The organism is Paenibacillus sp. NAIST15-1, assembly GCF_001894745.1.
Classification (GTDB): domain Bacteria; phylum Bacillota; class Bacilli; order Paenibacillales; family Paenibacillaceae; genus Paenibacillus_B; species Paenibacillus_B suaedae.
Map to the genome: position 1 here is coordinate 57,672 of NZ_BBYF01000006.1, position 115,343 is coordinate 173,014.

Below are 115,343 nucleotides of genomic sequence, written 5' to 3' on the forward strand. Positions count from 1 at the left end.
GGTTAATACAAGCACAACGTCCCCCACTCGGGTATTGTTCGTATCTGCATCCTTTTTTGCATATCGATCTAGAAATATCTTCTCACTTAGTCCTTCCAAGCGTTTCTTCTGTGGCATATTCAAAGAGAACAACCTCCTGTGCTTCTTCATTTCATCAAATCTTTATCAACAACCACGTGCGTTAGACCTGCTTACATGGTATGTACTCAACACTATATCTAGTGTCCAAAAAGTATTTTACATCAACATATACAAAACCACTGTGATAAATCCCTCATTTCAAACTCTTTCCATCGTATCGTATGAACAGTTATGAAATAAGAAGATTACGTCCATACTACACGGTAATGAAGAATAACGAATCGATTAAGGAGGGAGACAACATGCGTACGTATCAGCCGTCGAACGAAGAGTCTCGTACACCGAGTAACGCTTCTACGACACTAGCTTACCCCGGAATCGAAGCATCTATGGGAACTGTGGGTATTAATGGAGATAACCCCTCCACATCCTCCCGTACTAGCACAGCTGCAATAGGTCGCATCCCCCTTACTATCGAGAACGGATGGACGGACGAGCTTCTTGCTCGCATTGACAAAAACAGCCCTTGGGATGACTGGACCTTATTCCGGCTTGCATACGAAGCCCAGCAGGCAAAGCGAATTCATGCATTTGACGAGCTTCAATGCTTAACTCATATTACAAACGTCGATCCACTGCCGCATCAGTTAGAGACAGCCCGCAAAGTGCTGCATGATATGCGAGGCAGAGCAATATTAGCCGATGAGGTAGGTCTCGGGAAGACGATCGAAGCCGGTCTTGTTTTGAAGGAATATATGATTCGGGGACTTGTGAAGCGAGTGCTCATCTTAGTGCCCGCCTCTCTTGTGCTGCAATGGGTTCGTGAGCTGAACCATAAGTTCGGCATTCCTGCGATCGCCCAAAAGAAGGGATATCAATGGGCAAATGACATCGTAGTCGCTTCCATGGATACTGCTAAACGCGATCCGCACAAGGAAATTCTCATGGAGCAGGAATACGATATGTTAATCGTTGACGAAGCCCATAAACTGAAAAATCGGAAAACAACGAACTATCAATTCATTCAGCATTTGCGCAAGAAATACTGTCTTCTGCTAACAGCTACACCCGTTCAGAATGATATGAACGAGTTGTATAACTTGATCAATCTGCTGAAGCCAGGTCAGCTGGGCGGTCAAGGGGAGTTCAGCACGAACTTCGTCGCAGACAAGCGGATGCCGAAGAATGAGGGCATGCTCCAGAGCGAGCTATCGAAGGTCATGGTGCGCAATCGCAGAGGTGAAGGCAATGTTCATTTTACGAAGCGTATCGTTAAGAATGTTCCACTCACCCTCTCGCCGGAAGAACAGGCGCTCTATGATGGCGTCACTCGATTTGTAAAGGAGCAATATCGAACAAACAGCGGGGATATCGGCAGCATGTTCTCCCTCATTACGCTGCAGCGGGAAGTATGCTCCAGTCGGGATGCCGTCTTCTTAACACTCGTGAATTTGTCAAAGAAGCTTGCCGAGGACTCCCCTATTCGCAATTATATCTGGGATCTTGTCGATCTCATTAAAGGCATTAATGCGAATACCAAAGCCGAAACGGCGATGAACATTATTCGCGAGATTAATGAAAAAGTTATCGTGTTTACCGAATACAGAGCTACCCAGGAGTACTTGCTGCAGTATTTCCGCAATGCCGGTCTAGTCGCAGTTCCTTACAGCGGAGGGATGAACCGCGGCAAGAAGGATTGGATGATGGATCTTTTCCGCGGACGGGCACAGGTCATGATTGCAACAGAAGCCGGGGGCGAAGGTATCAATCTGCAGTTCTGCCATCATATGATTAATTTTGATTTGCCATGGAACCCGATGCGCGTAGAGCAGCGGATTGGTAGGGTACATCGGCTTGGTCAGAACAATGATGTGAAGATCTACAACCTATCAACGCAAGGAACGATTGAAGAATATATACTGAACCTGCTTCATGAGAAAATCAACATGTTTGAGATGGTCATCGGCAGTCTCGACATGATCCTGGAACGGTTCGAGAAGCAGGATTCTCTCGAGAAGAGCCTCTCCCGCATTCTTCTGGAATCGGATTCGGAAGATCTGATTCACACCGAGGTGGAGCGTTTAGGCAATTCGTTAAATGCGATACGTGAAGAAATAGATATGGAAGACGACGAGAAAAGTGCAGCAATAAGTAATCTCCTGCATAACATGAGTGCCGAGATTGAAGGATGATGACAGGAATAGGAGGTAGGAAGGAATGAATACGGAGCAAGTACGACGATTTGTGCTCGATTATTTGGAGGCCACCGATTGTCATATCATGGAGACCTCACCTGCCAGTGTAACCGTGAAGCTGTCAGAACGAGCCGACCGTAAGCTTACGAACCGTCCCTACTATTGGGGTTTTGTTGATCGCACAGGGGCAGAGCCCGAGACGATGCGATTCACCTTCGTATTCGATCCTTCTGCGATGCAGCCTGAACCCCCTCGTGGACCTTCTGCCCCGCCAGTCCTGCCACCTGCGGGTGCCGCCACAGCTCCGCCAACTGGTGCAGCTATTGCTCCGCCTCCGGGCTCTACCCCTGCCGGTACAGCCCCCGGCGACTCCATCCTCGGTCGCTACTTCGGCGTAGCACCCGCCTTCACAGGCGGCGGTGGAGGCTTAGGACGAATTCCACGCGAGGATGTTACCTTCGGCAGCCGGCGGCTGTCGAGCATCATGCAAGCGGTTCATGAAGAGGGTCGCTTCATTCAATTGTTCGCTGAACCAGCCAATGCCGGCAGTACTGCTGCAAACAGTTCCACACGAGGTACTAAGCGTTCTACTGCATATGAGCCATGGCTTCTCTTAAATCTTAACGTCGAATTTGCATGCGACCTAAAGAGAGAGGAAATTCATTCGTTCGGAATATCTCTGATTACGGGACGAATTCGGACTGACTTCATGGAACAACTGCTGTCCATGCCCTTGTCCCCTAAGCTTCCTTCCAATGTGCATGTTGCGCCTTGGTCGTTGTCTATTCAACAAGCCCGCGAGGCTGTAGAAAGACATTTAATCGATCTCATCTCTACCTATGACAATACATGGGCTGTGGAAGCGTCAGAACGATTGGAAGAAGAGCTTGCGAGATTGAAGTCTTATTACGAACCTCAGCTTCAGCAATTCAGCACCGAAGCCGAGCAGGCTGCGAATATGCCATCCAACAAGGACAAGCATGGCGGGGATGATTCCGACACTGATCCCGAACAAGGGAATACAAATTCCCCTTCGAAACAAGAACAGATCCAGCAGCAATATGACATGAGGTGCCAAGAGATTCGGTGGCAATTCGAGCCTCGGATTGCGGTCAATTTTCTCAATGCAGGTCTGATTCATCTTCCTTCGACATTGGCCTAAGCCTATCAATCATGAACAGTGCAGAAACGCCACATTGCGGCAAAAATAGAACGTGTAAAGGACAAGCACCTGAACAATGGAACGACACCATTTTTAGAGCTTGTCCTTTACAATTAAGGAAATCAACTAACAGCAACCGATACAGGAAGCCTGTAACAACGGAAATTAGAGGTGATTCGATGAATAATGAACCTTGGTGGACGAAATTGGCTTATATCGCCGCATCCGCTGCACTGACTTCCCTTGTAGCTGGCAGTGTTACTGTCGGCATTCTGTTTGCATCAAGCGAAGCCAAGCCACTATCGGGCAGAACCAATGAGAACTTGGTAAGCGAAGCTTATGCTCTGCTCTCCTTTCAACAATCCTTATTTAGTGAACATTCGATCATCTTGACGTCTACTTCTGCTTCGTCTACCTATCACACCTTCCAGTCTGCACCCGCATCTTTGACCCCGCTTTCAGGGGGTGGAGAGAACAAACAGATTGATGAAGCAATTATCCACTATCAGCAGCAGCTCGCCAAGAAAGCCCCATTCCAGCAATGGGAGCATGCAGATACAGAACGCTTCCCTCTTGGCCCTGGCATGCATGGGTGGTTCATCCGCGTTATGGACAAACAAAAGCAAATTGGATATATGATTCTACAAGCAGATGCCGATGGTCGAATACGACTGTCGGAATATGGGCTTGGCGAACAGCAGCCCTTCGATGAATCAACCTTACAGGATGCATTGTTAGATCGACAGCAGCAGCTTGTAGAGGAACATAATAAGGAAGTTCAGGTAACGAGCATTTACCCGTACCAGCTAGCCCCGCTGCTTACCGTATGGCGAGTGGAATGGCACAACGGGAACGTTGATTGGCTTGATGCGCAAAGTGGAGAATGGCTCCCGCTGCCGAAGCAGTATGCACCAGCGCCAACAAAGCGAGATGCAAATGATAGCCCGACCTTGTTGAGTCAGCCCTCAGCGAGTCAATCTAAACGCATGGACAGCAAGGAACGATTGCTTTCGATACAATTGCTATCCTCTCATGCCGCCGCCTCCTCGCAGAGCTACAGCGAGGTTGCCTCTTCAAGCAGTTTGATTGCACCATTCGATCCCTATGAGAATGTGAACTGGATGACTAAGCTATCTATAAATAGCTCCAAGGAGCTTCCTCTTACTTTTCGTGATCAAAATTGGGTTTATATACAGCGCATAAGTGGTGGGGCTGTTAATCAACCTTTTTCGTATATCGGGATTCAGAGATGGATGCTTGGAGGAGGAAATAGAGATGATGGTCAGAGCAATTCAAGCGATTTGGCAAAGACAAGAGACAATGTGTATGTAATTGTCGCTTCTCCTGACATGAAATCCATGCGTTGGCTCCCCTCCTCAGATGCACTGCAAGCGGGGGCATTTATTCCACAGTCATAAAAATATGTTCATAGCTTGATCCTTGCAAAGAGGCACGACCTTCAAAGGCGTGCCCCTTTTTTTGCCTAAGGTTGAGAAGGCGTCCCAGATCCTGATGATGGAGTGTTAGAGGCTGTTTTGACTTGTTTGCGCAGTAGTCGGAGCACATTTAGTTCTCTGGCCCGCTTGAGCAGAGGCTTGCTTGCACTCCCCCATTGGCCAGCCCACATTTTGACTCCGAATGGCACCATTCCGAACCACTTCGTTTGCCATGATTCCTTTGCACGATTTTTCCGCTCCATTTGACGCTCCCGACGCGCTTCAACCGGCGTATCCATATAGGTGACAACGCGTTGTGTAATGTATTTAATCAAGTCTTCTCCTTTTCCTGCTTTAGCCATAACGGTTCTCAATCCTCTCGTCGTTATCTCTTGGCTGCCTCGCCCCGTCATTCTTAGGATACCCAGATCTACGGCGCACCAACCCAAATTGGCAGGAATGAGGTTGTGCTTCGCTGTACACGATAAAGATGGAGTGATTATGTTGACCATGTGACAGAAAGAAGGGATTGCTTCATGCTACATCAACCGTCATGTGCATCGCGATTGCGCCGAATGGTCGCTGGCATTATAGCTATTGCCATCGGGTGTACCGCTAATATTGGGGTCGGACATGCTGGACGTGCTGCCACCACAAATGAGACAGCCGTATATCAGGAGTTAGCCGTGGACGCAATCCCCGAACCTTTTGCAGCATCTGTTCCACCCAATACAGAACCAATTGGATCCCTTCCGAGTCTTCCATTCTCTAAGCTGGTCTTAATTGATGCAGGACATGGGGGAATTGATGGAGGAACAACTCACGGCAATATCTTGGAGAAGGACATTAATTTAGCTATCGCTCAGAAGTTGTATCTTATGCTGAAATCGAGGGGCATTCCGGTCATTGTCAACCGAACCGGTGATTATGCGCTTAGCGATGATAACCGATGGTCGGCCACCCGCTCTAGACATCGCAAGGATCTTGCACAGCGTCGGCAGCTAAGTCAAGAACTCCCCGTATCCGTATTCATCAGCATTCATGTCAATTGGAACAAAAACAAAGCTGCACGCGGCCCGATTGTGCTGCATCAGAAGGAAGGGCGAAGCCGAATGCTCGCTTGGTTTATACAACAATCATTGAATCCAATCTTTGCATCGCATAAGCAGCCAGAGCTCGGCCCTACTTATTATTTGCTCAAGCGGGTGGAGCAGCCAGCAGTGATTGTTGAGGCCGGGTTTATTAGCAACGATCGGGATCGTAAGCTGCTGACCGAACCACGAACTCAGACGCTCATTGCATCACGCATCTGTGATGCAGTTATGTTCTATCAATCCATGTTCTAATTGGGAAGAGCGCTCTCTTCATCTGTTCAAGCAAGGGGGCGCATTCCAGCGTCATATTACAATTAGGCTGTGCTTTGGGTTTCTTTAGGCATAAGGAGAGGAGCTTCGGGGGTTGCTTTTATAAGTTAATTGATTAAAGCAAGTGGAAATAAATAAACCTCTTAAGTTTTATCCTTAAGAGGCTGTTAACGTTCCATACTTTCCAAAAACATATGCTCACCCAATCGTTTAAAATGAGATGCAATATGAGATGCTAAAGCGGACGAGAACTGTCCGTGAGATGACAGTTTATAAAATCCTGATCGCATCCTATACACTTACGCTGTGCGCTGTTGTACAAAATTCATAATCACATAGCCTTCAACAATACGATACTGAATCGCTCCGTACTTCTCCATCAACTGCAATGCCGCAGTAAGAGCATCAATCGCTTCGGAAATGACACCAGGTTCAATGCCTCGTTGATTGTGCATGTAACGCGTATTCAATGCATCGCGATGTACAGCATCAAGCTTCGAGCACGCAGCATGAAAGATCATTTCTTGTTCCTTCGCACGTGTAATGGCATGACGCAACTTGTCTTGTTCACGACGCGCACCCATCATGTTCATCTTCATATCTTGTACATAAGACATGCGATAAGTCAATCTACGCTCATTCAATGCACGGCTTGCACGGTAATCACCCATGTGATTCAACCAATTGTTTACTAGTATTGTATTCATTTGTATTCCTCCAACTTCTTAAGAAAAAACCTCCTAGCTCTATTTTCAATGAGTCAGGTTTCTTAAAATTCTCTTTCTTTAACATGATTAAACATTTCACAACATGTTCAAACATCATCCCAGCATAGGATGATCAATCCTCATAACATTTCACAACTAAAATAGCCAATAAAAATAAAGCAAACTTCACTACAATTATAATTCCAAGCTTAAAAAAGGGACGAAGCAACAGTGAGTAACGAACCAATGGACAGACAAGTGGTTGGCGAAATGGACGGTGAAATGACGGTTGAGGGAGTATGTTGCGCTATTGAATAGTTATTATACTCTCATTATTCCACCATGTCAATACCATTTTTTCAAAAGTCAGATCATTTACGCCCCTTACTCCTTTATCATAATCGAAATTCCTCTACATACAAGTTAAATAATTGTATACAAGTTCTCAATCGTAGTCGCAAACCACTTACCTTAGCATAAGATAATGGGAAAAGGATATGATTATTTAAGAAGTAGATTCTACTCAACTGTGTGCTCCATTTATGTTTTATCACAGTAAAGCAACTATGCACTCAAGCATATAAGCGTTAAATGACAAAAGATCTTCACATTTACATAGCAGGATTGGGTAGGATCTTGTAGTAATATAAAGATACGGGATCAGACTTTAGGACGGAGAAGCCCAAAACTGTCAGCCGTGAATATAGGAATTATGAAGGGAGCAAGTAAAATGAACGAACAACACGTTGCACTGTGGTTGTACAACAAGATTAAAAGAGATATCGTCGTAAACTTGGCTGATGCAGTTCAAAGCATTGAAGAAACATTCGGCAATCGTTTCACTTTTGCCTTTGACAACGGGATGAAAGCAGTCAACAAAACAGTTGCTATGGAATTTGGAAAATTGAACAAGGATGGAAAGATCGAATGGAATCCTTCAGAATATAAATGGGTTTTTAAAATGTAAATAGCATCTATAGAAAATGACGAGCCGCTGGCCATTAAGCCAAGCGGCTCTTTTGTATTACATCATTCCGACGACACTCCGATTCTCGACAATAGAACCTCCGCTTGGGCATATCCAGCAGGCATACTGAGATATATGCCATAATCATAGTAGGAAGCATCATAGCTTTGAACCGATTTTGTCGTTCCATCAGCCTTCATTCCCTTAACACCCAAGATATGCGCGTTCCTCTTGTTCCAGGTTGAATTCGGATAAAATACGTCAGCTGCTTGATTTTGATTTAAACTAACGGTTATGGCTTGAGTTAGCGGGACATCATATCCGTGGACTTTTGCGTTCCCGCTGCTCGTTATTTGCACAAGATATTCCCAATTTTCGATCTGAGCAGATTTCCCTCCTGGCAATTTCATCACGACCACTTCCGCTTTGTCCATGTTCGCCTTGTTGGAATCCGGGTTGAACGAGCCATCAGCCTTATCATTGTAGTGGATTGGTGCTGCCAAGCCATAGAAGAGGCCGCTCTGTTCCCCAATATCTTTGTTCCACAGCCCATGTTGAACATTCCAGCACATTCCGTTATAGGCAAACACATAATCTTGAATAGGACGCTGCGGGACTAAGCTTCCACCGCTGAATTTACCCAGTGAAAGCCTACTGAGCGGGGATATGCCTGAGCCGTCAATTTCAATGCCTGATCCTCCGATCGTCACTCCCCCATATGAGTCACACATAAACAGATTGTTCCATCCCAACATGATTCCGAACTCACGCCAGCTTCCATCCGGTTGCAGAGCCCCGATATCTTCACCGGTTTGGTTACGTGCAGGATCCCCTACACTGTATGCCTTTTTCCCGTTAGCCTTCCATAAATTCATTCCCTGATTGTCTAAATCTCCGATGTTCTCTTCACCCGGATACGTGCCGCAAGCCTGCATTTGCCAACCGAAGCTAAAATTGTCGACATTGATCCGCTTGAATCGCTTGGCTGTCTCATCGTAGCGTGCGTTAATAAGCAGCCACAACTCATGTACTTCGACTCCGTTGCGTATCGTATGGATCGTGGCTGTATTAAAAAATGGATCCTGCAATCGCATCCCCTCCTAAACCATAGTATCGATTGAGGTGGCCGATTGTTACGGATGCTTATTATTGAATACCCTTGCTTGTCTTGCAATAGATTAAAAGGATACATGTGGAAGATGTCGAAATTATATTGAAGATAGATCGGCTGGAAAGAATCGAGAGGATGCTTACTGCGCCAAGTATAACAACTGCAACAACTCAATCTAATATCGTAAAAACCAATCACAACTTAAAAATTAAACCGTAGCAGCATAACAACGAAGCGGGTTAGGATAGCAAAAACAAGCCTTGTATTGAACGAATTTAACATTTTATGTTAAGCAAGAAAGGCCAGGCTAGGAAAATTAGTTTTTCCAAGCCTAGCCTTTTCTAATACATTAACGCTTATCTTACTTATTTGGGGCTGTCTTTCCTTGCCCCCACTTGGATCATTTGGCTGATCAACATACCGAGGGGGCTTTTTGTAACACCTCGTGCGATTCCAGACTATGCAAGCCCTACCGATTCTCTTCCTCAGTTATGATGAGTTTGAGTCGTTTGCCCCGCCATTTTCATTAAGTTCTCCGAGTACACATTCTCTATTTCATAGGAATCATTTGCATATACTTCTGCTAATCTATCCACATCTGCTTTATTCCGCATATGCTCTCCTTTTTGTGATTTTCCATCCCTATCATAAGGAACCTAATAATAACCTACATGCTATCGCTATCTTTTTACTAAGTCGACCTGGGTTTCTGTTCGTCTGATCAGAAAATGAATCGCTTATTGGCTGCTAGCTGCATGAATGACGGGACGTTTATGATTCCATGGTCGGGCGGCTTCCAATTGGGCGGAGAGCCGCAGCAGTGTAGCTTCGTCGGCGAATCGCCCAGCAAATTGCATCCCGATCGGCAGGCCGTCCGCGCTCCAACCGAGCGGAAGTGATACAGCAGGCTGGCCTGTCGTATTAAAGAGACTAGTGAACGGAGCACGGGTGAATACTTGTTCTGTCCAGCTTCTTAGATCGATATCCGGATTGTTGGCATTCAGCTCGCCCAACGGAAAAGGCACAGACGCAATCGTTGGGGAAAGCAGCACGTCGTACTGTTCAAAGAAACGACCGACGGATCGAGACGCTTGCGCACTGATATCGAGGGCATTAAGCAGATCATGGGCGGTTAAGGTAGCGCCGTATTGGTAAGCTTTCAGTATCGTTGCTTCCAGATTATGTTCCGAGGGCTTCCTATTCAGGGTCTTCGCAAGCCGCTCAATTCCATGATACGTGTTGGCCGCCCATATGTGCATCGTCGCTACAAACAATGCTTCATAATCCACTTCTGGCAATACCTCCACTAATTCATGCCCGAGTTCCTCACATAAGCCGACGGTCTCATGCAAGACACGCAAGCATTCCGCATCAACGGGGGTGCCTGAAAACGGCTTGCCCGTCCAGGCTATCCGCAGTCTCCCCGGCTCCTCATCAAGTTCTGCTGAGAAGGGACGGCTCGGCCGCTCGGCCCAAGCATAAGCCCCCGGGTCTGGCCCCGCAACCGCATCCAGCAGTGCAGCCGTATCACGCACCGTCTTGGTCACGGCAAATTGTATACCGAGTCCGCTCAGTACTTCTCCGTTGTCAGGACCGTTGGGTGTTCGTCCACGCGTCGGCTTCAAGCCGACCAGACCGCTGCAAGCCGCAGGAATGCGGATAGAGCCTCCACCGTCATTGGCATGTGCAATAGGTACAATACCTGCCGCGACCGCCGCAGCAGAGCCGCCGCTTGAGCCGCCTGGACTCCTATCTGGATTCCAAGGGTTTCTCGTCGGCCCATACAGAACCGCTTCCGTTGTTACATTGAAGCCAAATTCGGGCGCTGTGGTCGATCCCAGCGTCACGAGTCCCGCCTGTCGGAACCGCCTCATCATCTCGGAGTCGTACGGGTAGATCATTCCTTCCCCCAGACGGCTCCCGCTATTTAGAGGCACTCCAGCCGCATGCAAAGTTGAATCCTTGACCAAGAATGGAATTCCAGTAAAAGGGCCATTCGGCAAAGCAGACTTGCTTTCTTTTTCTGCTAGCTCCTGCATCGAGACGGCCATCACATTTAGTTGCGGATTCACCAGCCGGATAGCTTCGCAAGCTAATGCCGTCAGTTCCTCTGGCGTAACTTCTCCGCGCTTGACCAGTTCAGCAAGCCCCAGACCGTCATAACTAGCATATTCGGATAACTTCATTGCATCTCACCTCTTTCCTCGTTATGCGCTTATCTTAAGAGATGGAGCGTACTTGAGATCAAGCCTGCAATACATCTCATTTTCCAAAAAAATCTGGAGTGCCCCCGCAATTTTAGTTTATTATTAGATTAAGGGAAATATGGGAGGTGCTTACATGAAGATTGGAGCATTCGCCAAGCGTTTTGACGTGTCCGTAGATACGGTTCGCTACTACATCGAAATCGAGCTGTTGCTTCCGGATAAAAAAGCAAGCGCCCAATATGAATTTACTCCTTCATGCATTGAGGATATGGCCTTTATCAGTGAAATGAAGCAGTTTCATTTTACACTTCAGGAAATCCGCCAAATGCTTTTGAGGAAGCGAATCTCTGATTTTACCGTCTTCGAAGACATTCGCTTGCATTATCTACGTATGATGAACGAAAAGAAACAGCGGCTAATGAAGGATAAAGAGCAACTGGAAAACGCTCTTCATCGGCTTGAAAATAAATTAATCACTTTACAGGACGAGCCTAGGACGGAAGCAGAGACCGGAGTACCTTACTCCTTTTTGCCCCTGCTTTACTGCCCCTCCTGCCGCATTCCACTGCAAATACGAAACGCCTGCCTTCAGGGAAAATATATGCTTAGCGCACAATTATACTGCTCCTGCTATTATCGGGCTGAAATCAAGGATGGCATTCTGCTTACCTCGGATAAAGAAAACGCTCGTTCCGCATATACCTATGGCTATGAGCACGAACGATTTCAATTGCTTTCATCTGCTTTTATCAACTTGACGGAAAAGGGCAACCAATGGTTGGCCGACCGACTTAGAAGCGAACCTGCCAAGCATCAGCTGATTGTGGAAGCCAACGCTGATGTGTACACGGTTCTACCTAGATACATCTCATCTCTCCCACCGGAGACGATGTACATCTTTTGCGGTACGTCGAGCGAACTGCTGATCAGGCTTAAAGAGAAGCTTTCACAGAACCATACCGATTTGCAGGCGCTTTATATCGAGAGCAGTGATTGGCAGCTTCCGCTAGCCCCCGTTACCGTTGACTTGATCGTCGACAGCTTTTCGTTCAACGACTTTTCGTTACACAATCGGATCTTCCCGCTTTTCCCAATGCTGCCTTATCTCAAGCCGGGCGCCCGTGTGCTGGGGCACTATTTGTATTATCAGCCGCCCGCCGCTTCACTTTCGCGAATTTGTCATCTGTTTCCGCAAGCTCATGAGCGAACCTATCATCCAGATTATTTGGATGATAACTTCTCCCGTGTCGGCATGAAATTAACGGAGCGCGAACTGCTTGGTTACACAAAGGAACCAGGAAACTATCTACGCTATCATGTCCATAACGAAAAGCTTCATCTGTTGGCTTACTTGGCTGAGCATCGTGACAGCGGTGATCGTCCAAATCTTTTTGTTCAGTGATGTGGATGACGGATTCCTAACCTCTTTCCAATTCCCTGTTCTTCCACTATAATGATAATCATTATCAATTATAGATAGAATCAATAACACTACCATCCCTGAAATCTGGGATTTAATATACGGAAAACGGAGACAATCATAAGCTCCCTGTTACCTGGGTGCATGGCGTTTTACATAGAGTTTGGAGGATACCTACATGTGGATGATTTATGCTTTTGGTGCGGCGCTATTTGCAGGTTTAACTTCTATTCTTGCTAAAATCGGAATTCAGCGTACGGATTCCAATCTAGCTACCGCCCTTAGAACCGGAATTGTTGTCATTTTTGCGTGGGCTATCGTGTTTGCAGGGAACTTACATACGAACCTGTTCGACATCAGCACGCAGTCTCTCTTCTATCTCGTATTATCAGGACTGACGACCGGCGCTTCTTGGATCTTCTATTTCAGAGCGCTGCAGCTAGGCAATGTGAATGTCGTCGTTCCCATTGATAAATCAAGCACGATTATGACAATGCTTTTTGCAATTATCTTACTGGGGGAACCAGTTACCTTACTGAAAATCATCAGTATGGCGTTGATTGGAATCGGAACGTACATGATGATACAAAGAAAACAAGATGCTGGACAATCCTCTGACAAAAGCGGTAAATGGGTTTGGTATGCCGTACTATCCGCTCTTTTTGCAGCAATCACAGCAATCCTAGGCAAAGTCGGCATTGAAGATGTTGATTCCAATCTAGGCACCGCCATCCGAACAATCGTTGTACTGATCATGGCGTGGTTGATTGTATTCGCAACTAAGAAACAGGGCGGCATCAAAGAAATCGACAAAAAGAGCTGGATTTTCCTTACCTTATCGGGTTTGGCCACCGGCATGTCCTGGCTGCTCTACTTCAAAGCACTGCAAGAAGGGCCCGCAAGTATCGTAGTCCCTATCGATAAATTAAGCATACTCGTGACGATTATCTTCGCTTACATTGTGTTTAAGGAAAAATTGTCTATGAAAGCTTTTGTCGGTCTCCTTCTGCTTGTTGGCGGAACCTTTATGCTTCTGTTATAACTACCACTTTCTGCGCACATGGTTGATTTGAATAATGGTAAGATGATTCATAAGTTCAAGACTCCGGCTGTTTTATCCTGGAGTCTTGAACTTATATCTAACTAGATATTGGATGACTGTTGACCTTGTACTAACGATCTCACTCGGATAGCCAAGATCGTGACTTCACCTATAATGGGGACACAAAAAAGGCCCGTAAATCATCATGCATCCGATTTACGAGCCTGTTCAAAGCTGCTATGATAAAACATCTTATCGAAGAATTACAGACAAATAAAAAAATCCTTAATGACGTAAGGATTCTGCTAATTAGAGTATGGTGCGGTCAAGAGGACTCGAACCTCCACGATATTGCTACCACTAGAACCTGAATCTAGCGCGTCTGCCAATTCCGCCATGACCGCATATAAGATATTGCGTTTGAAACCGATAATAATTCGGAATCAGTAATCATTACTATACACGGTTGGAACCATTGTGTCAAGCACCGTCATAGCAAAATTTAACGATTGTAATTAACACATACAATCTGATGGAAAATTGATGATTATTAAAGGGTGAAACGTAAAAACACCCCGCTGCCGAAAATCATCGACGACGGGGTTATTAGATCATGTAAATATAAAAAAAACCTCATAAGCATGAGGATTCATTGATGAAAGTATGGTGCGGTCGAGAGGACTCGAACCTCCACGATATTGCTACCACTAGAACCTGAATCTAGTATTGGCTGTGGAATGTAGCTCCTTTTATTCTTCAAACCCTTGTAAATCAAGGGTTTTTTCTTTTTCCTTTTCCAACTAGTCCTTTCTATTCTATACAAATCTGTTGAGTCTGTCCCCGATTTGTCCCCATATTTCCTCCGCCCCCAATAACATTTCATTTGGGGACGGACTCAGAATTTATAACTACTTTCAAGCGCCGATGAATAGTTAAACGTCCCAGCAGAGCGGCATGGTGAATAGCTAAATGTATATAATAAAAAGCCCTGGAGTAATTCCGGGCCTTATCATGACTATCCATATACAGGTTTATTACAACGCAAGCAGGTATATACTCCGTTCAACCATTTCCCCTTCATAGCAGCTTTACACCCACATAAGTGAGGTTGCACTGGGGCAATGGGCTTTCGAGTTGATGGTGTTCTTCTCTCCAGTCCCTCATGCTCTTACCTCCAAAATGTCATCCATCTTAATCCATTGCTTTTCTCCATCAAGAAGCAGTTTGACGCGTCGACCTTGAGGATCAAGATCTATCACCTGAGCTGTGAGCTGACACTGTTCAAATGGATCATACATTTGAAGTGTGATTGTCCCGCGCTCGCTCATGGACTGCTGCAGAAGTGCTTCAATCTGTTCACACTCTTGTTCATCAAGCGTAGGTCGCTGCTGACGGTTCCGTTCATGTTGCTGCTCAAGCAACGCCTCTCTATGCTCGGGCAGGATAAAACGTGAACCTTCAAAAATTCCGTTTCCATTAAGCTTGCTCATTCTCATCCATCTCCATAGGAACGTTTGTTCCTATTATATTCAAGCGGAGTCATTTTAACAATGTTAATTTTGAGCAATATAAAAGCCGACGAGGGCAATCCTCTTCGGCTTTTATTCGTTCTCAGAAATGTGTCTCATTAAATCGGCAGGTTGGCATTCAAGCGCATCGCAAATCTTATCAAGTACATCAACTGGTATGTGCTTGATTGTTCCAACTGCAAATGCTGAAATGGTGGGCGGTCTTATGCCTGTTTTCTCTGCAAGTTCTTTTTGGGTCATCTCGCGTTTGGCAAGCATAACCTTAAGGTCGAACTTAATCATGATATCACCTCTCACTACATTATATACGATATACGTATTATATTAATACTATTATCGTAAATATTTTTATGTTAAATACGTTTTTCGTATTGTTTTATTACGTTATTCGTAGTATAATAAGAGTATAGAAAGGAGGTGAACACAAACATGAGTAAGAAAAAGACTCCGGCACCACCGCCAGAGTCAGAAAAGAAAGGCGACCGAATCTCGGTTCGCGAATGGGTATTGCTCACCACAGCGTTCGCCCAGCTCGTAACCGCGGTCATCAGCCTCTTTAAATAAGAGGAAAGCCACTCGCCCTTAGGGGCGGGTGGCGATTCGGTCGCCTATCTCAAGTATAACACAATCGGAAAAACAGAATACAAGAAGGGATTGATGAGCGTGAAAAAAATCAATAAGATTGACGTAGCGATTGGGCTTATGATGTTGTCTCTCACCATCAATATCATCAACCTGTTCAAATGAGTAGTTGGCGTATGCGGGGGCAGCAGCCCCCTTTCTCCAAACTCGAAAGTGTACAAGACTTCGTTGATCTTTTCCAGGGCACCCGGCTTGATTACGTAAGTTGGGGCGCGGATATTGTCAACGTCCTGACCGTCTCCTGGGTGAGCTGCATCCTGGATGACAGATATACCGATGATCACAAAAAGGTTCGACGATTAAAAAACCTTTTGGCAGCATCAGCAAAAGTCCATGAATGAAAATACTCTGAGGTGGGCTTCTGCCCCCTCTATATTTATGTAGGAATATTTGGCGAAGGCTTATGAGGAATTATAACTAGATAAAGAAACAAGAGCCGCAGGGATGCCTTCCCATACGACTCTTGTTTGCTTGCCGGCACACCGGCTCAACACCAGTATATCAAACATCATCTCAACGTTAAAGAGGTAGGCTGCTGCGAGATAGAATGCAATCAATTCAAACAGCAACAGTGCTAGCCTCCTGTTGAGGTTCAACAATAAACGTTTATATCAAGCTATTCTGACTATACTAATACACGCATTGTCATATACCGTCTCGCCCAAAACGCCAAATAAAATTAAGATATTAGTTCCTTTTTTTGTATTAACTATGGCAGACCCTGATAAATTCCCTTTTTCCCCTGGAGGAAAATATGAATTTGATGCAAGAGATGAGTTTAACGTTTCGCCATTTAAGCTGAGTATAGTTGATGCAGCATTGTACTCCTTCGGAATAGTCACGCTAACCGTATAACTCACAAAATAAACAGCATTAGACGAAAGATGAATTTCTCCCGTCCCCTCTTTAAGGGTAATTCCTTTTCCATTCTTAGCTGTTATCACCTGGAATGAAATAGGCACACCCGCTTTTAATAATTGCTCCGCACTACTAAAAGCAGAGAAATTATTTTCCGTTACATTTCCCATTCAAATGCATCTCCTTTTATCAAAGATAATACATCCTATGTTCAGAGAGTTGGACAAGTTCTAGCTCATTTCTATCAAATTCTATAAAACAGGCAAAAGTATAAAATAAGAGAGACGTAGTTTCTCTTAACACATACTTACTATTGAATAAACGGTTCGACCGTCTCCTTTAAGTGTAGCCGATTGGTGCTTTAACTGAGACGATCCAGAGCCGTCCAAGAAAATGCCATCCGTGAGCGTGCCGCTGCCTATCTTCTGCTTGATGGCCATCCTAAAGGATTCCGCTGTACAAGGCGAATCCGTGACTACCATCCAAATGTTCAAACTAGATCCATATACGATTGCAGTTCGATATGTTTTGCCTACCATGTTAGGCATGTTTTGCTGCCTAGCTATCTGCAGCCAGTGCTCATCGTCCTGCAGCGACATAGATATGCCTCCCTGCGCCCAGTACCGGCTACGATCAGACACCTGCAGCTCGTCGGCCGACCTGACAACCTGGATGCTATAGCGGCGAGAGGCTACATCCCAAACCAATGTGCCACGGGCATACTTGGCATTCTCCCAACCCGAGCCGTACTCTCCGCGCTTGCCCTTTACCGGAACGTCACCATGAACCGCTATGGAGAGAACGGCTCCATTTCGGGGATCAAAAAAGCCGCCATTGATAGCAGCGGCTAATGGCTGACTTTGTACGTTTGTCCGGCAGGATCGAAGCTGCACATCGTTCGGGCTGCATTTAAGCGAGTGAAGCACGACGCCATCTGACGCCGTGCATTTGCTGTATGTCGCCTTGCTCACTTTGCCACCCCCTTGGATATAGTTACCACTTTATGTGCCTGGTCCCATTTGACACCAGCGCCAAAGGCCTCAGCCATCGCTCGGGCGGGCACATATGATACGTCATTGATAAGGATCCCGTCTTTAATTTGCTTGCCATCAACAATAACCGTTACATTATCTTTTGCTGCTGGATCAGGCTTAGGTGCTGGCTGCTGCGGCTTGTCCAGGCCGATCATCTCCCGATCAATCATGTTCAAAAACTTCGACCAGTGAGGCAAAATACGGCTAGGACAGTTCTTCCCTGTCCAATGCTTATGCGGTACAATCCGCTGTAGAGGAATGCTATATTTCTTAGCAAGTTTGGCAATCAACCAAGCTGCATTAACCCACGCCTTCTGTTCGTCTAGTCCAGCATTCATACATACCTCTATGCCAATACTCGTCGCATTACCTGGACCCGATCCATCACCGGCATGCCAACCTTGCTCGTTGTCACGCAGATGCTGATATATGTCCTTGTCGTCCACCGTGTAGTGCCAGCTCTTCTTCGCCCCGCCGCTACCGTTCAGCAAATACTTCGAATGTGCTTCTGCTGTGGCTCCTACAGATTCATTATCTGTGTTGTGAATAGTCAGCCACCCGGGTGTCATTTGCTTGTTTGGCTTGTTCGCTCTCCCATCTGGTAACAGCCTTTGCTTAATTTCGATTGTCATCGTTACTCCCACCCTTTCCTTTCAAAACCTCAACTGCCTGCTTAATCACACCAGGAATAGGTACGCCGATGCGCCCGCCGTTCTCGATAATAGACAGCAGCTCGTTCGCCATATAGAAAAAAACTGTGGCGTCCCTAAGCATGTGCTGGTCACCGAGAACAGTGTCGACTTGGTGAGCTATCGAAATGATGACAAAGATAAATACCTTACGTGCGATGCCAACAAGCCCACGACTGCTGCGCAGCTTGCCCTCTGTTCCAGCAGCCATAATACCAGTGATAAAGTCAGCCACCGTCATAATCAGAAGCACCTGCAGCAGCAGCGGCCAACCACCGAACAGGTACGCCCCAACAACACCAAAACCACCAGCTGCAGCTACTTGCTTCGTGCCGTAGTCTCCTACGAGTTGTCCTACAAATTCAATAAAGCGATCCATATAAATCCCCCTTCGAAATAGAAATAGCCCCCGACATTAACCGAGGGCATAAAAATAGCGCTGACCGTCTATGCGGTAGCGCCTACTGTTGGCGTAGCAATAATTTGTTGTCGTTCTTCGTCTGAAATAAAAATTGGGACGAATGTTTCCAGCTTATTTTCGTCCGCCAGCCCTTTACGCCAACAGTCTACTAAAAAGTCATAATACAGGCTCTTCACTTAGCATCACCTCCTGCAATTTGTGCCATCAGGCCAAGAACTGTAGCCTGTAACGCGTCTATCTGCTGTTGTTCCGGCGACGGTGGGCGAACTGGATTAACAATGTACTTTTCGCGCGCTGCTTCGTACTCGTCGGTTGTGATTCGCAGAATGTCGGCATGCTCTGGAATATTCTCCTCGTTCGTGATGACATAACATACCTGTTCACCAGTCGGATAAATTTGACTACCTGGGACGAACTTTTTTATGTTCAGACCCTTGTAATCAACATCGCCTTCATACTCTGAAAAAATATTTGTTATTCTTAATCCTTGCATTTAATCCTCTCCTTATCGCGCTGCTAGTGCAGCCAAATACAAGGCCATATGAGCCGCATCAAAATGTCGTGTGTCCGCTACCCATTGACTTCCATTCCATCGCATTGTACCTGATCCGCCGTATCCATCCCGTACAAGTGTATTTTCGTCAACAAAATACGCTGCGTATGAATTTGCAGATTGTGTGTATTGTCCAAATGAAGCTACGATTGTCCCGCTGGAATCATGCAGATTCCCGTTTCGCGCTTCGAAATAATATACATTTCCGCGTGCCCGTATCATGTCAGATACATCGGTTAGGTTTAAATTTTTATGGGGAATTCGATGTGTCAAATTTCCATTGTCATCGTACACCAATATTTCTTCCCAACCTTTGATGACTGCCATTAGATTAGGGGCTGCGATTGCGCCCATCATAAATCCCCTAATATCTAGACTGCCCCTTCCGTACTCGCGCTCATACACGATAGTGCCGTTGTAATCTACTTTCCGTAGACCGTATCTAGTATTGTAATTTTCTACACTCTCCGTAAAACCGCTGTAAATTAGGCCGTCACGAAAATAATATCTCCCTTGCACAATCCTATTGTAATTGATGGACGACCAAAAATTCGGGGCGAGATTCGTTGTTCCTGCGGCCTTTTGAGCCGTTCCTTGAACACCTAGTATATTTGCCTCCTTTAAAATGTTCTCTGGCTTCAGGTGCGGCGCTGGAGCCGTTACCCACGACGCTCCGTCGTAGTATCCGAATGGCGGTTGTAAAAATACCCTATCGCCTGCCCAAACCGTATGCGCGGTGCTAGGCATGTGGACATTTTCAGCAGAGCGAAACGGCATTGTACCTGTTAATGGCACGCCACCATCGTTGGTAAACGTCTTACCGGTTAGCACTTCCGGAGGCTGTGCATTCCCCGAACCCTTTATGATGTTACTGATTTTACCGAACAAGGTAGCCAGCGATTCTGTCGCCGTAGCAGAGACCCCCTTTGCTACCAAATTTGATGCCCCCACCGCTTTAGCATCATTAACCTTTTGTGCTAGTTGGTCGCCCGAATCTCCCCCTCTAGCTGGGGATCCAATAGCGGCGGCGACCTTGGTTTTTATGCTATTGGCAAGCGACTTTAAATACTTCAGCACTCCAAGCACGTTCTTGTCAGTAAACTCAGGATCATCAACCGCTATAGCTGCTGCGGCATGGGCTGCTGTACTTTTTAAATGGTCGTCCAGTTTATTTGCAGTCTGCCCCTGCTGAGTCTTCAACTGTTCGATGTCTTTCTTATCCTGCTCCGACATCAACCCACCAACAGATACCGTGGCAAACGGTATTACATCCGTGCCACCAGGAAGGTGTGTTTCCGCATGCTTACCTGGCGTCGCATCCCCTGTCGCTGTCACCGTCACTTCATTGGTATCAGGATTAGAAGTAACGGTAATACCGATGCCGCCTTTAATTTTGAGTGAGTCGCTTTTACTTTTGGCAGACACATCATTGACCTTCGAAAAAGCAAGCTGGTTGACTTCAGCGCCCTCCTCGATGCTGCCGAGCTTATCGTGATCATCTTGAGTAACGTGGACAACCTTATCAGCCTTGTGATCATCTAGGTCGGCCTGAACAGCATCTACCTCAGCCTTCCGAGCCACATCGTCAGCAGAATCTGGAGCAGCTGCTTTCATTCGGCCAGCAGCATCGCGCTGAGCGAGTGCCCCCGGAGTGGCTGCAGGCGTGCTTGCATTCAGCTTCGTGTAATCTGACGCTGACATAAAACCTGCTGCGTTCCCCTTAGCCGTAGGATGCTCATCAGCTCCACGCTCTTTGTGCGCTGTCAGAGCTGCTGCAGCTGCCGCGATGGCAGCATCCCTAGCAGCATCAGCTTTGACTTGAGCGTCTGCAGGTGTACCCTTTGTGTCCATGTCCTGCTGCACCTTATCAAAACCGATATTGATGTTGTTGAAGTCCTCACTTATCTTCTTCGTACCAACAAGGTTGCAATACTTATTTGCCACTAGCCTCATCTCCTTTCTTGCTCAATTGCTTTAGCCGTTTCTCGATGGCTTCCTGAACACCCAGCAATATTGCTTTCTCTTGCCCAGGATGGTATGGAGTCACGGCCATGATGACAGCGCATATCTCGGGCACGGGCTGGGTTGGATCCAACTCAATGCGAATGATAGGTTGTACTTGTGCCATAAATGCCTCCTTCCAAACAAAAAGGCCCCGCTATTAGCGAGACCTGAATAATTGGTATTTGGTTATTTCTTTGCTGCTAAAGCTTCCTCGACAAGACGAAGGTCTTCGTTTGCTCTTGCGATGATTGCATCATACTCATCGAGTTGTTTTTCCATTACTACGAGTACGGGTGCTTCCTCCCCTGATTTCTCCTGCGATTTTTTCAAGGTCTCAATCTCTTCGACAATGCTTTGACGTTCCTCAACAGCAGGCTTGATTCTATTTTTCTTTATACTATCTCTTAAAACTTCTAGGCTCTCTTTAGAATCCGCCATATATTTATTCCCATTTGTATCAGCTTTAGTTGAACCTCCAACCGAAGCATTTACAGCTTGTTTAGATGTCACAATTATTTTTTTACCTTCCACTCTGATATCAGCTCCTAACGCTTGCGACACACCACGTACTGGAACATTGGTTCTCCCATTGATCACAGCACCTTTATCTTGCAATGCCTTACCATTGACAACTACAGTGTATTCTCCAGTCACCTTCTCGCCCACAAGCGATTTGATTTGATCAGCAAATGCGCTGCCTGCGGTTGTTACCAGAGCACCGATAACAACACCACTTACTAGATACATCCATTTTTTCATAGAGCAAAACCTCCGTAACAATATTTACCTACATATTATCACTTCGGAGATGTAGTAGTAAATGATTGGCCCCCCCAGTTTTGGTTATCTTTATTACCATGGTTGTGGCTAGGCAAATACAATGAATGCGTATGGTTATTAAATAAGCGCTGAAGATTATCGAGTTGTGACTGCAATGAATCCAGTTTGTCTCGTAGTCCAATTATTTCACTGATACCCAACCTTAGCCCCGATACTGAAGAATTGAAGTTTACGGGCCCCTGTAAATAAATCGTTCCACTTGCACCGAGACGTAAGTCACGGTTACCAATGACATGCATTTCCTCAGTGATAGCATATACAATCCCCATTGGCGAACCAGACGTGTTGTAATATGTGTGGCCCGAGATATCTGCTTGTGAATTCCATCCAAGCTTCACTCTCTGCCTACCATTGTTGTCATAGAATAAAAACCCATCTGGGGAAAGCTCGATTCTTCCGCCAGATACAGCTGTCTTTATCGAAGAGCCGATAATGGTTGTTCCGTTAATCGTGCCACCGTTTATAGTAGAGGCGGTTATGGTTCCGCTGAAGTCCCCATCTACCCCACGGAGTGTACCAGTAAATGTTCCGCCAGCGGCCTGCAGGTCGCCAGCAAAAGTCCCCCGTGCTGCTCGCAGCTCGCCGCTGAAGTCTCCATCAACTCCACGAAGAGTGCCGGTAAACGTTCCACCTGCAGCCTGTAGGTTGCCACTGAATATGCCGTCAGTCGCCTCTAACGTACCATTAAACTTGTATCTTCCAGCCCAAGGATCGAAGTATATTTTGTCTTGTCCGTTAGCCTGGAATGAGAGCTTATCCGAATTGAGAATCACTTTCGAACGATGATCCTCTCTCTCGATGATGAGCCCATCAGTTCGCGTGATGGTCGCACCAAAATAGTTCTTTCCCTCTTTAACTGACGTCTTGTCCAGCTTATTCACTTGCTGTGATAATGACCCCTCTACGACAAATTCTGACTGCTGCGCCGACACTGACGGAGCTTCGAGCGACATTCTCAACCCGCCGGCAAAACTAAATACCTGGTGTAAGATGATCGACTTGTACCGGACAATTCCATCCCACGGGATGTGAGTATCCTGCCATGTGGAAACCGTCTCATCCCAGGTAGCTCCCTCCTGCTGTTCAAAAGCAATGATATCGCCTTGTTCAAGTTGAGGGTAACCACGGGCATTCATAGTCAACGGTAAATAAGAAAAACCGCTCAACGTGGCAAGCAGATCATTAACCATACTCTGCGTCACAAACGGGTTTTCGATATACAGGGTGTGATTTTCATCGCCACTACCGGCTTCATAATACAAATCATCCTCTGTGTTGTACGTGGCCACTATTCTGGTATATGTCTTGACCGGATTAGCCTGTTTGGCCGTGAAATAATCTGCTGTGGTCATCGCAAAGACAGGCTCTTCTGCCGCCGTGAACCTCTTGAACTTTAATGTACCGGCTTTGTCAATGTAGATGCTTGCACTATTGGCCGCAGCAATGTAGGCAAGCACCTGACGCATGCTATAACCTGCAGGCCCTACCTGAATCTTATAGGAAGGATTAATCACCACAGTGTTGTCATAGATCCAGCCTAGCCGCGCACAGATCTCGTCAAAGACCGCCTTATGCGTTGCCGGATAGGTCAGGGACGATATGTAGGCCACGTCTGCGAAAACTAGTTTGTCATAGCAGACATAAGTCCAAACGTCATTGACTCTTTCTCTCGAATCTACAAAGAACTCCCCTAGGGGCAGCCAATTTGTACTGGAGCCGTTCCAATTAATGTCCATGTCATTCCATGGATACTGTGCCTGCAGCCAGGTCATCCCCGCCATGGACAAAGACAGATAGGGTACGATTCGAGCATTCGGCTTAACAATCTCATTCGTGCGTAACTTAATAGTGAGCTTACTGGGGATTGCCGTACCTAATTCAAAACCATCTGACAGGCTCAGGCTGTTTTCAATTGAAAAATCTACGATTCTGGTATTGTCATATTCCTCATTCCCCACAGTTGCCTTGACTATAAATTCCCGATCCGGGCGCCGTAGATAATCAGTGTAGAGTGGCGATATTGGATACAATCAAATCACCTCTCTGTTAAGGTCAGCTTCAGCCCATTCCACATAATCTCTGAGCCCTTAGAGACAGCAAAAGGGGTTGGGCGGTTACCTACGTAAAAAGTCTTTGTCTCATACTTACCTGTCATAGGATCGGGATAGGTTACTGGAAAAAATACATTTTCCATAGACCGTAAGAGCGCAGATACCGTTGCCCATGGTAACTGCCCCCATGTCATTTCAATCTGTCGTTTGACCGCTATACGATCACGTTTGAGTGTACCGTCTGCAGTCCGGACGGAAGATTCCCCGTCATCAAGATCAAGTGTCGTCACAGTGAACTGGGATGGGTAGGCTGCAATGTCCTGCCCATTGATTTTCAATTGCATACATAGTCCTCCTTTCCAACTTCGTTAGTCGCTTTGGATTTTATATGAGTAGTAAGTTGCGACCTGCTTGCCGATTGGCGCTATTAATAGTTTTGATAGCTAATCTCCCGAACTCTGTTTCTCCAATCTGAAGCACTGTATGTTTATCTCCGGATCTTAAAGCATCAAGGATCATCATTAGTGCGTCCACAACCGGCTGGTTGTTCGCTCCGATCATGTCCTGTAACTTGCTTAACGGGCTCACTACTTCTGGGTCAACAGAAGCTCCTCGGTTGTCTCCGACCATTGCAAGCGTTGGGCCATATGCTAGCCCACCCTTAGCAAGGCGTGGAATCTCTGGAACCTTAATACCGAACGTCCCGCCTCCCAGGAAATCAGGGATGTCGAAACTGAGCTTATTGACCTGCCGCAACATCCAGTTAAACGCATCAATGATCATGTTGACCGCGCCCTTGAATAGGCCGACGATACCATCGAAAATGCCGCCACAGAATGTCTTGATTCCTTCCCATGCACGCTTCCAATCACCCGTAAACACACCGGCGATAAAATCAATAATGCCACCGAGCGCTTTAATAATCCCCCTAGCTGCGTCTACAATTCCGCCTAGTGCCGTACCGATAACAATTAAGATGCCGTTGAATATTTCCGCAAAGATAGGTCCCAGCTTCTGCACTAACCAATTTACGATTGGCAGGATGAACTTATTGAGAATATCGAGTGCAGCTGAAGCAAGCTTGCCGACAAAATCCAGAACTTCCTTGACAAGGCCCTTCAGATGCTTATCCCATAGCTGAGTCAGCATGTTTAACATACTGGTTACGAAAGGCTTGAGGAACCCATTCCATAGGCTATCCCATAACTTCTTAATTCCATCTAATGTGTCCTTAAGTCCGCCGATAATCTTTTTGCCCCATTCTCCCCACCATTTGAAAATGATGTCAAGAGTATCCTGGACAACCTTTGATATTAACTTCATGGCCGGGCCAACGGCTCCGCGCCAAATGTCGTCGAAAATCTGCTTAGCAACATCAAATAGTCTTCTGAATATATCCTGCGCACCCATCATGAAATCGGTCAGCATTGGAAGCCCCTCACTAACAAACTTAGATAGGATTGGAAAGACAGAATCCCAAAGAGTCTCAACAACATTAAGTGCGCTATCACCTAAACCCGCCAGTACATGCCCAGCGAGCTCTATGCCCTTCTGCCAAAATGGGATCAGCCCATTATGGATCCAGTTCTTCAGTGGTTCACCTAAAGTCAAGACGTCATTAAACATCTTTCTGAACTGTTCTTTCCCGCGATCCAACACCGGGGATATCTCTCCCCACGCAATTTGAAAACTTGGGCCGAACGTTGACACCAGCCAATCCCATCCGGACTTCACCCCTTGCCAAGCCCCATCAAAAGCGGCTTTAACGTCAGCGGCCAGTTTGTCCATCTGAGTTTGGATACTGTCGATATCCATTTCAGGCATCTTCATCTCAAAGTCTTTTCCACCACCGGCATCAGGTGAATCGTCTTTCTTACTGAAATCCAAGGTGTTTAATTCATCGAAGCTAGCAAGTGCCCCCTTGGCATCCTTATCTGCTTTCTTTGCTTTCTTGCCGTAGCCCTCCATGGCTTTCTTAGCCGTTTCAATCCCCTTGGCCGCGTCATATGACTGTTTGTATGTCTTACCGAAGAGCGCCGATATAAACGCCGCTATGTAGGCCGTGGCCCTCGCTAGGAACGACATCAAGGCATTGATTGCTGGCAGAATAGCCTCATAGATTGGCTGGAAAGCTACGCGTAAATTTGTCTGTATCGCGTTCAGGCTGGCCGCGTATTCGGCGTTTGTTTTGAGCGAAGCACCCAGATAGGAATTAAAGTCATGGACTGCCCTATATAGGACTGAGAACACAAAGACCTGCTTTAAAATACGGGAGAACGCTGCCGTAAACTGGTTACCCATCTTACCGGAATCCCGGCCAGCCGTGTTGAAAGATGTTCCGGCCCCCGCTGCTGCTCTGGCCGCATTATGCAAGTTGCTGGTCAGCTTGTTTGTAGATTTGTTCGCCCGATTAGACTGCTGTGCTGCTTGACCCGTTGCTTGCCCTGCTTGTTGTGATGCTACTGCAACCTGATTCGATGCTTGGGCTGCTTGCTGGTTACTAGCTGCTGCCTGTTTTGCGACTTGTCCCATTTGTTGGGTAGCTGTCGCAGCCTGCTGTATTGCGTCATCTAGTTTCCATATTTTCGCAGCCGTATCATCTGATTGTTTGCTCAGTCGCAAAATAGTGGATTCCGTGTTGAGTATCTTTTCTTGCAGCTTACTTTTTGCAGCATCGTTAAAAGTGTTCTCGTAAGATTCTTTTAAATCAGCCAGCTTTTGGTGCTGCAGCTCCAGCTTGGCGTTAGTGTTATCCAGCACCTTTGTGAGATGTTCTACTTCTGCCGTGGCAGCGTCAGAATCAAAGGGTTCAGGAGACGCTTTTGTCTTAGCCTTTGTTCGTTTACCTGAATCACTACCTGAATTGCTACTAGAACCATCACTACAACAGCAAGCCGCCTGTGCACCAGCTGTTATGTCACCTGAAAGCTTTAATTTCTCTAGAAACTTAGGCCCTTTTAAGCCAGACAGCTTTCCAGATATGCTGTCGATCGCTTGTTCCGCTGCCGTTTTGTTTTCCTCTATGGACTGCTTCATGGCCTGGCTTGCCGTATCGATAGACTTTACTAGGCGACCCTCAACGGCAGCTACGGATTGCTCCATACCATCGGCAATTCCCTTCATTGCCGTTTCAGTAGTAGACTTCAGCGTCTGGGATATATTAGCCGCAAACCCATTAAGGCTAAAGCCGCCAAAAGTGCTTTGCAGGGATTTAGTAAGCTGCTGTCCGATCTCCCCAGCTGCCGCTGTGATCTGCTTAGTAAGATCGTTACCGCCTACCAGCTCTAGGCCAAGACTGACCTTTCCAACTTCATCCGACACTCGTTCACCCCCTTGCCGGACAAACAAAAAGACGCCAGTGATGGCGCCTTATCCGAATGCTTGCATTATTATATTTTGGAATTCCTGTACGGCTTTGGCCTTCTCTTCATCAGACCATTTGACTTGATTCATTCCCCGTACCCGCCACTCGTTGCGAATTCGATGCTGCTCCGTACTGAAATTCTTCAACTTTTCTCTATCATTTTCACTTCGAATCGATACGATCTGACCTAGTGGCGTCTCTGGCATGATCCCAGCAAGCAGTGTACAAAATTCATCCCAAGTCATATCCGGCTCAGCACGCAAGCGAATGCCGTACTGTGCGGCAATGGATGCCTCAATGAGGGGCCAATCCTCGTACAGGTCATACCAGGTATTAGGCTTCGTGCTTGGCCGCGAGAAATCGAGCCTCAACAACCTCGAATTCTTCTCCGAGTGCACCGGCAAGGGCAGCCACGAAGACTATTTGAAAATCAGCGAAGGAGATATCTGATTCATTAATCTCCGCCACGACTTCCTTCCCAAGTGCAAGTTCAAGCACTTCGTCCAGGTATGCTGCACCATCACCAGCTTCGTTCATCTTAGCCTGAATTGTTAAAACTGTATTCTTACGGTTATCAATCGGGTATTCCTTACCTTCACCCAATTTCAGCACCGGGCGCTCATTGGTCAATTTACCTGTAATATCAATTGTCTTTGCCAAATTCAATCATCCTCTCGAAATTAAATAGACACATCCGCTTAAGCGACCGCCGTTTAAGGAGTAGTAGGAGCTGGTGTATAGTTTGGTTTGCCGTCTGATTGAAGTTCGCATTCCAATGCAGATACAGTCGTACTGTCACCACCGTTAGGAGCTGATACACTCACAATGCAATCAAATTCCAACTTGCTGCCGTCTGGAAATTCGATCTCCGCTTTGCTGGAGCAATCAAGTCCTGACTTCCAAGCCGTATTGGCGATATAATCATTCCCGGGATCGCCCACATGTCGCTTGCCATTTAGAGTAATACTAAACCCTTTCCCCGTGGCAAGACGCCGTGTCCACCCTTCTGTCTCCATTGGAGTCCATTCTTCAACATTCGTATCGATGGCAATACTAAACGTCTCCATCTCCTTGATCAGCACCATCTCTTTCGCTGTAGATGCCCTGCCTTTGGTACCGATCTTAAACTTAATATCAAATACCGGGAATACTCCGCTTGTTACTGCAGCCATGTTCTCACCTTACCTTTCATAATAAATGTGCGTTTCAATCACATATTCGTACACGCCTTCACTATCTGTTCCAACACTGATTGGTTCAGGCTGTGGCATCTTAAACATGGCGACTCTCTTCCCACCGATTTCTGCTGTCTGACCGAATAGGGTGGCGTATACTTCCTGCGCTTTCTGTTCTGCTACGTTCGCGTTCTTGCCCCAATGAACAAGGATTGATACTGCTTTGACCTGATAGCCTGTCGCTGCCAATCCCCCCACAGCAATACGAACGGGCGCCCCAGTCGTATTGTAGAGGCCAATACATTGCTGTTTGTTACCATCTATCTCCCCTATATACCATTGAGGACAGTCAATCTGTGTTTTGAGCCAATCTCTTACTTCGGCCAACGTCATCATTTGATCAGCCCCTTCGCTGCCATCTTAAAGAACGTACCGTATGACTTTACGACAAACTCCTTCTTGTCACCGCTTAAATATGGCTCCATCCATTTACCCTGCGCATTAGTATTTTTGTCGGTCCTAAAATTGTATTCTGGGTGCCAGTACAAACGACGAGCATACGGGGTATCGAAAATGACCCTTGCCGTTCCCTGCTCTACTAACACATGTCCGCTACGCTCCAGTTCCCCTGTTTGCTTCGGGACGACTGCAGAAGTCACGATATCCGACTTGACAGCTTCCGCCGTCATTTCAATCGCCTGCTGCTGGATCTTATCTAAATTATTTAGAGCTGCCTGGTTGAGTGTGACCCTTGTGGTTACCTTCATCAGCTCAACTCCAGTTCTGTACTGAACACGCTACCGTCTGGATTACGCGGCCGCTTCGTTTGGTAGATGTTCTTTTGATCTGTTCCAATCAGCACGTAGCCCTCAATTTTCTTGCTTGGGTTAATATCCCCCTCGATGATTATCAGGCCCGAAAGTTGAACCAGCCGCCGCTCTGCATTAAGCACTTGCCTGGACTTCTCATCATAACAACAGAGCCCATCGAAGATTATCTCCTCGACAGGCTCACCGTCTTCACTTAGTTCTGTTTGATACACTTTGACCGGCGTGACCTGGTTCCACCTTGGGAACGGGAATTTCATCAGCACAGCCCCCTATTCGTCAGCCCAGTCGGCATGAGCAGATCAAGCACTACTTCCGTAGTCTGTACTCCACCGGCACCAGTAGTTGCTTTGAACGTCATGCTGGTGCTACCAGCACTGTAGCCAGACAAGGGCATGGTAAGATAATCACCATACTTAAATACAAAATCCGCCTGCTGGCAAACGGCCTTGGTCACATTGATGCGTTGAAAAGACGTGAGGTTATCGAACCCACACGCCACAATGCGATTAAATGTTAGCCGATCGATCTGATCGGATGCTCGATCCAGTGCTTTCTCCAACTTATCAGAAGGAATCAAGCCGTCGCCATGCCGATCGTAATCATCTGCCGTTGCATAGGTCATACGATCACCTACTTCCCGGCTTTTGCGCTCTTCGATGGCTTTTCAGCAGCCTCTGTTTGTTCTCCCTCGCCTGGAGGTACACTGGATTCAGGAGAAGGTGAAACGCCAGGTTGATTATCCTCTTCAGTTACAGGCTCCTTTTCAACCTCATACCCTTTTGACTCGAACCATTCGAGAAGGTGAGGGTTTTCCGTTTCTCCAACCCCGTTAGCGAACGTTACACCAGCAGAAATACCGGTGTATTCTTTGTTCGGTGCAATTACTTTGGCCATGTTTCTCATCCCTCCTTACGATACTTTGATCTTGCGCATGACACCCGCAGCCTTTGTTGCTTTTAGTGCAACAGCAGCAACCATCTCAACCTCACCAGTCTTTACGGCTCCAGATGTCGTATAATCAGGCAGCCATGTGCGAACAGGCGGTTGTCCAGCCATCGAAACTCCATGGAAACCATCCAAGCCTAAACGCACAGCGAACAACGAAGTTTCCCCTGACGATTTCGTTCCAACAACAGGATCATTAGTACCGGTTTTTGCTCCAAGGTCAACAAGCGGCGTCTCATTGTACTTTTCAACTTGACGGCCAAACTCATCACGCGAGATCGTATACATACCAGCGCGGCGGGCACATGCGCGAATTTTTGCGATCAGTTTCAAGTTACCCAAGATGCCAGAAGGTGTTCCGTCTAGCCCCATGAGGAACTCATCCAATTGATCCAAAAACACTTTATAGTTCTTATCCACTGCTTCGGATGTTGATAAGTCAATGGCATCTGTTGGAAGATACTCCGTGCTAGAACCTGTCAGGGCCTTTTCTAATCCATCAAATGCCTTCGCTTCTACTGCGGAGTCTCCGTTAATTACCGTGTCGTTAAACAGTGCCTGTGCAGCCTTTACCTTCTGTTCCAATTGCAGTTGCACCTCTGACACAATGCCGCCCATTCCAGCGATGATTCGGTCAATTTGGAATGTGCCACCGAAGATCTTCAGATCCACGTTATGCCGCTGCTTGGTAACTTCCTGCGGTGTGTACTCTTCGTTAACGGCACGAAAAGCAGCTGTTGGTTGAGTGATAAGGCGTGTGTAGCCGTATGTCAGTGTTGCACCGCCACCTGTTGGAGAAACAGCGTCGTCAAACGTCAGATTCTCCAACAGGAAATTATTCTTACGGAATTCATCAATCACGCCCATAGTCAACGCATCTTGAACGTTTTTCTTTGCTTCACTCAGTGTTACTGCCATTATGAATCACTCCTAATTATTATTTTTGGAAATGGGCTGCTATTGCATCCTTGAGAGAAGCCGTTGCAGCCGGTGGGTTCGGGTTGCCGCCACCACCTACACGGAATCCCGGAGGCGTCTGCTGCTGTTGGGTGTCATCCGACTTGAACAGATACGCATCAGAGGTTTTTAGTTTCGAAAGCTGTTCCTCTAGTCCTACAATCTTGCCATCATCCCCTACGACCAACTTTTCTCTATTAATCAGTCCAGTTACAACCTTTTCATTGTGTACCTTACCGTTGAGTGCGGCCGAAATAGCGTTAGTAAGTGTGATCTCCTTTAGTTCAGCAGCGTGCTTTTCGGCAGCTTCTTTATTGGCTGCAGTCAATGTTTCAATCTGCTTTTTCAAGTCCTCGGACAGGCCGGCAGTCTTTCCAAGTTCCTCAATCTGCTTGTCACGATCAGTAACGTCCTTTTCGGCCTTCTTCTTCGCTTCTGACAGCTCGTTATATTTGTCCTTCGGAACGGTGTACTTCGGCAGCTCTTTGCTAACCTCTGCAACGATTCCATCAATTTTGGATTCTTCGACGTCCAACTTCTTCAAAAGCTCCTTCAACCAATCCATATATCATCATCCTCCATAGATTTTTATAGCTGCTCTCCAGCTATGGGAGCGTGCCGTTATGCTCCGGTCTGAGCACGCCTAGTTTAGAGCCATACGACAGGGCAAAATAAAAACACCCTCTCAGGTGTCTGGTTGTTCATATCTACTCTCGGTATCGATCCCTACGCAGCTGAGGATTGTCCTCTAGGTGCTGCTTTAGATGGTTAGTCCATTCCTGCACCTTTGCACTGTACTTTTTACGATTATCTTCATCCAGTGAGCCCTCGCGAAGCCGCTTGTATCTCCTGATCTGACGCTCCATGTAGCGCTGCCGCTGTTCGGCTTGATAGTTAAGTTTGGCCATCTTCTCGTCCACAGGGGCTGGCATCTGAGTGATACCTGGAATGTATGTAGCTAAAGTATGACGGCAATAAGGATGAAAGGCATTATTCTTCATCGCCTCGGACAACAACACATAGCCGGTCTCCTTAGCTAGCTGCAGTGCTTGTTCTTTACCAATCATTGTATATATATCATCGATCATCACAGTTCCTTGGTACGGCATACACGGCTCTGAACAGTTATTATGAGCCGACATAATAACCGTATAAATCCCCCATTCATTCCGCTTTTTGCCCTCCCCCAGAAACGTAGCGCGCTGCGATGCTGTCCGAAGCGCCATTTCAGCGTAGGCTGATATCGTGACGCGACGACCATTCGAATAGGTGATACAGTCGATTCCTTTCTCCAGAAACTCCTTCGTAGCCAAATCAATCGCCTGATTAAGTGACTTAGCCCCGGCAGTCATATGCATCTCTGCTTTGTATATGACCTGCCTGTACACATCATCCATCTGACGTAGTACACCATGCTGCGCTTTCTTCAGGTCACCTTTTACGCTGTCTTGCAGCACCGTCAACTTCTTTTCATTCATCCTGAAGAATTCAGTCTCCGGTGATGCTTTCGGTAGAACTGGCTTCGGCTGTGGAGTATTACTTGGTGATGGCTTCACTGTATTCACAGCTTCCGGTTCAACTGGTTTCGGAGGTTTAAAGTCTTCAGGTAAGCTGATTTCACCAGAAACAGTTTTTTTGACAACCTGCTCAACAATCTGCTCACCCGTATTAAAACTATCCCGCAACACCTCATCAACCAGTTTATCTGCCTCTTTAAATGCTTGATCAGTAATCTGTTTGTTTGCTTTCCGGTAGTCCTTGATGTTCCGCAGCTTCGCAAGCTGCCACTGGTCAAACTTAAATCCTACCTTTTCCTCTTCTCGCTTGTGCCTGGACAAGTTCCGTTTTAAGGAAGCGATCAGGTTCAAAGTCATCTCGGTAAAGATGCGACCAATATCATATGGGCTTTTGTGCTCGCTCATTCCACCTCACCAGATTCAGGGGGTACCGTTTCAGGTGGTTCGTCATTCTCACCGACTTGCGGCTCATCCATCGACGTCAATCCCTGCTCTACTTTCAGCCGCATGACCTCTTCGTCCTTTTCTTCATCGGTCCAAGAATCTCCATATAGCTCTTCGACTACTTGTTCAATTGACATGATGCCGTATGTCTTCGCCTTTCCGATCGTCTCTACAACGCTGTCAAAGCTCGGGCTGGCATACTCCCCGAACGCAACGCTGGCTTCGTAATCGCCAGCTGTTCGATTATTCATCGTGTCATATACCTTTAGCACCGTATCGACTAGCTGAGGAATGACCTCATTCAGCCGTTCGATGATCTTGCCACGGGTGTAAAGCGTGGCCTTTTCCTTCTCGCGCTGCGCCTCAGCATTGTCTAGCTTCTTGAGATCGATGCCAAGTGTAGATGGGCTAATAATGCCCTGCAAACACATGTCCAGGGCGCTTGCATAGCTGGCCACGAACGCCTCAAATAGAATAGCGGGCTGTACCATATCGATCTGACCTTTTGCATCCTCGGCCATTACGCTGCCGATGCGAATGAACTGATTATCAAACGGGTTAGGCTTCATCAGAGCCCCATTCTGTGGATTCTTAGGGATCAAGTCCTCAGGAATGTACTTCTGTACCCGCCCGGCACGTATAGCATCCACCCATTGGCTTATGACCTCGTCGAGAGCATCGAAGCTGTCAGCTTTCGAGTCGAAAATGGACTTGCCTCGGCCCTTCCACTTCTTACTCCGGAAGAACGCAAGCGGTACGGCCATGATGAAGTCGCCGTCAAACGTAATCTCAGAGGCCAACTCAGCGGTATCCGGTATCGAGGATAGCGGAACCTCTTTACCATCGGCATTCAGCAATCGGCACCGAACGTACCCGCGCCCAAATGTCTCCTCAAGGCGATAGTCCTTATCCTTAAAGCGGTAATCGGTGTAGAAGATGACTTCCTGAAGCCGTCCACGATCACGCTTATAGCTGACCTGATCCCCCGAATAAAACTCGATGATCGGATACTCGGTAATTTCAGTATCCAGTGTAATTTTGAACGCCCCGTCACCAGCTACAAGCGTCTCGATGATAGATTCGCCCACCAACTCGTCGAAGTCGTTATCCTTGGCTATCTCATTCCATAAGTCCGTCTGCTCCTCGTTCTCCAGCTCTATGCCGTCCATATCAGCCACGACGATATCAGACAGGCGCTCAGCAATCATTGCTGGAAGCCCTGAATGGATCTTCCTAATAGCCAGATCATCGGACGGAACAGCTGCCCAGAAGCGCGACTTACTTACACTATCGGATGCCGTCTGCTTGTAAAACTGGTCTAATTCGCTCGGATCCCCGCGATACCAGAGCCGGTTCCGCAGCACATTCGTTTCATAGCTGAACGGCTCCTTGATCGTTATGATTTTGTTATCCTGCGCTGGCTGGATCCTCAGCATCTTCATGATCATGTTCTTAAACCACCCCATTCCTACCCTCCTAACAGGTACATTGTTTCTGCGATGCCCGTTGTAGCATCCGGCGCATCATCATTCTTGTTCGCGCCCTCACGCTGGTAGCTTGTCATGGCCTTGTGGTACTCCGGCCATCGATCACGCCAATTGACTGGGTAGTAAACATGATTCATAACCCAAGTGGCGTTGGACGTTATACGTGCAACCTTGTTCTTCGATTGGTGGAACCAGCTCACATCTGTTCGGTTGCTCTTCAAATCCACCTCCAGGATTCGCTTCACATTCCGCGCAAATGATCGGCCACCACTGTTGGACTCAATTCTTTCTTTATTGACCTGGAACGCAAAAAGAGCCTTCGCGACTGCGGGCTCTGTGATCTCCATTGGTTCCTTGGTATATATGACATCCAGGACGTACGCCTCTTTCTGATATGCACCCCAGATGATGTTGCAAAGGTAATCTGATCCCTGATCGGCACTGTCACAATAGGAGTAAATGCCAGTGAACAACGCTTCACCGTGGCTATCAACCGGCAACTGCTCATAGGTCTTGAACGAGCTGTACAAGCGACCTTTAATGTCAATGGGCTCCTGCTGGTAGTTGGCGCTGGCTATGTCGGCTCCCATGGCTCGTACCTTCATGTCATACGACTCTCGGCTTAGCACTTCCTCACAGAGCATCGTCCCATCGTCCTGCAGCGCCTTCATGCTCAAGTGACGAACTTTCTTACGTTCCTCTTTGAAATGCTCAAGCGCACGGCCTGCCAGGTCACCAGTTGCCCAACGGGTCATGATGATGATGATTTTGCCGCCTTCCTCTAAGCGGGAAAGCATGGTGTTCGTAAACCAGTCCCAATGCTTCTCCAGCGTGGCCTCATTGTTGGCTTCTTCGGCATTCTTGATAAGGTCGTCTATGATCAAAATACTCGCCCCGAAGCCTGTTGCTGTACCCGTAGGAGACGTTGCCAGATAGTTGTTATAACCACCCTCAAGGCTCCACAGGTTCATGGCAGCGTCACCCTTTGCAATCCGGGTATGCGGGAAAATGTCGCTATATACGATTACTGTAGGGTCGGCCTTGGCTGTGCTTATGCCATTTCGGACAGCCTTGGAGAACGTCGTGGACAGCGTTTCGTTATAGGAGCCAGTCATGATTTTTGCTGATGGATCCTGTCCGAATACCCACTGGGCGAACATGGATGCCGTTCTGGACTTGCCATGCCGTGGCGGCTCATTGACGATCAATATGTCGTCATCTGACTGATAGAAGTCTTGCATCTCATTGCACAAGTCATTCAGATACTGTCTATCGTCCTTGTAGAAGTCAGGAGCCATTGCCTGGCAAAATCCGAAGAATTCACGCCGTGCCAGTTCGATCTTGGCGTAAAGCTTGATCGTCTCTATATCAACCATCTCGTATCAACTTCCTGAGCTCATCGGTGGTTAAGCCCTGAAGCGGGTTATTGACTTCCACGTTGCCACTATGTCCAATCTCCTGCTTATCGCGCCACTTATCAGGTCTACGGTTCTTCAACCAGAATATTTGTGCCGTAACGTCTGGTTGTACTTCCTTCGTGACTCGTTTAGTCTCGACCATAACGTTTATCCACTCGCCTGTTTCTGGATCGATCTGCCTATCGGCTTCTCGGGTCACCTCATCATACTGATAGCCAGTTGCACGCTTAAACAGCGCATTTTCAACCTCAACGTCCGCTACTTCCTTGCCCTTTTTTAAGGCTGCCGATAATGCCGAATACTTTTTGACATACTCCCGAAAAGTCGAATATGCCACACCAAGTTTTTTGGCGATATCCTCATCTATAACCCCGTCACGCGCCCATGCTTCTACAAGCAGGAGCTTGGGTTCAACGTGAGACTGGTACTTGTTTTTCCTTCCTCCTGCCATGTTATCAACTCCTTCTAGGGAATAGAAAAAGCCGCTAATCACTAGCGGCTTTGTTTTTACAGAATAACACTTGATGTGTCGAGAGGTTTCTCCTCAAAAGGGTCTGAAATATCCAAATTAGGATACTTTGACTCTATAGATTCAAGAACGGCATTAATGCTGTTTGAGAGAAGTCTATGTTCCTTTTTCAGTTCATTAAATTCGTTCTCAGTTCTCTCAATTGACCGTTCCATTGATTCAATGTAGGTTTTGTAGAATCTAGAACGCTCCGCTTCTGGTAATTCATCATGTGCGTCCTTGAATATTTCAAACTGGACACACATTAGACGGAGTTCAGACTGCTTATTTTCTACTCGTTCTTCATCATGCTTAAGATTTTCTTTTAAAATAGATTTCCATTCAAATATACCTTTAGCCAATTTATTATCCACTAGGTATCCCCTCCTTGTCATAATATACCTTTCGACACCAGGTAGATAATTCCTCCTAGAACTTCAGTCTTATTTTAAGGCATCTAGGGAACATATAGTATTGCTTCGTGCCTTCCCATCGTCCCCATCTACAGCCGATATATTTATCAGGCTGCTGTGGTTTTCGCTCAGGCGGCTGCAGCTTTGCTATCTTGTTAGCTATAGTAATCACCTCAAATTCGCAAGCGCTTGGGATTTTGGATAAAGAAAAAAGCACCCGTATTTGGGTGCTTAATCCTGCATCAATTTTCGATGGAGAAATGCTTGTACTTGGTCGTGGTAGTAAAAAACCTTATTTATTAACTCGTTAAGTTCATCTGGAGAGTAATCGAAATCAAAGCGACCATACAGATTTATAACTCTCCTGACTGATATCTCGTATATTCCGACTGCTTTCTCAAGCTCCGTCAGGTCTTCATTAACAAGTGGGAAAGTCTTCTTGTACATGTCCAGAATAGTCGTTATATGTTTTTCCGAAAGCTCTACGTCTCTCTTACTCACTATTTTCCTGTAGTGGCTATCATCTCCAAAGTAATGCTTATCAGAATATCTTCTTAACCTCTTGTCATACTCATATTTACTAGTAATCGTTTGGATTTCATTAGTCATAATATCTCTCGCCTCCATATCATCATATTTCGACACAATGGAAGCCATATCCTGCAACTAAAATGCCGCCTCCATTTGGAGACGGCTATGTGAGAAGAGGAGAAAGAACCAACACTTATAATTCTTCTGACACTACCATATTAACACGGAATTCAGCACGTATGTTCCCGTATTTTTCCCTCGTTTTTCCCGACTTTTTCCCACCCAACTAAGATTGCGTATTGCGCTAAGGCAGTACGTCGCATTCTGTAGTACACACTTCTCGCTAGATGCATTCTCTGCAACACTTCCCCCCAAGGTAAACTTTCGATGAAGCTCAGGCGAAGCAGTTCCTCATATTCTGGCTTTTGCTCTTTGATGATTTGCAGTATGTCATCAATCCGCTGCTTCTCAGCAAGCAGATCCTGATATTCAGCAAGCTGCGCCAGAATCGCTTCGAAGCCTACCGGTGTGCCTGTCCGTGCCTCGATGACCTTCACAATCTTCCTCTGCAGCTCCTCTAGCATTGTCCCGTCCTCATCGTCCACCGGCTCACAGGCTTGGACGGCTTTCAGCTGCGCCTTGGTGCCAGTCGGATATCGTTCCAGGTACGCATGCGCTGCCGCCTCCAGGCGCTGCTCCTTTGCTGACAGGTACATGTAGCTCGGCATACGTCGAAGTTTTGCATGCAACTCCTGCAGGTGGTCGTCTTGGTTCAAGCGGGACACCGTAATGCCATTCCCTACGCTGTACGTTTCCAAGACACGGAGACGGCCAATGATGTCTCGATATCCTGCCAGCTGCTCAATTACCTTTTGCTCTATTGTCTTTGCCATCAGCTCCCACCTCCTCTACACTTCGTAATCCTCTTCTTCGCCCTCTATTTCAGCGTCATATTCTTCTTCACTGATTGGTACCACCCATTCCGGGTCTAACCCAATCTGCTTGGCCAAGTTGCCCGCCAGCTTCTTATGAATTGCATCGTAGTCATCCTGCGTCTCTGGTGCTTTTTTGCAATTTCCCAACTTAATCTGTGTATAGCATTCTGCTGAGTCCCCATATTCATCATGAGCCATTTCAGCTTCTGGCTTTATCAGGAAACAAAATCTAAGATCCACCAGCGTTTCTGACTCTTCAAAAGCAATTTGTTTATCAACCACTCGTTGCTCAATTTCCTTAGCATTTGGAATCATGCAGTTTCACCTCCAACGATTAACTTATCTATTGTGATCACTTTCATTTCAAGTGCTTCCGCCAATCTAACCTCAAGCCTTGCCCCTCTCGATTTCCACCATCCAGGTAACACCGCAACCATGTCAGCACCCATAAGCAGCTTGATGTCTGCCCGCATGTACGTTACCCAGTCCTGCTGTTCAACAACAACATCCGCAGGGTTAAGCACATGATATCCGAGTTCACGTAATTGTGATGCAGCTCTGTGAAATGCGGGGTGGTTGAACTCTGGTAATCCGGTCATCGGACCAGAAATATAGACTACAGGCATATGGCTCATCTAATTCACCCTTTCTGGATTTTATTTATCCGTGCTTTGACCGCCTGCATTAGTGCCTCCTGGCCGTCTGCCTTTCGTTCAAGGGCTGCGACAGCTTCCTCGTCCATCGTCCCTTCGGCCACCAATCGCATAACGACAACACGCCGTGTCTGCCCTTGCCTATGAACGCGGGCGTTTGCTTGCTGGTCTTCCTCCAAGCTCCATATCTGGTCATACCATACGACGGTCTGGCAGCTTGATTCCTGAAGGTTGAGGCCGTGGCCAGCTGACTTAGGGTGTAGAAGCAGCAATGGTATTTCATCATTGTTCCAAGCCCTGATATCCTCGTTCCCGTCTTTCCCTTTTCGAAGGGCACGTGCTTGCGGGAACCGCTCTTGGATCCGTGAAAGGCTATGCTGGAAGTTGTAAAACACCATGACAGGCTTGCTCTGTGCCGCTTCGATGATGTCCTCCAGTGCGTCCAGCTTCGCGTCATGGATTAGTTTGACGCCTCGATTCTCATCATAGACGGCTCCACTAGCCATCTGCAGAAGCTTGTTCGAAAGCACTGCCGCCGTACTTGCTACCACGTCGGCGTCGATATACTCCAGCAGCAAGTCCTTCTCTAGTTTCTCGTACAGATCCCTAGCTTTCTCCGACATCTTTACAGGAACCGCCCGATCAATTCGTTCTGGGAGGTCAAGCCAATCCTCTGCTTTCATGCTAACCGCTAAGTCATTAATGGCTTCGTAAATCCGTTCTTCTGATTCTTTCTTTTGCTTCCAGTTGTAAACGACATGACCGCTTCTCTCGCCTGGGGTAAAGTAACGGTCGCGATAGCCTGTTATCGTCTTACCTAATCTCTCACCTTGATCCAGTAGATAGATGGGCGCCCACAAATCCATAAGGCTGTTCGGTGCTGGCGTCCCGGTTAGGCCGATAACACGCTTCATCATTGGCCGAACTCGGCGAAGTGCCCGAAACCGTTTAGACTGGTGATTCTTGAAGCTACTAACCTCATCAATTACAACCGTATCAAAAGGCCACTTGCTGCCATACTCTCCAACCAGCCATTCCACATTCTCACGATTGATTACGTAGATATCAGCTTCAGCCCTCAGTGCTTTCCGTCGTGCCGTGGCACTGCCCAACACTTTTGATATCCGAAGGTGCTGCAGGTGATCCCATTTGCTGATTTCCCGTGCCCATGTATCGTCAGCTACTCGCAACGGCGCTATCACTAGAACCTTCGTGGCTTCGAAGTAGTCATTCAACAACAGGTCGACTGCTGTTAGAGTCGATACTGTTTTCCCTAAACCCATCTCTAGGAACAATGCGATATAAGGTGTATCAAGGATTCGGGATGTCGCATACTCTTGATATTGGTGTGGCTTATATCTCATCTAGAATCACCTCCGCTATAAATCTGTTGATGCCCTCAACCGAATCTATTTTATAAACCTTGTGACCTAACTCTTGAAGGGTACGCGCCCATTTTTGTTGTAAAGGACGTAATGGCTTACCGGGGGCTTTCATCTCTACGAAAGCCACTCGACCTCCCGGCAGAATTACAATTCGATCTGGTACGCCGCTATTGCCCGGACAAGTCCACTTCTCTGCTCGTCCACCGATCCTAGTAACTGCGTTCACCAACTGTCGTTCCAGTGTGGACTCTCTCAAAATTTTCATCTCCTTACTGTATCAGCAGTAACACTCGCACGCGCGTACTGCGTTTTTTCGCGTTTAACTACGCTCTACGTATACTTAATCTATCTATTATCTAATCTAAAGGAATTTACTGATACAACTGATACAATCGCCCAAATCTCTTGGTATTAAAGGCTTTACAACGTATCAGCAATTTATTTTTTACTGTTACATCACTGATACAACTGTTACATTTTTTGTATCAGTGTATCAGTGATGTATCATTTACTGATCGGGGTTACTGATACATCTTTCAAACACGGTTTGAAGCCCATAACCTGAAACACGCGCTCTCCCTTTCCGCTCCCGCCACCCTGGAATGCGGCGCAAGATGTCGCACACTTCTTTCGCTTCCCATGGCCGCATAGTACCTTTCTTATTCCCTAAGCACTCCGTCCATATCTGGGCTGCACACACACGGTCGCGCAGCTGCCCCTCTGGCTCGTCCGCCCATTCATCTTCAACAGGAGTTTCTAGCCATTCTTGGATAAGACCTTCACGTGGATCCGACTCCATATGTGCTGCTTGCTGCCGTTCCGCCTCCATGCGGGCTTCGCTATCCAGTTCCAAAGGTTCCCCCGCCTTGAACCAGCTCAGAACCTCCGCCCAGATTTGCCGCACCTCTTCATCGTTCAAGTGCTCCCAGTGGCTAAGCTCTGCCCGTTCCGGTACAACCTCCACGGGCCAGAAACGGCGGTTTCCGGTAGCATCTCGAAGGAAGCCCCTCGTATTCGTCGTACCGAAGAACACGCATTTCCGTGGGAACTCTGATACCTGACGATCATAGGCAACCCGATAACGGTCTTCCGTCTTCGAGAGAAACGCCTTAACCTCCTCGACTTCCGTCCGCTTCATGGCCGACAATTCGCCAATCTCGAAAATCCATCCTGATTGAAGATGTTCCCCTGCTTCCTTGTTCTCGAACGTTCGCAGTGAGTCACTGAACCACTCACGGCCAAGCTTAGCAAGTAGTGAGCTCTTACCTGCCCCTTGTGGGCCAACAAGCACAAGCATCTGGTCAAACTTACAGCCAGGGTGATAGAGCCGCGCTACAGCTGCCAGCAGCATCTTACGTGTCGCCTGACGAATGTAATGGGTATCAGATGCACCCAAGTAGGTCACGAATAGCCGTTCAGCTCGCTGCACACCGTCCCATTCCGTACTTTCAACAAATGTCTTGATTGGGTGAAAGGTATTCATATGCACTACCTCCGTGAATGCGTTCTGAATTGTCTTGGCCGAGTTAATTCCGTAGACTTTAGCGAACCAATGCTGGAGCCGCTTGTCGTCAGCCCCCAACCAAGGTTCATATGACCGATTCGGCCGTTCCTGCTTTCTCCAAGGTAATGCTTTACGAATGACTTCTGTATTTCCAAAAGCGTCATAAGCAAGCACATTACGCCAGAAGCCATGGGTTAGAATGATTTCAACATTGCCGGCAGTCGGAAGCGGTAAACCCGTCTTATGATGACAGTCAAGCTTCGTTTCCCAATCATCGCCCTCCGGCTCCTCTTCATCTTCAAAATCGGAATCGTCAGCCATCTCCGCAAATTCTGCATGCCGTTCAGCGATACTGAGCTTCTTTACTTCTGGCCGATCAGCTGCCCAGCGTTCCATGGCCAAGTGACTCGGCTTCTTAGCATCTGGCGTATGATCTTTCACTCGCTCGTCGAGATGGCCGAATTTATGAACACGGATAAGATCAAATAGGTTATAAGTGCGCCCATCCGCTGCGGGATCCGAATCCTGGTGAGAGTATGCTAGATCCTGATCTGGGTATATCTCTAGTCCATTGGCCGATGTGCCGTGTTGATATGTGTAGCGGTTTGGCATTGTTCCTGTAACGTATATATCAGAAAGGAAAGTGTCGATGCCCTCCTCGATTGTGTAAGAACGACAGAAGAGCCCAATTACGCCTTGCTTTTCCCGTGGATCCTGAGCACGTTTCCCCGTAAGCACAGGCCCGGCCTTTTCGTCTTTATGCCGTGGCCACGCCATGACATCCTGCCAATCGTCATACTGGGCAAGGATGCTATCCACTCCGAGAGACTCGCCCTCGTTAACTTCGAACACGGGATCAGCGTCCTTGCTGCAGCTTGGTAAATACATAAGTCTATGGACGTCGAAAGTCGTTTTGTCGAAGTAACCCATGCCGATCATCTCAGCCACTTTTCGGCTTGTAGCTGCGTACTCGTCTGGGCTCATCGCCCGATCAGCCGGAACAATAAGCCGATATTTAGGCTTAGCCGGGCGGTGGCTATGCGTCGAGTACACGACATAAGCTGTGCCGCCCAGTACCAGCTCCACGGTGAAGAGGAAATCATCGTCTGCAAAGTCAGCGTCAAGTGTAATCAAACTCCTCGAGTCAATGTTCTCCTTCTTCCGCCGCCCAGTCCGTACAAGCCCGCCGACAAATGCGGGCCCGTCCTTGACTTTCCCTTTCCCTGCGCTGTGCATCTTCTCGTACTGCTCCATGGTTTCGTTCGTCCGGCGTACTTTACGCAGCCGATCAACGAACTCGTCCCAAGTCAGATATTCAGGTTTCCAGTTCGTGTCGGCACGATGCTTGCCGAAACTAATGTCAAGCTCAACCATGTTTACACCTCACTCATCTATAGCCGCTCATTCATCTTGTTGATAGTTGTTCGCACAGCTCCTTTATACTTTTCATGAAGCTCAGCATCACCTTGCATTTCAGATAGAGTCGAGAGAATATCCTTGAAGCAAACCACCAAGGAATCGAATTGATATTTGAACTTAATAGTCAAGTCATTACCTGGCTGCACTGCTTTCTTCCGCAGCTCTTCGAGTTCTTTTTCCACTGCTTCAGGTATTTTCTCAACCACTGCCACATCAATCGGCTTTGCCTTAAGTTCACTTTCTAACTGCTTTATCCGCTCCCGTGACTCTTGTATCTCATCTTTAAGCCGCTGTTCCTGTTCTTCATCGAAGTCCGCCTGCGCTTCTTCCAACTGCTCATTGAGCTTCTGGAGTGCGGCGCGCTCTTTCTCCGCTGCCTTCAGCTGCTTCTCTAGCTGCTTCTTCTCCTTAATCACCTGTTGTAGTTCACGCGCTGACTTATCCTCATTCTCGGCAGCAAACTGTTCCCGTTCCTCTGTCGGGACACCAAGAAGAGCCAGCGCCTTTGTATAGCTCATATTGCCAAGCGCTTGTGAATTTGAACCGTATTCGTCAGCCAGTCGCATAAAGTTGTTCGCGGTAGATTGGCTGTATTCGACGTTCTCTTTGAGCCAGCTTCCCCATTCACCATGCGGAACTAGTTCCTTCACTTCCTTGAGCCGCTTCCCAATTTCCATCGCGCTGCGCAAAACCATTTCTCTGGCCTGAGCATCAATGCTACGAATCTCGGCCGCGATAATATCAACTGATCTCGATACCTGTGTCATACGGCTACCCCCTGGATTGCCTTAATGCGCTTCTTCTTAGTCAGCTTCTCATCGATGAATCTTTCAACGAAGGCTTTCACTTCCGGCGTCATGCTACAATTCTTTAACCCGCGGCACTGTAAGACCTTCCCGTCATTTACCTCCATCGTGTAGAAAGGTGTATCCGGTTCCGATTCTCGTCGGATGACAAGCAAGGTGGTCTTTCCGTTTGAATACAATTCAGCATAACGACCTACACAGTGGCTAAGCGCCTCCCCCTCGTCGAAGAGTTCAATGCTAGACCCGGCAAGCCGAACAAACAAACCATTATGAGTAAAGCTATACTTGCTACCTAGCTTTTTGACTAGCTGCTTGATTCGAGTGTTTACTGCTTCATCTCTTTTGATTTTTATACTTCGCATTGTTTTCTGGTGTGCAACACGTAAATCGTTTGGGAACACCACTGACTCGCTTGAGAGATCCATTCCCAGCTCCTCGCATTCTCCGAGGTAATCCTTCCAATCAGAAAAAACGTAAGATGCACTAGAATAGCGCTTTGCATCTAGCTGCTTCAGAAAATAGCGCAATATCCTTTGTAACGAGCCGCGTTTCAGAAGAGGTTGTAACCTTTCACGGTTATACCTACCTGCTCCCCTTGAGAACTGGCTAAGTTCACGTGCCTGGTCGAACGAGAAACCTAGTCCGAGCTTTTTAAAATGCTGATAACTGTGTAGTGACTCGGCGTCCCCTTTGTAAGACAACCGAAGCCATTCCTTTGCTTCTGCTTTTGTGAGTCTGAGCACTTTTTCTATTGATTTCCCATGCCAATTTACAGCCCCGTATGTCTGTCCCCCGTCCAACTTCGTCGTAATAAATCCGTGCATACCTAGCTTGGTGAGATACTCAATGCAAGGATATCGAGCTGCTAGATCGAAGAATTTAACCATATCCGTCTGCGCATAATATCCTCTGTCGAAATACCTCTCCCAAGTAGAATATTGAAATGGCGTACCGCTAACAGCACTCTTAATATTTTCTTGCGAGATGAAGCAAGCTGTTCGAATCATCGACGTTTCAAACTGTGAAATAATACTTTTTCTCTTCGTCCAACCGCCATATGCCCACTCATACAATTCACTGTTACCCGGTTCAAACAAATACATATGATTGCATCTGTATTTAGTTTCGACTTCTTGGTAATCTCCGCTATAATCACGTAAAACGTGCATACCACGTGCTATAATCGCTTTCGGATTTTGGGTAGATTTCTCGTACCACATGAAGAATGCAAAATCCGCTAGTCTCTTTCGGCTTATACCACTTGCTTTAACCGTACACTCAGAATTACATTTTGGGCATGACGTACTGTCGTTGTGCTTAAGCATTTCAGGAGTAACAAAGTTCTCTTTGCAATGCGTACAATAGCCGAATTGAATCCCCTTAACGCGCTTTACGAAGATGTACCTGCTCTTTAGCAAAACTACATTAGTAGCGTAGTCAACGATTTCGGAACTAATCTGCTGTGGAAAATGAGCCATGAATTTATCGAGCTTAGCATCGTCCTTTGTCACGTCTTAACCTCCCTACTTCAACAGATCGTCAAGATTGATATCGAAATCATCTGCAGGTGGTTCCACTGTTTTAACTGTGGCCGTCGGAGTCTCTTGGCTGGTAGGAACTGCTACTGGCGCCGACTTAATGCCGTAATATTCGAACACAACAGCGAAGCCTTCCTGCGGTGTCAGCATGGCCACGTTTCCTTTTCGCTTCTTCTCAGCAGCTTTTCGCATGGCTTCCAGACTCTTTACGATCGTCTTTTCATTGACCATAATCTTGTCAGCCTCTTTAGGATTGGACTCAATATGGTTAAGCAGGTATTGCCCTACGAACTGCACATAATCGTTATCTTTAGCTCCGGCCATTTCGGCCTGCAGCTTTGCTTTTGCTTGTTCTAACATTCCAGCTCCTCCTCCGGAAATTAGTCTTTTTGATAGAAATCACATTCAAACCCTGCTGCCTTCAACGGCAGTCCTGGCGCCCACTCAATCGGCCGCCCCATTATCTCTGTCACATGCTCCACGGATCCTGTACCGACCGGCACATCCAGAACAACCTCGTCATGAACATGCATTACGATGCGGTACCCTTCAGCGGCCAATCTCTCCATACTGACGGCCAAGCAGTCCCTGGCTATCGCCTGAACCAAGTTCTCCACCAGTCGCCCGCCATATGTACGGTGTGATGTCCATTTTTTCGTTTGCTGATCCATCCCGTCGAATACGATTCCATCTTTGCTGAAGTTCGGATCCGGCTTGACTCGTGGATTCACATACGCCAGACTTCTCCCCGATGGAAGATCGGCAAACAGCATACCTGCTTCATATCGATACTGCACACCGTGCGCCAGCTTAACGGTTGTTTTCTCTCTCACAGCAGTAATAGCTGCTTCCTCTGCTTTGTACCAAAGCTTGCGAATGTTCGGGTTTGCGTCCCTCCATTGCTTAACAAGGCGTGGGTAATCGTCTGGGTCAATCTCCTTTTTATTGTCCATAGCTGCCATGGCATTTGGCCCACCTTGGTAGCCACAAGCCAGAACTGCTACTTTACCCGGTGCGCGGTAACTATAGTTTGCATGCCCTTTGACAATAGTCTCGAAAGGTATTCCGAACATGTTCGCCGCCGTTGCTTCATATATCTTGCCGTGCCCGCGGAATACATCGAGCACCCAGTGTTCATCTGCGAGCCATGCCACAACGCGCGCCTCGATGGCTGCAAAGTCGCTGACAACGAACCGATGCCCTTGTGAAGGGATAAATGTAGTCCGGATAAGCTGAGACAGAACAAACGGTGGCGCGCCGTACAGCAATTCAAGCAACTCATAATCCCCGCGGTGTAATATCTCCCGTGCCAGCTCCAGGTCTTCAATCTCGTTCCTTGGCAGGTTCTGCACCTGAATGAGCCTTCCAGCCCAGCGCCATGTTCGGTTAGCTCCGCAAAACTGCAGCAGCCCTCTGGCTCTCTCGTCCTCGCACATTGACCGGTGCATGGCGTTATATTTGTCCACGCTGGTCTTACCCAACTCCTGACGCAGCTCCAGCACCCGGCGTGTGTCGTCGTCCGGTGCCGCGTCCAGCAACATAGGCATGTGCTCCTTTGCAAGACTCTCTGCCTCTAAGCCGTGTTTTGCAAGCCAAGCCTTGAGCTGGGTATCACTATTCGGGTTATCAAGCTCAGTCAGATCTTTGGCCTCCTGTAGTAGCCGGGCTCCGTACTGCTCAGCACAATCGATAGCAGCTTTGAACATCTCGGGATCCAACCGAACGCCACGATCGTTGATTTGCTGATCTAGTGCCCATAGATGCCACTCATGATCTGGAACAGGGAAGCGTTCCAACTTACGGCGAATCTCGCGTTCTACTACCACGTCCTGACGGCAATAGTCTATGAACTGCTGCCATTTCTCCAGATCGTGGTGAGGGTGATTCCGAGTCCTCTGCCCATTCACTTTGCTAGGCTTACACGGTACAGAGAAGTATTTAATCAGCGCCTTACCCTTAGCGTCCTTCTTTGCCTCTAACTTCAGCACATCTGCCACGCCTTCTAGGTACCCAGGAAGCCCTAATGTGAGCGCGTGAACGGATGTACATTTCCAGTGTTTTGGGTTACACACAATATTCAAATACTTACTTATGCAAGTCCGTTCAAAAGCTGCATTGTATGCCGTCTTTGTTACATCCATCCGAAGCGCATCTATGACATCTCTCGGGATGTCCTCGAATGCAGTTAGGTCAATGACTTGAACCGGATCACCGTCGAAGGCGAAACCAAACAGCAAAATCTCGAAGTCAGGTGCTTCTACATAGCGGTGAACACCACATTTAAGCAAATCGATGCTGCTGTATGTCTCAAGGTCAATCTGCAGAACTGTCACTCTCTCATCTCCCATAACATTATTGAGAAAGGGGACTCATTGCTGAATCCCCCTAAGAATGTGCTAGTTCAAGAAATCTTCCTCATCGTCAACGTCGACATCAATGTCGAAATCCTCGTCGCTGAAGTCATCGTTCAAGCTACTACGGCCGCCCAGGAAGTCCCCATCCTGAACCTTGACTACATTATTAAGACCAGCAGCTACACCGCGATTCCCCTTCGCATCGAACGGATAGAAGTTAAGCGAAACTTTGGCATAGCACCCGCTGTAAACCTCCGTCGTGTCTGTAATCTCTTGGAATTTGGTTTTACCATTGCTATCCTTACCGATCGGCTTGGCGATACCAGGCTTGTTCTTCGAAGTGGCATTCAAGAAATAGTGACCAGCATAAGCCTCATCATCTGGACGCTCATCATCACCATCACGAAGCGGTGTCTTGCAGTTGGCCGGAACCTTTCCGCCCCATTTACCCTTGCCGAGCTCCTTCGCTGCATCAACAGCCGCTTTGATCTTGCGAAGAGTCTCCTTGTCGCTCTTTGGAATCAGAATGGCTGTGCTGTACTTCTCATCGCCCCCATCAATGGATTGCGGTTCAAAAACGTGAGTATAAGAAAGACGTACCTTTCCCGTGATTACCTTTGTTGCTTGATTGTCGATTGCCATTTGAACATTTCCCCTTTTCGTTGTTTTATAACTTCCTACATGCCATTTGCCTGAAGACATCATGTCTACGTGATAATCTGCGATCTCACCCATTAGCTACACCTCAAATTCCACGCTAGAAAATTCATCCTCCAAGCTGTTCAGCTCAGACCGCGGATCAGTTTCAGGAACAAGTACCGGCTTGCCTGGTGGCTTGATAATCAACTCACCGATAAGCTTCTCTAGGTCTTTCTTTCCGATTCGTTTCTCCAGTTCACCAATGCCGTAAAGCTCCTGCGGTTTAAGGTACTTGTCTGATTCCAGTTTTGCTGCTCTGAAAGTAGACCACGCTGCGTCCTTATCGGTGATTATTCTATTAGAACGCCCCTCGACTAACTTCCAATGAGGGATACGCTTTCCGCTCTTGGCCTGTTCAAAGGCGTACTCGGTGATATCCTTTGCCCAAGCCTGCAGCTGTTCAGCAATAATCAGAGTCGCACCGATTTCTTCCGGTGAGAGCAACGCCGGATCCTTGAACTCATGCGCCAACGCCTTCATGTTCTGATCAGCACGGGCACGGCAATTGCCTTTCACCTTACACCAGCGGCAATGACTACCCGGATTAAACTCACCCTCGCCAGCAAAGGCCAGCGCTGCTGCAGGCTTGACCACATTCTCAGCCCACTGCAACAGATCATCGACGGTTACAATATCTGTACTGACACTATCAAGGCGTGGCTGTACAATGGTCATGCGCACTTCTTGTATGCCATACATCCAGTTATAAGCGGACCAGGCTCCGAGGCCGTACAAACGAAGCTGAGGGTTGTTAATCGCACTGACTGGAACTCCTTTTCCATATTTGAGATCGATGATTTCCAGCACTCCATCTGATATCAGAACCACGTCTCCTGTGCCGTAGCCCTCTGGTACCCATTCCGTAAAATCCAGACGTTCCTCCAGCATCACGGATGCGTCAGAACTACGGGCTTTGGCTTCCATGAATCTCTCCTCAACAATCTCCACGTACCGCTGGACAGCGCTCTCCATCTCGGCGTTGTAGTACGGGTTAGTGGACATGAAGAGCTGCAAGGCTGTAGCAAGATCTGACCGTCTTTTAGAGTTGCAAGGGAATATACTGCGGCTGAGCAAGAGTTCTGAAAGCTCGTGCGCTGCTGTTCCCTCGTCTGCGTACTCGCTGCGCTTATCCGCGATGTACTCACTGAGTCGGGCGCTAGGCGGGCAGTTTATCCAACGATCTGCCCCGGATGCACTCAATAAGGCGTGAGCTCGTTCTGCATGTGCTGGCTGTGTCATAGAGCTTTCAACCGTTCTAGGAACGCAACTCGCTTCTCCTCCGGTACTTCGGAAAGAGACTTGCTCTCAAACTCGTCTAACAGTGCCCTAATGGCCGCCTTGCCGTCGGGCGTCGCTCCCTTCTCCTTCCCTACGGCACGCAAATCTTCAAAGGTCGGTATATCCTCACCAGTGCCCTCACCAGTAACCTCAGCAGTCGACTTGTCTTTCGTTTTTTCAACCGATTCAGTTTCCTTCGTTGCTTCCGGCTTTGGCTCAGTTTTAGTGGTGCGCTGGCGCTTCGGCTTTTCTTCTTGCACAGGAGCAGCAGCAGTTACAGTGTTGACCGCCCCTGTGAATGCTGTTGACAGTGCTGCAAATTCCTCAATGGCTTGACCGGCATTTTCACCCGTTATTTGAATCATGACTGGCATGTATAAGTCCTCCTTGTAATTGGGTATGAATTAGTGATAAACTTGCTTTGAATTCAGACTAAATTTCTGCAGCTCCTCGCGGCTCCTACCCCGCTTGGAGTTGTTTTTCGTTTTTGAGCCTGCTTGCAACCATTCGATACTGCCTACGGTACATTTGGCGCGTTCGAACCGATTCAGACGACATGGCCAACACAAGCAAGTTCATACAGACACTCAGTCGTTTCGCTTGTGGCATCCTCTCTATCACCTCCCTATTGGAATCTAAAACCCAACCTCTCAGCCTCGACAGACGCCCAAGCCCAGAACGGATAGTACGCCGGATCGATTGCCGATTTACAATAAACGTCAGCCAGATGATCCAGGAGCTTATCAGGAATCTGCATTCAAATTCTCCTTTCCAGCAATGACTGACTTCACCTTCGCTTGCTGAATCATGCAGGGAACAGAACAACATAAATCACGCCCCACTTTCCAGACACGCTGCCCGAACATGATTTCTGATTTACATGGTGGACAGTAGTCGATTACTTCCCTAGACACTTGATCCAGAACTTTACTCATGCCGTTTCCTCCCTCCAGCCTTTATAGGTCTTACGATCTTGTTCCCTCCCCCAACGATCAAGGGCATCGGTGCTGAAAAATATCCGCCTGCCTACGCGTCGATGAGGAATTTCTTGTCGCTCGCATAAGGCGTACAGTGTTTTAACTGAGATAGGATCCTCTTCACTACTAATGTAAATCGCGGCTTCTTGAATGCTCAGTGTCCGATCTTTGCAGCCCAGTTCTTCCCGAAGACGTTTTTCAGCAACCGCGACTTCTTCAGCAACAATAGAGCGGATAGCTTGTTCTAGTGCTGTCATACTAAAGATCCCCCTCCTAAACAACCTTAAATAGTTGTCTGAATTCAACATCAGGGAAGGCACTAACTAGACCAGCGATAAATTCATTTCCCGGAGAACGCTGACCGCGTATTACTCGGTAGACTTGTACCTTAGTAAGTCCGATCTGGTCGGCTAAGTCCTGCTCCTCCCACCCCATTTTTAGCATCAAGTCTTGAACAACAGGATTGTTAAGAACGACTCGCATGGGATCAACTCCTTTCTGTTACCTTATGGTATTAATAGTAAACTACTGATACCAGAAGGTAAAACCTGATATTTTACGTAATTTGGGCTAATACGGCCAAATTCACGGGATATCGATAACTTTTACCTTTTGGTAACACTTTTTCTTTTAATACCTTTACCTTTTGGTTGTTTTGGATTATATTAATTACCAAGAGGTAATGAAAAGGAGAATGAATGTGAGTGACTTTGGGGTATATCTCAGAAAACTTAGAGAGGAACGTGAACTTGGAGTAAATCAGCTCGCTACAATGTCAGGGGTTAGTAATGCTCAAATTTCTCGCATAGAAAAGGGATCAAGAAATGCACCAAAGCCTGAAACAATTGAAAAGTTATCCAAAGCTTTGAAGGTTCCATATGAAGAAATGATGAGTGTAGCAGGCTATATAAAAGACGACCATCAAGTTAAAGAGGATAAGCCCCCTTACTACGCTCTCTCACCAAGTGATGAATTAGATATTGCAAAAGAGTTAGAAAAAATAATGCAGAACCTTGAATCAAATGAAGCATTAACATTTTACAATGAACCGATGGATGAAGAGACAAAAAGACTTATGCAAATTTCTGTAGAAAACTCACTTAGAATAGCGAAAGAAATGGCAAAGAAAAAGTTCACGCCTAAAAAATTTCGGGATTAAAAGCGTGATCGGGGGATCAGAATGGATTTCATAAAACGCACCGTATCCCGGTTAACCAGTATCCATAAAACAAATGATCCATTTGAAATTGCTTCACTCCGGGACATACTGGTTTTTTACGAGGATCTAGGGGAAGTTTTCGGATACTACAATACATTTAAGCGAATTCACATGATTCATATAAACCAGTTTCTTGATAAAAACGTTCAGCGTTTTGTAGTAGCCCATGAGTTAGGACATAGCATACTGCATTCCAAAATAAGCACACCATTTATGAAGCAGTACACCTTATTTTCTGTTGATCGAATTGAACGGGAGGCTAACAGATTCGCGGTTGAAATGCTTCTGCCAGATGACTTACTACTGGATGGATGTACATTGTATGAAGCCGCCGCCATATGCGGAGTGCCTAAGGAAGTAGCACGCTTAAAAAAACTACCTAGGCGATTCTATTAAAAGCTGAAATCCCATACATACCTTTTTTTGAAGAACCTTCGCGCTCTCCAGCCGAAAGGCTGTTTAAATATACCTATTAACCGAACATACGTTCTGAGAAAGGAGAATAATTACAATGGCTAAGGGGAGTATTGAACAACGAGGAGAAAATTCATGGCGTTTAACTGTCGATCTAGGTACATTACCAAATGGGAAACGTAACCGCCAACGTAAATCAATCACTGTAGATGACAAAAAAATCCTTCGTTCAACACGTAGACTTAACGAGTATTTGGACGATCAACTTGCATTATTTAAACAAGAAGTATTGTCTGGTGAGTACATAAAACCCGACAAAATGATATTTTCACAATTTATTAACTTGTGGAAAAAGAAGTACGCGGAATTCCAATTAGCAGCCAGCACAAGAGACGCCTACTACAACCATATAAGAAATCACATTGAACCGCGCTTCGGCAATAAGAGAATGACCGAAATTAAAACCTTGCACGTTGTTGATTTCATTGCAGACTTGAGAAAACCTGACGCTCGTAAGGATGGTAAGGGAAAACTAAGTGATCGAACCGTACAGTACATTTATGCCGTGATGCAAAATTTATTTACTATTGCAGTAAAATGGGAGCTAATTAAAAATAACCCCCTGGAGAAGACAGATAGACCAAAAGCAAAGAAGGTAAAAGCAAAATTTTATGAGTCTGAGGAAGTAACAAAAATAATAAATGCCCTCTATAAAGAACCGGTCCATTGGAGACTCATGATGTTAACTGCAATAATCGGAGGATTGCGACGCGCTGAGTTGGTAGCACTACGATGGTCGCACGTTGATTTTAACCGCAAACAAATATTTGTGGAAAAAAGCATCCCTCTTAAACGTAAGGGCGTTAATTACGAAAAGGGTACCAAAAACGATGATGAGAGATATGTCGATATGCCGAACTGGTTAATGGATGAATTCAAAGACTTTAGAAAGGAGTGGTTAATTCAAAGAGAGGCGACAGGAGACAAATGGAAGGCTGAAGAAAGTGAATATGTCTTCCACGCAGGTTATGGTACACCTTTTTATTACACCCACCCTACTGCATGGTGGAAGATGTTTACCCAGCGGCATAAATTCAGCTATTACAGTCTGCATAAGCTCCGCCATACATCTGTTACGGTATTGATTGAAAAAGGAGCATCTATCAAATCGATACAGGAACGAGTTGGACATAAACAAACTCAAACTACTACCGATATTTATGCCCACGTAACAAAGAAACTAAGTCGTGAAGTAGCTAATTTATTTGATGAGCTAGATCCCGCGAAAGAAAATTTCCGTCCCCAATCCGTCCCCAATTAAAATTTAGGCTAAATGTACGCTCCATTTAAAAGTCCCGGAAAAACAAAAAAAGCCTTATGTAGCAAGGCTTTCCGGCTTTTAAAATATGGTGCGGCCAAGAGGACTCGAACCTCCACGTCATTGCTGACACTAGAACCTGAATCTAGCGCGTCTGCCAATTCCGCCACGACCGCATATTTAATTACTTCCGATTGAGTCGCTAAGTTGTTTTCCTGGCGACAAGGAATATAATATCACGTCATTATAGGATCGTCAACACTTTTATAAACTTTTTGCAAGGATATCTTCTTATTTCTGCTGCAAGGCAGCTGGCAGGTTTCCCTCCCCGCTGCCTTGCAGTATTCCAGTTTATCCGATCAAGTCTCAGGGACTGTTCTTGGCTCATCTGCAGGTTGAATCATATAGCTGCGACTCAGCTTCACAACACGCCGATTCCGCTTGCGAATCATGACATACTCATCATCCCATGCAACCACGAATCCTCGAACATCATTCATCTCCAGTATGTCCCTAATGACTCTGACAAATGTTCCTTCCACTCGATAACGATCAAGCTCCGCTTCCTCCATCATCGTGTACTTCACACCTCCGCTATGTACAACATGCAAGGCCTGCCATCATAGCAGGCCTCGCACATACGCATGCTTCATCTCAATAGCCCACATGTTCCTTCGTATCGTTCGTTTCAAACCAATAGTCCAATACCTTGGCAGACATGACACGCTTGTTAATATACGCAACTTGTTGCGCGGTAAATTTCCCTGTCCAGCCCACCTGCAGCTGATCGCACAGCTTTACGATCGTCAGCAATTCTGACCAAGCGACATACCTTTTGTACCAGAAAAATTGAGGGTGTTCGATCATATACGGGTACAAATCATCGAATTCCGTGTGTTTGCATGCTAGTGCCCGTTCAAAATGGTTTTTAGCCTCCGTCACTTTTTCTTCCAAAAAGCGAGCCGTTCGTTCATCCACCATCTGCGTTGCCCCCTCTCACCATCTTATCTTTTATTATATGTCAAAGTGGTGAATGGAGAAAAGCAGACAATTCTTTTCATCAACTGAAACTAAATGGAGCTTTGAAGCGTCTAACTATATAAGAGGGTTATTTTTGCTTATTTTTTATTATTTACTGTTGATAACTAGTTCATAACGTCCAAATTGGCAATTGATTCAAATTCCGTATATAGGGTAATATGTTCTAGGCCCGTCGCGAGGCGGTAGAGGAGGATTTACGATGTGGCGATCTACTCGGCAACGCAGTATAACCATTGTACTGGCCGCAGTCATGATGACGTGGCTGCTTCAAGGATGCACCTCACAGGAGCACAGCATCCCCCCAATTGAAACGGATACACCTTATTCGCACCAGAAAGATTCTCAGGTGAAGCCAGATGAACGCAAGCCTGTAGGGAAACAAAACGAGAAAACCGAAATTGCATCACCAAAGAGCCAATCCTCTCATAACGGTGATTCTACATATACGGATCAAGCTTTTGATCGTGCACACCCTCAATTGAAAGGCATTGTGCTCGCTTCGAACAATGCCGCAGTTAAGGAGCTATGGGGAGAACCTGAGGAGCATTATGTCATGGATGATACCGATCCAATTGACGTGTATCAATACGAAGGCTTCTCTTACGGATGCAAGCAGGATGGGCGAATCATATTTGTTGAAGTATCTGGCGAGGATACCTCGACAGGAATCCAGGGCTTAACAATTGGAGACAGTGAAGCTACCGCCTCTAAGGTGCTCGGACGTCCAGATCATGATACAGATTATGTGTGGAGCTATGAATTAAAGAACTGCTTGTTGAGACTTGATCTGGATCCGACGACAAACAAGATCCAAGCAGTTAAGCTATTTTCCAACGAACGCGTATAATGGACTCTATAATAAATAAAACGCCTTGATTCCACGTGGAGTCAAGGCGTTTTATTGGTTCGCATCCGATAACGAATAATAAAGTATGTGATAGTGCCTCCTACCGCAAGCACTAGAAGACCACCAAACAGAATCGGGTTCCCCTTCGAGTGAAGCCATCGCACCGCATCACGCCAATGATTTCCCACAATATGTCCAATCGTTAGAAATGTAGCCACCCACAATAATGCACCTGATCCAGCCGCAAAAAGATAAGTTGTCCATTTCATTCTGGACATCCCCGCCAAATAACAAGTCAAATGACGAAGTCCCGGCACGAAATAGCCGAACACAATACTCCAACTTCCATATTTCTGAAACCAGCGCTCTGTTCGTTCAACTCGCTTCGGCGTCAACTTCAACTTCTTCCCGTACCGATCCAGCAAGGGCTTCCCCACCCGACGACCGACTATATAACTGATGAACATCCCGGTCATACTCCCCGCAAGACAGACAGCGAAGGCAGGTGCGTATTGAAATGGGCCATTTACAGTCAAGCTGCCTACAAAGACCATCAGCGTCTCATCCGGTACAGGGATGCCGATGATGCCTAGCGCAAGCAACATAAATAAAGCTATGTATCCATAATTGGACAGCGCCCACATGACTGTCTGCACCGTAAGCCCCCCTCCCGTAATTCGATATCTATTTTATCATAACCATGCAGTCATGTCCGAACCTACTTGCTCATATTTTATAGTAATGCGTACAAGCCTGGCTGGCAAGGAGGCGTCTTAACGTTGAGAAAAGCAGTGTTAGTTATGCAAATTGCATTCACGTATATTGGAACCGTCGTGGGGGCAGGGTTTGCGACCGGACAGGAAATATTGCAATTTTTCACAGCTTATGGGTGGTGGGCTCCCTTTACCATCGCATTGTCGACAGTGCTGTTCATCTGGCTGGGCACGAAGCTGATGCTCCTGTCTCATGACATCAAGGCTCGATCCTATGAGGACATTAATCGCATGCTGTTCGGAGATCGGATTGGCGGAGCAGTCAGTCTATTCACGATGGTCATTATTATTTGCGTCAATAGTGTAATGCTGGCAGGAGCAGGATCCGTGTTCGTGGAGTATTTGCATTTGAATTACCAGATTGGTCTGCTGCTTACATTGGTTAGTTCCTATTGGTTCGTCAGCCGGGGCATGGGCGCCATCTTGAAGCTGAACTCCATCGTCGCACCTACAATGCTTACGTTTACCTTGTTCATCATCATTCATACCATCCAAATGCCAAATGCTGCTCAAGCGCTAACGCTGAGCACAGACAAGGCCTTCTATGCAGCATGGAGTGCGCCGCTCTTGTATGGCGCCTTTAATTTAGCAATGGCGCAAGCAGTTCTCGTCCCGCTTGGAGCTTCGATGCCGAACAAAAGAGTGATTCAACTTGGGGGCATTATCGGAGGCTTACTAATTGGATTAATGCTGCTTTCCGGACATTTTGCGTTGGCTGTGTACATGCCCGGTATTACGCAATTCGATATTCCCATGGGCCATATTGCATCCGGACTTGGCGTATTCATTCAATTGATTTATGTCATGCTTATTTTTTCCGAGATCTTTACAACCTACGTTGCCGATGTGTATGGGATTACCCTGCAGATGCATCAACGTACAGGAATTCATCCGAAGCTCCTTATTATCATGATCATGCTATTTTGCTTTCTGTTCAGTCAATTCGGCTTCAAGCCACTGGTATCTCACTTGTATCCAATATTTGGAGTGTTCAGCCTTGCATGGATATACCTGCTAATTCGTTCATCTGGACAGCGTCCGACTCATACTCATCGTCCGCCGACCGACGCTCCATTTCCTGCAGCGCTGCCATTGCAGCCTGCACGTCAGAAGCATCCAACTTCTCCGCCTGAGAGCTAACAACAGTGAACCTTATATCTAGGTGCAAATAAGGCGCAGTCCCTCTACTGGAGGGAACCGCGCCTATGCTTAAGAGCTATATGCCAATCGTTGCATTTCAATCAACCGCACTTCCGGCAATTCACGCTTTATCAAATCAACGACATGAGGATGGCAAGTCGTCATCATGACATGATGCGAATCGGAGAGCGCAATAAGCGCCTTCGCTGCCAATCCTAGCCGTTCCTGATCGAAGTTGACTAGAATATCATCCAGCACAAATGGCACGGATGCCCGGTTCGTTAGCGCTTCTGCAAGCGCAAATCGAATAGCCAGATATACCTGCTCTGCAGTTCCTCTACTGAAATGGTGACTCCATACTACCTGACCATCCGGCCTTGCCAGCGCGATCGTCTTCTCACCGAAGGGAATCAGCACGCGAGTATATCGCCCAGCACTCATCTGCTCCATATAATGGGCAGCACGTTTCAGTACAGCAGGCTGTTTCTCCTCCTCATACAATCTGCGAGTATGCAGCATGAGTGTCTTGGCAAGCGCCAGAATTGCATAACGGGACGCTTGCTCGTCAAGCTTCGATTCCTGCAGCGCAATTTCCTGGTGATGGGAAGCCCCCTCCACCTCTTGCTTCAACCTCTCCAGCTCCTGCTCCAATCTTCCCTTGCGTCCTTCCAGCTCTCGAATCCGTGTATCCAGCTGTTCCATTTGACGTGCGATGGAAATACATCGCTGCTCGAGCTCACGTCCATCATACTGAATCAGCAGTTCCTCCATTGGTCGAAATGCCGTGCGTTCTCCTCCGCGATACAGCACTGCTTCCAGCTCCCGAACCTGCCGCTCCAGCTCAAGCTTATAGTTGTACGCATCAGCACAATGCAGCAATTCAAAACCAGTGTTCACACCGGCTTCCAGAAGAAGCTTATTCATCGTCTCCTGCATCTGACTGGCATGAATGTGCTTCTCCTTCCACTCATCATCTAAGGAACTGCTGTGAAGCAACAATTGCTGATATTCCTGCTCGATAGCCTGTTCACGCTCGATTCGCTCCAGCAGACGGAATAATCCACCTATCATTGATCCTGTCAGAAGCTCCACGCCCTCATCATGAGCAGCGACTCCGTATTGAAATACAGCTTCAGTTCCTTCTTTCCACGAACCAGTGTCATTCGCCTTCATCGCTTGTTGAGCTCGAGTTGTGATCAGATGCTGTGCGGTATGCAGCAAGCTGTTGCAATCCTGCTCGAACAATTCCAGCTGGCCAAGCAGGCGCGCATGCTTCACAGCCGCGCGATGACGCTGCTGCTCCACTTCTTCGGCTTGTTCCCACCTTCTGCAATGTTCCTTTACACCCGCAGGGGTGAGTCGTTCTGGAAGATTCTCTTGATCGAGCCATGCATGCCAATCGCGTAGACGCCCTTCTTCTTTCTTATGCGCAGCATCCAGTTCCGCTGTAAGCAGTCGACAGCGTCGTTCAGTCACAATCACCGTCTCATACAGAGAACGACAGCGTTCTTGTACATGTAATCGTTCACGATGCCAGGCTCCAACCTCTTGCGCAGTCCTTCTTAGTTCATCGATGCCAGCATCGGGTATACTGCGTGCTGTGCTAGAGAGATAGGGCTGCAATAATTGACGGAGCGCCTCAGCATGCACACGGATTGCATGTTCCAATCCATCTTGCGCACTCTCGCTACGCGCCATCACATCCGCTTTGTCTGAAGAATGCGGTGGAGATTGTGAAGATACATATGCCATTACAGCGGTAGCTGCTAGGCCTACCAAGGCAATGACGAGAGCCATTAGCCATTGCTGTGCCATCCACCCGAGCCCGGCAGCCAGCAGCACTACACCTAATCCAAATCCATAGATAATGCGGGAGTGCGCAAACTTCTGCGGACGCGGTGCATTGCGGTTCCTTCGAGAATAGAATTCGTTATGTACTCGTTCCGGTGTAGGAACATGCTCCTTGCCGTCACTTGAAGCATTCCACACCCGCACCGCATCTGCTAATGATTGCTCTGCGCATGCGATATCTACTGCGCTTCCCTCGTTTGGGGCAAAGCCACTGCCATTCACTCCAGCCGTCTCACAGCGTTTGAGCTGCATCTTGGCATCGTCGTACTCTTTGGTCGCAAGCTCTGCCTCACGGACTGCATGTTCCATCCCGGCTTCTGATTGCGCGATTGCGAGACGACACGAATCCGCACGTCTCTCTGCCAACTGTGCCTGCTCCAAGTAGGAGGAAGTCTTGCTCGCCAGCAGCATCTCCGGTGTCCATGATGAATCCGTCTGACGAGAGAGCCGCCATAATTCAGCTTCGGCAGCATTGCATTCCACTTCAGCCTCTCCGGCTGCTTCTCGCCAATGTTGGACGGTATCCGTCAACTGCGCAAGCCGGCGTGTCTCCGACTCCAGATCTAGCAGCTGTTTGAACGGCTCCTTCCCTTTCTTACGGTCAGCTGCTGCTTGCCGCTTCTCTTCGATTCCTCTGCAAGCAGCTTCCGTATCATCAAGCTTCCGATCAAGCTCCCGCCACTGGGCAGCAAGCTCAGGCAGCCTTATTGACAGATCTGTCGGCTGTTCATCCAGCTCTTGCTTGGCGGCTATATAGCGAATCCACGTATCGGCCACACCGCTTGCGCGTTCAGCCTTAGCCAGTTCCTCCCGTTGTACAATTCGCTGCTCTACACACTGATTCAGTTCTAGCTCTATTCGAGTCAACTGCTCTTCTAACTCACTTAGCTTTCCCGCATGACGATGCGCTTCTCGCTGAACTCGTTCTAGCTTGTCCATCGTATGAAGGGTCTGGTTGATCAACTGATTGCGGCCCCTCGGCCGAAACAGTCCATCCATCGATTGCTGCAGCCAACGCTCCGCCTCAGTTATCCCTCTGCCGCCATACAGCCCTGTATCATATAAATAGGCCCCAACCTCGTCATCCTGCAGCGTTTGCAGCTCCTGCAGCTCATCTAGTGTTATGCCAAATAAGCGGCAGAAGAGTCCCGCATTCAATCCCCCTAACAGTTCATCCTCCAATTGAGATTGGCTGATATCTATCAGAACTCCTGTTGCAGACACCTTACGGATACTCGTATGGAGTGAACCATCCCGCTCCCACCGCTCAATCGTCCATTCGGCACCACTTTGATCGAGCACGCTCATCCGTCCCCCATATATAGCCCCTTCGATCGGCACATATCGGGTATGACTGCTTCTCCGCTTCGGCAATCCATACAGCATGTCCCGAATAAAATAGGTAATCGTACTCTTCCCTGCCTCATTAGGTCCATAGAGCAGCGTAATCCCCATATTCGAACCGCGTTCCGCAAGCGGGATTACCGCATCACGGAATCCTCCATACCCCATAAGGTGAATCTGTAATATTTTCATGGACGCTTCACCCCGCTCTGGAGCCACTCAACGGCTAACAGCATCGCTTCTCGCACCCATTCCTCCTGTGTCTCGCTGGATTGGGAGGCAAGCCAATTCCGCAAGCGTGGCTGCTGCAGAAGTGTCTGCAATGCTTCCTGAATCAACGCTTCTCTAGCTGTATCATGCTGTTGTGCCTGACTCGCTATTCGGATCAAGTCTCCTGGGAAGGTATCAGTCGCCTCCCACTCCTCAATATCAATATCAGGTGTACAGCTGATGCGAAGTGCGATTGGCCACAGAATCCCTGACACCTCTTCATAAGAAGCATGGTCAAGCTCTTGTGCTTGCCATGCTTCCCTCCATTGTTCGGTGAAGGATTCCTGCTGCAGCGAGGCATACAAGGGCGTTCGTCCGGTCAGTTCCACACGAATCAGCGTTAATCGCTCCCCCTCTTCACCTTTCCAAGCTGCCATCTTCTCATCAAGCAGCTGCATGATAGATTGAAGTGAACTTATCCCACTAACATCGATCTGCTCCTGACGCCAGCGAACCGTGTCCAATGTTTCGAATTGCAGGTTGACATCACCAAGCTCATTCACATTAACCAGGTAGCAGCCTTTCGCACCTGTTTCTTTTACATGCCTGCCTTGTGTATTGCCGGGATATACAATATAAGGAGATTCGTGCAGGACTTCTCTCTTATGAATATGGCCTAGCGCCCAATAATCATATCCCTTTTCCACAAGCTCTCTCTTGGAGCATGGTGCGTAGGGATCGTGTTCTACACTTCCATCAACCGTTCCATGAAGCAGACCGATGCGGAACAGTTCATTAGCTGCAACTGTCTGTTGACTCCTATGTGTGCTCTCCTCTACGCTATCTGCATGCACCGTACATTCCTCATCCGTGGAAAGGCCTTTCCCCGCTTGCACAGCATTCCTTTCAGGACGGCTGGGATACATCGCTGCCAAATTCTCGTAAACTGCCATGTCTGCATAAGACATGCCGCATATAACCGCTACCGGCGAGGCATTCTTATTCGGAACAATAACGGCTTGTGGTTTATCCGTAGGGAAAACGGTCACATTGCTTGGCCACTCCCACTTCACCTCGCGATGAAGTGGATCGTGATTCCCATGAATGATATACACGGGAATCTGCTTATCCTGAAGCTGCTCCATCCCCCGCTGAAGCCTCCACTGCGCCTTAAGCGAGCGATCTCTGCCATCGTATAAATCACCGCTTATGACAACAAAGTCTACCTTCGCACGAATTGCTAACCGTACGAGATTGTCCCAGGCAGCGAACGTTGATTCCTGAACTTCTCCCTTCAGCTTATCCGGCAGAGCTTGTAGTCCGCGGAAGGGGCTATCAACATGCAGATCCGCCGCATGTAGAAAACGAAACGGAATCAATGCCTCACCCCCGCTTCAATTGATAATGTAAATATTTGCGCTTCAATTCATTCACGATACGTGTTAGCGAATAAGTTTGCTTCGCCTTTGCCCACGCAGCCCGCGCAAGTTCATAGCGGAATGATCCATCCATCATCGCTCTCTCCAGCGCATTACAGAGCGCAGTCGGATCATCAGGCGGTACAAGCAGTCCATTCACCCCGTCTTCAATCTGCTCTGCTATCCCGCCAACATTCGTTCCAATAAGAGAAAGCCAGCATAGCGCCGCCTCAGCGAATACAGAACCGAATGCTTCTGCCCGCGACGGTAATACGAAAATATCGAAGAACGGCATAAACTCCTCGGGATGAAGCATATAGCCATAAAATATCGTCTCATCATATATAGACAGCTCCTGTGCGAGCTGCTCTAGATCCTCCCGAATCGGCCCATCGCCGATAATATGAAGTACATAAGCATGACCCCGCCGCTTTAGCTCTGCACATGCCTGCAGCAGTACATCGAGCCCTTTGGCAGGAACTAAGCGGCACATCGTGATGAGTTGAGGCACTGCATTATCATGGGCGATCGGCTTGAATCGCTTCTCATCAAATCCATTCGGCAGAACCTCTATTCGATCCGCATCATGAACATAAGCCTTCAGATACGTCCGGAAAGAATCGGACACCGTCATCATCTCATCCACTTGAGATTCCAACTCACGGTATAAGGATGTTAGAAATTGATGCTCCGGTCCATTGGGTTCAATCTTTCCATTTAAGATGAGCTCTTGTTCAAAGCTAGAGTGAACGGTCATAATTACAGGTGTATCCGGGTACAACTGCTTCATTACAAGCCCTACAATGGGATGATGTGCATGTATCAGATCATAGCGATTCGTAAGTCGCAGCTTCGACCACCAGACATAGTCGCGATACGTTTGAACATATTTCTGCACAATCGAACTATCCCCGTACTGCTTCCAATCGAAAGTATGAAAATGGACTTCTTCCTGCCCTTTGCCCCGTATTCGCTTCGGCAGCGAAAAGATCTCCATCTCCCAGTGGGGCGATTGAAATCGATCAAGTATATATGGAATCATGGAGGATACCCCTCCAGGCTGTTCAGGCGGAAAAAACAATGCTTGCAAAATATTCATGCGAGCGCCTCCTTCTTGTTCGCGCTTTTCGCCATTCAACCTTTATGATATATTAGAACATATGTTTCAGTAAAGAACCTTCCCAATGGAGCTGTCATTCATGACTCATTTGGCTAATTCCCTTTCTGAAGTGAACAATGTGATGGGATCAGTGTCTTCCTGTATCCTTTACATTACATTTATTATGATTCTGATGGCGATTCGTCTTTATATCCGTCAGCGATCACCAGCATATATTTTGCTCGTTATCTCCTTATTCCTTATGGCGGCGGAACGTCTGATTGATGTGATTCGTCTGCCATTGCTGGAGTGGAACCCTCATATTTATAACTGGTTTGTCGGTGGCGCGACCTTGCAAGCGTTTTCCTTTGTTCTCGTGAACATGGCGATATACCGGCTCTACAAGAGGCCTACTCGAGGATATCGGGTTCGCTTCTCAGCAATGCTGCTGGTCATCCCAATTGCGACGATGCTGTCTATTCCTTTTGACACGAACATCACACCTACCATCGCTAACGCATGGCCACTGCTGCTATATCTTATGTTCGCAACGCTGTTTTGTTATGTGTGGGTAGCACCCAGAATCGGACAGCGTATCACTTATATATGCAGCTTAGCAGCTTACTTTGCCACGATTTTGCTTACATCTATGAATGCCTTGCTGTTTACATACAATAACAATCAGCTGTTCCTGTTGGAACGGCTACTCCCACTCGCCTATTACTCCCTATTGTTCTTCATCTTGTTCGAGCGCGTGGTCGAACTGCTTCATATGACTTATCGCACTTCCATTACGGATGGGTTGACAGGTCTATTCAATCGAAGACATATTATGAAAGTGATGCAGCAATATATCCGCAACGAGTACAAAATTTCATTTATTTTTTGCGATATCGACAACTTCAAGAAAGTCAACGATACATATGGTCATGATCAAGCAGACGAAATCTTGAAGCAAGTGTCTCTGATTATTCGGGAAGAGGTGGAGGACTATGGCGTACCTGGCCGATTCGGAGGCGAGGAACTAGTGGCGCTGATTACGCATCGCAATGCCCGTACCGAGCAAATCGCTGAGGCAATCCGGCATCGCGTAGAACAGGAGACAACGGTAACCCTTAGCATCGGTCATAGTACGCTGCGCAAATATATGACTTCAGATGATATTGTACGAGAAGCGGATCAGGCGATGTACTATTCCAAAACTCATGGCAAAAATCTAGTCACAAATTATCTCCATATCCAGAAAGCCTCGGGCAACATGTCCTAACAATAACAACGCCTTCTCCTGCATCTCCATGCAAGGGAAGGCGTTGTTCGTTATTCCAGATTAAGTGCTATTGAACGTCTCTTTTGTTGAAAATGATGAGAGACAAGCCAAGAAGCACGATCATATACACGGCAAAAATCGTAACACTGAAACCGAAGCTCGCTTCTTTAAATGGAAGATTGTCTCCACCGTTGAAATACGGCTGCCAGTTCAAATTCGGGAAAATTAAATACTTGTACCACGGCTTGCCAGAGAAGAAGTATATCCCCGCTCCAACGACTGACTTCATCACAATCGGCACGGTAATTGCCAGACCCAAGCTGCGTGTCAGCACAGCTGCTGTCATCGCAAGCAGTGCATAGAACAGTACATCTGGAATTCGGAAGACGATATCTTTCAATATGGACGCCAGTGTAACATCTGCTGACATGAAGCTGAAGAAGATCATTCCGATCACAACACTGCAAATGACCGTGAATACATACACCGACAACAAGATGAGTACTACAGTAACCATCTTAGAGGTAAGTACCGTTGTGCGGCTTGCCGGTCTTATCAACAACTGCTTAATCGTTCCATCTCGATACTCGTCGGTAACGATTTGTGCAGCGACGACCATGATAAAGATGCCAATGAGGGAGCTGAACAAGAAGTTGACGTCGCTCACAAAAGCCATATATGGATATGGATCACTTTTGAAAATAAAGAACCGCATTGCAGCAGCTACAATTAACGTAATAACCGCGATAAACGCGTAAAAATAAGGCACTTGGCGCTTGCTGTTCGCCTTCATCCATTCATTTTGCACAAGGGATACGAAGTATCTCATTCAATACGTCCCCCTTTCGTCATGGACAAGAACGTCTCCTCTAATGTAGGCGCCACTGTGCGCACCTCATAAATGAGAACACCCGCTTGAACGAACTTCTGTACGGCTGTAGGAACCTCGTCATGCATCAGTTCAACTTTAACTGCACTGTCTTCCTCTACACTTGCCTTCCAAGCTGTAGATGCCAGCACTTCCATCGCTTTCGCGGCATCGTCGACCACGAAGCGAATTGCCATTGCTTGAGATTGTTCGCCCTCTTCATTCGGATCAAGCGATCGTTCCCCGACAAACTTACCGTTCTGAATGATGAGCACTCGATCACACATGAGTTCAATCTCAGACAATAAGTGACTGGATACGAGAATCGAGATATTTTCCTTCTTCGCGAGATGGCGCAAATAATCACGCAGTTCACGTATACCGGCGGGATCTAGACCATTCGTAGGCTCATCCAATATCAAAATGGATGGGTTATGAAGCAGAGCCTGCGCAACACCCAGCCTTTGGCGCATCCCTAGGGAGTACGTCTTAACTTTCTTGTCCAGCGCATTTTCCAAATCTACCAGCTTCACAATTTCCTTAATGCGCTCCTCCGTAATCGGCTTCCCGCTCATACGTACGAAGTGCTGCAAATTTTTGCGTCCGGTCATAAATTTGTAAAGCTCTGGGTTTTCGACAATCGCGCCAACATGAGCCATCGCCTTCGCGCGGTCGGTTCGAATATTATGCCCCTCTATTACAATATTTCCAGAAGTCATCGACATCAGGCCGACCATCATCCGGATCGTCGTCGTCTTCCCTGCTCCGTTCGGGCCAAGGAATCCATATACTTCACCGCGACGCACACTGAATGACAAATCATCGATAATCGTTTTTCCTTTTATCTTTTTCGTGACGTTTTGTAGTTCAACAACGACATCATTCACCATTCATCCGCTCCTTTCTCCTGTCTTACCTGGTTGTTCTCGTAGATGCGTATCTCTAGCTTCCCCTAGTCAAATTGTATCCATGAGTTGATCTTTCCAACCCCGAATCCTACCACATACTCCATACGTACAAGCTTACTATGACGTTTCGCAAAAATGTCTTACATTATTGTAACCTGTACCTCCAATCACTACTAGAAAATCACAATGATGAATAAGAGATTTCATGCGGTTATTCCCTAAAGATTCAACGTTGCATCGAAGGCCAGCAGTCCGGTAAACTATACAATGCTGATTACTTATACCCATTCGGAAAGGAGCTGTAACATGTCCCTAGAAAAAACAAACTACTCATTGCCTCAAGCTTATATTGAGCAGATGAAGCAGATGCTCCCTAAGGATGGGGATGCATTTTTGCAAAGCTATACAGAGCCGCGAACCTTCGGACTGCGTGCTAATCCCGTGAAGTGGCTGACACATCCTGACGCTCGCTCGCGCTCAGAGAAGCTATTTCAGCTGCGCCCCGTGCCTTGGTGCGAGGAAGGATACTATTACGAAGAGAGCTCGCGTCCTGGCAAGCACCCGTATCATGCAGCAGGCCTCTATTATATTCAAGAGCCCTCTGCAATATCTGCAGTAGTCCTGCTTGATCCACAGCCAGGCGAATTCATCTTGGATTTGGCCGCTGCGCCTGGAGGGAAATCTACCCACATTGCAGGACGGATGCGAGGTGAAGGTGTCCTCATCTCCAATGAGATTCATCCACAGCGCGCCAAAATATTAGCCGAAAATATCGAGCGAATGGGGATCCCCAACACGATCGTCACCCAATCCGATCCACATGCGCTAGCCGTTAAGTTCCCGCAAGCCTTCGATCGGATTATGCTCGATGCCCCATGCTCGGGTGAAGGCATGTTTCGTAAAGATAACGATGCTATCAAGGAGTGGTCTCCTGAGCATGTTGCCATGTGCGCAGCACGGCAATGGGATATTATTCAGGCAGCAGTAACGATGTTGAAGCCCGGCGGGACGATTGCCTATTCCACCTGCACTTTCAACCATCAGGAAAATGAAGGGATCATTGAAAAATGGCTTCAGCATTACGAGCAGTTCAAGTTGATTCGCATGGAACGAATTTGGCCTCATCACTCTGAAGGAGAAGGACATTTTGTAGCCGTGTTGCAGCTACAGGAGGGCGACTCGGAATCAATTGCTTCCACTAGCTCTACTAGCCGTCGCGGCAAGACTACCCGCAAGGGAGGTGGAACCCGCTCCAACGAAGCGCAGACGGCATTTACACAGTTTGAGGCTTGGATGAAAGAGTTCCTACCTGGGATTCACTTGCCTCAAGGAATGCCCTTGCTGTTCGGGGAAGAACTCTATTGGCTGCCGCAGGGCAATGAATCAGCTGTTCAAGCACTACGAAGTGGAGAGACACTCCAAGGGCTCCGCATCCCTCGTGCCGGTCTGCATCTCGCTCATATACGCAAGAATCGTATTGAGCCCGCCCATGCACTTGCGATGTTCTGCAGTTCTTCAGAGGTAGCTGCTCAATCCATCTCATATGATGTGGAGGATCCGGCCGCGGAAGCCTATTTGCGAGGTGAAGCTCTGCTTCTTGAAGGAGAAAATGCGAATCTGAAGGGATGGACACTTGTCGCAATAGACGGATTGCCAATTGGCTTCGGCAAAGCATCAGGAGGCCAGTTAAAGAACCATTATCCAAAAGGATTGCGCAAATAAAGTAGATTACCTTACAAGAAAAGCTTCGTGCAAATAAAAAAACCACTGATCTTGCACAATAGAATGCTCCTGAGAGAAGCTTCGATTGTGCAAGGACAGTGGTTCACATGAGCGAATCATTGTATGGGTGCTCGCACGGAACCAATTCCAGCATAGCTCCAGTACAATTTTCTCTAGGGCTGGGTACAGCTATTTACAATACTTAAGCAAAGTTGCCGCCACTCCATCCTCGTTGTTCGACAGTGTAACTTCCTGTGCGGCAGCCTTTACTTCAAGCGGAGAATTGTCCATAGCCACGCCCAAGCCAGCGAATTGAATCATCGTCATATCATTATAATAGTTGCCGATAGCCAATACCTGCTCACGAGGTACGCCGCGCATAGCAGCAAGCTGCTTGAGTGCATTTCCCTTCGTTGCATCCTTATGCATAATATCGATAAAGTAGTCTCCTGAGCGAATAAAGTTGTGCTCATGTGTCCATTGATTCAATTCATGCTCCACTCGATCTATCTCTTCCTTATGCCCGCTCATCGTCAGCTTCACAGGAGCATCAGTCAAGCCCGTCCAACCTGGGAACTGCTTCGGCTCAATCAGGAATTGACGGTATAGATCCAGCATCTCCGGGGTCAACTCATTCAGCTTGTCCACATAGAGATCAAAAGCTGTATTGATATCAAAGTGAACTCCGTTCTCACGGCAATATTGAATATAAGGCTCCAAGCCAGCGCTCGGGATATCGAAGCGGTGGAGCACTCTGCGCCCTTCTGAAGCAATGGTAGCTGCACCATTATGGGTAATGACAACACCCTCTAGTCCGATTTGCTCTAAATAAGGAAGCGTACTGATCGGACTTCTTCCCGTACACAGCACAATCTCCATACCTTGTGCCGCAGCCTTGCGAATCGCCTCCGCATTCGCGCTGGACAGCGTATGATCGTCATGAAGCAGAGTTCCATCCATATCTAAAGCCACGATGCGATAATTCATCACTGATTTCTCCCTCTCATCTCTATCTTCTGTATCGTATGAACAGTATGATATTCGTAAGTGTAAAGCAGTCCTATCCAGTTGTTGCTATGGTTAGTATTGCTGATATTGTTGCTATTGCTGCTGTCGTTGGATCAAGGTAAGCTCTTCTTCCGTACACTCTCTCCACTGACCGAGCTTAAGAGCCGAATCCAATTCCAGTTCGCCCATTCGAATTCGCTTCAAATAAATGACTTGCTTGCCGACCGACTCGAACATTCGCTTCACCTGATGAAACTTCCCTTCCGTAATCGTCAGTTCGATGAAGGAGTGCACGGTTCCATCGGATTGCTCCTCATGGCCACGTATGACAAGATGAGCTGGCTTCGTCACATATCCATCATCCAGCTCTACTCCTTGTTGAAATGCTTCTCCATCCTTGCTGTCAACCCGTCCTCTAACGGTAGCCACATAGGTCTTCGGGACGTGCTTCTTCGGAGACAGCAGCTCATGCGCCAGCTTGCCGTCATTTGTAAGCAGCAGCAAGCCCTCTGTATCTTTGTCCAGCCGACCTACTGGGAAAGGCTCGAAGTGCCGCAGTTCTTCAGGGAGCAGATCAATCACCGTCCGTTCCCGTATATCTTCCGTAGCAGATATTACGCCTTGCGGCTTATTCAACATAATATATACAAATTCACGATAGCGAATCTGTTCGCCATCCAGCAGCACTTCATCTGCATCGGGATCCACCTGCAAGCCGCTGTCCTTAATTACCCGTCCATTGACTTGAATTAGGCCAATCTTCGCCCATTTTTTAATCTCGGAGCGACTGCCGCAGCCCATATGCCCTAATAGTTTGTCCAGCCTTATCTTTTTTGCCACCGCATGCTCACCTCCATGCTGCACGGTGTGCTTGTGTTCATTCTTCGTTCCTATCTTCTCGTATTGCATTGTGCACAAGCTATTCTGAGCCGTGCTCTTACAGCATACCATGCCAGCTGCGCTTATCACAACGAATCGACATGTCATCGATTTAGGTGACAGCATTTTCCCTCCCCCTTACATTATTGTCACAATGCAGTCAAGAGAGAAACTTTCCCTTATAATCATCGTATGGAACACTGTTATGCGCTGGCTCGATACATATTTAATCAAAGAAGTAGATAGAAAGGAGGAGCCGAATGTTACGTGTCGAAGGCCTATCACACTCATTTAAGAACGGCCCCGAAACCACCCAAGTACTGCATTCCATCAATTTCGAAGTGAAGCGCGGCGAGATGGTTGCACTGCTCGGCAGCTCAGGTTCTGGTAAGTCAACATTGCTTAACTTAATGGCAGGCTTAATGAAGCCAACTGAAGGAAGCATCTATATTGCAGATCAGGACATTGTGAAACTAAACGAGAACTCACTCGCTGAATTTCGACGCAAGCACATCGGATTCATTTTTCAAGCGTATGAGCTAATAGCCAATTTAACTGTACGTGAAAATGTAGAGCTCCCGCTTATTTTTCAAGGAATTCGTCCATCGGAGCGGAAACAAAAATCGCTACGCCTGCTTGAACAAGTCGGTATTCCTGACAAGGCTGAGCTGTTCCCTTCCCAATTGTCTGGTGGACAGCAGCAGCGTGTCAGTATTGCACGCTCTCTTATTACCGAGCCATCGGTTATTTTTGCGGACGAGCCTACCGGTAATTTGGATACACGTACAGAAGAAGAAATCATTGCAATCCTGAAAAACTTGAACGAAACCGTTGACACCACCTTCATCATCGTTACCCACGAAATGGAAGTGGCTGAACAAACGAAGCGGATTATTACGTTGAAGGACGGCGTATTGATCGAAGATGGATCGCGCACACGCTTGAATTCGATAATAGCAGAAGAAGCTGTTCCGGAGGATAAAATCCTTCAGCCCGTTGGAGGTGAGCAGTCGTGAGAGTACGAGACTACCTCCATCTTTCATGGGATCAGTTGAAGAGACGGAAGGTCGTAACCGGATTATGTGCAGCGGGAATATCAATTGGCTGTGCCGCTATTATTATTGCGATGAGTGTCGGAGAATCTGCACAGACGTTTGCAGAGAAACAGTTGAACACGTACTTGAAAATGGACGAGATTACGGTAACACCAAATACCGGGGTCAGCCAAGGTGGAAATCAAGGAAAAAACAGCGGACAGCAGGCAAAAGGTGCGGATGACGAGAGTATTGAGCGCGGAAAGATTACAGCCCAGAAAATTGAGGTCATTCGCAACATCCCTCATGTCAAGGCTGTTGCGCCATTCCAGCAATTCGGCTATTTGGAAATGTATACGATGGATGATCGTCGGACTGGAATTGAGGTATTTGCGACAGAGCTCAATTCGTTAACTGAATTTGACAATAAGTTTATGCAGGGATCCCCTTCAGACCTTGATGGTACCGTCGTATTGAGCTATGGAGCCACTCTCGGACTTATTGACCAAGAGACGATGGATAACCTGATGGAGCAACTGTCGAACAATCCGTACGACGACTCCTTGATGGAGCAGTATAACAACCTAAACCGTATTCCTACAGCGATGTATCAACGTCAACTTCGTCTCAGGACGATGCTGATGAACGGGGATAGCAAGACCTATATGAGCTCCCCGCTTCGCGTGTCTGCTGTATTGAAGAAGCCAAACGGTGTAAGTGAGAATCAGGTAGCTTACGATAAGAAGCTGTACGTATCTCTTGAAACCGGCAAAATGCTGATGCAGGAGCTGCACATGAATGACGGCAGTGCAGAACAAGGTACATACAACAATGTCATCGTAAAAGTAGACGACCAAGCGAATGTAGAACAAGTTGAGAAGCAAATTAAAAAGTTAACGTTAAACACGCAGACAAACCTCCATCAAAAGGATCGACTGCAGGAGAACTTCGCAATCGTCAAGACGATTGCTCTTGGAATCGGCATTTTCGTTCTTTTCATCGCCTCCATCTCGATTGTGGTGGCAATGACAATGTCCACGTATCAACGCCGCCGCCAAATCGGCATTATGAAGGTGCTCGGTGCGAATCTAAGACAGATTCGCAACATGTTCATCATTGAGGCGGCTCTGCTCGGATTGGTTGGTGGATTGATTGGCGTTATGCTGTCCTACTGGATCGTATGGGGCATTAACGGGGTTACAGCAAGTACAATGTCCGAAAGTACGGGGGATGCGATTATCTTCATCTCCTACTCTAATATTCCGATCGGAATTACATTTGCAATCGTAACAGGCATTCTGTCGGGCATTTATCCAGCAGTCAGCGCCTCTCGTACCGATGCTCTTACCGCCATTAAGCGCGACTAACAGCCATCATTTTTGCGTTGTCTGTAGAGCTGTTCCACATAGAGGAGGACATTTACCAAATGAAATCGAAAATAAAACCGATATTGAAATGGTCAATTATCATACTTATTTTAGGCGGCATCAGCTTTGGATTGTATCGTTTTGCTAACCCACCACAGCCAGAGCTTCCGATGGACAATGCGGGTGCGATCACCTTCCCGGTTACGAAGGAAACACTTGTGAATCATATTGAAGTAAAGGGTAAATCCACATATGAAAAGGAAACGATCGTGTATGCGCCATTCGGTGCAGAAGTGAAGCAATGGGCTGTAAAGGATGGGCAGCAGGTGAAGAAGGGCGAAACTATCTTCCGTCTCGATCCAAGTGTACTGTTGAATGAAATTGCACAAGCTGAAGCTGTAATTCAAAAACAGAAGCTTGAAACGCAGCTCGCACAATATCAATCCGCGCTAAGCGAAGAAGATCAAGCGCTCCCTTCCACGGAAGCCGAAGTGAAGAAGAAATTCGTCGAGAAAGAAACGGCGAAGCTTCAGCAAGAGCTGAACAATGTAACCATTGATATTCAACGAAAGGAAATCGCTCAGAAGCAGAAGAAGGTAGATGTAGCCAATTATATTGCACCTTCGCCAGGGATTTTCCTATACGATGATCCGAACAAAATTCCACAAGCACTAAAAGAGAATGAACGTGTCGGCAAAATCGTAGAACTGAAGAAATTGCAGCTCGTTACGCTAGTTGGCGAACAGGATGTATTCCGCATTAAGCCTGACATGGCCGTTGAAGTAAAAATGAACGCCATGAAGAACGTCAAGATCAAAGGGAAAGTGCTGAAAGTGTCCAAATTCGCAAAGGCGGTATCCGAGGAACAACGCAATAACAATCAGCCCGCTCAATTTGAAGTCATCATCGGACTCGATGCCAATGAGAACCTGATTGCCGGTCTCAGCCTTACTGGACAAATTGAGACACAACGGAAAGAAAATGCGATCGTTGTGCCAACTGTTGCCGTTATGCGGGAAAAAGAGAGCGTCTTTGTTAATATCGATAAAGGCAATGGCCAAATCGAACGAAAAGAGATAAAAGTTGGTCTCGAAACAAGTGAGAAAACAGAGGTATTGGAAGGATTGAAGGAAGGCGATACGGTCGTGCTGCAATAATCGATGCCACTAAACCTACAAGTTTGTAATTCACAATGAGATCATTCAATATGAGTTCGATAAAATAAAGGAAGCACCCTGCAGAACCGCAAAGAAAGGTTCCGAAGGGTGCTTCTTCTCTATTACAGTGAAGATTGCTCCGCTTGCACATCTTCTTGTTCAAATAACTGATTCCATTGTCCTGATGCGATCTGGACTTTGCGGATTCGATGCTTCTCTCTCTCCAGCACAGTGAATTGAATACCGTTCCATTCGAGCTTAGAGCCCTTCTTGCAATCCGGCATCCGATCGTACAGCCATCCTCCGATAGTATCGATATCCTCGTGCTCAAGCTCAGTGGAGAGCAAGCTATTTACATCCGTAAGCAGTACTTTCCCATCAAATATATAGGTATGCTCATCCAATTGTTCAATTTCAGGGCGTTCTTCCTTGTCAAATTCATCACGGATATCGCCAACGATTTCTTCCAATATATCTTCAATCGTGATCATACCGGATGTTCCACCATATTCATCAATTAGGATCGCCATATGCGTGCTTTCTTTCTGCATTCGCTTAAGGAGCTGATTGATCGGAGTAGACTCCGAAACGGTGAGAACGGGCAGCATGATGTCAGATAGCTTCTTATTAGCCGCTTCATCATATTGCAGGAACAACTGCTTCGTGTTGATCATGCCCACAATGAAATCCTTGCTTCCACGAATAATCGGATATCGGGTATACTGTTCCCGCTTCATGACTGGAATGCTCTCCTCTACAGGCAGTTCCTCCTGCAAGCAAATCATGTCCGTTCGCGGAACCATAATTTCCTTGGCCAGCAATTCGTCAAATGCAAATATGCGGCTCACATAACCGAATTCCGTTTTATTGATTTTACCACTTTCATAGCTTTCATTCAGAATAATCTGCAGCTCTTCTTCAGAGTGGGCCTCTTCTTGCTCCTTCGCAGGCTTCAGACCGAACATGCGGATAAATCCATTCGCAGAACTGTTCAACAACCAAATGAACGGGTACATCACTTTGTGGAACCAAATGATCGGTCTAGCGAACAACAAGCTGATCTTCTCCGACTTCTGGATCGCAAGCGTCTTCGGCGCAAGCTCACCAACCACAACATGTAGAAATGTAATGACGATGAATGCAATCAAAAAGGAAAGGATCGAAGCAGCTTGCTGTGGAACAGACAACCACTCAAATACCGGATGAAGCACCTTCTCAATGGAAGGTTCACCGAGCCAACCAAGTCCAAGCGCCGTAATCGTAATTCCCAGCTGACAGGCGGACAGATATCCATCCAGATTGCTCGTCACTTGCTTGACCGCAAGTGCATTCTTGCGCCCTTCCAGAACCAGTTGATCTACACGGCTGGATCGGATTTTAATAATTGCAAACTCTGTGGCTACAAAAAAGCCGGTAAGGATAATCAGTATTGCTACTAGAATAAAGCTGATACTCGGGGGCAAATCCATTATTTGTCTCCTTTATGAACCAAAATATGAAGCTTATTTCCACATATTATACAGGTTAGCAGAACGGAAAACAAAAGTCTCTACAGTCGGAAATCGACTTCTATCGTTATTGTTATTCCAGTCCTCCAGTAAAATAACATCGGCACGCTTCATTACACGAGCGCATGCTCTCCTGTAAGCTGTAGAACCAATTTTACATAAAACTATCGCATACGGTGTATCCATACAAGCCAGCGCATTCAACTTCTCATATATTAATTTTGCAGACCGGCAAGATTGGGGGTGAAGAGATGACGATCTTGTTTAACAGAACGCTGATATTCAACGATTTGGATGAATTGCTTTTAGGCAGAAACACATTTCAACTCGTGCTTCAAAATGGCATTAGTCAAAGTTTATGCGACCTCCACATTCAAACTAAAAATAGCCTTGGAATCCCGCCTATGCTTGCATCATTAAAGATTCAAACAACATTTGAAGCAAAACAATTGGTTCTGGCTCCACCTGTAATATCGCTTGATTTGGATTTAACAACGTTCTTTAACACCCACCAATGCATTCCAGTGGGTGGTACCTTCTTATTGACATTGACATTCACCAGAACGTTTTTGCCGGAAGATACTCTGCTGATTGGTCCTACGAATTCTCAAGGCATCATTGTTATTGCTTAATTCGTAACGGGATCCGTTTATGTAGAGAAGAACACCACTTCAGGCCTTGCCCCAAAATGGTGTTCTTCTCTTCTTCTAACATCAATATGTCACGATATTCAACTTGTCTTATTCATGTAAGGAAGGCAGCTCGCAGCACTCAATGAGCGCACCGAGCTCCTTATCCACGATTCGAATCGTAAGATTTTGAAATGGAGGCAAACTCCCGTCGCAATTGCGCAATTCGTCCAAGGTCTCTTCAGAATCGTTACGAAGCTGCTGCAAGTCGATCCCCAATATGATATCTGGATAGGCATCCAGCTTCTGAAGTGCTGCGGTCAGCAGCTTAATCGCTCCAGGACGATTGCCGTTCTGGAAATGATGCAGCCCCACTGCTACCTGAAGCAGCCCTTGAAGCAGCGGCTTGCGCCCCTCTTCAAGCCATAACTCTTCCATGACATCATGGCATTGATAATAATCCCGTTCTTCATTGAACAGCTTGATGAACTGAATATACAGCCTGTCATAAGGGAGAGCCGACTCGATATTCATAGCTGAATATTTCCGTTCTTCTTCGCTCTCTCCAGTGCACTCGTGATCTCTTCCTCTAATTGCTTCAACTCTGTAATATCATCCTTCTCCCATACTTCATTGAATCGGTTCTGGAATTGAATCGCCTCAGAAATACGGTGGGAATAATACAACTCTTGGATAAAGGACAAGCATTTCTGTACAATCTTCGACTTGTCCTCGAAGCTCTGCTGCGCGACGAGAATTTCCTGACGGATGCTGGACATTTCGTTGTCTAGTACGAACGCCGCCTCAGCCGCTGTCTTCAGACGCAGACGGACCTCCTCAGGCAAGCTGTCCTTATATTTATAATTCAATGAATGTTCAATCGTTGCCCAGAAATTCATGGCCAATGTACGGATTTGGATCTCACCCAAAATCATTTTCTGGCCGAGCGCCGTTTGAACCGGATATTCGATAATCATATGGAAGCTGCGATAGCCGCTTTCCTTATAATTGGTAATGTAGTCCTTTTCATATACGACCTTCATGTCTTGTCGATTCCGAATCAATTGAGCCACGCGATGAATATCATCGACGAATTGGCACATAATTCGAATCCCAGCGATATCTTCAATTCCCTGCTCCAATTGATTAAGAGGCACCTCGAGGCGCTTCGCTTTCTCAAGGATGCTAGAAATTCTCTTCACCCGACCCGTTACGAACTCGATAGGTGAATATTCTTCTCGCTTCTTCAATTCAGTTCGCAACGTTTTGAACTTGACCTTCAGCTCTTCGACGGCCTGTGCATAAGGCAGCAAAAAATTTCCCCAATCTCTTCCGTCCATTTGTACGCCTCCTGTCCATTCCAACCACTCGTTCAGTGAACCTATGCCTTTTCACTATACGACCATTCTTATCGATGATCAGCCCCGATAGCTTCTGAGATATGCTTGAATCCGTCCTGCTTCATCAGTCGCTTCAAGCCCGAAGCTAGCTCACGGTTTATTCCTGGCCCCTTATAAATGAGACCCGTATATATTTCCACCAGACTCGCTCCGGCACGTATTTTCCGATATGCATCTTCGGCAGTGAATACGCCACCCGACCCTACGATTGGGATGGCTCCCTTGGTCATGCGATAGATTTGCGATACGACCTCAGTCGAGCGTTCCGTCAGCGGCTTACCGCTCAATCCCCCGTTCTCCAATCGATGGACATGGGTTGCACCCATCCGTGACAAGGTAGTATTGGTGGCAATTATTCCTGACACTCCACTCTGCACAATCGTCTCGGTCATGCTCTCCAATTCACTATCAGATACGTCCGGTGCAATTTTGACGAGAATGGATTTGTTCTGACCATGTGCAGCATTCTGACGATTCATCTCATCAACGACCAGACTGAGCAGTGCCTTCAGCTCATCGCCATGCTGCAGATTCCGCAAGTCAGGCGTGTTCGGCGAGCTGATATTGACGACGAACAAATCTGCAACATTATACATCGTTTGTATGCACTTCAAGTAGTCTTCATGCGCCTTATCATTTGGTGTTGCTTTATTTTTACCGATATTGACCCATACCGGAATTGGTCGATCCTTAATCGCAGCCAATCGCTCGCGCATTGCTTCTGTTCCTTCATTATTGAAGCCCATTCGATTGATTAACGCTTCATCGGGAGGAAGCCGGAACATACGTGGTTTCTCATTACCAGGCTGTCCCTTCGGCGTGACAGTGCCCACTTCCATAAATCCAAAGCCAATGGATGAGAATCCGCGGACGGCCTCCGCATTTTTATCAAGTCCTGCTGCTAGTCCAATTGGACTGTGGAATGTGAGACCGAACAAAGAGGTCGTCAGGGCTGGATCTGCCTTCACACCATACATCCCACGCATCATGGCTAGTGCACCTGGCACCTTCGTCGCTTTCGCCATGCCACCTATAACCAGGTGATGAGCTTTTTCAGGATCTAATTTGAAAAATACCGGTTTAGCTATGTTGCGATATAACAAAGGTTCCACTCCGTTCATTGTGCCATACATGTAAGCCATGGTTACTGACAACATCGTATAGTTACCGTACCACGCAAGTCTTATTCTCTCAATCACAAGACAATGCGTTGGAGAATTCTTGGCGGGCATAAAAAGGCTCCATGTCCTAGTTTAAAGGTTTCTCGCGCAAAAGAAAAGTACATATGTCAACCAACCTTGACTGGTCAAACCTTACGAAAACGATTACAATAGGCATATAGAAGCTAGAATCGTAAGAAAGGTGATGACCTATGGCAGTGAAACGCAAATCCCCATCTATGCCAGCCAAGCATACTGAAGAAGTAAACAAGAAGGCGATCTATTGGATCGGCGGGGTTATCTTGCTATTTGTCATAATTGTCTCAACGCTGCTTATTGCGAATGGATGAGCATGTAATCATAGTAATTTATGGGAAAGAGCCGGATTCCAAGTTATGCTTGTGAATTCCGGCTCTTCTTTTTCTCCACAGGTGTGCAAGGATGTACGATTACAGCCAGCGATATTTCTTGTTCGGATTGTCCTGATTTGGGCTCAATTTGAGCCGGTAGCGGCCCTCCTTATCCGGTACAAGCAGTTCATCGGGCAATATATCAGAGCCGATTACGACCTCTGTCCCCATCGGCACCATATCGAATAATTCTTCAACATCTTCCTTCCCCATCCGTACACAGCCAAGCGACTTATCTCTCCCAATGCTTTCCGGCTCATTCGTGCCATGGATCGCATATAAGGTATCCGATAGGGTCATTCCCCTGCTGCCAAAATCTCCAGTAGATGACCCGTTTGGATCGACTACCTTTTCAGAAATCCGGAAGGTTCCTAACGGGGTTCGTTTGCCGCCGAGGCCAACTTTGTAATTTCTAACCATTATATTCCCGCTTACAACCGCAAGCCGATGTCGCTTCTTATCTACCAGAATTCGTAGAGGCTCTCTGAACGGATCTACCTCATCGCTCCATATCTGATTCAGCGCCTGCTGCTTAGCCTTTTTCGGGGCTGCCTGCTTGGCGTTCTTCATCCGAGCTATAAATGAAGCAGATACTTCTTCATAGGCACTTGCAATCTGCGGCGTAATACCGGACACGATATTGTTCGGGTATTTGCCTGCTAGGGCAGCCAATTGCTTCGGCGGTTGATCCTTCGTATGCAAGGCCGCCGTCAGTGCTGACTTCGCCACTAGCCGTTCTACACTCCTAGGCATCCATTGCTGAACAAAGGATTGTGCCTGGGAGCGCTCTGCCTCACATTTGCACTGCTTGCCCTGCAGCGGAGTAATCACGATCCGTCTGCCATCCGAATCGGATGTCAACCGATTGTCGGGACGCAAGGGCGGCTCCCACATCCACCAATTCTGCTGAACACGAATATTCAGCAAATAGTGAACATGACCAGTCCCAGAGGCGAAATGCTCTGTATGCCTCAGGGCTTGACCGAAGGCTGCATTGTCATGTTCAGGAACAAGAATGCCTATCTGAGTAGAGAGAGCAGGGGTACCAACTAGGTGATGATTCCCGGCTCTCGAAGAAGACGTATCATCACCCGCTGCTTCTATTCCCTCATCAGTAATGGCTGGGTGCAATCGGGAAGGCGCATTCACCTCTCCCGCTATCGAGCCGAGTAGAAGGAATACCAAAATTGCTGCCCCCACCCGGTTTCTCACCTTCCGCGGCGAGGACGACACGGTCTGCTGCATTTGCGTTTGCGCCAGCAGTTCCTCTATTTGTTCAGAAGGACGTGGTACATTCTCGAATGCATGATAAATATCCCCTGCTTGCTTAAAGCAGTATTTCGCCTTGCCTTGTTCGCCATTTCGCTCATACTGTTTCCCGAGCAAGTACCAGGCCATCCGATTATCTGGATGCGCCTCAATATATTCTTTCATGTAAGCTTGGTCTTTCTTCGATCCGAGTGGATGATTTCCATCTGATGAAGACGTCAATCACATTCCTCCCTTCAGCAACTTACTTAGCTGTAATTCGCTGTGGCGGCAAATACGAGCCTGTTGCCGCGTAGCGCAGGAAGATTCGGTCTCTTACTACAACTGCTCGAGCTTGTGCAACCCACTGTACATCGAAGCCGAATTGTTCAGCTACGAATCGGACAGGTACTAGAATCCTGCCATTTTGGATAAATGGGGCTGCTGGCAGCTTCGAGACGGATGATGTGCCATTGTCTGTCACATTGACTTGACTGCTCCCCGGACGCAGATCGAAACTGCTATCTCCAAGCTGAAGAATCACACGCTTGTCTGCACGCCATACCGTCTTATACCCCAAGGTTTCAGATAGAACCCTCAGAGGCAAGTAGGTTCTATCATCTTTAATCATCGGCGCTGTATCCGAGTCCAGACGCAAGCGATTATAGACAAGCTGTACCTGGGATGCCCGCGGCTGCCCCGAAGATCCCATAATTCCCTCTGGGAGTTCATAACGGCGAATGAGACGAATTGCATTGTTAAACGCATCCGTCACAGCGATTGACCCGTTCGCAAGCACAGCAACTGCTGTAGGCTCGTGTAGCTTGGCGTACGAGGTAATCCCGTCTACGTCGCCGCTCTTGCCAGCTTGTCCGCTTAGTGTAACGACCTCTCCCTTATATATATATCGGACAACATGGTTCCATCTATCAGCGACTACAATCCCATTTTCCTCCGTAATTGCAATTCCTGAAGGATTGTTGAATAACGATCCTGTAGCAGCGCCGTCGCGATATCCACCAGATGCATACAACACTTGCTGGACGTTCGGTGCTGTATAAGCTGCAGTTGAGCTGCTCCCAGCAATGGTGGATACATTCCCCTGCTTCAAATCAATCACACGAATACGCTGATTTCCAGTATCCGCAATGGCTAACTTGCCATCACGCATCATTGCAATCCCACTTGGTTCATTGAACTTTGCCTCAGCGAGCTTGCCATCCTTATAATCTCCAGCTCCAGTTACAGCTCCAGGGGAATATTCGACGATTCGAGAAGAACGGGCCGTCAATGTCGTGACCGTACCATTGGCATCAATCCGTCGAATGACATGATTTAATGCATCAGCCACATAGATAGACCCGTCATCCGCTACTGCAATTGCACGCGGCGAATAGAAGCGCGCCTGCCCCGCTTCGCCATCCTTCCATCCAGGAATGCCATCGCCGGCTACAGTTGATACATTCCCATTTCGATCAATTTTACGAATAATATGATTACCTGCATCAGCTACGTACAGATTCCCCTTCTTATCCGCTGCCATTCCAATCGGCTGATCGAATTGAGCTTGAATATCGTTCCCGTCTTTCCATCCCTTCGTATTCCTCATGCCTATTGTCGCCAATATCCGCCCATTTACGTCCAGTCGTCGGATGACCTGATTGCGTGTGTCTGCAACAAAAACCGATTTCCCTTCGGATACAATTCCAGAAGGGAATTGTAGGCTCTCTTCTGGTTTTTTGGCCAGCGCGCTGCCTGATAAGTAAACCGTTTCGTACCAATGTGATGCAGACTTCCATGCGCCCATCTCGATCGCTGGGGAAGTAAAGCGTTCAAATGCTTGCGTCTGATCAGAATTCTTGTTCAACGATGAGGCTGCTGCATAAACCTCGGCAGATGATGCCACCGATGCAGTGCTCGCTATCAGCATAAAGGTGACGGCAAGGCGGAATTTCCCTGTTACTAGTCCTACTTTCATCTCCACTATCTCCTTCAATCTTTACGGAGTAACCTTAATCTCAAGTGGTTTCTCCATTTTATTGACTTGCAGCAGCGCACCTTTCTCATCATAGAAACGAACATTGGATAGTTCCAATGTAACTGGGTCTTTGCTGCCATCCTTTTTATAAGGCAGCTTAATGAGCGTGTCGTCACTGCTTAGCGTCACATGTCCAGCTTTAGTCATCATAATACGGTACGTAATCAGGTTGCCTGCCGTCACTACCGAATCCACACTATTGCTCGACTGATAATCTCCAGGGAGGTGTGCAATTCGAAATTTGCCCCCGCCATCACGATATGTATCCGGATGACTCAGCAATTGAGCTTTGTCTATCTCAGCTCCAGCTACCTTGATTGTAAATTGCAGTGTTGCCGCAGGAATCGGTGATGTTAGTCGCTTCAGTACTGCCGACACAACGAAATCCTCATTTGGCTTGACCTGATCTACATTGGCAGCCAGTTCGAGAACATGCTCCTGTGGTTTCGGATCTGGTTTCGGATCTGGTTTCGGATCTGGTTTCGGATCTGGTTTTGGATCTGGCTTTGGGTCTGGGCCTGGGTCTGGCTTCGGATCCGGTTTTGGATCTGGCTTCGGATCTGGTTTGCTTGGATCCGGCGTATTCGGATTAGGATTCATTTTTCCACCCTGGGTATCGCCTTTATTTTTGTCCGCTTCCTTGCAAACTCGGTTTTCGTACGCATTCTGGCATACTTCCAAGCGGGCATTTTGCAGATTTTCTTTAAATTGCTGTTTTGCATGCTCCGAACCAAGAGAGTCCTCGTAGTTCTTTTCTATTTTGGCCAGCTCTTCAAACTCCGCAGCCATCCGCTGCTCTTCAAGCGAGTGATTGCTTCCTTCCTTAGGAAGAGACACATTTTCTTGGAGCACTCCCAGCTTAACCTGTTCTTCAACATGCTTACGTATAAGAGACTGCTGCTGACCTTCCTCCTTTGTCAACATGAGCTTGGCTGTTTTCCATGGCAGCCCAGTCTGATTTGCCTCCTGTTCGGTCAGCTTGCCATGTTCAACAGCAGTACGGATCACATATGCAATAAAATTACTCACATTATGGGCTGCTCGAGTCTCAAACAGAATCGATTCACTCTTGCCGCTGTTCAAAATATCACCGATCATCTGAATGGATCCAATCGGCAGAATCCCACCGTATTTTCCCTGCAGCAAGCCATACGATCGAAGTGCATCACAAGAGCGCAACTGCTTTTGTACTGCTTCACACTTTTCCGCTAACCAATGAGTCCTCATCGCTTTATTCTCATCTTCTGCATCTGACGCACCCGCAATCATCGCCTGAACAATGGCCATGTCCCATTGATCCAGCAATGTTATCGCATCCGCGTATCCATATTTCATTCCAATGCCCTGCTCAGATTCCGAGAACGCCGCAGTCTGTGCCGGAAATACATCATGATGGCCTATCGTTACGACCTTGCTTCTGCCAAATGTTGAATCCAGCTTCGTCCCTTGCCGATTGTCAAGAGAACCAGCATCGCTGCTTATCTTGATTGGGTACTCGGTACGTACCGTACCGGCTGTAACATACAACTGGGTCAGTCCATTGAACGGATGTACTTTAACCCCAAATTGTGTTCCGCGCACCGCCATAACAGTCGTCGGCGTCTCAAGGACGAACCGATCATCGGTTCCCGCAATCGACTTCACCTTGGCAAATACAGAGCCAGCCCATACACCGATGCGTGTTTTTACACCGCCGTCCTTTTTTAGTTCTGTAAAACTAACATCTGCACTCGCCCCAATGGTCAGCTCATCATCTTTATCCCCACCGGCCAATTGAATAACAATGCGTGATTTATCTCCCGTGAGAAGACGATCACCTTGATTAATGCTCATCTTCTTGAACACTTGGATCGCCTTGTCCCCTCCTGCCTTCGTTACGTATACACTGCCCTTCCATTCCTTCACAACACCTACTCGTACAGCTTTGGCAGGAGCCTCTGCGCCGTACACGGTTCCCCATGATCCAGTTCCAAATAGAGTGAAAAATACAACCATACAGGCGAGGCTGCTTTGCAACAAGCGTTTCATTTGCATTCCTCCATGCTCTCCTTACATCACATATAATTCAGGTGTCAGACAACGTCAGCATGAACATACTGACGGATCCCCTTCGTTCTGACTCATTCTCGTTCTGATAACACTTCATATGCCATTACTTCTTCGGACTTCCCCTTTAATTGGAGGGGTCCAATCTTTGCCAGGTCGAAGCGATTGCATATTCGCACGTACGTACCTTCCCCAACTACGATTTGCCCTGGTAAAGCCCTTGATTCTAAGCGTGAAGCCACATTGACGCTATCTCCAATCGCCGTGTAGTCCAAGCGTAGCTTCTCTGAACCAACATTGCCCACAATCGCTTCCCCACTCTGAATGCCAATGCCGATCCCAAATCGATCACTAAGCTCAATACCTTCCGCTAGCCGTGCACGCAATTCCTCAGCACAGCGCTGAAGCTCTAATGCGGCACGCACTGCATGATCCGCATGATTATCAAGGTGATATGGAGCTCCGAAGATCGCCATAACGCCATCACCCATAAATTTATCTAATGTCCCATTGTGCTTAAATATCGTGTCAGCGCACAGATGCAAATATTGATTCAAGAGCTGAAGCGTTGACTCTGGTGCCAATCGTTCTGACAATGGGGTAAATCCTCTAACATCAATGAACATCACTGTAATATCCGTGCGTACCCCACCTGCCTTAACAGGCTCATGTGATTCCAACAGCTTCGTTACCACGGAGGGTGATACATATCTGCCGAATAGATCTTCAACATGCTGTCTTGCTCTCCGTTCCTCCCGACCACGGTAAGCGACAATGAGAATATAAGAAGCCCCCATTCCGCACAATTCGGTAAAGTAAGGAATGAAGACGGAGCCGCTCTCGTAAATCCCAATCCATACGAGCGTAAATACCAAGACGATGCCTATAGCAGCTGCCGCCCCTCGAATTCCCCGAATTCGCGATGCACTCCAGACTACGGCACCAATGCCAATGAACAAGGCAAGAACGTTCCATGCGATTGGCGCTTCCTTATAGAAGCGGCCTTCTACCAGGGATTGAACCATATTCGCGTGAATCTCAACACCATACAATGTCATGGATCGACTAAGCGGTGTCATATGCCGGTCGCTCAAAGACGCAGCATATGGACCTATCAGCACGACAGAATCCTTATAATAAGAAGGATCAACCGTGCCATTCCATACATCAGCGAATGACTGACGGTCATATCCGTCCACGTCCTCCTCACTGCTTCCATATATAGAAGAGAAATAATCAAAAGCAGCTTGCCCACGATCATCAGTTGGAATTCGCTTTGCTCCTCTATACCATGTTCCACTTGTCTCATCCCATGAAATCTGTTCATTTTCCGGCAGCAGCTGATTCGCCGCTAAAATATCAATTGAGGGAATCATACTTCCCCGCTCATCCGGAATGCCAAGACAGATTTTTCGGATAACACCATCTCCATCAGGCAATACATTCACATGTCCAAGCTGACTTTCACCAATTTGAATGGAGGATGGAGGCCGTTCCACACTTTCCGCCCGAAGGGAATCCGCATGTTCCTGTAAGGGAAGAAGGGATACTTGCACGGGTAAATAAATGGTTGGGTATGTATTCAATTGCTCAGATAAGGTTCGGTCGTCCCTCTCATTCTGGGAAGGATCTAGCATAAGTATATCGATGATGACCGCTCTAGCTCCAGCCTTCATCAGCTTCGCGCTTAATTCAGCATAATGGGATCGTGGCCATGGGAAAGAGCCCATCTGTGCCAAGGAAGGCTCGTCAATCGTAATCATCTTAATTCGATCATCTGGTTGGCGTTCTTCAATACTCTTCGTACGCAAGGCATCACGAAATGCCTGCTCTGCCATATGAAACACGCCGCCTGTCCCATTACTATACCCATATACCGTAACCATCGTCAGTATCATAACAACCAATGACGGGACGGCAAATTTTTTCATTTCGATATCACCTGCTTCATTTGAAGGCATGAACCCATATATTGAGAATTACAGTTTGATATACTCTGCTATATTTAATCTATCATATTGTATGAGCGTATACGATGATATGGGCAATTTCAAGTTGAATTTTGTCGAATTTTGCGAATTTTCGCTTTGACGCAGTAATTAGATGGGGTGAGCAGATATAATAAAATCCCCGCGGGAGGCGCGGGGATCGTGTAGGTATTCTCTCTCTATGTGAGTATACAGCTTGCAGTAGGTTAGTTAAATGGTGCGTCCGCAATCTTAATAGAATCTGTTGGGCAGCCATCTGCAGCATCTTGCAGATCGTCGAACAGATCGTCAGGGATAGCGGTTACCCCTTGGTTGTTATCACCTTCATAAATAACTTCTGCGATACCTTCATCGTCGTAGTCGTAAATGTCAGGTGCAGTAGCTCCACATGCGCCACAAGCGATGCATGTGTCTTTATCAACCCAAGTATATTTTGCCATTGGTTAGTTCCCTCCTGTAATGTTACAGATCTTCTTGGTTCCTCCGTTATCAATATAATACAAACAAGCTTGGAATTCAAACGATTTCCAACTTTTTTAAATGATTTGGAAATTATTATTCGTCCCCTGATTCATGCAGCGTATCCGTCTGGAGTGAAGTCCCTCGTACACGATGGTTGCGAAGCAATGAGGATGGATCATCCCCTATCATTCCTAACGTAACAATCGCATTCTCTCCATATTTATCTCGAATCCGATCCATCGTCTCTATCAATTGCTCCCGCTTCGGCTGCCGCTCGAAGTCGAACAGATCCAACTGAACGGCTGCCTCTTGCTTCGGTACTAGATTTTGACCTGTAATCCCCAGCAGTCGAATAGGGCTGCCTGAAGTCCAATGTCGTTCATAGAGCTTCCATGCTTCATCCAACAAGATGTCCGCATCATCTGTCGGCCCTTGAAGCGTGCTCGACCTCGTAATCGTCTTCATCTCCGGATTACGAATCGTAAGCTGCACCGTTTGCGCCATCAACTTCTGCTTCCTGATCCGACGAGCAACTTGATCAGCCAAGTTCAGCAGAACCCTTCTTACTTCTTCCTTCGATTCCACATCCCTAGGCAAAGTGGTCGTATGACCGATCGATTTGCTCTGTTCGCGTTCCGCCTTCACCTGCCCGTCGTCCAAACCATGTGCCGCCTGCTTCATCCAATGTCCCTGTATGCCAAATAAAGAAACAAGTCTCCCCTCATCAGCATGGGCAAGCTCTCCGATGGTTCGTATTCCTGCCCGTGACAGCTTATCTGCAGTCTTCCGCCCAATGCCGAACAACTCCCCGCATGGCCTGTGCCACAATTGCTGAGGTACATCTCGGATTCGAAGGATCGTTATGCCGTTTGGCTTCTTCATATCAGAGGCCATCTTCGCCAGCAGCTTATTAGGCGCGACACCTATAGAGCAGGGCAAATTTAATTCTTCCCGGATTCGCGTCTGAAGTTCGTTCGCGATATCGAGCGGTGTTCCGAATATTTTGGATCCAGTAATATCCATATAACACTCATCAATCGATACCACTTCCACCAGTGGGGTATAGCTGCGCGCAATGTCTATAAAGGCTCTCGAGTACTTCCGATATAAATAAAAATCTGGACGTATGACAATCAAGTGAGGACATAGCCGCATCGCCTGCTTCACATGCATTCCTGTTCGAATACCAAGCTTACGGGCTGCATAAGAACAAGTAACAATGATCCCCTTGCGCAATTCCATACTTCCTGCAACCGCTGTTGGCTTCCCCAGATACTTCTCCGGCTCCTCTGCGGCATGTACAGAGCAATAGAAAGCATTCATATCGAGATGCAGAATGACGCGACCCTTGGTCGGATAATATTGTTGTATGTTATCACGCGAGGTTTCGTTCTCGTTCATACACTGTCCTCCTTCCTAACATATTAATGATACCTCTCATCCATAATTTAATTGTAAAATTTATACATCTTCGTTAATCGATCAATTCATCTATTCGAACAATTGTTCTTCCTAATTCCTAAGCTTACCGATATCTCTGATCGGTTGCAAGCCTCTTTCAAGACTCCCGTTGGAAAAAAAACAGTGATTCATTTATGAAAATACGTCTATACAAGCAAAAAAGCAGTGCTATAATAGGGAAATAGTTATTTCCATATTCATCCTTGCAAAACTGAAGGAGGTTCCGAGAATGTCGAAAGTCATTTCTATTTTTGACACTACACTTCGCGACGGCACCCAAGGCGAAGGGATTAGCTTGTCTGCAGACGATAAGATCAAGATCGCGCGCAAACTTGATGCGCTTGGCGTCACATACATTGAAGGCGGCATTCCAGGCAGCAATGGCAAGGATATTGAATTTTTCAAACGAGTAGCGGCATATTCATGGAATGCGAAGCTAACCGCATTCGGCAGCACTCGCCGCAAAGACTCAATGGCCGAACAGGATTCGAACCTTAATCGGATAATCGAAGCGAACGTTCCTGCCGCAACGCTTGTCGGGAAGTCATGGGACTTCCACGTACACACTGCGCTGCAAACTACGCTGGATGAGAACCTAGCTATGATCTATGATTCCATCGCCTATCTGAAGCGAGCAGGGCTTGAAGTCATGTTGGATGCTGAGCACTTCTTCGACGGATACAAGAACAATACAGAATATGCGCTTGCTGTACTATGCAAGGCGCAAGAAGCCGGAGTTGATTGGGTCGTTATGTGCGATACGAATGGCGGAACGCTTCCTGGCGAGATCGGCAGTATTATTCGTGACGTATACAATCACGTCCATGTGAAACTCGGCATTCATACTCATAATGATTGTGAGCTTGCTGTCGCGAACACACTTGCTGCGGTAGAGGCGGGTGTTACCCAAGTGCAGGGCACCATTAACGGATATGGCGAGAGATGCGGCAATGCTAATTTGTGCTCGATCATCCCAACACTTCAATTGAAGATGGGCTATTCTTGTGTTAACGCAGAGCAACTACAATCGTTGACGCCTGCTGCACGCTATATCAGCGAAATTGCCAACGTCACGATGCCTGTGAATCAGCCTTATGTCGGCAATGCAGCCTTCGCCCACAAGGGTGGAATCCACGTGTCCGCGATTATGAAGGATGCCCGTACCTACGAGCATATCGTGCCTGAGCTGGTTGGCAACAAGCAGCGAATTCTCGTCTCAGAACTAGCAGGTCAGAGCAATGTACTATCCAAAGCACAACAATTGGGCTATGAGCTTGACCCTACGAAGCCTGAAACGAGGGCCATTATGGAGAAAATCAAGGAGCTTGAGCATCAGGGATATCAATTCGAAGGTGCTGACGCTTCGTTGGAGCTGTTGTTGCGCCAGGCTACAGGTCAAGCTGAAGATCCATTTACATTCGAATCTTTCAAAATACTAGTTGAAAAATCTTCATTACGCTCCGTTGTATCGGAAGCGATTGTGAAGCTGCAAATTGATGACGAGTCGATCTACATGGCTGCAGAAGGCAACGGTCCTGTGAACGCTCTCGACAGCGCATTGCGCAAAGCACTGAGCCGTCACTACCCTTCCATCGCCGACATGCACCTCACCGATTACAAGGTTAGGGTGCTCGATGAGAATAATACGACGGCTGCCAAGGTACGCGTGCTTATCGAATCAACAGACTCGCGCAATACATGGAGTACGGTTGGCGTCTCTAGCAACGTCATCGAAGCGAGCTGGGAAGCACTTATTGACAGTATTCGTTATGCACTCATCGGTCAAGAGAAAGTCGCTACATCGGCTGAACGCAAAGAACAAGTCGGACTCGTCAATCACTAATAAAATGCGATATATCCGGAATACGAAAACAGCCATAACCCCTTTAACGAAGATGTTACGGCTGTTTTCATTTTTCGTTTTTCGTTTTTTTTATTCCTCTATGACTTGTTGAATCGCTTTTTCTAATTCAGCTGGAGGTCTTATGCCATCGTAACGCTGCCGGATTACCCCATTCTTATCCAGCAATACATTGGTAGGAAATCCAATTCCGTTATACGCCTTGAAAGCTTTCCCCGCGGTATCCAAGAGCACTGGATTCGTCAATCCAAAGGCAGACACGAATTCTTTGGCTCCTTCCTCCGTATCATGAGCGGTCACATTGATCGATACCATCAACAGCTTATCCTTGTATTTATCATGCAGCTTCACTAAATCAGGTGCCTCTGCCTTGCATGGATCGCACCATGAAGCCCAGAAGTTTACAAAAATCGGCTTATCCTGCTTGCCACCAACTGTAATCGGATTCTGACCGCCAAGCACATCCAGTGATATGGACGGTGCTAACTGCCCTACTTGTCCGCCAATCTTAGTCGGTGTGTCATTCATGGAGGCGGTAGTGTCTGACTTATCGTAATTGTTCCATATCGCGATTCCAATGAGCGCAACACTCACTACAAGCAATATTAGACTTTTTTTCATTCTTGATTCTCCTTGTTCGCGTCTTGTTCCGTGTTCATATTGTACCCTTTTTCCAGCAAAAATACGATTCCCCACAATAGCTTTCTGAGCAAACTTACGTATGCCAACCTAATTATGCGGGCACAGTAACGACGAATGAAATATGACTACTCGCGAAGGAAAGATGATATATGGCATCTCAACAATCAAGGCCATTATGGATTGAATATGCAGCGTTAGCAACTGTCCCGCTTGTTATGGTATTGGGCAATTCCATGCTCGTGCCCATTCTGCCCGAGGTGAAGCGCAATCTCGGATTAACTTCCCTGCAGACAAGCTTCATCATCACCTTGTTCTCACTGTCTGCCGCCATTATTATCCCGGTCGCTGGATACTTATCCGATCGCTATGGCCGCAAGAAGATTATCATACCTGGTCTTCTCATCTATGGGATTGCCGGGGTGTTCACCGGCCTTGGCGCGTTGTGGAACTCCTATCCACTGCTCATTAGTTCACGAGCAGTTCAAGGCTTGGGTGCAGCAGGAACTGCACCTATCGCCATGGCTCTCGTAGGGGATTTGTATAAGGATGCTGAAGAGAGCAAAGCCATGGGCTTAATTGAAGCATCGAACGGAGCTGGCAAAGTTATTAGTCCGATTCTTGGCGCTGCGCTTGCTCTCTGGACATGGACCGCTCCTTTTTTTGCATTCCCATGTTTTTGCGCGCTCTCGCTTGTGGCCATTATCTGGCTCATTAAAGAACCCAAACGACAAAAGGAGCCAACCCCACTCAAAACTTATTTGCATAATGTCGGCTCCATATTTAAGAAAATGGGACGGTGGCTCATCCCCGCATTTTTTGCAGGGTCGCTCGCCTTATTCATTTTGTTTGGCATTTTGATTTATCTATCCGATATATTAGAGGAAAAGCCGTATTCCATCCAAGGCGTTGTGAAGGGTCTTGTACTGGCAATCCCTTTGCTTGGCATTGTGACGACTGCATTTATCACAGGCAGCGTAATCAAAAAGAACGGCATACTTATCCGGCGAATGATGATCATCGGGCTTGTACTTATGTCTCTGTCATTGGGACTCACCATTATGTTCCATAAGCAGGTCTATTGGTTTATTGCGTTAATTACAATAAGTAGTATAGGTACTGGCATGCTGCTGCCTTGTCTCAATACGATGATTACGGGCAGCGTGGAGAAGGCTGAGCGCGGCATGATTACATCGCTATACAGCAGCCTGCGATTTTTCGGCGTAGCCCTGGGTCCTCCCCTGTTCACTTGGATGATGAGCAAGTCACATCAGATCATTTTTATTTCGGTGACAGCTCTATCCATCATTGCCCTCGTACTCGTCTGTCTCTTTATTAAGCCGGATGCGAAGGTTCAATGATCATTCCCATCATCCCCTAAATAAGATAAGCGAAGTCTCGGAGCGGACACCATCCTATGGCCGCTCCTTTCTGCCATTTCTCGCTAAGTTGAACTCTGCTCCAGGAAAGAATGTAAATTGTCATATAAATGCCATGTTCAAACAGGAATTTCAGAACCATAACGTTTGACTGTATGGTTTGCAATCTTGTATCATAGAATGAATAAGTGAGGTGATGACGATGGGGGCTACTAACAAGTTAATACGAATCGGAGAGCTGGCACGCGCCGCGAATGTAAGTCAACGAACGATTGACTATTACACGACGATAGGCCTGATTGAACCGGTGAAGCGCACAAATACAAACTATCGTCTGTACAGTCATGAAACGATTGAACGAATCGAACGTATTAATCAATTAAAACAAGAAAAGTATAGTCTCGATGAAATCAAGCTTTACTTCTCGCAATTGAACAGCGTGACTGCAGAACGTGAATTGGAAGAACGACTTACCGAATTGCAAATCCATTTGCAAAAGCTCGAACGTGAAGCAAAAGAGCTCAGCCCAATGCTGGATAAGCTCAAACCAACACAAGCGCAGTCATTGTTCAATCGTCTCGCAGCTCAAAGCGCGGCTTGTGTAGAGGTACTGCTCACATTGATCGATAAGGGCAACAATCACTTTATGATGTAAGTCAGATTGCTGCTTGACCGTACTCTTGATGTTTAGGAGGTTTGTACATGCTATTTTTTCACCCGATGGATTTCTTGATTCTAATCGCTTTTGGGCTCTCAATTTGGGCGCAGTTCCGCGTTAAAGGAACCTTTCAACGCTTTGCTCAAGTAAGAGCAATGAGTGGTCTAACCGGTTACGAGGCAGCGCGCCGCATGCTGGACGCGAATGGCCTGCATGATGTTCCAATCGAGCCGATTCAAGGTGCGCTTACTGACCATTACGACCCGATTAACCGTGTTGTACGTTTGTCCGAACCCGTATATTATGAGAACTCAATCTCTGCAATCTCAGTAGCATGCCATGAAATCGGCCATGCGATTCAGCACCAGCAGTCCTATCCGATGCTTGTTCTGCGCCATCGCATGTTCCCATTAGTTAATTTCTCATCTGGTATTGCGCCTTTCATGTTGATCGCAGGCTTCCTCTTCCAATGGAGCAATTTGATTCTGTTAGGGATTATTTTCTTCTCTGCAGCGGTATTGTTCCAGCTTGTTACCTTGCCAGTTGAGTTCGATGCAAGCAGACGTGCACGCGATCTAATGATTGCTGAAGGATTCGTAACGAACGAAGAAGAGCGTGGCGTAGCGAAGGTTCTTAACGCAGCGGCATTAACCTACGTTGCAGCAGCTGCCATTTCTGTACTGGAACTATTGAAGTACATTATGATCTTTACAAATCGCAACGACTAATCTCGAACGTGAGCCATTGATCCAAGAATCGAAGAGCCCCATTCCTATGCGGATACGCATGGAATGGGGCTCTTCTGTATCATGACAAGCCTATTTATGATGAACTAGCAGAAGATGAAGCCGCCGCTGTTTTAGCTAGTTGCTGTAAGTCGTGCTGAGCAAAATATTGAAGTAAAAAGGCATGGAATGTATGCGCGACAAGAGGCAATTTCTCCCCTGATCGGCGTATGATGCCTATTGTTCTCGTTACTTCCGGCTTTGCAACCCGTACTCTGGCAGGCTGCAGCTCAGAAGTATGTTGAAGCGCCATGTCCGGCAATAAACTCACTCCCATACCAGCAGCGACAAGTCCCCTTATGGTTTCAGTCTCCTCACCTTCGAAGCCAATACGCGGCGTAAAGCCCGCTTCGATGCAAGCATCCCATACAATGGGACGTAGGGAATACCCTGGACTAAACAGAACAAAAGTATCTTCTTTCAGCTGCGTCAATGTGATTTCTTGTTCATTCGACAACGGGTGATTTGGAGGCAAGATTGCAAACAATTCCTCGGTCAACACAATCTCTCCGGTTACATGCTCACACTCCTTCGGGAAAGGAGAAATGAACGCGAGATCCACTTCGCCGGATACGATATCCCGTATTAGTGACGGATACATGCCTTGCTTGAAACGAAACTTTACATTCGGATGACGCTTGCGGAATTCTGCTACAATGCTAGGAATGAGATGCACACCTAGACTATGCGGGAACCCAATCCGAACTTCCCCCAACTCTGGATCCATAAACTCTTGCACTTCTTGAATCGATCGCTCAAGATCCTTCAAGATTTCCTCCGCCCGCTTGCAGAACAATTGACCAACAGGTGTTAACTGAAGGTTCCGTCCCTTCTGAAGGAACAACTTAACACCTAGTTCTTCCTCTAGTTGATGGATTTGCCGGCTGACGGCGGATTGCGCCACATGCAGTTCTTCAGCAGCTTGCGTGACATGCTCTTTTTGCGCCACTTTCACAAAGTAGTGCAATTGCCTAAGTTCCACGACTTCTCGCTCCGTTCTGTCAATTATGCTATTTCATCAATTTCATTTTCTACCTGCAATTCAAGAGGAGTGCATCACTACCCTCTGGACAAGAGCTGTATGATATGCAAGCTCTGCTCACCGGATAAGCCTTAATACACCATACACGACAAATCCAGCGGCTAAGCCACCCAAATGGGCACTCCAGCTGATGCCTTGAATGACAAAGGATTGAACAATACCAATCCCTAATATTATAAGCAATGTTCGACGGGATGCCTCATCAAGTGTCTGACGCCGGAACAGGGCAATAAACAAATAGGCCCCGTAAATGCCGTATATTGCACCTGATGCTCCAACCGCAAGTGTCCCCCATTCCGATAGCCACAGTGCAGTCGCATTCCCTAGCAATCCACTTATGACATACAGGACGGCATACTTGAACGATCCCATCATCTGTTCGAGCGGCGGTGCAAAGACAAATAAGGCGAACATATTAAACAGCAAATGCTCAAACCCACCATGCAGGAACATGGCAGCGGCAATGCGCCATGTCTCCTTATTGAACGGCTCTACCTTCCAGATTGCCCCATGTCGAAATAGATTTTCACCATTTGTACCACCACTAGCCATCAGCACGATAAACATCACGATATTGGCGATGATAAGCAGCGTTGTAATCGGGTAGCTTTTGACATAGGTGCGCCAATTCTCGTACCGAATAAAAATCATCGAGTTTCTCCTCACTTTCACCTGCCAGTTCACATTCATAGGCGTACTTGCCCCAACCATGTAATCGGCTACTCGGAATCATTCTCAATCGTGTAGCGAATTCATCACGAAGCGACATTGGACAACCTTATGTGCAAACCGTATAATGGACAATAGGTTTACCAATTATGTGCATGATATGTAAGAAGGAGGCTACCAACCATGTCCGCAGAACGTACAGGTGTGGCAACATTAAAAGGAAATCCTATCACATTGATCGGCCCTGAACTTAAAGTAGGCGATAAAGCGCCTGAATTCCAATTGAATAAATCGCTTGTTGATGTAGTTGGGCTTGAACAATTCGCTGGTAAAGTAAAATTGATCAGTGTAATCCCATCCATCGATACAGGTGTTTGCGATGCGCAGACGCGCCGCTTTAACGAGGAAGCTTCCAAGCTTGGCGACAAAGCCGCAATTATTACCGTGAGTGTTGACCTCCCAATGGCACAAGCTCGCTGGTGCGGAGCAGCCGGTGTGGACAATGTCGTCATGCTGTCTGACTACAAGGACAACAACTTCGGCAAATCTTACGGTGTGCTGATTAAGGAATTACACCTCGATATGCGCTCCATCTTCGTAGTGGATGCCGATAATACGATCCGTTATGTTGAATATGTTAGCGAGATGACAGAGCACCCTAGTTATGAGCAAGCATTGGCTGCTGTCCAAGCGCTTCTGTAACACCGCGACACAAATCAACTAGAGTAAAAGCGAGAGAAGAGTGAAGGCTCCTCTCTCGCTTCATGATCCTATCAACGAGTATTCATATATCGCCCTACGGCGCCCGCTACTACCTTCACTTCCGCTCATTAGCTATTCATTTTGTAAGATGCCAACTTCTTGTCCAATATGGCATACAAATCAAGAATAACACGATAGTTAGCTCCAAAATCACCAAGTCCACCGCGAGACGCGGAATAGATATCTATTGCGGTCTTGTTTGGTCCTACGTTAATGACAGATACGGTTATATCCATCGTCCGCCCCGTCATTGTTCTCTTCTCTAGCGTAATCTCGCCTACAGAAGACACCTCATGCAACACTTTGTACCCTTGAATTTTCTTTAGCGTGGATGTAACTTCACCCCAAGCTTTCTCTCGGGACATTTGATAATAATGCGTTTTCAATTTAGGGTCCTTTGCACGATCGCCGCTCGATTCAAAACTGCGAACGATACCGACCAGTACACGTTTGAGTGACAAGAGTGTGTTCCTCCTTTTTCTAGACAGCCGATGCTCACTTATCTATAGTGTAACATTGTTCGTAAGGATACGAAAGAGGATTTACATAGAAAAAGAAAACACCTCCTCCCATGAAGTCATTCACGAAAGAAGGTGATTCGTTAGAAAGAAAACCCGCCTATGCCGTTCAGCTCCTATGCTTCTGAACCCGCTCTCGCAGGTGGGTGCTCGCATAAGTACGTTTGACTTCCCTTCGGAGAGGGCTTGCCAGCGATACTTAGATGTTGAACTCCCTAGAAACAAACATTGGTTCAAAACAACGTAAGCCTACACGTACATCGCAGGATGTATTGTTTATTATACTGTGTTGTTCACGTATTGTAAACCTTGCGCCTTGCGTATTTCTTAACATTCAGTAGCGGATAAACTCTTAAAAAGCTACCCAAACATTCTAGTTCATCCGTTAGGATCAACATCATATCACATTTCTTCAATGCAATGCAAGTTCTAGTTCTCTTACTGCTTGTTAGTCGTGTTCCCCGCTTGTTCTCCATCCAATTGCGCAGCCTCTGATGTCTCGCCGTTCTCTGTATCGGCCGCTTCTTCACCTTCACCTTCCTGAGCAGCCACCATGCGCTGGTACTTGTCCTGAATCTTCGTGAAGGCGTTATTGAAGTTGAAGTAAGATAAGTATGCAATAAGTGAACCTGTGAAGAAGAACAATAGAACTGGCCATTTCGTCAAGCTAAAGTATAAAATGATGCAGCTCAATACAATCGTTACGATACTGCTAACAGGAGTGAAAATCGTTAACAGCACACTGTTCTTCATAATATGTGTTGTTTTTGCTTGTAAATGTGCAACCATCGAGAAGAAGTTAAACAGTGAAACGAACAGCAATATCAGCAAACCTAGCATTGCATACCCGATAAACTGCATAGACTTCAACTCAGTCATATACACGTAATAGTCGATATACATAATAACGAACAGCAGCGTGTAGAAGATACCGCCTACCATCGCCTGCTTATAATTATCTTTGTATGATTTGAAGAAGGTACGCAGGAGCTTTACGTCCGTGTCCCCCATGATCCACTTCCGCGCAACGGAGAACATCGCAGCTGTCGCTGGGAACAATGTAAACGGTGCCACAAGTCCCATCGCCCAATTCATCGTAATGGATTCATTGATAAAGTTCTGCTGATCAACCATCAGCTTCATGAATAAAAAAATAAAAAAAGGTGACGAACAGATAAGCCACAATATGTTCGTGACCGAAAAACGCATGATCCATTCTGAAATGCGGTAAAAGCCGCCCATAATCCCTCGAAATTCCAAAGGTCATTCCCCCTCATCATCCTGTCTCTACTACTATAATACAAATTGCTACCTTAGTGCCAGTGCCTATTTTGTATCCAATTAGGTTCGTGTCTACAGCGAGAAAAGGGACTCCGCATAGGATATTAAGTGAAAACACCAAACATCGCAGTGTTAAAGGAGGTTCCCGTATGGGGCAATTAGGTTTTGGAGGTAGCTGTGGAAGCTGTGGCTGTGGTTTTGGTTTTACTTCCACAGGGGTGATTCTTGTCTTGTTTATTTTGTTGGTTATTATAAGTCGCTCTTTTATATAATGAACTGTTGCAGCAATTCGGATTCACGCTAATCATCCTTGACATGCAAAAAAGACCGCTCCAACTGGGGCGGTCTCTTTTGATCAACGGAAGACATTCATCATTCGAATGTGCCTCGTGTCCTATTCGTCGCGCTTATTACGGTTCTCGTCGTTGTTAAAACGTCTTGGGCGGCGATCGCCACCACCACCATTGTTGTTGCGGTCGCGGGAATCGCTGCGGCCATAACGCTCGCCACGTCCGTCGCGGTTGTACCCGCCACGGTTGCCATCACGTCCACCATCACGACCACCATCGCGTCCTCCACGATAGTCTCGTCCGCCACCGGAACGACCATTGCGGTTGTAAGGTGCAGACATCTTGCGTCCGCTAGAACGAAGGTCTGGCTTGCGACGCTTCGCACGGATTGGATCTTCAGGAGTCAAGTTGATAGAAACATCCTTCTTATCCCCTGTCAGCATCTTGAATGCAGCAGACAACAATTGTACGGAGTCGTATTGCTCCAACAATTCAATGGAGATTCCTTTGTATTCATTTAACTCGCCATCCTTGAGAACATCAAGAATACGATCTGCAATGATACGTTGCTTCCCTTCGATTGCTTCTGCAAGGCTAGGAATCGGCTTGCGTGGAATACGATGACGAGTTACACGCTCGATGAAGTGCAAATGGTCAATTTCACGAGGCGTTACGAAAGACCATGCGCTACCTTCTTTACCAGCACGACCCGTACGGCCGATACGGTGTACATAAGATTCCGGATCTTGCGGCAAGTCGAAGTTAATTACATGTGTTACACCAGAAACGTCCAACCCACGTGCAGCTACGTCAGTCGCAACGAGGACATCAATGCTGCCGTCACGGAACTTGCGCATAACCGTATCACGTTGGTTTTGGGACAAATCGCCATGCAAACCATCTGCAGAATAACCACGCTTCTGCAATGCTTCAGACAATTCGTCTACACGACGCTTCGTACGGCCGAATACGATCGCAAGCTCTGGAGATTCCATATCGAGCAAGCGGCTCAATGCATCGAACTTCACACGTTCAGGGACTTCAATGTATGCTTGTTCAATGAGTGGAGCACTTACATGCTTAGGCATAACCGATACATGTTCTGGCTCGCGAAGGAATTGATTAGCAAGCTTTTGGATGTTCGGTGGCATCGTAGCGGAGAAAAGCATTGTCTGGCGTTGTTCAGGTACTAGGCTCAAGATGGAAGTGATATCTTCCATGAAGCCCATATCCAGCATTTCATCTGCTTCATCCAATACAACTGTTGCAACATCATCAAGACGAATCGTCTTGCGGTTGATGTGGTCAAGCAAACGACCTGGTGTACCGATAATAATTTGTGGGTGTTTTTTCAAAGCACGGATTTGTCGTCCAATATCTTGTCCGCCATAAATCGGCAAGGAACGAACGCCTTTGAAACGAGTCAATTTGCCGATTTCCTCAGCAACTTGGATCGCCAATTCACGCGTTGGAGTCATAACCAATGCTTTTACACGTTCTTCTGTTGGGTCAATCTTCGAGATCAACGGGATACCGAAAGCCGCCGTCTTCCCCGTACCCGTCTGCGCTTGTCCGATAAGGTCTCGTCCGGTCATCGCTACAGGTATCGCTTTCTCTTGGATTGGAGTCGATTCTTCGAACCCTAATTCCGTAATCGCCTGAAGCACTTTCGGCTCCAAGCCAAATTCTGCAAATGTCTTCAAAATATTCATACTCCTTCATTGTGGACAATCCACAGCCTTATCTGTATTCTTAAGTAGCGCGACAATGGTGACGAATGGCACTTTCAGTCAACCGTCTTCTCATATACAATGCGGAGGGACACTCTTATTGTGTAGCGTGAACTCCGCGTCAAATTCATGTACATCGTTGGTAACTAAAGCCTACTCAAGAATATCCAGAATATTATAACACAAAAATATTGAAGAATACCAGATCCGAACTAACTAATACTACGTTTTGAGGTGACATTGCTTGAAACGAATTTTTGATTTCATCATGTTAATTGCCGGGGCAGCGCTCATCGCTGCATCATTTAATTTGTTCTTAATGCCCCACCATCTGCTTAGTGGCGGCGTATCTGGATTATCGCTCGTAACGAATTACTTGACTCATTGGAATCCGAGCATTTTATATTTCGCCTATAATTTACCGCTAATCATATGGGGCTGGTTCGTGCTTGGCAAACGCTTTATTGGATATAGTTTACTAAGTGTCGTCGCGACAACTTACTTCATATCCGTCTTCCCAGTTAAAGCTGTTGCCAACGAACCGCTTTTATCTGCTGTATTTGGGGGCACACTAGTAGGTATCGGAAGCGGGATATCTCTACGAGTAGGCGGCTCATCAGGTGGATTTGACATTATCGGTTCAATTGTAACCAGATATCGCGATTTCTCAATCTCGAACATTCTGGTTGGAATGAACGCGGCTGTTATTGTAACCCATGGATATTTATCGAATGAGTGGGAACTGGCGCTTTACTCCATGGTCTCCATTTTTACGACCGGCAAAGTAATCGGCACCATCTATATTAATCACTACAAGGTAACGGTGTTCATTATTACGAGGAACAAGGAAGCACTTATTAACAAGCTGCTGGTCTTGCCGCATGGAGTTACCGTTATAAAAACCACAGGTGCATTTACCGATATTGAGAAAGACATGTTGATGACCGTTACTACACGTTATGAATTGACCGAGTTAAAACGTGTTATTCGTGAAAATGACCCTAAAGCTTTTGTAAATATTGTGGAGACTGCTGGTGTCATCGGGAATTTCCGAAGGCCGAAAAATAGGTAAGCCGTTCGGTTGCCAGACGTACATATGAATCGTTGTCAGCGATATAAGAAAGCCCGTCCATTTACTTGGACGGGCTTTCTTATGCGAATAAAATTTATAATTACATCGGTATGACTCGGATGCTCTACGCTGGATGTGGACATACTATGCGAAAATGCGCATCGTTTATTGATTATAGAGTCATCTCTTGCTTATACTTCTCAACTTCAGATGGAGAAGCGAACACATAATGCCCCGGCTTTATTTCAACTAAGCTTGGACTCTCCACATCATAGTTATGAATACTCGGACTATAATATATGCGTTGGCGATTCCGCTCGTAGTGCGGATCTGGATGAGGAATGGCTGAGAGCAGGGATTTCGTATACGGGTGGATTGGTTGCCGATATAGATCATCAGCCTTGGCTAATTCCACAATCTTCCCATTATACATAACGCCAATCCGATCTGAGAAGTATTTAACGACAGACAGGTCATGGGCAATGAACAAAATGGTAAGCCCAAGCTTCTTCCGAAGCCGATTGAGCAAATTCAATACCTGCGCCTGAATCGATACATCGAGCGCAGATATCGGTTCATCCGCAATAACAAGATCGGGACTCGTAATTAACGCTCTCGCAATTCCAATCCGCTGTCGCTGCCCTCCTGAGAATTCATGCGGATAACGACTCGCGTGTTCCCGGGTTAACCCAACGGTCTCCAAGATTTCATAGACCATATCCATGCTTTCCTGCTCACTACGGCAAAGCTTATTAATTTTCAAGCCCTCCGCAATTATTTCCTTCACGGTCATACGAGGATTCAGTGATGCGATTGGATCCTGAAAGATCATTTGCATGCCGCGCGTCACTTCTTTTTTAATTTCCTTGGTCAATGCCCCTGAAATGAGTGTTCCATTAAAATAAATTTCTCCATCCGTAGGCTCATACAGACGGATAATCGTTCTGCCCGTTGTCGTCTTGCCGCAGCCGGATTCACCTACAAGCCCAAACGTTTCGCCGCGATACACTGTAAAACTAATGTCATCGACCGCTTTGACCACTGTTTTTTTTCTACCAAAGCCGCTGCTGAAATATTGCTTTAAATGCTTAACTTCCAGCACCGGATCGCGAGTGATTACATTCGTCACCTTATCGCACCAGCCTTCCCGTTTGCTGCTCAATTCGTCTCTTCAATACATCCGGAAGCTCCACCTTCGGCGCATTCGGATGGAGAAGCCACGTCGCGGCATAATGCGTGTCGCTTATCCTGTACATCGGCGGCTCTTCCTCGAAGTCAATATGCATCGCATATCGGTTGCGTGGAGCAAAGGCATCTCCTTTGGGCGGATGCAGCATATTGGGAGGCGTTCCTGGTATGACTAGCAATTCATCGGATGAGCTCGTGCCCAGATCAGGCATGGACACAAGCAAGCTCCAAGTATAAGGATGCTTCGGATTGTAGAAAATCTCGTCCACCGTTCCATGTTCGACGATTTTGCCCGCATACATCACGGCCACGCGATCAGCGACGTTAGCCACCACCCCAAGATCGTGCGTAATGAATATGACGGACAACTGCCGTTCCTTCTGGATTTCCTTAATCAGATCGAGAATTTGCGCCTGAATCGTGACATCAAGCGCCGTCGTCGGCTCGTCACATATCAGTACCTCCGGATCGCATGCAAGAGCAATAGCAATGACGATACGCTGACGCATTCCGCCGGAGAACTGGAACGGATATTGATCGAATCGCTTCTCCGCATTCGGAATGCCTACTGCCTCCATCAGCTCCAGCGCTTTGACTTTGGCATCCGCTTTGCTTAGCTGCTGTGAACGAAGCGCCTCCATAATCTGTTTGCCAATCTTCATTACCGGATTTAGAGACGAAAGCGGATCCTGGAAGATCATTGCAATTTTAGAACCGCGAATTTCGGTAAACTGTTTCTCCGTATATTTCGTCACATCTTGTCCATGATATAGGATACTGCCGCGTTCAATAACGGCATTTTTCGATAATATCCCGACGATCGCTTTGTTCGTTACGGATTTCCCTGATCCGGACTCACCGACGATAGCCAGTGTCTCGCCTTTGTGCAATTCAAAGTCGACTCCGCGCACGGCCTGCACCTTTCCCGCGAACGTTTTGAACGAGATATGCAGATCATTAACTTGAAGAATCATATCGTTGTGTGTCGTCATCCTAGCTCCCCCCGCTATTCGCTATTATTCTTGGCCTCTCAAAGTTGGATCGAATGCATCCCGCAAGCCGTTGCCGAACATATTGAACGACAACATCAAGATCGAAATGACAATTGCAGGAAATAGCGTCAAGTGAGGATGCTCGAGCAGCACCTTCTGACCTTCTGACAGCAAGCCGCCAATGGAAGGTTCGGGAGCAGCGATACCGAGTCCCAAATAAGAGAGAAATGCCTCTGTAAAAATAGCCCCTGGAATCGCGAGCGTCGCTTGCGTAATGATCGGGCCGATTGCGTTTGGCATAATGTGCCGGAAAATCAATAAACGATCCCGCGCTCCCATCGTCCGGGATGCCAATACATATTCCTGACCTTTATGTTTATAGAACTGCGCCCGAATCATGCGGCTCATGCCAATCCAGCCCGTAATCACCATCGCTAATATTAACGGAGTTATACCTGCACCCATGAGCATGACAAATAGAATTACGACGACTAAGCCAGGTATTCCACTCAAAATCTCAATAATCCGCTGCATAATCATATCGACCGCTCCGCCATAATACCCGGAAATCGAACCATATGTAAGTCCAATCAGCATATTGATGGTCACGGCCATAAACCCGATAATCAACGAAATGCGGGTACCCTTCCATAACCGCGTCCATTGATCACGCCCCAATGCATCAGTACCCATCCAGAAATATTTATCTTTGGCCTCTTTTAACTGATACATATCAACTTTTGCTTGCACCATTGGAATTTTGTTGCCGCGGTAGTCGACTTCATACTCTTTAAGCACTTTCACGATCGAGCCTTTATATTTTTCTTCCATGCTCGTTTTTTTCACGTCCATCACTTTCGTTCCATCCCAAATCCCCAGCTTCTCCAGCACCGGGACACGCGGGGGCAGCAAGCTCCAATCAATATGCTGTTCACGGTAAGTGTATGAACTGATCATTGGAGCAATGATCGCAAGCAGAATGATAATGCCAATCACAATCGCCGCGATGGTAGAAGCTTTATTCCTGCGGAATCGCAATAACGCATCTTGTAAAAATCCAATTGCCTTGCCTTCGAATTTCTCGTCCGCGATAGGCTTGTCCCGTTGAACGAATTCGAATGGGTTCCGTTCCATGTTGGGCTCCGTATTCTGGCTCGTCTTCATTACTTCTTCCCTCCCATTCGAATGCGCGGGTCAATAATTCCATATGATAAATCCACGATCAAGATGCTGATAAGAGCGATTATGGAATAGAAGAACATAACAGCAATCGTAAGCGGATGATCCAATGAATTGATCGAGTTCACGGACAAGGAGCCGAGACCCGGCACGCTGAAAATGTTCTCGATTACGATCGCTCCCGACAATATGGAGAAAATCATCGGTATAAGGATATTGGAGAGCGGAATGAACGAGTTGCGAATCGCGTGGCGCACGGTAGCCTGCATATGCGATAGGCCCTTCATTCTTGCCAACAGCATATAATCCGAATTAATTGTTTCGCATAATTCGGCGCGCAAATACCGGGTTATGATTGCTATTTCACCAAAGGACAACGCCAGTACCGGTAAAATCATAGATTTAAACTTATCCCAAGTGATCCCTTGATCCGTCGACAGCAAGATCGGAAGAAGATCCCACTTGAAAGCCACCACATATTGCAACAACGCTGCAAATACGAAGGAGGGCACCGAAATAAACAGCACGACCATCATATTGATCCCGTGATCGGTCATCGTATTCTTCTTTAATGCCGCGATGATTCCGCACATAATGCCTATTGGGATCGTAAATATAAGCGCCAATATATTTAACTGAATCGTGATCGGAAGTTTTTCCTTAATAATATTAAATACCGGAACCTTAGGCTGGACTTTAAGCGAATCTCCGAAATTGAAAGTAAGGAAATCCCCCAGGAAATATACGTATTGAACAATTAGCGGCTTATCCAAATGATATTTGGCTTCCACCCGTTCCCGAATGTCCTTAGGCAATAACGGATCGTCTACGATGCTACCGGGCATAGCATGAATTAGAAAGAATAGCAGGCTAATGATAAGAAATAGAGTAATAGCCATGGCAATGAGTCTTTGCGATATGTATCGTAACATAAGCCTGGAACTCCTTTTCCGCAAGGTAGGAGACCTTGCGCAGCCGCAAGGCCTCCTCTGTTCTGGTATTAGTCGACAATGTCTGCTTGCAGGATGGCAAACCTGACTTCAGGGAAATACTTCCCTTTTGTAGCCAAATGAATACGATCTAGATAGATGACAGCATTATTGTTTTGGAAGACTGGAATTTGCGGCACGTAATCGGCTAGCATTTTCTCCATTTCCCCCAATGCCTTCAGTCGTTCCTCTGGCTTCAGCAGCAAATCGCCTGTCGTAGTGCGCTTCTGCAATGCGTCGAACGCGTCGCTGCTAAATCTATGGTTACGGTTCGGGAAGTCCTTCGTCCACACCTTCAAGCTGCTCCACGGGTTGAACGCATTTTGCGTCATCGAGCCGATACCCAGCTCGTACTTTCCTTCTTTGTAAGCGTCATAAGCGGATCTCGGTGGCATCGCTCTGAGCTTAATGGCCAACTTATCCTTGCCAAACAAATTTTCGTACATTTCTTGCGTCACTTCTGCCGTGCGCTTCATCGTTTCCTGCGCATCGAAGTAGGTGATTTCAATCGTTATTTTCTTGCTGCCGTTCGCCTGATACGCCTTTTCAAAGAATTCCTTCGCTTTATCTGGCTCGTAGCCTGTTCCTGGAGCTACGGCTAGCTTCCCTTCTTCGGAATCGCGATAGCGCTTGCCCTCTGTATAGTCTCCAACAATACATATCGTAGAAATATAATACGGTGCCGATTTGAACGTTTTGAAAATGCCCTTGGTAATTTTATCGCGATCGAGACCATAGTACAGTGCTTTGCGGAAATCGTTGTTTTTCAAAATCGGGTTGCTGTCCGATTCAGAGTTTATATAGAAGCCCCATACACCGTCAGCTTCTGTATAGACGACCCGCGGATCTTCGCCGTATTTGTCAAATTGTTCGCCGCTAATTGATACCGAGTCAATTTCGCCCTTTTCCCACAGTTGAACGCGAGTCGAGCTTTCCGTTACAACACGTGTCTCGATGCGATCAGGCTTATAGATAGCCGCCAATGGGGCATCTGGATTTTTCTCGAATGTGTGATGCTGGTCGCGTACCCACTCGGTCAAGCGATACGTCCCGGAAGAAGGAACCTGCTCTACCGTAGTTCCGTATGTCGTTTCGCTGCGATCGGGCTTCATGCCGCTCTCATACAATTTCTCGTGAACGGGAGATGTAGGCGAATTTGCAGTGACGGTAAAGTTGCTATAAATGTCAATTTCCGGCAATTCTGATTCCAGCGTGAGTTCCAGCGTGGTATCGTCTTTAGCCTTAATTCCGACATCTTCCCATTTGGCTTCACCCTTAAAGTATTTGTTAGCGTTTACAATAGGGATATCGTCAAATAATACGTATGAGTTCTTATTAGCAAGCTTCGGATCAAGCAGCATTTTATAGGAGTATTCATAAGTTTTAGCATTGATCGGCGTGCCGTCCGTCCACTTCAATCCTTCTTTTAACTTGAACGTCCATACTTTATTATCCGTTGTCGTTGGTAAATCAACTGCATGATTGCCAACAAATTTTATATTGTCCGTTGGTTCGTCATAAATAATCTCCAATAAATTTCCATAAATATATTTCATCATATCCGTAGTTTCGGCACTGTTAGATGTGTGCTGGTTGAACGTATCCGCGGACATCGTCGCAAGCCGCAAGACTTTCGGCTTATCGCTTGCAGTGCCTTTCGACTCTGTCGCAACCTTACCTTCATTCTCTTTACTTCCCTGATTCTCTTGTCCGGCATTCCCGCTCCCGCTCGTGCAACCCGCGAACGTAAGCATCATCATGATAGCCAAAACAACCAAGAACGGTTTTTTTGGCAGCTTCATACAATCCCCTCCTGATTTTCTCATTTTTTTCAATTCATTATGTAAAATATGTGGGTAACAAAGGAAAAAGAATATTGGGTCGATTATGCCAACAAAATTGACACCTTGTGAAATAATGTACCTTTGGATTGGATGGATGCGTTCACATTGTTGTAGGTTTGATACTAGACTGAGAGCCGATTCATTGAGGAAGATCATTACTTGTCGGTTGCTATATATGCGTATATACCACGAATCGACAACGATCAAATGCATACTTGTGAGGTAAATTATGGTATAGTTTTTTTATAAATCTATCAAACTAAATACCCATAGTCAACAGTTAAATCACAGAATATCCCTTAGAATACTCAAGGAAATGCAGAAATAGGAGGATAAATGATGGATTATGCCGAATCATTCCTAGTCATCACATCAAAATATCTTCTCACTCGTCACATCAGAATCCTCCAACACATCTAGATACGAGCGAGTTTAAAGGGAAAGGATTTTCGCCATGAAACGACTGCTGCTTGTTGTAACCCTCTTATTTACAGCTGGTTATTCCATCTTAAACGGTCATAATTCCCTGCTTATAAACCTGTCGAATTCCTTCTTCATCATCGGTCTTATCTACCTATTGATCGCCTTGCTTGCTTACGTGCGGAACATCGGCTTTTTTAAATCATTGAGCTATCATCTCCATCGCAAGGAGAAGGAAAAAGAACATGCGCTTCATTACGATTCCAGTAACATATCGTCGTCTGGGCAGCCCAAAAAGAGAATGGCCCTGCATGAATATGCTGAATTGATTCGCACAAACCAATGGTCCAGCAAAATATTATATTTGTACTCGATTCCGCTGCTGTTGTGCTCCTGTATACTGGCGGTACTCGCAGCATAACAACCCCGCTCCATAACAGAACGGGGAGTAATCAAACGCTATTCAATCTTTAAAGCGTTCATTTCCATGTAATCACAAAGTATTAACCCGTCCAGCAAGGACGGGTCTAATCCTTCATCTCTCTTTTTGACTAATTGGACAAGGTCTGCTGTTGCACATGTTCCTGCTCTTTGCTTGTCTCCGAATCTGTATAGCTTAATTGACGCAATGCCGGCCGCGTCATCGCACCAAATACAATGACTAACAAAAATATCCCAAAAATACGCACAACAAGCTGGATACCTATCCCAGCATGCAGCAAATAGGCAACGAATGCGTAAGAAAGCGGTGTTAATCCGGTTACAATCGATATGAAGATACTCATTACTTTCCCTATCATATGATGGGGAGTACTTGAATGAATGTAAGTGAACAATGGGATATTCATAACCTGAATCAACACTCCAATCGTGAACAATACAAGCATAGACACGACTAAATGATGCACATATCCGAGAGAAGTATAAGCAATAACGATCAGAAACAACGAGCATAAAATAACAATTCCCGGTCTTGCGAAAGACTTTCGCAGAGATACAATAACGGATCCCAATATAAATCCGACTCCCAGCGAGACCTCTAACACGGCTAACACAACTGCGTTCCCCTTGAAAATATCCTTAGCCAAAATAGGAAGCATTACCCCCATTGGACCAGTCACGAAAAAATTCATAATGAATCCAATTGCCATTAACGTGGGCAATGCGCGATGTGTGCGTATATATTCGAAAGAGGAGGTCAATTCCCTCCACTTTGATTTCCTTGGTGTGCTGGAATCATGCGATTGAATCCGAATAAAGGATATAAGCGTAGTCGAAATAATGATAGAAATAAGACTAAATAGAAAGACACCGGAAAAGCCTATTGTAATAATAAACGTGCTGCTGATTAAGGGACCTATGATTAAACTGTACTGATTAGCCATACGAAGCAGCGCGTTGCCTCTCTGGTAAGCCTTTTTATCAATGATTGAGGTAATAACAGAGTCATAGGCCGGGCCAGCAAATGCATCCAGCACACCGAACAAGAAGGAGACGATGATAAGGAATAACGGGGTGATCATATCCAGCCAGTACATCGTCAGCAGTACCCCGATCGAAAGCACCTTCATCCATTGCGATGAGAGGATAATGATCTTTCGATTGACGCGATCTGCGATTACTCCGCCGTATATCATGAACAGCAGTCTCGCACCGGAAGAGGAGAAAAGGATCAAACCCAAATAACTGCGCGAGTCAAATAAGGTCACTGTCAGCCATTCGACAGCAACAATGTAAATATAATACCCAGGACTAACTAGAATTGCGGCGGTCAGCAGCAGCATGTAGTTCCTGTTGCTACGGAGATTAGTTGTTGTATTCATAGGCAGGCTCATTCATTCTGGATTCTTCATGCAAGATCAACTGAATCAACTCTTCCGGTTGCGGAAGAGCGGCATCTGAACCGGTATAGGTTCCGCTTGAAGCTTTATATCCCTCTGCCTGTACATTAACGAACAGATGTCCATCCGTCTTGAGAATTTCCACGTTCCGCTGCACGCTCGGCTGATTCCACATGGTGTTATTCATATTCGGGGCGATGTATATCGGGTTCGTATAGTTCAATACGCAGCAGCTTAACAGATCGTCTGCCATCCCGTGCGCCATCTTGGCCAAGAAGTCTGCAGATGCGGGAAGTATGAGGAAGATGTCGGCATCCTGAACAGCGTTGACATGCGGAGCTTTGAGATTTGTCGTAAATAGATCATCATAGACATGATCGCACAAATTGGCTAGTGCAAGCGTAGACACGAACTGCTTGGCATTATCGGTAACGACAATATCCAATTGACACTGAAAGCGGCCTTTAAGCGCGAAAATATAGTTATGTACGTTCAAGGCGCCAATTGTACCTGTAATCCCTATTAAGATTTTGTTATACGCTCGGCTCATAAGCATAATCCTCATTTACTAATGTAATGTACTTCTTAATACTCTTCTTGACTGGAGGACATGGTGTTGCGCCAGTCTCAATTCGTTCGAGCGGGCATGCATTCCCCTGGCATGATGGTCTGAAGAAGCATTTGGTGCAAGAAGCATCCTCATTGACTCCGCCTGTAACCCACAAGCTCCATTTCTCTTGATCAATGACCATATCCCCATTTTCAAGAATATCGCCTACATGATTCATTGGATTATTGAACGCAACTGTGCATTTGTAGATCATCCCGTCAGACCCGATTACACATGAGGATGGACTGGAGGCATAGCATTCAGAACCTCCTGGACGCAAATATTGCTTGTAGAAATCGAAATTAAATCCTTCTTCTTTCGCTTTCTCATAGAACGGAAACAGCATTTTCGTATCGCATAAATGGATGTCAGCTGTCTGTTCCCCTTTCAAATTCTGTATCGGCACGAAATGCAGCATGAAACGGGGATCGTCAACAAATGCACTGCTGACTAACGAAATATAGTTATCCATCACAGTCGACACTTCTTGATTGATATTGGAACGCAGTACAACATGGAATGGTTTATCGCTTTGCTTCATCTTCAATAAATTCGAGAAGATCGTATCAAATGTCTTCTCTCCAAATCGGCCAACTCGATAACTGTCATGCGTTTCCGCAGTCCCATCCAATGTGATTTGAAAGCTTCTCACATTCATCTCTAGCAGTTCCTCGAAAGTCTCACTATTAAGCAAATAGCCATTCGTTGTGATATTGGCGTGATATTGCACGTTGTATTTGGCGCAAATCTCCTTAATTGGAGCAGACATACGCTTTATGACATCGAATGATTTGAGCGGCTCCCCGCCAAACCAGCTAATGAGCAGCCGGCTATAATTTTTTACGTTTCTCTCCAAAAAGTTCAATATTCCTTGTTGCACTGATTCCTTCATTTCGGACTTCAGAAAGTCTTCATAACAGTAAGTACAACGGAAGTTGCAATCCTCATTTGGCAGTATTATTAACTGAAGCATACGGTTCTCAGCTAACATATTGTACTTTTGCGCAGTTGCCAGCTGAAATTCATTCACTCGATTCTTAACTAAGAAACCTTTATTTTGTAAATGTTGAATTAACCCACTGCGGATCTCATCTTGCGACTCTACTGCCTCGAGGTCCCTGACTTTCAACAGCTCATCAACAATCTCTGCCTCTCCACCAGTGAACTTACTTATTTTCCCGGTATATGAATTATATAGACGCAAATATTCACCGTCTGCGACACGAACATTGAAACGAGATGCCTTGAGCGTGCTGCTGTCCTGGATCGTTATATCTCCTCTTAATACCAATTGAATCCCTCCGCAGCTATTTAAAATACCTACCAAATTGAGAATTATGTACTCGCTCAGCATTGTTGTTATTACTATATGGATAACTGTCCTGCTCATTAGTGCAAGCGATTCAGTAGGATATCCTCGGTTCAAATAAATGTAAACGATTACAAAATAGGCTGGAGCCTATTTTGTAATCGTTTGGGATGAGTGCTTAACAGAAAATGTTGATTGTCTTGGATCCGCCTTCTTCGCCTTCTTTTTCAACTGAAAATGCCATTTGATTCACCTCCATAATTTGGTTTGTTTCCTACTTGCAAGTTCAGAATAATTCCATTTTATACTAAAGTCAACTCTTTTCTTGAAATTTTTTTTGGTATAATATATAACAAAATTAGGTTTAATCCATGTATGACAACATTCTATCTATTACCCTCTAATCGCTAAGTAAACAAGTTATTTCCACACTGATGTTAAGTTGATTCACTCCCTTATTACGAACATTCGATATCACTCTCCATAACAAAAAGAGCCAAAATCCTGCAGGCAGAATAATGGCTCCCCAACGTATATGTTATCTGTTACTTGTAATCATGACTCTTCCTCTCGTTTCTTAAGGCAAATATTCATATCTTACGTCGACCCAAGCATTTTCGTTTGTGGCAAGACCTAACGTTGCAGCAACGCCTGGCGACAAATCGATCCCGGCAGGATTGAGCACCTTGCGACCCTGTGAATCCTTGCCATTGTTCCAATTATTATAATAGGCAGCTGTTGAAGCAGGAGTACCCAATGCTAATCCAGAGCCGAATCGCCTAGGATTGCTTCCGTTGGCAGTATCCCAGTAATTATCATCGACATTCCAAGGGCCAACATCCTTCACTTCTACACCAAGGGCAAACTTAACCGTATTTGGATTATAAACATTGACTACATACTTCGGATTGCCATACGTCCCTCGCAATTGGACTGGGATATTACTAATCCAGCCTTTATTCGCAAATTTAATATATTTATCAGGCAGTGCGACCTCATAGGAGCCGCTTATATCTGGATCATATTGAGTTGCAAAAATTCCAGAGATTCGCGGTACGTCAGCATTTGCACCGTATTTTGTCTTCAACCATGTATTTCTATATTCTTTCTCGTCTGCCCACCACTTCGTCACCCATTCTTCGAAGGCAATGTGCTTATCTTGGAGCAGACTCTGTAAGGCAGCATTCCGTACTTGAAATAAGGTGTCTGCTTTCGCGTTATAGCTGTCCACCGTTAGCGACTGCGCCTGCAGCTGCAGTGCTCTGGCTGAATTACGTTCTTTGAGCCCCATATCCTTTAGTTGTGTCATTTGCTGATCGGACAATCCCAGAGCCGACTGAAGTGAAGCTACATCCGCTTTCAGCTTGTCGTCCTTGGTCCAAAATAAATAATTCAATACTTCCTTGCTGTCCAGCAGTGGGTTCGATTGTTCATCAGTTGCATTTCCATAAGCAGATCCCGTCGAAGCAAAGAGAGACAAAATGAGAGTAAAAAGCAACATGATGGTCATATTCCTTTTTAACATAAGCTTCGCCTCCATATTTCATGGCATGTAATCCGTGCTTATTCATTACTCGCAAAACGATACCGGCTTACGACAAATATGCCAGAAGGACCTTCTTTACTCGGTTGGATGAGCTCTAGCTGAATGCTTCTCCCGTCTTTGAGTGTGTATTGGACAACTTTCTTGGCTTTCTCATCTACAATAAGCTTCACATCAATGTCTTCATTAACAACGAGGCCTTCTTGTGTATTGAGATACTCTCTTGATACTTGCTGCCAGTCTGTTAGTCCAGGCTTATGGCCTTCATCCACCTGTTTTTGCAAATTATCTGCTTCTTGCTGCGAGAAATTAGTGCTAACCCAACCCCCACCCTTTGAAGGTGAACCTGAACAACCAATCAATACAAACACTACAACTAAAAGTATGGCGCTAACGGAAAAGAAACTTGTCTTTACTCTCATATACGCGTCTCCTTCTCATCATTCGTATTTGTTGCCACGCTGACATGTTATTGACGCGCAAGTCTTGACCAATGTTTCTCGCATCACATCAAAGGCATCCCCCGCTTCTCTGATTGTTAGGGCTTGTCCCTCTTTTTGCCATCCAACTGATGTATATCTATTACTACGTAATAGACCAATCAAACTTGACACAAATGTGAAAATAAAAGGCTGATTAAGCTCATTGAGATGAAAGACTAGATTGTAACCATATGGAGTAGAAGCAAAGAGAATCGGTAACCGAGGGGGTATGCTGGAGTTATTGTAGCGTTCACACAAATACGAACACCTTATCGGGAAGCCGTGGGGTGGGGTATACCTTTGACACCCTCACGTGCCTCCCTGCACAAGCGTATTCTTGTGCATACCTGAGGTGCTTCAAACTACATCAATTGCTTATGCTAGCTCACGAGTGCTCGCAGACAGATTCAAGAAATAGTTCAACGTCTTCTGAACTCGTTGAATCACTTGCTCCTGAACAGGCTGCCCTTCTGCTGTGAATTGTCTTGCATCGCCGCCGATGGAAATCCATTCTGGACAGTTAATTCCGTGCACATTGCGAACGATTGTCTGTAAATGCGTCAATGAACTGATACCAACCGCACCACCTGCAGAGCTAACCGACAAAACGACCTTATTGTTGAAATAGTCAAAGCTCAAATAATCGAGCGCGTTCTTCAATACGCCGGATATACTCCCGTGATACTCAGGTGTAGCCAACACAATGGCATCAGCTGCGAGAACCGACTCTCTTAACAGCTTCACATTCGTATGCTGTTCTGCATCGTCTGGGCAGTAGAGAGGAAGCTGCAGTTCATTGAGATCAATGACTTGCGCCTCATGGCCTTTCTCCTGAATACTTGCTGCTAGATAACGAACAAGCTTCGTGCTTGTTGCTTCTTTACGATTGCTGCCAGAAATACATACGATGCGCATGATCGCACTCCCCTTCCATCATCATTCGGCTGACAAGCGTCTATTACATCTATTAATCTCGAACGGGGATGATATATCCGCTGCCATTCACGCAGCGTTTCTTCTCTAGCAAAGTCAATCCCTCCCAAGCAACGCCTGGGATCTCCCGCTCGAAATGTGCTTCTGCTTGCAGAAAAGCTTGTTCTTCTGTATCTGCTGTCAGCACACATACGAACGTCCCTTGCGTCGAGGACGCTTCCAACCGATATATGTACATTTTTCCATCCCCTTCCCTATCGCACATCATACATAAAACCGGAATCATGCGTCAAGATGTCACATCAATTGAAATCATTTATCCCTCCTCCGCACATCTTGCAAATATACAAAAAAACCCGGCCAACCGCATGATGCGGCTTTGCCGGGCTTATCCAAAGCTGCGTGAACCAGCAGCGTCTTATTGACACAGACGTGAAGCCAATTCGTACAGCTCCATATTGAATTCCTTCTTCGTGTTCACAACAAGATCGATGTCGGTTGCGACCAGCTCCCCCTTAATCATACCGCAAGCCTTGCCGGATTCGCCTTCTATCAGCTGGCGAACTGCGAAGTCGCCTAGACGGCTTGCCAAGATACGGTCGAACGCTGTTGGGGAACCACCGCGCTGAATATGACCGAGAAC

121 protein-coding genes, 2 tRNA genes and 1 other RNA gene (2 of these 124 cut by a window edge) are annotated in these 115,343 nt (G+C 46.7%); 28 read left to right on the forward strand and 96 right to left on the reverse strand.

Annotated features, from left to right (window positions below):
* Window positions 1–117: the start of an adenosylcobalamin-dependent ribonucleoside-diphosphate reductase gene (locus PBN151_RS15230; RefSeq protein ID WP_083545171.1), read on the reverse strand. The gene continues 2,922 nt to the left of window position 1, outside the view; 117 of the gene's 3,039 nt are visible here — the first part of the coding sequence; its start codon is at window positions 115–117; its stop codon lies beyond the left edge, outside the window.
* A gap of 266 nt (window positions 118–383) precedes the next feature.
* Here PBN151_RS15230 and PBN151_RS15235 point away from each other — a divergent pair, with 266 nt between their 5' ends.
* From PBN151_RS15235 to PBN151_RS15245, 3 genes are all read left to right on the forward strand, one after another.
* Entirely contained in the window at window positions 384–2,273 is a 1,890-nt protein-coding gene (locus PBN151_RS15235; RefSeq protein ID WP_227774709.1) for a DEAD/DEAH box helicase, read from the forward strand.
* 25 nt (window positions 2,274–2,298) lie between these two features.
* Complete coding sequence (locus PBN151_RS15240; protein WP_072729683.1) at window positions 2,299–3,438, forward strand: YqhG family protein; 1,140 nt, start codon at window positions 2,299–2,301, stop codon at window positions 3,436–3,438.
* Between the two features lie 179 nt (window positions 3,439–3,617).
* Window positions 3,618–4,856, forward strand: coding sequence for a hypothetical protein (locus PBN151_RS15245; protein ID WP_072729684.1), 1,239 nt, complete (start codon window positions 3,618–3,620; stop codon window positions 4,854–4,856).
* Between the two features lie 65 nt (window positions 4,857–4,921).
* Here PBN151_RS15245 and PBN151_RS15250 read toward each other — a convergent pair whose 3' ends face one another.
* On the reverse strand, window positions 4,922–5,386 hold the full coding sequence (locus PBN151_RS15250; protein WP_227774711.1) for a YqzE family protein: 465 nt from the start codon (window positions 5,384–5,386) through the stop codon (window positions 4,922–4,924).
* A gap of 24 nt (window positions 5,387–5,410) precedes the next feature.
* Between PBN151_RS15250 and PBN151_RS15255 the strand changes: the two genes are divergently transcribed.
* Window positions 5,411–6,220 carry an N-acetylmuramoyl-L-alanine amidase gene (locus PBN151_RS15255; RefSeq protein WP_072729686.1) on the forward strand — a complete coding sequence of 270 codons (810 nt, stop codon included), beginning with the start codon at window positions 5,411–5,413 and terminating at the stop codon, window positions 6,218–6,220.
* Window positions 6,221–6,537: 317 nt separating this feature from the next.
* Here the strand turns inward: PBN151_RS15255 and PBN151_RS15260 are convergent, their stop codons facing one another.
* A complete protein-coding gene (locus PBN151_RS15260; protein WP_072729687.1) occupies window positions 6,538–6,945 on the reverse strand; it encodes a DNA-directed RNA polymerase in 408 nt (135 codons plus the stop codon).
* Window positions 6,946–7,675: 730 nt separating this feature from the next.
* Here PBN151_RS15260 and PBN151_RS15265 point away from each other — a divergent pair.
* Window positions 7,676–7,912, forward strand: coding sequence for a DUF6953 family protein (locus PBN151_RS15265; RefSeq protein WP_021253185.1), 237 nt, complete (start codon window positions 7,676–7,678; stop codon window positions 7,910–7,912).
* A 62-nt stretch (window positions 7,913–7,974) separates the two neighbouring features.
* On the opposite strand, the gene PBN151_RS15270 is transcribed toward PBN151_RS15265, so the two are convergent.
* Both PBN151_RS15270 and PBN151_RS15275 read right to left on the reverse strand, forming a co-directional pair.
* Window positions 7,975–9,000: a hypothetical protein gene (locus PBN151_RS15270; RefSeq protein WP_072729688.1), complete on the reverse strand. Its 1,026-nt coding sequence runs from the start codon at window positions 8,998–9,000 to the stop codon at window positions 7,975–7,977.
* Between the two features lie 760 nt (window positions 9,001–9,760).
* Window positions 9,761–11,209, reverse strand: a complete 1,449-nt coding sequence (locus tag PBN151_RS15275) for an amidase (protein ID WP_072729689.1) — start codon at window positions 11,207–11,209, stop codon at window positions 9,761–9,763.
* A gap of 154 nt (window positions 11,210–11,363) precedes the next feature.
* Between PBN151_RS15275 and PBN151_RS15280 the strand changes: the two genes are divergently transcribed.
* The gene (locus PBN151_RS15280; protein ID WP_072729690.1) at window positions 11,364–12,632 is read left to right on the forward strand and encodes a MerR family transcriptional regulator; all 1,269 of its coding nucleotides are present in this window, start codon (window positions 11,364–11,366) and stop codon (window positions 12,630–12,632) included.
* A 196-nt stretch (window positions 12,633–12,828) separates the two neighbouring features.
* The gene (locus PBN151_RS15285; RefSeq protein WP_072729691.1) at window positions 12,829–13,692 is read left to right on the forward strand and encodes an EamA family transporter; all 864 of its coding nucleotides are present in this window, start codon (window positions 12,829–12,831) and stop codon (window positions 13,690–13,692) included.
* A 317-nt stretch (window positions 13,693–14,009) separates the two neighbouring features.
* Here PBN151_RS15285 and PBN151_RS15290 read toward each other — a convergent pair.
* The 3 genes from PBN151_RS15290 to PBN151_RS15300 all read right to left on the reverse strand — a co-directional run bounded on the left by PBN151_RS15290 (window position 14,010) and on the right by PBN151_RS15300 (window position 15,503).
* A tRNA-Leu gene (locus tag PBN151_RS15290) sits at window positions 14,010–14,096 on the reverse strand.
* A 756-nt stretch (window positions 14,097–14,852) separates the two neighbouring features.
* Window positions 14,853–15,182, reverse strand: coding sequence for a YolD-like family protein (locus tag PBN151_RS15295; protein WP_072729692.1), 330 nt, complete (start codon window positions 15,180–15,182; stop codon window positions 14,853–14,855).
* A gap of 111 nt (window positions 15,183–15,293) precedes the next feature.
* On the reverse strand, window positions 15,294–15,503 hold the full coding sequence (locus PBN151_RS15300; RefSeq protein WP_005547297.1) for a helix-turn-helix domain-containing protein: 210 nt from the start codon (window positions 15,501–15,503) through the stop codon (window positions 15,294–15,296).
* Between the two features lie 147 nt (window positions 15,504–15,650).
* Between PBN151_RS15300 and PBN151_RS32295 the strand changes: the two genes are divergently transcribed.
* Window positions 15,651–15,785, forward strand: a complete 135-nt coding sequence (locus PBN151_RS32295) for a hypothetical protein (protein ID WP_265332099.1) — start codon at window positions 15,651–15,653, stop codon at window positions 15,783–15,785.
* Between the two features lie 479 nt (window positions 15,786–16,264).
* On the opposite strand, the gene PBN151_RS31320 is transcribed toward PBN151_RS32295, so the two are convergent.
* The 47 genes from PBN151_RS31320 to PBN151_RS15520 form a co-directional block, all read right to left on the reverse strand.
* The gene (locus PBN151_RS31320) at window positions 16,265–16,432 is read right to left on the reverse strand and encodes a hypothetical protein (protein WP_175560725.1); all 168 of its coding nucleotides are present in this window, start codon (window positions 16,430–16,432) and stop codon (window positions 16,265–16,267) included.
* Between the two features lie 42 nt (window positions 16,433–16,474).
* The gene (locus tag PBN151_RS15310; protein ID WP_072729694.1) at window positions 16,475–16,891 is read right to left on the reverse strand and encodes a hypothetical protein; all 417 of its coding nucleotides are present in this window, start codon (window positions 16,889–16,891) and stop codon (window positions 16,475–16,477) included.
* Window positions 16,892–17,017: 126 nt separating this feature from the next.
* Window positions 17,018–17,692: a phosphodiester glycosidase family protein gene (locus PBN151_RS15315; protein WP_072729695.1), complete on the reverse strand. Its 675-nt coding sequence runs from the start codon at window positions 17,690–17,692 to the stop codon at window positions 17,018–17,020.
* A complete protein-coding gene (locus PBN151_RS15320) occupies window positions 17,689–18,387 on the reverse strand; it encodes an N-acetylmuramoyl-L-alanine amidase (RefSeq protein WP_072729696.1) in 699 nt (232 codons plus the stop codon). The genes PBN151_RS15315 and PBN151_RS15320 overlap by 4 nt, the downstream gene beginning before the upstream one ends.
* Window positions 18,371–18,823, reverse strand: coding sequence for a phage holin family protein (locus PBN151_RS15325; protein ID WP_072729697.1), 453 nt, complete (start codon window positions 18,821–18,823; stop codon window positions 18,371–18,373). The genes PBN151_RS15320 and PBN151_RS15325 overlap by 17 nt, the downstream gene beginning before the upstream one ends.
* Window positions 18,824–18,891: 68 nt before the next feature.
* Entirely contained in the window at window positions 18,892–19,041 is a 150-nt protein-coding gene (locus PBN151_RS31325; RefSeq protein ID WP_175560726.1) for a hypothetical protein, read from the reverse strand.
* The gene (locus PBN151_RS15330) at window positions 19,038–19,358 is read right to left on the reverse strand and encodes a hypothetical protein (protein WP_072729698.1); all 321 of its coding nucleotides are present in this window, start codon (window positions 19,356–19,358) and stop codon (window positions 19,038–19,040) included. The genes PBN151_RS31325 and PBN151_RS15330 overlap by 4 nt, the downstream gene beginning before the upstream one ends.
* Before the next feature lie 12 nt (window positions 19,359–19,370).
* On the reverse strand, window positions 19,371–21,362 hold the full coding sequence (locus PBN151_RS15335; protein ID WP_072729699.1) for a hypothetical protein: 1,992 nt from the start codon (window positions 21,360–21,362) through the stop codon (window positions 19,371–19,373).
* On the reverse strand, window positions 21,352–21,546 hold the full coding sequence (locus PBN151_RS15340) for a hypothetical protein (protein ID WP_072729700.1): 195 nt from the start codon (window positions 21,544–21,546) through the stop codon (window positions 21,352–21,354). Before PBN151_RS15340 ends, PBN151_RS15335 begins: the two co-directional genes overlap by 11 nt.
* A gap of 62 nt (window positions 21,547–21,608) precedes the next feature.
* Entirely contained in the window at window positions 21,609–22,181 is a 573-nt protein-coding gene (locus PBN151_RS15345) for a stalk domain-containing protein (RefSeq protein ID WP_072729701.1), read from the reverse strand.
* Between the two features lie 38 nt (window positions 22,182–22,219).
* Window positions 22,220–24,292: a translocation/assembly module TamB domain-containing protein gene (locus PBN151_RS15350; protein WP_072729702.1), complete on the reverse strand. Its 2,073-nt coding sequence runs from the start codon at window positions 24,290–24,292 to the stop codon at window positions 22,220–22,222.
* Between the two features lie 5 nt (window positions 24,293–24,297).
* On the reverse strand, window positions 24,298–24,657 hold the full coding sequence (locus PBN151_RS15355; protein ID WP_021260039.1) for a DUF6711 family protein: 360 nt from the start codon (window positions 24,655–24,657) through the stop codon (window positions 24,298–24,300).
* Window positions 24,658–24,697: 40 nt separating this feature from the next.
* Entirely contained in the window at window positions 24,698–27,634 is a 2,937-nt protein-coding gene (locus PBN151_RS15360) for a hypothetical protein (protein ID WP_072729703.1), read from the reverse strand.
* Between the two features lie 48 nt (window positions 27,635–27,682).
* Complete coding sequence (locus PBN151_RS15365; RefSeq protein ID WP_083545157.1) at window positions 27,683–28,051, reverse strand: Gp15 family bacteriophage protein; 369 nt, start codon at window positions 28,049–28,051, stop codon at window positions 27,683–27,685.
* Window positions 28,011–28,337 carry a hypothetical protein gene (locus tag PBN151_RS15370; RefSeq protein WP_072729704.1) on the reverse strand — a complete coding sequence of 109 codons (327 nt, stop codon included), beginning with the start codon at window positions 28,335–28,337 and terminating at the stop codon, window positions 28,011–28,013. The genes PBN151_RS15365 and PBN151_RS15370 overlap by 41 nt, the downstream gene beginning before the upstream one ends.
* A 53-nt stretch (window positions 28,338–28,390) precedes the next feature.
* Window positions 28,391–28,849 carry a phage tail tube protein gene (locus PBN151_RS15375; RefSeq protein WP_072729705.1) on the reverse strand — a complete coding sequence of 153 codons (459 nt, stop codon included), beginning with the start codon at window positions 28,847–28,849 and terminating at the stop codon, window positions 28,391–28,393.
* 9 nt (window positions 28,850–28,858) lie between these two features.
* Window positions 28,859–29,248 (reverse strand): minor capsid protein, encoded by a 390-nt coding sequence (locus tag PBN151_RS15380; RefSeq protein WP_227774712.1) that lies wholly within the window; start codon window positions 29,246–29,248, stop codon window positions 28,859–28,861.
* Window positions 29,245–29,619: a hypothetical protein gene (locus PBN151_RS15385; RefSeq protein WP_072729706.1), complete on the reverse strand. Its 375-nt coding sequence runs from the start codon at window positions 29,617–29,619 to the stop codon at window positions 29,245–29,247. The genes PBN151_RS15380 and PBN151_RS15385 overlap by 4 nt, the downstream gene beginning before the upstream one ends.
* Window positions 29,619–29,939, reverse strand: a complete 321-nt coding sequence (locus PBN151_RS15390; RefSeq protein WP_072729707.1) for a hypothetical protein — start codon at window positions 29,937–29,939, stop codon at window positions 29,619–29,621. Before PBN151_RS15390 ends, PBN151_RS15385 begins: the two co-directional genes overlap by 1 nt.
* Window positions 29,939–30,304, reverse strand: coding sequence for a head-tail connector protein (locus PBN151_RS15395; protein WP_072729708.1), 366 nt, complete (start codon window positions 30,302–30,304; stop codon window positions 29,939–29,941). The genes PBN151_RS15390 and PBN151_RS15395 overlap by 1 nt, the downstream gene beginning before the upstream one ends.
* A gap of 8 nt (window positions 30,305–30,312) precedes the next feature.
* Window positions 30,313–30,576, reverse strand: coding sequence for a hypothetical protein (locus PBN151_RS15400; protein ID WP_072729709.1), 264 nt, complete (start codon window positions 30,574–30,576; stop codon window positions 30,313–30,315).
* A 15-nt stretch (window positions 30,577–30,591) separates the two neighbouring features.
* Window positions 30,592–31,545, reverse strand: coding sequence for a major capsid protein (locus PBN151_RS15405; protein WP_072729710.1), 954 nt, complete (start codon window positions 31,543–31,545; stop codon window positions 30,592–30,594).
* A gap of 19 nt (window positions 31,546–31,564) precedes the next feature.
* The gene (locus tag PBN151_RS15410; RefSeq protein ID WP_072729711.1) at window positions 31,565–32,149 is read right to left on the reverse strand and encodes a phage scaffolding protein; all 585 of its coding nucleotides are present in this window, start codon (window positions 32,147–32,149) and stop codon (window positions 31,565–31,567) included.
* Between the two features lie 142 nt (window positions 32,150–32,291).
* A complete protein-coding gene (locus tag PBN151_RS15415) occupies window positions 32,292–33,506 on the reverse strand; it encodes a phage minor capsid protein (RefSeq protein WP_072729712.1) in 1,215 nt (404 codons plus the stop codon).
* Window positions 33,503–35,011 (reverse strand): capsid protein, encoded by a 1,509-nt coding sequence (locus tag PBN151_RS15420; protein WP_072729713.1) that lies wholly within the window; start codon window positions 35,009–35,011, stop codon window positions 33,503–33,505. Before PBN151_RS15420 ends, PBN151_RS15415 begins: the two co-directional genes overlap by 4 nt.
* Before the next feature lie 2 nt (window positions 35,012–35,013).
* Window positions 35,014–36,408: a phage terminase large subunit gene (terL, locus tag PBN151_RS15425; RefSeq protein WP_072729714.1), complete on the reverse strand. Its 1,395-nt coding sequence runs from the start codon at window positions 36,406–36,408 to the stop codon at window positions 35,014–35,016.
* Entirely contained in the window at window positions 36,401–36,901 is a 501-nt protein-coding gene (locus PBN151_RS15430) for a transposase (RefSeq protein WP_072729715.1), read from the reverse strand. The genes terL and PBN151_RS15430 overlap by 8 nt, the downstream gene beginning before the upstream one ends.
* A 56-nt stretch (window positions 36,902–36,957) precedes the next feature.
* On the reverse strand, window positions 36,958–37,332 hold the full coding sequence (locus PBN151_RS15435; RefSeq protein WP_072729716.1) for a hypothetical protein: 375 nt from the start codon (window positions 37,330–37,332) through the stop codon (window positions 36,958–36,960).
* A 270-nt stretch (window positions 37,333–37,602) separates the two neighbouring features.
* On the reverse strand, window positions 37,603–38,037 hold the full coding sequence (locus tag PBN151_RS15440; protein ID WP_072729717.1) for a hypothetical protein: 435 nt from the start codon (window positions 38,035–38,037) through the stop codon (window positions 37,603–37,605).
* Between the two features lie 95 nt (window positions 38,038–38,132).
* Window positions 38,133–38,795 (reverse strand): RNA polymerase subunit sigma-24, encoded by a 663-nt coding sequence (locus tag PBN151_RS15445; RefSeq protein WP_072729718.1) that lies wholly within the window; start codon window positions 38,793–38,795, stop codon window positions 38,133–38,135.
* A 15-nt stretch (window positions 38,796–38,810) separates the two neighbouring features.
* On the reverse strand, window positions 38,811–39,152 hold the full coding sequence (locus tag PBN151_RS15450; RefSeq protein WP_072729719.1) for a hypothetical protein: 342 nt from the start codon (window positions 39,150–39,152) through the stop codon (window positions 38,811–38,813).
* Window positions 39,149–39,472 carry a DUF4406 domain-containing protein gene (locus tag PBN151_RS15455; protein ID WP_072729720.1) on the reverse strand — a complete coding sequence of 108 codons (324 nt, stop codon included), beginning with the start codon at window positions 39,470–39,472 and terminating at the stop codon, window positions 39,149–39,151. Before PBN151_RS15455 ends, PBN151_RS15450 begins: the two co-directional genes overlap by 4 nt.
* Before the next feature lie 5 nt (window positions 39,473–39,477).
* On the reverse strand, window positions 39,478–40,854 hold the full coding sequence (locus PBN151_RS15460) for a DEAD/DEAH box helicase (protein ID WP_072729721.1): 1,377 nt from the start codon (window positions 40,852–40,854) through the stop codon (window positions 39,478–39,480).
* Entirely contained in the window at window positions 40,844–41,131 is a 288-nt protein-coding gene (locus PBN151_RS15465) for a VRR-NUC domain-containing protein (RefSeq protein ID WP_072729722.1), read from the reverse strand. The genes PBN151_RS15460 and PBN151_RS15465 overlap by 11 nt, the downstream gene beginning before the upstream one ends.
* 252 nt (window positions 41,132–41,383) lie before the next feature.
* Entirely contained in the window at window positions 41,384–43,753 is a 2,370-nt protein-coding gene (locus tag PBN151_RS15470) for a virulence-associated E family protein (RefSeq protein WP_072729723.1), read from the reverse strand.
* 17 nt (window positions 43,754–43,770) lie between these two features.
* Window positions 43,771–44,565, reverse strand: coding sequence for a DUF3102 domain-containing protein (locus PBN151_RS15475; protein ID WP_072729724.1), 795 nt, complete (start codon window positions 44,563–44,565; stop codon window positions 43,771–43,773).
* Window positions 44,562–46,115 (reverse strand): PcfJ domain-containing protein, encoded by a 1,554-nt coding sequence (locus PBN151_RS15480; protein WP_072729725.1) that lies wholly within the window; start codon window positions 46,113–46,115, stop codon window positions 44,562–44,564. The genes PBN151_RS15475 and PBN151_RS15480 overlap by 4 nt, the downstream gene beginning before the upstream one ends.
* Window positions 46,116–46,127: 12 nt before the next feature.
* Window positions 46,128–46,502 (reverse strand): hypothetical protein, encoded by a 375-nt coding sequence (locus PBN151_RS15485; protein WP_072729726.1) that lies wholly within the window; start codon window positions 46,500–46,502, stop codon window positions 46,128–46,130.
* Between the two features lie 20 nt (window positions 46,503–46,522).
* Window positions 46,523–48,475 carry a DNA polymerase gene (locus tag PBN151_RS15490; RefSeq protein WP_072729823.1) on the reverse strand — a complete coding sequence of 651 codons (1,953 nt, stop codon included), beginning with the start codon at window positions 48,473–48,475 and terminating at the stop codon, window positions 46,523–46,525.
* A 63-nt stretch (window positions 48,476–48,538) separates the two neighbouring features.
* Window positions 48,539–49,138 carry a DUF2815 family protein gene (locus PBN151_RS15495; RefSeq protein ID WP_072729824.1) on the reverse strand — a complete coding sequence of 200 codons (600 nt, stop codon included), beginning with the start codon at window positions 49,136–49,138 and terminating at the stop codon, window positions 48,539–48,541.
* Between the two features lie 96 nt (window positions 49,139–49,234).
* Window positions 49,235–50,434, reverse strand: coding sequence for a DUF2800 domain-containing protein (locus PBN151_RS15500; protein ID WP_072729727.1), 1,200 nt, complete (start codon window positions 50,432–50,434; stop codon window positions 49,235–49,237).
* Window positions 50,431–50,847: a hypothetical protein gene (locus PBN151_RS15505; RefSeq protein ID WP_072729728.1), complete on the reverse strand. Its 417-nt coding sequence runs from the start codon at window positions 50,845–50,847 to the stop codon at window positions 50,431–50,433. Before PBN151_RS15505 ends, PBN151_RS15500 begins: the two co-directional genes overlap by 4 nt.
* An 85-nt stretch (window positions 50,848–50,932) precedes the next feature.
* Window positions 50,933–51,082, reverse strand: a complete 150-nt coding sequence (locus PBN151_RS31330; protein WP_175560727.1) for a hypothetical protein — start codon at window positions 51,080–51,082, stop codon at window positions 50,933–50,935.
* Between the two features lie 16 nt (window positions 51,083–51,098).
* Window positions 51,099–51,230: a hypothetical protein gene (locus tag PBN151_RS32300; protein WP_265332100.1), complete on the reverse strand. Its 132-nt coding sequence runs from the start codon at window positions 51,228–51,230 to the stop codon at window positions 51,099–51,101.
* A complete protein-coding gene (locus PBN151_RS15510) occupies window positions 51,217–51,408 on the reverse strand; it encodes a hypothetical protein (protein ID WP_072729729.1) in 192 nt (63 codons plus the stop codon). The genes PBN151_RS32300 and PBN151_RS15510 overlap by 14 nt, the downstream gene beginning before the upstream one ends.
* Complete coding sequence (locus PBN151_RS30475) at window positions 51,405–51,707, reverse strand: helix-turn-helix domain-containing protein (protein WP_139295355.1); 303 nt, start codon at window positions 51,705–51,707, stop codon at window positions 51,405–51,407. The genes PBN151_RS15510 and PBN151_RS30475 overlap by 4 nt, the downstream gene beginning before the upstream one ends.
* 16 nt (window positions 51,708–51,723) lie before the next feature.
* A complete protein-coding gene (locus PBN151_RS15520; protein ID WP_072729730.1) occupies window positions 51,724–51,933 on the reverse strand; it encodes a helix-turn-helix domain-containing protein in 210 nt (69 codons plus the stop codon).
* A 211-nt stretch (window positions 51,934–52,144) separates the two neighbouring features.
* Between PBN151_RS15520 and PBN151_RS32440 the strand changes: the two genes are divergently transcribed.
* The 3 genes from PBN151_RS32440 (at window position 52,145) to PBN151_RS15535 (ending at window position 54,404) form a co-directional block, all read left to right on the forward strand.
* Window positions 52,145–52,609, forward strand: a complete 465-nt coding sequence (locus PBN151_RS32440) for a helix-turn-helix domain-containing protein (RefSeq protein WP_072729731.1) — start codon at window positions 52,145–52,147, stop codon at window positions 52,607–52,609.
* A gap of 21 nt (window positions 52,610–52,630) precedes the next feature.
* Entirely contained in the window at window positions 52,631–53,065 is a 435-nt protein-coding gene (locus tag PBN151_RS15530; protein ID WP_072729732.1) for an ImmA/IrrE family metallo-endopeptidase, read from the forward strand.
* A gap of 115 nt (window positions 53,066–53,180) precedes the next feature.
* Window positions 53,181–54,404, forward strand: a complete 1,224-nt coding sequence (locus tag PBN151_RS15535) for a tyrosine-type recombinase/integrase (RefSeq protein ID WP_072729733.1) — start codon at window positions 53,181–53,183, stop codon at window positions 54,402–54,404.
* Between the two features lie 86 nt (window positions 54,405–54,490).
* On the opposite strand, the gene PBN151_RS15540 is transcribed toward PBN151_RS15535, so the two are convergent.
* From PBN151_RS15540 to PBN151_RS15550, 3 genes are all read right to left on the reverse strand, one after another.
* Window positions 54,491–54,577: transfer RNA gene (locus tag PBN151_RS15540), tRNA-Leu, on the reverse strand.
* Between the two features lie 183 nt (window positions 54,578–54,760).
* On the reverse strand, window positions 54,761–54,976 hold the full coding sequence (locus PBN151_RS15545; RefSeq protein WP_072729734.1) for a hypothetical protein: 216 nt from the start codon (window positions 54,974–54,976) through the stop codon (window positions 54,761–54,763).
* Window positions 54,977–55,055: 79 nt separating this feature from the next.
* The gene (locus PBN151_RS15550) at window positions 55,056–55,382 is read right to left on the reverse strand and encodes a hypothetical protein (RefSeq protein WP_072729735.1); all 327 of its coding nucleotides are present in this window, start codon (window positions 55,380–55,382) and stop codon (window positions 55,056–55,058) included.
* A gap of 259 nt (window positions 55,383–55,641) precedes the next feature.
* Here PBN151_RS15550 and PBN151_RS15555 point away from each other — a divergent pair, with 259 nt between their 5' ends.
* Window positions 55,642–56,289: a DNA uptake lipoprotein gene (locus PBN151_RS15555; protein WP_072729736.1), complete on the forward strand. Its 648-nt coding sequence runs from the start codon at window positions 55,642–55,644 to the stop codon at window positions 56,287–56,289.
* A gap of 41 nt (window positions 56,290–56,330) precedes the next feature.
* Here the strand turns inward: PBN151_RS15555 and PBN151_RS15560 are convergent, their stop codons facing one another.
* The gene (locus PBN151_RS15560; protein WP_139295356.1) at window positions 56,331–56,945 is read right to left on the reverse strand and encodes a DedA family protein; all 615 of its coding nucleotides are present in this window, start codon (window positions 56,943–56,945) and stop codon (window positions 56,331–56,333) included.
* Window positions 56,946–57,068: 123 nt separating this feature from the next.
* On the opposite strand from PBN151_RS15560, the gene PBN151_RS15565 reads away from it, so the two are divergent.
* Complete coding sequence (locus PBN151_RS15565; protein ID WP_227774713.1) at window positions 57,069–58,202, forward strand: YkvI family membrane protein; 1,134 nt, start codon at window positions 57,069–57,071, stop codon at window positions 58,200–58,202.
* A 69-nt stretch (window positions 58,203–58,271) separates the two neighbouring features.
* On the opposite strand, the gene PBN151_RS15570 is transcribed toward PBN151_RS15565, so the two are convergent.
* Genes PBN151_RS15570 through PBN151_RS15580 form a run of 3 tightly spaced genes read right to left on the reverse strand, consistent with a single transcriptional unit; the run spans window position 58,272 to window position 64,124 of the window.
* Window positions 58,272–61,589, reverse strand: coding sequence for an AAA family ATPase (locus PBN151_RS15570; RefSeq protein WP_072729737.1), 3,318 nt, complete (start codon window positions 61,587–61,589; stop codon window positions 58,272–58,274).
* Window positions 61,586–62,986: a metallophosphoesterase family protein gene (locus PBN151_RS15575; protein ID WP_072729738.1), complete on the reverse strand. Its 1,401-nt coding sequence runs from the start codon at window positions 62,984–62,986 to the stop codon at window positions 61,586–61,588. The genes PBN151_RS15570 and PBN151_RS15575 overlap by 4 nt, the downstream gene beginning before the upstream one ends.
* Before the next feature lie 4 nt (window positions 62,987–62,990).
* On the reverse strand, window positions 62,991–64,124 hold the full coding sequence (locus tag PBN151_RS15580) for a glycosyltransferase family 4 protein (protein ID WP_072729739.1): 1,134 nt from the start codon (window positions 64,122–64,124) through the stop codon (window positions 62,991–62,993).
* 100 nt (window positions 64,125–64,224) lie between these two features.
* Here PBN151_RS15580 and PBN151_RS15585 point away from each other — a divergent pair, with 100 nt between their 5' ends.
* Window positions 64,225–65,391 (forward strand): GGDEF domain-containing protein, encoded by a 1,167-nt coding sequence (locus PBN151_RS15585; RefSeq protein WP_072729740.1) that lies wholly within the window; start codon window positions 64,225–64,227, stop codon window positions 65,389–65,391.
* A 67-nt stretch (window positions 65,392–65,458) separates the two neighbouring features.
* Here PBN151_RS15585 and PBN151_RS15590 read toward each other — a convergent pair whose 3' ends face one another.
* The gene (locus PBN151_RS15590; protein WP_021253199.1) at window positions 65,459–66,220 is read right to left on the reverse strand and encodes an ABC transporter permease; all 762 of its coding nucleotides are present in this window, start codon (window positions 66,218–66,220) and stop codon (window positions 65,459–65,461) included.
* The gene (locus PBN151_RS15595) at window positions 66,217–67,146 is read right to left on the reverse strand and encodes an ABC transporter ATP-binding protein (protein WP_036590707.1); all 930 of its coding nucleotides are present in this window, start codon (window positions 67,144–67,146) and stop codon (window positions 66,217–66,219) included. The genes PBN151_RS15590 and PBN151_RS15595 overlap by 4 nt, the downstream gene beginning before the upstream one ends.
* A 327-nt stretch (window positions 67,147–67,473) precedes the next feature.
* On the opposite strand from PBN151_RS15595, the gene PBN151_RS15600 reads away from it, so the two are divergent.
* Entirely contained in the window at window positions 67,474–68,889 is a 1,416-nt protein-coding gene (locus PBN151_RS15600; protein WP_072729741.1) for an RsmB/NOP family class I SAM-dependent RNA methyltransferase, read from the forward strand.
* A 189-nt stretch (window positions 68,890–69,078) separates the two neighbouring features.
* On the opposite strand, the gene PBN151_RS15605 is transcribed toward PBN151_RS15600, so the two are convergent.
* Both PBN151_RS15605 and PBN151_RS15610 read right to left on the reverse strand, forming a co-directional pair.
* A complete protein-coding gene (locus tag PBN151_RS15605) occupies window positions 69,079–69,876 on the reverse strand; it encodes a Cof-type HAD-IIB family hydrolase (protein ID WP_065293565.1) in 798 nt (265 codons plus the stop codon).
* 114 nt (window positions 69,877–69,990) lie between these two features.
* Window positions 69,991–70,737 carry a pseudouridine synthase gene (locus tag PBN151_RS15610; RefSeq protein WP_072729828.1) on the reverse strand — a complete coding sequence of 249 codons (747 nt, stop codon included), beginning with the start codon at window positions 70,735–70,737 and terminating at the stop codon, window positions 69,991–69,993.
* Window positions 70,738–71,036: 299 nt separating this feature from the next.
* Between PBN151_RS15610 and PBN151_RS15615 the strand changes: the two genes are divergently transcribed.
* The 3 genes from PBN151_RS15615 (at window position 71,037) to PBN151_RS15625 (ending at window position 74,334) form a co-directional block, all read left to right on the forward strand.
* Window positions 71,037–71,792 (forward strand): ABC transporter ATP-binding protein, encoded by a 756-nt coding sequence (locus tag PBN151_RS15615; protein WP_072729742.1) that lies wholly within the window; start codon window positions 71,037–71,039, stop codon window positions 71,790–71,792.
* Entirely contained in the window at window positions 71,789–73,177 is a 1,389-nt protein-coding gene (locus PBN151_RS15620; protein ID WP_072729743.1) for an ABC transporter permease, read from the forward strand. Before PBN151_RS15615 ends, PBN151_RS15620 begins: the two co-directional genes overlap by 4 nt.
* 71 nt (window positions 73,178–73,248) lie before the next feature.
* Window positions 73,249–74,334 carry an efflux RND transporter periplasmic adaptor subunit gene (locus PBN151_RS15625; RefSeq protein WP_370510426.1) on the forward strand — a complete coding sequence of 362 codons (1,086 nt, stop codon included), beginning with the start codon at window positions 73,249–73,251 and terminating at the stop codon, window positions 74,332–74,334.
* 122 nt (window positions 74,335–74,456) lie between these two features.
* Here PBN151_RS15625 and PBN151_RS15630 read toward each other — a convergent pair whose 3' ends face one another.
* Window positions 74,457–75,803: a hemolysin family protein gene (locus tag PBN151_RS15630; RefSeq protein WP_021253207.1), complete on the reverse strand. Its 1,347-nt coding sequence runs from the start codon at window positions 75,801–75,803 to the stop codon at window positions 74,457–74,459.
* A 290-nt stretch (window positions 75,804–76,093) separates the two neighbouring features.
* Between PBN151_RS15630 and PBN151_RS15635 the strand changes: the two genes are divergently transcribed.
* Window positions 76,094–76,474 (forward strand): hypothetical protein, encoded by a 381-nt coding sequence (locus tag PBN151_RS15635; protein WP_072729745.1) that lies wholly within the window; start codon window positions 76,094–76,096, stop codon window positions 76,472–76,474.
* 108 nt (window positions 76,475–76,582) lie between these two features.
* Here PBN151_RS15635 and PBN151_RS15640 read toward each other — a convergent pair whose 3' ends face one another.
* The 3 genes from PBN151_RS15640 to PBN151_RS15650 form a co-directional block, all read right to left on the reverse strand.
* On the reverse strand, window positions 76,583–77,005 hold the full coding sequence (locus PBN151_RS15640) for a DUF309 domain-containing protein (RefSeq protein WP_072729746.1): 423 nt from the start codon (window positions 77,003–77,005) through the stop codon (window positions 76,583–76,585).
* Window positions 77,002–77,811 (reverse strand): GTP diphosphokinase, encoded by an 810-nt coding sequence (gene yjbM, locus PBN151_RS15645; RefSeq protein ID WP_072729747.1) that lies wholly within the window; start codon window positions 77,809–77,811, stop codon window positions 77,002–77,004. Before yjbM ends, PBN151_RS15640 begins: the two co-directional genes overlap by 4 nt.
* Window positions 77,812–77,879: 68 nt before the next feature.
* Window positions 77,880–78,974, reverse strand: a complete 1,095-nt coding sequence (locus tag PBN151_RS15650) for a quinone-dependent dihydroorotate dehydrogenase (protein WP_175400615.1) — start codon at window positions 78,972–78,974, stop codon at window positions 77,880–77,882.
* Between the two features lie 269 nt (window positions 78,975–79,243).
* Here PBN151_RS15650 and PBN151_RS31335 point away from each other — a divergent pair, with 269 nt between their 5' ends.
* Window positions 79,244–79,381, forward strand: coding sequence for a hypothetical protein (locus PBN151_RS31335; protein ID WP_172619537.1), 138 nt, complete (start codon window positions 79,244–79,246; stop codon window positions 79,379–79,381).
* A 99-nt stretch (window positions 79,382–79,480) separates the two neighbouring features.
* Here PBN151_RS31335 and PBN151_RS15655 read toward each other — a convergent pair whose 3' ends face one another.
* From PBN151_RS15655 to PBN151_RS15680, 6 genes are all read right to left on the reverse strand, one after another.
* The gene (locus tag PBN151_RS15655; protein ID WP_083545159.1) at window positions 79,481–80,932 is read right to left on the reverse strand and encodes a L,D-transpeptidase; all 1,452 of its coding nucleotides are present in this window, start codon (window positions 80,930–80,932) and stop codon (window positions 79,481–79,483) included.
* A gap of 22 nt (window positions 80,933–80,954) precedes the next feature.
* Window positions 80,955–82,667 (reverse strand): NHL domain-containing protein, encoded by a 1,713-nt coding sequence (locus PBN151_RS15660; RefSeq protein ID WP_072729748.1) that lies wholly within the window; start codon window positions 82,665–82,667, stop codon window positions 80,955–80,957.
* Window positions 82,668–82,688: 21 nt separating this feature from the next.
* The gene (locus tag PBN151_RS15665) at window positions 82,689–84,755 is read right to left on the reverse strand and encodes a FecR family protein (protein ID WP_175560729.1); all 2,067 of its coding nucleotides are present in this window, start codon (window positions 84,753–84,755) and stop codon (window positions 82,689–82,691) included.
* Between the two features lie 92 nt (window positions 84,756–84,847).
* Window positions 84,848–86,704 carry a CHASE2 domain-containing protein gene (locus PBN151_RS15670; protein ID WP_072729750.1) on the reverse strand — a complete coding sequence of 619 codons (1,857 nt, stop codon included), beginning with the start codon at window positions 86,702–86,704 and terminating at the stop codon, window positions 84,848–84,850.
* A 263-nt stretch (window positions 86,705–86,967) separates the two neighbouring features.
* The gene (locus tag PBN151_RS15675) at window positions 86,968–87,201 is read right to left on the reverse strand and encodes a ferredoxin (protein WP_021253216.1); all 234 of its coding nucleotides are present in this window, start codon (window positions 87,199–87,201) and stop codon (window positions 86,968–86,970) included.
* Window positions 87,202–87,316: 115 nt separating this feature from the next.
* The gene (locus PBN151_RS15680; protein WP_072729751.1) at window positions 87,317–88,624 is read right to left on the reverse strand and encodes a DNA polymerase IV; all 1,308 of its coding nucleotides are present in this window, start codon (window positions 88,622–88,624) and stop codon (window positions 87,317–87,319) included.
* Window positions 88,625–88,913: 289 nt separating this feature from the next.
* On the opposite strand from PBN151_RS15680, the gene cimA reads away from it, so the two are divergent.
* Complete coding sequence (gene cimA / locus PBN151_RS15685; protein WP_072729752.1) at window positions 88,914–90,527, forward strand: citramalate synthase; 1,614 nt, start codon at window positions 88,914–88,916, stop codon at window positions 90,525–90,527.
* A gap of 90 nt (window positions 90,528–90,617) precedes the next feature.
* Here the strand turns inward: cimA and PBN151_RS15690 are convergent, their stop codons facing one another.
* Window positions 90,618–91,166 carry a TlpA family protein disulfide reductase gene (locus tag PBN151_RS15690; protein WP_072729753.1) on the reverse strand — a complete coding sequence of 183 codons (549 nt, stop codon included), beginning with the start codon at window positions 91,164–91,166 and terminating at the stop codon, window positions 90,618–90,620.
* A gap of 170 nt (window positions 91,167–91,336) precedes the next feature.
* On the opposite strand from PBN151_RS15690, the gene PBN151_RS15695 reads away from it, so the two are divergent.
* The 3 genes from PBN151_RS15695 (at window position 91,337) to PBN151_RS15705 (ending at window position 93,949) form a co-directional block, all read left to right on the forward strand.
* A complete protein-coding gene (locus PBN151_RS15695; RefSeq protein ID WP_021253220.1) occupies window positions 91,337–92,545 on the forward strand; it encodes an MFS transporter in 1,209 nt (402 codons plus the stop codon).
* A gap of 220 nt (window positions 92,546–92,765) precedes the next feature.
* A complete protein-coding gene (locus tag PBN151_RS15700; protein WP_021253221.1) occupies window positions 92,766–93,218 on the forward strand; it encodes a helix-turn-helix domain-containing protein in 453 nt (150 codons plus the stop codon).
* Between the two features lie 47 nt (window positions 93,219–93,265).
* The gene (locus PBN151_RS15705; RefSeq protein WP_021253222.1) at window positions 93,266–93,949 is read left to right on the forward strand and encodes a zinc metallopeptidase; all 684 of its coding nucleotides are present in this window, start codon (window positions 93,266–93,268) and stop codon (window positions 93,947–93,949) included.
* Between the two features lie 94 nt (window positions 93,950–94,043).
* On the opposite strand, the gene gltC is transcribed toward PBN151_RS15705, so the two are convergent.
* Window positions 94,044–94,988 carry a glutamate biosynthesis transcriptional regulator GltC gene (gene gltC / locus PBN151_RS15710; protein WP_072729754.1) on the reverse strand — a complete coding sequence of 315 codons (945 nt, stop codon included), beginning with the start codon at window positions 94,986–94,988 and terminating at the stop codon, window positions 94,044–94,046.
* Between the two features lie 117 nt (window positions 94,989–95,105).
* Window positions 95,106–95,699, reverse strand: a complete 594-nt coding sequence (locus tag PBN151_RS15715) for a rhomboid family intramembrane serine protease (RefSeq protein ID WP_021253224.1) — start codon at window positions 95,697–95,699, stop codon at window positions 95,106–95,108.
* 201 nt (window positions 95,700–95,900) lie between these two features.
* On the opposite strand from PBN151_RS15715, the gene tpx reads away from it, so the two are divergent.
* Window positions 95,901–96,419: a thiol peroxidase gene (gene tpx, locus PBN151_RS15720; RefSeq protein ID WP_021253225.1), complete on the forward strand. Its 519-nt coding sequence runs from the start codon at window positions 95,901–95,903 to the stop codon at window positions 96,417–96,419.
* Between the two features lie 128 nt (window positions 96,420–96,547).
* On the opposite strand, the gene PBN151_RS15725 is transcribed toward tpx, so the two are convergent.
* The 3 genes from PBN151_RS15725 to PBN151_RS15735 all read right to left on the reverse strand — a co-directional run bounded on the left by PBN151_RS15725 (window position 96,548) and on the right by PBN151_RS15735 (window position 98,257).
* The gene (locus tag PBN151_RS15725; protein WP_005546086.1) at window positions 96,548–96,940 is read right to left on the reverse strand and encodes a DUF1499 domain-containing protein; all 393 of its coding nucleotides are present in this window, start codon (window positions 96,938–96,940) and stop codon (window positions 96,548–96,550) included.
* A 146-nt stretch (window positions 96,941–97,086) separates the two neighbouring features.
* Window positions 97,087–97,269, reverse strand: a non-coding RNA gene (gene ssrS / locus PBN151_RS15730) — 6S RNA.
* A 166-nt stretch (window positions 97,270–97,435) separates the two neighbouring features.
* On the reverse strand, window positions 97,436–98,257 hold the full coding sequence (locus PBN151_RS15735) for a YesL family protein (RefSeq protein ID WP_051614221.1): 822 nt from the start codon (window positions 98,255–98,257) through the stop codon (window positions 97,436–97,438).
* Between the two features lie 170 nt (window positions 98,258–98,427).
* Here PBN151_RS15735 and PBN151_RS30480 point away from each other — a divergent pair, with 170 nt between their 5' ends.
* The gene (locus PBN151_RS30480; protein WP_083545160.1) at window positions 98,428–98,550 is read left to right on the forward strand and encodes a sporulation protein YjcZ; all 123 of its coding nucleotides are present in this window, start codon (window positions 98,428–98,430) and stop codon (window positions 98,548–98,550) included.
* 122 nt (window positions 98,551–98,672) lie between these two features.
* Here the strand turns inward: PBN151_RS30480 and cshA are convergent, their stop codons facing one another.
* Complete coding sequence (cshA, locus tag PBN151_RS15740; RefSeq protein ID WP_072729755.1) at window positions 98,673–100,271, reverse strand: degradosome RNA helicase CshA; 1,599 nt, start codon at window positions 100,269–100,271, stop codon at window positions 98,673–98,675.
* Between the two features lie 295 nt (window positions 100,272–100,566).
* Here cshA and PBN151_RS15745 point away from each other — a divergent pair, with 295 nt between their 5' ends.
* Window positions 100,567–101,370, forward strand: coding sequence for a YitT family protein (locus tag PBN151_RS15745; protein ID WP_036619974.1), 804 nt, complete (start codon window positions 100,567–100,569; stop codon window positions 101,368–101,370).
* Window positions 101,371–101,542: 172 nt separating this feature from the next.
* Here the strand turns inward: PBN151_RS15745 and PBN151_RS15750 are convergent, their stop codons facing one another.
* From PBN151_RS15750 to PBN151_RS15770, 5 genes are all read right to left on the reverse strand, one after another.
* Window positions 101,543–102,487: an ABC transporter ATP-binding protein gene (locus PBN151_RS15750; protein WP_028533861.1), complete on the reverse strand. Its 945-nt coding sequence runs from the start codon at window positions 102,485–102,487 to the stop codon at window positions 101,543–101,545.
* Window positions 102,488–102,500: 13 nt separating this feature from the next.
* Window positions 102,501–103,550, reverse strand: coding sequence for an ABC transporter ATP-binding protein (locus tag PBN151_RS15755; RefSeq protein WP_072729756.1), 1,050 nt, complete (start codon window positions 103,548–103,550; stop codon window positions 102,501–102,503).
* A gap of 24 nt (window positions 103,551–103,574) precedes the next feature.
* On the reverse strand, window positions 103,575–104,714 hold the full coding sequence (locus PBN151_RS15760; protein WP_072729757.1) for an ABC transporter permease: 1,140 nt from the start codon (window positions 104,712–104,714) through the stop codon (window positions 103,575–103,577).
* Window positions 104,714–105,661 (reverse strand): ABC transporter permease, encoded by a 948-nt coding sequence (locus tag PBN151_RS15765; protein WP_072729758.1) that lies wholly within the window; start codon window positions 105,659–105,661, stop codon window positions 104,714–104,716. Before PBN151_RS15765 ends, PBN151_RS15760 begins: the two co-directional genes overlap by 1 nt.
* A gap of 68 nt (window positions 105,662–105,729) precedes the next feature.
* Window positions 105,730–107,520 carry a peptide ABC transporter substrate-binding protein gene (locus PBN151_RS15770; protein WP_072729759.1) on the reverse strand — a complete coding sequence of 597 codons (1,791 nt, stop codon included), beginning with the start codon at window positions 107,518–107,520 and terminating at the stop codon, window positions 105,730–105,732.
* 496 nt (window positions 107,521–108,016) lie between these two features.
* Between PBN151_RS15770 and PBN151_RS15775 the strand changes: the two genes are divergently transcribed.
* Window positions 108,017–108,403 carry a DUF3899 domain-containing protein gene (locus tag PBN151_RS15775; RefSeq protein WP_072729760.1) on the forward strand — a complete coding sequence of 129 codons (387 nt, stop codon included), beginning with the start codon at window positions 108,017–108,019 and terminating at the stop codon, window positions 108,401–108,403.
* A 130-nt stretch (window positions 108,404–108,533) separates the two neighbouring features.
* Here the strand turns inward: PBN151_RS15775 and PBN151_RS15780 are convergent, their stop codons facing one another.
* The 8 genes from PBN151_RS15780 to pfkA form a co-directional block, all read right to left on the reverse strand.
* Window positions 108,534–109,805 (reverse strand): MFS transporter, encoded by a 1,272-nt coding sequence (locus PBN151_RS15780; RefSeq protein ID WP_072729761.1) that lies wholly within the window; start codon window positions 109,803–109,805, stop codon window positions 108,534–108,536.
* Window positions 109,789–110,373, reverse strand: coding sequence for a flavoprotein (locus PBN151_RS15785; protein WP_021253236.1), 585 nt, complete (start codon window positions 110,371–110,373; stop codon window positions 109,789–109,791). Before PBN151_RS15785 ends, PBN151_RS15780 begins: the two co-directional genes overlap by 17 nt.
* Window positions 110,357–111,724: a radical SAM/SPASM domain-containing protein gene (locus PBN151_RS15790; RefSeq protein WP_072729762.1), complete on the reverse strand. Its 1,368-nt coding sequence runs from the start codon at window positions 111,722–111,724 to the stop codon at window positions 110,357–110,359. Before PBN151_RS15790 ends, PBN151_RS15785 begins: the two co-directional genes overlap by 17 nt.
* 595 nt (window positions 111,725–112,319) lie before the next feature.
* Entirely contained in the window at window positions 112,320–113,252 is a 933-nt protein-coding gene (locus PBN151_RS15795) for a hypothetical protein (protein WP_227774716.1), read from the reverse strand.
* Between the two features lie 53 nt (window positions 113,253–113,305).
* Window positions 113,306–113,707: a hypothetical protein gene (locus tag PBN151_RS15800; RefSeq protein ID WP_072729764.1), complete on the reverse strand. Its 402-nt coding sequence runs from the start codon at window positions 113,705–113,707 to the stop codon at window positions 113,306–113,308.
* Between the two features lie 435 nt (window positions 113,708–114,142).
* Window positions 114,143–114,682, reverse strand: coding sequence for an NADPH-dependent FMN reductase (locus PBN151_RS15805; RefSeq protein ID WP_072729765.1), 540 nt, complete (start codon window positions 114,680–114,682; stop codon window positions 114,143–114,145).
* 52 nt (window positions 114,683–114,734) lie between these two features.
* Complete coding sequence (locus tag PBN151_RS15810) at window positions 114,735–114,938, reverse strand: DUF3906 family protein (protein ID WP_072729766.1); 204 nt, start codon at window positions 114,936–114,938, stop codon at window positions 114,735–114,737.
* A 180-nt stretch (window positions 114,939–115,118) separates the two neighbouring features.
* Window positions 115,119–115,343, reverse strand: partial view of a 6-phosphofructokinase gene (gene pfkA, locus PBN151_RS15815; protein ID WP_028533856.1) — the final stretch only. 747 nt of this gene lie beyond the right edge of the window; only the last 225 of its 972 coding nucleotides appear in the window; its start codon lies beyond the right edge, outside the window; it ends in the stop codon at window positions 115,119–115,121.

Excerpts from the sequence above, each read along its gene's own strand:
- PBN151_RS15235 (WP_227774709.1), top strand. The coding sequence starts at position 384 with ATGCGTACGTATCAGCCGTCGAACGAAGAGTCTCGTACACCGAGTAAC.
- PBN151_RS15240 (WP_072729683.1), top strand. The coding sequence starts at position 2,299 with ATGAATACGGAGCAAGTACGACGATTTGTGCTCGATTATTTGGAGGCC.
- PBN151_RS15245 (WP_072729684.1), top strand. The coding sequence starts at position 3,618 with ATGAATAATGAACCTTGGTGGACGAAATTGGCTTATATCGCCGCATCC.
- PBN151_RS15250 (WP_227774711.1), bottom strand. The coding sequence starts at position 5,386 with ATGGTCAACATAATCACTCCATCTTTATCGTGTACAGCGAAGCACAAC.
- PBN151_RS15255 (WP_072729686.1), top strand. The coding sequence starts at position 5,411 with ATGCTACATCAACCGTCATGTGCATCGCGATTGCGCCGAATGGTCGCT.
- PBN151_RS15260 (WP_072729687.1), bottom strand. The coding sequence starts at position 6,945 with ATGAATACAATACTAGTAAACAATTGGTTGAATCACATGGGTGATTAC.
- PBN151_RS15265 (WP_021253185.1), top strand. The coding sequence starts at position 7,676 with ATGAACGAACAACACGTTGCACTGTGGTTGTACAACAAGATTAAAAGA.
- PBN151_RS15275 (WP_072729689.1), bottom strand. The coding sequence starts at position 11,209 with ATGAAGTTATCCGAATATGCTAGTTATGACGGTCTGGGGCTTGCTGAA.
- PBN151_RS15280 (WP_072729690.1), top strand. The coding sequence starts at position 11,364 with ATGAAGATTGGAGCATTCGCCAAGCGTTTTGACGTGTCCGTAGATACG.
- PBN151_RS15285 (WP_072729691.1), top strand. The coding sequence starts at position 12,829 with ATGTGGATGATTTATGCTTTTGGTGCGGCGCTATTTGCAGGTTTAACT.
- PBN151_RS15295 (WP_072729692.1), bottom strand. The coding sequence starts at position 15,182 with ATGAGCAAGCTTAATGGAAACGGAATTTTTGAAGGTTCACGTTTTATC.
- PBN151_RS15300 (WP_005547297.1), bottom strand. The coding sequence starts at position 15,503 with ATGATTAAGTTCGACCTTAAGGTTATGCTTGCCAAACGCGAGATGACC.
- PBN151_RS32295 (WP_265332099.1), top strand. The coding sequence starts at position 15,651 with ATGAGTAAGAAAAAGACTCCGGCACCACCGCCAGAGTCAGAAAAGAAA.
- PBN151_RS15310 (WP_072729694.1), bottom strand. The coding sequence starts at position 16,891 with ATGGGAAATGTAACGGAAAATAATTTCTCTGCTTTTAGTAGTGCGGAG.
- PBN151_RS15320 (WP_072729696.1), bottom strand. The coding sequence starts at position 18,387 with ATGACAATCGAAATTAAGCAAAGGCTGTTACCAGATGGGAGAGCGAAC.
- PBN151_RS15325 (WP_072729697.1), bottom strand. The coding sequence starts at position 18,823 with ATGGATCGCTTTATTGAATTTGTAGGACAACTCGTAGGAGACTACGGC.
- PBN151_RS15330 (WP_072729698.1), bottom strand. The coding sequence starts at position 19,358 with ATGCAAGGATTAAGAATAACAAATATTTTTTCAGAGTATGAAGGCGAT.
- PBN151_RS15340 (WP_072729700.1), bottom strand. The coding sequence starts at position 21,546 with ATGGCACAAGTACAACCTATCATTCGCATTGAGTTGGATCCAACCCAG.
- PBN151_RS15345 (WP_072729701.1), bottom strand. The coding sequence starts at position 22,181 with ATGAAAAAATGGATGTATCTAGTAAGTGGTGTTGTTATCGGTGCTCTG.
- PBN151_RS15355 (WP_021260039.1), bottom strand. The coding sequence starts at position 24,657 with ATGCAATTGAAAATCAATGGGCAGGACATTGCAGCCTACCCATCCCAG.
- PBN151_RS15375 (WP_072729705.1), bottom strand. The coding sequence starts at position 28,849 with ATGGCTGCAGTAACAAGCGGAGTATTCCCGGTATTTGATATTAAGTTT.
- PBN151_RS15380 (WP_227774712.1), bottom strand. The coding sequence starts at position 29,248 with ATGATGACGTTGGCCGAAGTAAGAGATTGGCTCAAAACACAGATTGAC.
- PBN151_RS15385 (WP_072729706.1), bottom strand. The coding sequence starts at position 29,619 with ATGAAGGTAACCACAAGGGTCACACTCAACCAGGCAGCTCTAAATAAT.
- PBN151_RS15390 (WP_072729707.1), bottom strand. The coding sequence starts at position 29,939 with ATGAAATTCCCGTTCCCAAGGTGGAACCAGGTCACGCCGGTCAAAGTG.
- PBN151_RS15395 (WP_072729708.1), bottom strand. The coding sequence starts at position 30,304 with ATGACCTATGCAACGGCAGATGATTACGATCGGCATGGCGACGGCTTG.
- PBN151_RS15400 (WP_072729709.1), bottom strand. The coding sequence starts at position 30,576 with ATGGCCAAAGTAATTGCACCGAACAAAGAATACACCGGTATTTCTGCT.
- PBN151_RS15405 (WP_072729710.1), bottom strand. The coding sequence starts at position 31,545 with ATGGCAGTAACACTGAGTGAAGCAAAGAAAAACGTTCAAGATGCGTTG.
- PBN151_RS15410 (WP_072729711.1), bottom strand. The coding sequence starts at position 32,149 with ATGGATTGGTTGAAGGAGCTTTTGAAGAAGTTGGACGTCGAAGAATCC.
- PBN151_RS15415 (WP_072729712.1), bottom strand. The coding sequence starts at position 33,506 with ATGAGCGAGCACAAAAGCCCATATGATATTGGTCGCATCTTTACCGAG.
- PBN151_RS15420 (WP_072729713.1), bottom strand. The coding sequence starts at position 35,011 with ATGGGGTGGTTTAAGAACATGATCATGAAGATGCTGAGGATCCAGCCA.
- terL (WP_072729714.1), bottom strand. The coding sequence starts at position 36,408 with ATGGTTGATATAGAGACGATCAAGCTTTACGCCAAGATCGAACTGGCA.
- PBN151_RS15430 (WP_072729715.1), bottom strand. The coding sequence starts at position 36,901 with ATGGCAGGAGGAAGGAAAAACAAGTACCAGTCTCACGTTGAACCCAAG.
- PBN151_RS15445 (WP_072729718.1), bottom strand. The coding sequence starts at position 38,795 with ATGGCAAAGACAATAGAGCAAAAGGTAATTGAGCAGCTGGCAGGATAT.
- PBN151_RS15450 (WP_072729719.1), bottom strand. The coding sequence starts at position 39,152 with ATGATTCCAAATGCTAAGGAAATTGAGCAACGAGTGGTTGATAAACAA.
- PBN151_RS15455 (WP_072729720.1), bottom strand. The coding sequence starts at position 39,472 with ATGAGCCATATGCCTGTAGTCTATATTTCTGGTCCGATGACCGGATTA.
- PBN151_RS15460 (WP_072729721.1), bottom strand. The coding sequence starts at position 40,854 with ATGAGATATAAGCCACACCAATATCAAGAGTATGCGACATCCCGAATC.
- PBN151_RS15470 (WP_072729723.1), bottom strand. The coding sequence starts at position 43,753 with ATGGTTGAGCTTGACATTAGTTTCGGCAAGCATCGTGCCGACACGAAC.
- PBN151_RS15475 (WP_072729724.1), bottom strand. The coding sequence starts at position 44,565 with ATGACACAGGTATCGAGATCAGTTGATATTATCGCGGCCGAGATTCGT.
- PBN151_RS15485 (WP_072729726.1), bottom strand. The coding sequence starts at position 46,502 with ATGTTAGAACAAGCAAAAGCAAAGCTGCAGGCCGAAATGGCCGGAGCT.
- PBN151_RS15495 (WP_072729824.1), bottom strand. The coding sequence starts at position 49,138 with ATGGCAATCGACAATCAAGCAACAAAGGTAATCACGGGAAAGGTACGT.
- PBN151_RS15500 (WP_072729727.1), bottom strand. The coding sequence starts at position 50,434 with ATGACACAGCCAGCACATGCAGAACGAGCTCACGCCTTATTGAGTGCA.
- PBN151_RS15505 (WP_072729728.1), bottom strand. The coding sequence starts at position 50,847 with ATGCCAGTCATGATTCAAATAACGGGTGAAAATGCCGGTCAAGCCATT.
- PBN151_RS31330 (WP_175560727.1), bottom strand. The coding sequence starts at position 51,082 with ATGCCACAAGCGAAACGACTGAGTGTCTGTATGAACTTGCTTGTGTTG.
- PBN151_RS32300 (WP_265332100.1), bottom strand. The coding sequence starts at position 51,230 with ATGCAGATTCCTGATAAGCTCCTGGATCATCTGGCTGACGTTTATTGT.
- PBN151_RS15510 (WP_072729729.1), bottom strand. The coding sequence starts at position 51,408 with ATGAGTAAAGTTCTGGATCAAGTGTCTAGGGAAGTAATCGACTACTGT.
- PBN151_RS30475 (WP_139295355.1), bottom strand. The coding sequence starts at position 51,707 with ATGACAGCACTAGAACAAGCTATCCGCTCTATTGTTGCTGAAGAAGTC.
- PBN151_RS15520 (WP_072729730.1), bottom strand. The coding sequence starts at position 51,933 with ATGCGAGTCGTTCTTAACAATCCTGTTGTTCAAGACTTGATGCTAAAA.
- PBN151_RS32440 (WP_072729731.1), top strand. The coding sequence starts at position 52,145 with ATGAATGTGAGTGACTTTGGGGTATATCTCAGAAAACTTAGAGAGGAA.
- PBN151_RS15530 (WP_072729732.1), top strand. The coding sequence starts at position 52,631 with ATGGATTTCATAAAACGCACCGTATCCCGGTTAACCAGTATCCATAAA.
- PBN151_RS15535 (WP_072729733.1), top strand. The coding sequence starts at position 53,181 with ATGGCTAAGGGGAGTATTGAACAACGAGGAGAAAATTCATGGCGTTTA.
- PBN151_RS15545 (WP_072729734.1), bottom strand. The coding sequence starts at position 54,976 with ATGATGGAGGAAGCGGAGCTTGATCGTTATCGAGTGGAAGGAACATTT.
- PBN151_RS15550 (WP_072729735.1), bottom strand. The coding sequence starts at position 55,382 with ATGGTGGATGAACGAACGGCTCGCTTTTTGGAAGAAAAAGTGACGGAG.
- PBN151_RS15555 (WP_072729736.1), top strand. The coding sequence starts at position 55,642 with ATGTGGCGATCTACTCGGCAACGCAGTATAACCATTGTACTGGCCGCA.
- PBN151_RS15570 (WP_072729737.1), bottom strand. The coding sequence starts at position 61,589 with ATGAAAATATTACAGATTCACCTTATGGGGTATGGAGGATTCCGTGAT.
- PBN151_RS15580 (WP_072729739.1), bottom strand. The coding sequence starts at position 64,124 with ATGAATATTTTGCAAGCATTGTTTTTTCCGCCTGAACAGCCTGGAGGG.
- PBN151_RS15585 (WP_072729740.1), top strand. The coding sequence starts at position 64,225 with ATGACTCATTTGGCTAATTCCCTTTCTGAAGTGAACAATGTGATGGGA.
- PBN151_RS15590 (WP_021253199.1), bottom strand. The coding sequence starts at position 66,220 with ATGAGATACTTCGTATCCCTTGTGCAAAATGAATGGATGAAGGCGAAC.
- PBN151_RS15600 (WP_072729741.1), top strand. The coding sequence starts at position 67,474 with ATGTCCCTAGAAAAAACAAACTACTCATTGCCTCAAGCTTATATTGAG.
- PBN151_RS15605 (WP_065293565.1), bottom strand. The coding sequence starts at position 69,876 with ATGAATTATCGCATCGTGGCTTTAGATATGGATGGAACTCTGCTTCAT.
- PBN151_RS15615 (WP_072729742.1), top strand. The coding sequence starts at position 71,037 with ATGTTACGTGTCGAAGGCCTATCACACTCATTTAAGAACGGCCCCGAA.
- PBN151_RS15630 (WP_021253207.1), bottom strand. The coding sequence starts at position 75,803 with ATGGATTTGCCCCCGAGTATCAGCTTTATTCTAGTAGCAATACTGATT.
- PBN151_RS15635 (WP_072729745.1), top strand. The coding sequence starts at position 76,094 with ATGACGATCTTGTTTAACAGAACGCTGATATTCAACGATTTGGATGAA.
- PBN151_RS15640 (WP_072729746.1), bottom strand. The coding sequence starts at position 77,005 with ATGAATATCGAGTCGGCTCTCCCTTATGACAGGCTGTATATTCAGTTC.
- yjbM (WP_072729747.1), bottom strand. The coding sequence starts at position 77,811 with ATGGACGGAAGAGATTGGGGAAATTTTTTGCTGCCTTATGCACAGGCC.
- PBN151_RS31335 (WP_172619537.1), top strand. The coding sequence starts at position 79,244 with ATGGCAGTGAAACGCAAATCCCCATCTATGCCAGCCAAGCATACTGAA.
- PBN151_RS15660 (WP_072729748.1), bottom strand. The coding sequence starts at position 82,667 with ATGAAAGTAGGACTAGTAACAGGGAAATTCCGCCTTGCCGTCACCTTT.
- PBN151_RS15665 (WP_175560729.1), bottom strand. The coding sequence starts at position 84,755 with ATGAAACGCTTGTTGCAAAGCAGCCTCGCCTGTATGGTTGTATTTTTC.
- PBN151_RS15670 (WP_072729750.1), bottom strand. The coding sequence starts at position 86,704 with ATGAAAAAATTTGCCGTCCCGTCATTGGTTGTTATGATACTGACGATG.
- PBN151_RS15675 (WP_021253216.1), bottom strand. The coding sequence starts at position 87,201 with ATGGCAAAATATACTTGGGTTGATAAAGACACATGCATCGCTTGTGGC.
- PBN151_RS15680 (WP_072729751.1), bottom strand. The coding sequence starts at position 88,624 with ATGAACGAGAACGAAACCTCGCGTGATAACATACAACAATATTATCCG.
- cimA (WP_072729752.1), top strand. The coding sequence starts at position 88,914 with ATGTCGAAAGTCATTTCTATTTTTGACACTACACTTCGCGACGGCACC.
- PBN151_RS15690 (WP_072729753.1), bottom strand. The coding sequence starts at position 91,166 with ATGAAAAAAAGTCTAATATTGCTTGTAGTGAGTGTTGCGCTCATTGGA.
- PBN151_RS15695 (WP_021253220.1), top strand. The coding sequence starts at position 91,337 with ATGGCATCTCAACAATCAAGGCCATTATGGATTGAATATGCAGCGTTA.
- PBN151_RS15700 (WP_021253221.1), top strand. The coding sequence starts at position 92,766 with ATGGGGGCTACTAACAAGTTAATACGAATCGGAGAGCTGGCACGCGCC.
- PBN151_RS15705 (WP_021253222.1), top strand. The coding sequence starts at position 93,266 with ATGCTATTTTTTCACCCGATGGATTTCTTGATTCTAATCGCTTTTGGG.
- PBN151_RS15715 (WP_021253224.1), bottom strand. The coding sequence starts at position 95,699 with ATGATTTTTATTCGGTACGAGAATTGGCGCACCTATGTCAAAAGCTAC.
- tpx (WP_021253225.1), top strand. The coding sequence starts at position 95,901 with ATGTCCGCAGAACGTACAGGTGTGGCAACATTAAAAGGAAATCCTATC.
- PBN151_RS30480 (WP_083545160.1), top strand. The coding sequence starts at position 98,428 with ATGGGGCAATTAGGTTTTGGAGGTAGCTGTGGAAGCTGTGGCTGTGGT.
- PBN151_RS15745 (WP_036619974.1), top strand. The coding sequence starts at position 100,567 with ATGTTAATTGCCGGGGCAGCGCTCATCGCTGCATCATTTAATTTGTTC.
- PBN151_RS15755 (WP_072729756.1), bottom strand. The coding sequence starts at position 103,550 with ATGACGACACACAACGATATGATTCTTCAAGTTAATGATCTGCATATC.
- PBN151_RS15760 (WP_072729757.1), bottom strand. The coding sequence starts at position 104,714 with ATGAAGACGAGCCAGAATACGGAGCCCAACATGGAACGGAACCCATTC.
- PBN151_RS15765 (WP_072729758.1), bottom strand. The coding sequence starts at position 105,661 with ATGTTACGATACATATCGCAAAGACTCATTGCCATGGCTATTACTCTA.
- PBN151_RS15770 (WP_072729759.1), bottom strand. The coding sequence starts at position 107,520 with ATGAAGCTGCCAAAAAAACCGTTCTTGGTTGTTTTGGCTATCATGATG.
- PBN151_RS15775 (WP_072729760.1), top strand. The coding sequence starts at position 108,017 with ATGAAACGACTGCTGCTTGTTGTAACCCTCTTATTTACAGCTGGTTAT.
- PBN151_RS15780 (WP_072729761.1), bottom strand. The coding sequence starts at position 109,805 with ATGAATACAACAACTAATCTCCGTAGCAACAGGAACTACATGCTGCTG.
- PBN151_RS15785 (WP_021253236.1), bottom strand. The coding sequence starts at position 110,373 with ATGAGCCGAGCGTATAACAAAATCTTAATAGGGATTACAGGTACAATT.
- PBN151_RS15795 (WP_227774716.1), bottom strand. The coding sequence starts at position 113,252 with ATGACCATCATGTTGCTTTTTACTCTCATTTTGTCTCTCTTTGCTTCG.
- PBN151_RS15800 (WP_072729764.1), bottom strand. The coding sequence starts at position 113,707 with ATGAGAGTAAAGACAAGTTTCTTTTCCGTTAGCGCCATACTTTTAGTT.
- PBN151_RS15805 (WP_072729765.1), bottom strand. The coding sequence starts at position 114,682 with ATGCGCATCGTATGTATTTCTGGCAGCAATCGTAAAGAAGCAACAAGC.
- PBN151_RS15810 (WP_072729766.1), bottom strand. The coding sequence starts at position 114,938 with ATGTACATATATCGGTTGGAAGCGTCCTCGACGCAAGGGACGTTCGTA.